Origin of the sequence: Streptomyces sp. NPDC088354, assembly GCF_044753585.1 — a bacterium.
In the GTDB taxonomy this organism is placed as follows: domain Bacteria; phylum Actinomycetota; class Actinomycetes; order Streptomycetales; family Streptomycetaceae; genus Actinacidiphila.
This window is the reverse complement of sequence record NZ_JBIVNJ010000014.1, coordinates 1-112,308: the sequence shown is the minus strand read 5'-3', so window position 1 is coordinate 112,308 and position 112,308 is coordinate 1. Positions and strand designations below refer to the sequence as shown.

Sequence of the window (112,308 nt, the reverse complement as noted above, 5' to 3'; positions counted from 1 at the left end):
GCGAGGTGCGCGAACGCCCCGGTGGCGTCGATCAGCCACACGTCCAGGGGACCGCTCGGAGCCGCGGCCTCGGATCGGTGCCAGAAGGTGACCACGCGCTCCAGCCGCCTCCCGACGAGGGCCTCGGCGGGCAGCCCGGGTCCGTGCAGCGGGCAGGCCCGTTCCCCGGCGGAATCGTTCATGCGGGCGACCGCACCGGGCTGTTCACGCGGGGCGTCCACGGTCTGATTCCGGCACCGGGCTCCCCGGGCGACGGCCGCGGCCGCGGACCTGCCTGCGGAACCGGCATCCTGACGGTACGTCAGCCGGGCTGACCGGCCGCCGCGGCGGCCGCCGCACCCGCCGGGCGCCCGAGGCGCTCCCGGCACTGGGCCTCGTCGGCGCGGCTGGCCTGCGTATCGGGATGGTCCGCGCCCAGGACGCGTTCGCGCGCCGTCGCCACCTCGCCGTGCAGGGTCAGGGCCTCGTCCCACTGCCCGAGCCAGCCCAGCGCGACGGCGGCCTCGCGGCGGCTGACGAGGGTGTCCCGGTGGTCGGCGCCCAGCGTGCGTCCGCGGACCTCCGCGACCGCGCGGGCCTCGGCCAGTGCGTCCGGCCAGCGCCCGAGGCGACCCAGGGTGACGCCGAGGCCGTGCCGGGCGCGGAGCGTCTCGGGGTGATCGGGACCACTGACCCGGGCGCGGACCTCGGCCAGGTCGGCGTAGAGCGCGCACGCCTCGGCGTACATGCCCATGCGGCCGAGGCAGGCGCCCAGTTCGTGTCGTGCGGCCAGGGTCTGCGGATGCTCGGGGCCGAGCGCGCGGGCCCGCGTGGCGGCGATCCGGTCGTACTCCAGGCGGGCCTCGGACCAGCGGCCCAGCAGGTCGAGCAGGCGCGCCGTCTCCCCGCAGGTGGTGAGCGTGTCGGGGTGGTCCGGGCCGAGGACCCGGGCGCGGGAGGCGGCCACCTCGGCCGCGAGCGTGTGGGCGTCGGCGATGCGGCCCAGGCGCCCCAGTGTCACGGCGAGGTTGTGCCGGCAGTGCAGCGTGTCGGGGTGGTCGGCGCCCTGCCGGCGTTCGCGGGCGGCCAGCACGGTGGCGTACGCCGCGTGCGCCTCGGTGTGGCGGCCCAGCCGGCCGAGGGTGTACGCCGCCTCCTGGAGCGCGGCCAGCGTGTCGGGGTGGTCCGGGCCGAGGCGGCCGGCGCGCGCGGCGGCGACGTCCTCGTACGTGCGCAGCGCGTCGGCGGCGCCGGCCGCCGGCAGGGCCTCAGCCGCCCGCAGGCCGCGGGGGCCCGGCCGCAACCGGGCCCGCCGGGCCCATGACGGCAGGTCCCCCGGGGCCGCCGGGGCGGCGTCGGGGTCGGGGACGGCGACGGCGGCGACCCGCAGCGGCGCCAGCCGCCCGGCGACGTCGGCCGCGCTCTGCGGGCGGTGCGCGGGATCCTTGGCGAGCAGGTCGAGGATGAGGCGGTCCAGCCCGGCCGGGATGTCGCCGCGGCGCTCACGCGGCGGTACGGGCGGGGTGTCGCGGTGGCCGACGAGGACGGCCCAGGCGTCGTCGAAGTCGAACGGCGGTGCTCCGGTGGCCAGTTCGTAGAGCACGCAGCCGAGCGAGTACAGGTCGCTGCGGTGGTCGATCGCCTCGTCGGCGCCGATCTGCTCCGGCGACATGTAGTGCGGGGTGCCCATGGCGATGCCGGTCCCGGTCAGCCGGGAGGTGAAGCCGATGTCGTGGCCGAGCCGGGCGATGCCGAAGTCGCAGATCTTGACGGCGCCGTCGGCGAGCCGCACGACGTTGGCGGGCTTCAGGTCGCGGTGCACGATGCCCCGCGCGTGCGTGTAGGCGAGGGCGTCGGTGATCTGCGCGGCGATGTCGGTGACGTCCGCCACGGGCAGCGGCTCGCCGCCGTTGTCCTCCAGCAGCCGCCGCAGGTCCCGCCCCTCCAGCAGTTCCATGACGAGGAAGAGCACGCCCTCGTACTCGCCGAAGTCGTGCACGACGGTGATCCCCCGGTGCGGCAGCGCCGCCGCGACCCGGGCCTCGCGCCGGAACCGCTCCTGCAGGACCCGGCCCATCGACGGGTCCATCGCCGGGCTGAGCTGCTTCAGGCACTTGACGGCGACCTCCCGCCCCAGCGCCTCGTCCTCGGCCCGCCAGACCTCGCCCATGCCGCCCCGGCCGATGCGTTCCAGCAGCCGATACCGTCCCTGCAGCAGGGTGTCGCCCTCGTGTACCGCCTTCATGCCGCGCGCCGCCCCCGTCGTTCCCCGGTTCTCCCCTCCCCCAGTATGGCCGCGCGGGCGGCCGAAGGGCATATCCCCGAGGGGCACGTCGCCCGTGCGCGGAGCAGGGTCAGATCCCGGCGCGTGCCCGTTCGCGCAGCCGGTACGCCGACGGGTGCGTCCCCGGGCCCAGCCGGCCCACCGCCTTCAGGATGTGGCCGGGCGGCAACTGCCAGCGCAGGTACGACGGGACCGCCCGCAGCACGCGCCCCGTGGCGCGCAGCCGCCGCAGCGTCACGGGCACCGACGGCGCGGGCCGTCCGTACAGTTCGTGGGCGAAGGGCGGCAGCGCGGCGTACGCCAGGGCGGCGGCCTGCGCCCACACGGCCTCGCGCACCGGCAGCAGCGCCGTCGGCACGGGCGGCCTGCGCAGGAAGGCGTGGACCTCCAGGGCCTCGGGGGTGAGCGCCAGTTCGGGGCGGATCTTTTCGAAGTACGCCGACAGCTCGGCGGTGTCCGCCGGCACGCCCGCCGGGTCCAGGCCCACCAGGCGCGCCGCCTCGCGCTGTTCGTCGACGTAGGCGTCGGCCTGCGCGTCGGTCAGCCGGTAGCCGGAGCCGCGGGCCACGGACAGATAGGAGTCGATCTCCGCGCAGTGCACCCACAGCAGGAGTTCCGGGTCGTCGACTCCGAACTGCGCGCCGCTGTCCGGGTCCTGCGCGCTGAGCCTGCGGTGGATGCCGCGCACCCGCGCGCCGGCCCGCTCGGCCTCCAGGGTCGTCCCGTAGGTGATGGTGCCGACGAAGTCCGCCGTCCGCAGCAGCCGGCCCCAGGCGTCGGTGCGGAAGTCGGAGTTCTGCGTGACGCCCCGCACGGCCCGGGGGTGCAGAGCCTGCAGATACAGTGCCCTGACTCCGGCGACCCACATCATGGGGTCCCCGTGGATCTGCCAGGTCACCGAGGCGGGCCCGAAGAGCCCGGGGTCCGTGTCGCGCATGGCGCTCTCCCCCTTCCGGATGGGCCCAGCATAGGCGCGCGGTCCGATCGTCGCGCTCCCGCACCGGGCGGCGTGGACGCGCGCACGGGGCCGCCGCCGCGGGCGGGCGCCGCCGTCTCGGTTGCGGGTCCCGCCGGAGCCGGGAGAATAAGGCGAGGTTTGTCCTTTACGTCACGCGGGCGTGACTCTCCGTGCCGTTCCGCCGTGCCGTCACTGTCCTGGGGCGGCGCCAGAAGGAAAGAGACCTCACCATGTCCACCACCGTGATCCAGCACGTCCTGAACCGGCTGCGCGACATCGGCGTGCGTCACGTCTTCGGTGTCCCCGGCGACTACGCGTTCCCTGTCAACGACGCCATCGCCCAGCACCCGGAGATCCAGTGGATCGGCAGCTGCAACGAGCTCAACGCCGCCTATGCGGCGGACGGTTACGCCCGCGTGCACGGCGTCGGTGCGGTGTGCAGCACCTATGGCCCCGGTGAGCTCAGCGCGATCAACGGGATCGCCGGCGCCTACACCGAGCACCTCCCGTTGTTCCACCTGGTCGGGATGCCCAAAATGCCCGTCCAGGCGCACCACTCGATGGTCCACCACACCCTGGGCAACGGCGAGTTCGACCTCTTCCAGAAGATGTCCGACTCCGTGGTATGTGCGAGCGCCGTCATGACGCCGCAGAACGCGGCGGCCGAGACCGAGCGCCTGATCGCTGCGGCGCTCTACCACCGCCGCCCGGTCTACATGGCGTTCCCCGCCGACCTCGCGGAGATGCCCGTGGTCGGCACCGCCCAGCCGATTCCGGCACCCGCCAGTGACCCCGCGCAGGTGGACGCCGCCGTCAACGCCATCGCCGACATGCTCGACCGGGCCGGCAGCGCCTGCGTCCTGCCCGGCATCCTCACCACCCGCTCCGGTCTCGGCGAGGATCTCCAGCAGTTCCTCGACGCCACCGGACTGCCCTTCGCCACCATGATGGCCGACAAGGGCGTCCTGGACGAGGACCAGCCCTCGTACGCCGGCATGTACGACGGAAAGCTGATGAACGAGAGCGTCCGCCGCTTCGTCGAGGACGCGGACGTCGTCGTCCTGGTCGGCGCGCTGATGCACGACTTCAACAGCGGCGCGTTCACAGCCAACCTCGACCCCGGCCGCACCATCGACATCCGCCACCACCACGTCAGTGTCGACGGCATGACCTACCAGAGCGTGGAGATGAAGGACCTCCTCGGGGCCCTCGCCCGGAAGCTCTCCCGCAAGCAGTGGTCGCACCCGTCGGCCGAGGTGACCCGCATGTCCCCGGCGGGCGGCAAGGGCGGCGACTCGATCACCGCGGAGAGCCTCTACCCCCGGTGGGAGAGCTTCCTGAGGCCCGACGACATCCTCGTCGCGGAGACCGGAACCGTCTCCATGGGCATGGCCTTCGCCCGGCTGCCCCAGGGCGCCACCTTCCAGAACCAGACCCTGTGGGGCTCGATCGGCTGGGCCACCCCCGCGGCGGTCGGCGCGGCCGTCGCCGCCGCGGGCGACCGGCGCGTCGTGCTGATCACCGGCGAGGGCTCCCACCAGCTCACCGCGCAGGAGATCAGCCAGTTCGGACGCTACGGCCTGCGCCCGGTGGTGTTCGTCCTGAACAACCACGGCTACCTGATCGAGCGCCTTCTCTGCAAGAACCCGGACGTGGCCTACAACGACCTCGCCGGCTGGCGGTACTCGGAGCTGCCGAAGGCCCTGGGCTGCGACGACTGGTTCACCGCCCGGGTCTCCACCCTCGCCGAGCTCGACGGGGCCATGGACGCGGCGGGCAAGGCCGGTACCGGCTGCTACATCGAGGTCATGACCGACACCTACGCCGCACCGCCCCTGGCCACCCAGCTCCACGACAACATCGGGACGCTCTACTCCGCGTGATCAGCGTACGAGGGTGAACCGCACGGGCAGACCGGGCACGGCCTGGGCCGCGGCGGCCAGGTGGCGTTCGGAAACGACCCCGATCACGGGGTAGCCGCCGGTGGTCGGGGAGTCGGCGAGGAACAGCACGGGCCTGCCGTCCGGCGGTACCTGGACCGCGCCGACGACCATGCCCTCGCTGGGCAGTTCGCGCCGCACCGCCCGCTCCAGCGCGGGGCCCCTCATCCGCAGCGCGATGCGGTTGCTGCGCGGCGAGACGGCGTAGTGGCCCGCGGTGAGGGTGCGCAGGGCGCCGGGTGTGAACCAGTCGTCGCGCGGGCCGGGGAGGACCGGCAGCACCAGTTCGCCCGGCGGGCCCTGCCAGGGCGGCAGGTCGGTGTGGACGGGCGGCCCGGCGGGCTCGCCGAGCGGCAGCACGTCGCCGTCCTGGAGCGGCGCGGGGCCGAGCCCCGACAGCAGGTCGGTCGAGCGGCTGCCCAGCACCTCCGGGACGGCGACGCCCCCGGCGACGGCGAGGTAGCTGCGCACGCCGCTCGCGGCGGGGCCGATGTCGAGGACCGCGCCGGCCGGGACGTGCACGGGCTCGGCCCATGCCGCAGGGCGGCCGTCCAGCCGGACGGCCGCGGGGGCGCCGGTGACCACGGCGGTGAGGGCGCGGCCGGCCCGGACGGCGACCCCGGTGAGCGTGGTCTCCAGGGTGGCCGCCCCGGCGGGGTTGCCCGCCAGGCGGTTGGCCAGCTCGTGCGCGGGCCGGTCCAGGGCCCCGGAGCGGGCCACGCCGAGCGCGGCGTGCCCGTACCGCCCGAGGTCCTGCACGGTGGTGAGGGCTCCGGCACGGACGACCTCGAGGGTGCCGTGGCTCACGCGTCAGCCTCCGCGTCGCGGACGGGGGTGAAGCGCACCCGTGTGCCCGGTACGAGCAGCGCCGCGGGCTCCCGGTCGAGGTCCCACAGCCGGGCGTCCGTCGTGCCGATCACCTGCCAGCCGCCGGGCGACGCCCGAGGGTAGATGCCGGTGTAGTGGCCGGCGAGCGCGACGGAACCGGCGGGGACGGCGGTGCGCGGCTCGGCCCGCCGGGGGACGACGTGGCGCTCGTCCATGCCGGTCATGTACGCGAAGCCGGGCGCGAACCCGCAGAAGGCGACGCGGTGTTCGGTGGCGGAGTGCAGGCGCACGACCTCGTCCCGGGACACCTCCCAGGCCTCGGCGACCACGCCGAGGTCCTCGCCGTCGTAACGGACGGGGATGTCCACCAGGGGTCCGCTGTCCGCCCGCAGGGGCGGCACCGGCAGGTCGCGCAACGCGGCGCGCACGGAGGGGAGATCGGGCACGCCGGCCAGCAGAACGGTACGGTCCCCCGGCACGATCTCGCGGACCGGCGGGAGGGCGCCCTCGTCGCGGCGGCGCAGGAGTTCGGCGTGCCAGGCCTGGGCCTGCTCGGCGGAGTCGAGGTCGAGCAGGAGCGCGTCCTCGCCGACCGGGAGGAACCTCATGCGAAGGCCTCCAGCCCGAGGCCCGCCTCACCGAGGGCGTCCCGGACCCGGCGGGCGAGGCCGACGGCCCCCGGGGTGTCCCCGTGCAGGCACAGGGACCGGGCGCGGACCGTGACGGTCTCCCCGGTGATCGCCGTGACCTGGCCGTCCCGGGCCAGGGCGACGGCCTGCCGGACGACGTGCGCGGGGTCGGTGACGACCGCACCGGGCGTACGGCGCGGTACGAGGGTGCCCTCCGCGGTGTAGGCGCGGTCCGCGAAGGCCTCCGCGACCGTGGGCAGCCCGAGTTCCGCCGCCGCCTGATGAAGGGCGGAGCCCGGCAGGCACAGCACGGGAAGCGCGTGACCGGCGAGCCGGGTGCCCCGGGCGACCGCGAGGGCCTGTCCGGCGTCGGCGACCACGCGGTTGTAGAGGGCGCCGTGCGGTTTGACGTACGCGACGCCCGTGCCCGCGGCGCGCGCGAACACCTCCAGCGCGCCGATCTGGTAGCTGACCTCGTCGGCCAGCTCCTCCGGCGGCACCTCCATCGCCCGGCGCCCGAACCCGGCCAGGTCCCGGTAGGAGACCTGGGCGCCGATCCGGACGCCGGCGGCAGCGGCGCGGTCGCACACGCGGCGCATGATGGACGGGTCGCCCGCGTGGAATCCGCAGGCGACGTTGGCGCTGGTCACCACGGAGAGCATGGCCTCGTCGTCGGTCAGGGACCAGCGTCCGAAGCCCTCGCCGAGGTCCGCGTTGAGGTCGATCACGGTGGGTGTCATGGGTGGTGCTGCTCTCCTCGCTTCTCCTCGCAACCGTACGGGCGCCGCCGCCTCAGGCGGCCTGCTGGTCGATGTCCGGTATGTCGGTGATGAACATGTACCCCGGCGCGTGGGTGATCGCGAACGGCGGGCGCGAGGCCATCAGCGCGGCCTGCGGCGTGACGCCGCAGGCCCAGAAGACGGGCACGTCACCGGGTTCGGCGCGCACGGGGTCGCCGTAGTCGGGGCGGTTCAGGTCGGCGATGCCCAGGGCGGCCGGGCTGCCGATGTGGACGGGGCCGCCGTGGACGCCGGGCATCCGGGCGCTGACCCGGACCGCGGTGCCGACGAGTCGCGCCGGGACCGGCCGCATGGACACCACGACGGGGCCCCACAGCCGGCCGGCGGGGCGGCAGTAGCGGTTGGTGCGGTACATCGCGACGTTGCGCCCCTGGTCGACATGGCGCAGCGGCACGCCGGCCCCGCGCAACGCGGTCTCGAAGGTGAAGCTGCAGCCGATGAGGAAGGAGACCAGGTCGTCGCGCCAGTGGGTGACGACATCGCGCGGCTCCTCGACCGGCACGCCGTTCTCCCAGACGCGGTAGCGCGGGAGGTCGGTGCGCAGATCCGCGCCGGGGGCGAGCGCGGTGTTCGGGGAGCCGGGCTCGGTGACGTCGAGCAGCGGGCAGGGCTTGGGGTTGCGCCGGCAGAACAGGGCCACGTCCTGGGCCCAATCGGCGGGCACGGCGATCAGGTTGACCTGCGTGTAGGCGGAGCACCAGCCGGTGGTGGGCCGGGCGGTGCCGTCCCGGAACATCGTCCGGGCCGCCCGCGGGGTCAGAAGGGATTCCTTCACAGTTGCCACCCTAGATTCTCGTTGAACAATCCGACAAGGAACCTGTTGTCTCGTTCCCGGGTTTTCGATTGACTGGGGCCCTGCGAGCCGCGAGACGAGGGATGTGACATGGCAGCCGAGCTCGATCCGGCCGTCCTGGCCGGCGACCGCGCCCTGCTGGGGCGTTCCAGCACCGCCGACCGGGTCGCGGACATCCTGCGCGCCCGGATCTCCGAGGGCTTCCTGTCCCCCGGTACCAAGCTCTCCGAGGACGCCATCGGTACGGCCCTCGGCGTCTCGCGCAACACGCTGCGCGAGGCGTTCCGGCTGCTGACGCACGAGAAGCTGCTCGTCCACGAGCTCAACCGGGGTGTCTTCGTACGGGTCCTGACCGTGCAGGACGTGGTGGACATCTATCGGGTGCGCCGCCTGGTCGAGTGCTCGGTGGTCCGCCATCTCGGCGCCCCGCCGTACGACCTGACGCACGCGGAGTCCGCCGTCGAGGAGGGCGAACGCGCCGCGGGGGGCGACGACTGGCGGGGCCTCGGCACCGCCAACATCCACTTCCACCATGCGGTGGTCGACCTGGCGCACAGCCGCCGGCTGACCGAGCTGATGACCGGTGTTCTCGCCGAACTCCGCCTGGTCTTCCACGCGATGGACAATCCGCGCGAGTTCCACGAGCCCTACCTCGGCCGCAACCGCGAGCTGCTCACCGCCCTGCGGGCCGCCGATCTGGTCAAGGCCGAGCTGCTGCTCGCGTCGTACCTGGACGACGCGGAGCGGCAGCTCGTCCGGCGCTACTCGCAGACCGTCGCCCTCACGTGAGCTCCGCGCCGCGGGTCTCCGGCAGCCCGAGCAGGGCGACCAGCGCGACGGCGTAGCCGATGACGCCGTAGATCAGCGCACCCCCGACCCCCGCACTGCCGGCGGTGAAGCCGACCGCGGTCGGGAAGAAGGCGCCCACGGCCCGGCCCACGTTGTACGTGAAGCTCTGCCCCGTGCCTCGCACCGCGCCGGGGTAGAGCTCGGCCAGGAAGGCACCGAAGCCGGAGAAGACGGCCGAGGCGCAGAATCCCAGGGGGAAACCGAGCCAGAGCAGGGCGGTGTTGGCGCCCTGCGGGATGTTGATGTACGCCAGCAGCAGGCCGGCGCTCAGCACGGCGAACAGCGCGAAGGTCTTCTTGCGGCCGAGCCGGTCGGTGACGTACCCGGCGGTCAGATAGCCGAGGAAGGCCCCGGTGATGAGCAGGAAGAGGTAGCCGCCGGTGCCGACCACGGTCAGCCCGCGCTCGGTCTTGAGATAGGTGGGCAGCCAGGTGGCGATGGTGTAGTAGCCGCCCTGCACCCCGGTGGCGAGCACGGTCGCGAAGAACGTCCGCCGGCCCGGCTCGCCGCGGAACACCGCACCGAGCGGGGCCCGTTCCGCGGTGTGCTCCAGACGCGCGGCGGCCTGCGGGGAGTCCTGGACCCGGCGGCGCACGTAGACCAGGAGCAGGGCGGGGAGCGCGCCGGTGAAGAACATGACGCGCCAGCCGAGGGAGGGGCCGAGGGTGTCGGCGACGACGGTGGAGACGATGACCGCCAGCCCCCAGCCGACCGCCCACGCGCTCTGGACGAAGGCCAGCACCCGCCCCCGGTAGCGGGCCCGGGCGTACTCGGCGACCAGCACGGCGCCGGCCGCCCACTCGCCGCCGAAGCCGAGACCCTGCAGGGCCCGGAAGGTCAGCAGCATGGGGTAGTTGAGGGCGAAGCCGCAGACCACGGTGAACAGCGCGTACGTGACCACGGTGATCATGAGGGTGCGCACCCGGCCGATCCGGTCGATCAGCACGCCGGCCGCGATCCCGCCGAGCGCGGACACCACGAGCGTCACGGTGGTCAGCAGACCGGTCTGGGCCCGGCTGAGACCGAAGTACGCGGCGATGGCCACCATGCTCAGCGGCAGCACCTGGAAGTCGTAGGCGTCCAGGGCGTAGCCGCCGAACGCTCCTTTGAAGGCTCGTCGGCCCTGCGGGCCGAAGGACCGGTACCACGCGAAGCGGCCGGTCACGTCGTCGTTCACGGTCGGGGGACTGAGCGGGGCTGCTGTCATGGCGACCTCACAGTGGCAGGCGGAGCTGCGGACTGGACGTGCCGACCAATGTAAGGATTGTTCAACGATCCCTCAAGAGGGCGTGATGCACTTTCCGTTCGGCACCCTTCGCCCTTCCCTTCGCTCCTCCTCGCCCCCCTTCGGGCCCCTTCGGCTCCCCGGGCTCCGTGCCTCCGCGCGACAGCGGTCAGGCCAGGCCCGCCGAGATGGCGCGGCGCACGGCGTCGGCCCGGTCCCGGATCCCCGCCTTGGCGAAGAGGTTGTTGATGTGGGTCTTGACCGTGGCCTCACTGATGAACAGCTTCTCGGCGATGGCCCGGTTCGGCAGCCCCTGGCCGATGAGCGTGAGCACCTCGCGCTCACGGGGTGTGATGTCCTCGGGCAGCGGCCGCGCCGGCTCCGGCGGCTTGGTGCGCACGGTGGCGAGGAGCCGGTCCTGGACCTCGCGGTCGAGCACGGACTGCCCCGCGGCGGCCGCCGCGATCGCGCGGACGATGTCCTGCCGGCCGGCGTTCTTGGTCAGGTAGCCACGGGCCCCGGCGCTCAGCGCGGCCAGGATCGAGTCGTCGTCGGCGAAGGTGGTCAGGACGACCACGGCCACCTCCGGGTGCTCCTCGCTGAGTCGCCGGGTCGCCTCGGTCCCGTCCATCACGGGCATGCGCAGGTCCATGAGCACCACGTCGACCGGCCCGGCGGCGACCGCGGTCAGCACCTCGGCCCCGTTCGCCGCGGCCGCGACGACGTCGATGTCCTCGGACAGGCCCAGCACGGCCGCGAGCGGCTCACGCACGGCGGCCTGGTCGTCGGCGACGACCACGCGCAACGGTCCGGGGTTGCCGGTCCGCTCACTCATCGGGGATCACCGCCTCCACCTGCCAGCCGCCCTCGTCCGGTCCCTCGGTGACCGGGCCCGCGGTGATCGTTCCCCGCAGCAGGGCGACGCGTTCACGCATCCCGATCAGCCCCATCCCACTTCCGGTAGCCGCGGTCACGGCGCGGGTCGCGGCACGATTGCGGATCCTCAGTGCCGTCGACGAAGCGGCGAACGTCAGCTCCACGCGGACCTCGCCGCCGGGAGCGTGCCGGGCGGCGTTGGTGAGGGCCTCCTGGGCGATCCGCAGCAGGTTCTGCGCCACCGGCGCCGGTACCTCGCGGACGGTGCCGGCGATGGCCAGCGCGTCGCGGTGGCCGGACGACTCGACCATCGCGGTCAGGCTCTCGACCAGCGGCAGGGCGTCCTCGCGCAGCGCGTGCACCGTCCACTGCGCCTGCTTCAGGCTGTCCCTGACCATGCTGTGCGCCTTGGCGTTGGCCTCCCGGACCCTGTCCAGGTCCCCGGTGTCGATCAGCGCGTCGGCGAGTTCCAGCTGCATGTTGATGCCCGCCAGCGAGTGCGCCAGTACGTCGTGCACGTCACGGGCGATCCGGCCGCGCTCGGTCAGCACGGCGGCCTGCGCCTCGGCCCGGGCGGCGCGTTCGGCGGATTCGGCCGCCGACAGGGCCGCCCGCACGGCCTGGTGGTGGCTGCGGTTGAGGATTCCGGCCACCACCGGGGTACCGGCGGCGAGACCCACGGCCCAGGGCAGCACCTCGTACCCCGGCCCGAGGCGGAGGTACAGGACGCCACCGCACAGCAGGCTGCAGAGCAGCGCGAGGGCCAGGGCCGGCCTGGTCTCCAGCCGGTACCCGAGGTGACCGCTGATGAAGAAGGCGAAGAGGTAGGCCGTTCCGAGGGTGGCGGTACCGATCAGCGCGGCCGCCGCGACGACGCCGGTCGCGAACCAGAGCAGAGCGGCCCGCTGGGGCACCTTCGTGTCGGGAAGGGCCCTGATCCCCAGCGCCGCGCAGTTGACCACGAAGAGGGCGAGCACCACCAGGCCGCGGCCGCTCAGGCCCATCGGCCGGATGGTCAGTGCCCCGGCGACGACGACCGCGGCCGGGATCACCCACTGCACCCGGCGGTCCCGCAGCGGAACCGGCCGCGGGCCGGCCCCCGGAGACGGGGCCGGCCCGGGCGACGGGGTCGTGGCTGCGGGCATGGCCCGACCATAGTCCACCGGCGATGTGAGCAGGCTCATCGTCATACCGCGTGGTCGAGCGCGGGCGCGACCGGCGCGGTCTGCCGCGCGCGGCTCACCATCCGGCCCCTGACGAAGATCGTGGCCAGCCGGGTGACCACCTCGGTGAGCGCCATGAGGACGAACGCGGCCACCCAGGCCTGGCTGCCGGTGATGTGGTGGACCGCGCTGAACCGGGCCACGTCGTCCGCGCCGCCGCCGTGCTCCACCCACATCTGGAAGCCCATGCGCGCGCCCATGCCGAGCACCCACAGCACCGCCGAGACCGCACCCGCCTTGATCAGCAGGTGCTCGCCGACGGGCCGGATCCGGGTGTACACACCGCCGGCGACGCCGAGCGCGGCGCCGACGCCGACCAGGGCCCCGATCAGCACCAGGTCGTTGCCCGCGGTGGGGATCGAGTCGAGGTACGTGTGGGCCACGAAGGCCACGATCCCCAGCGGGATCAGGAACGAGGCCGGGCGCAGACGGTCCTCCCGCAGTTGCCGGAAGACGACGAGGATGAGGGCGATGTCGGTGATCCACTCGGTTGCTGTCATGCCCGTAAGCCTGCTGCGGCACGGCCCTGCGCACCTGGACCCAGGGGTGGAACCCGGGGTGGAGATCGACCTCATCGACGGCTTCCGGCGCTCCGGCGGGGGCCCCGGGCACGGCACTTCCCCCCGGCCTTCGGCCCGGGGGAAGTGGGCCTGGTGTGGTCCGAGCAGCCGGCCACGAGAACGGCTGACGGCTCCCCGCCGTACGATGCGCCGCAGGTGGCGGCGCCTGCGCGGACAGAACGCCTAGGACTCCCCCGCCACCGCCCGGCGGATCGCCGACGCGAAGATCGCCGGGTACTCCACCGGCGCGAAATGCCCGACCCCGTCGACGGGTTCGAGGGTGGCGTCGGCGAAGAACTCCGCCAGCCGGTCGGACCACTCGCGGGGGAAGAGCGGATCGGACTCGGGCCACAGCACGGTGGTCGGCACGGAGATCCGCTCCTCCGCCGGGGGTGCCTCCTCCGTGAGGGCGTTCGCCACGGTTCCCGCACCCGCCCGGTACCAGGCCAGGGACGCGGTGAAGGCGCCCGGCGGGCCGTAGGAGGTGACCAGGCGGTACAGCCGCCCCTCGTCCGGGGTGAAGGACGGCCCCGACCAGTGCGTCCAGAAGTACCGCAGGTAGGCACGCACGGCCATCGGGTCCCCGTCGATCAGCTCCTCGGAGAGCGGGAGCCGGTGGAACCACTGGTACCAGAACTCCCGCTGCGCGCCCGGTTCGAGGATGCGTCGCCCGGTCCCCGGCAGCGGCGGGGTGACGACGAGCGCGCGCACCTCGTCCGGATGGTCGCGCGCCACCGCCTGCGCGATGCGGCTGCCGATGTCGTAGCCGGCCAGCACCGGCCGCTCCAGGCCCAGTTCGCGGACCAGCCCGATGACGCCGCGCGCCTGGGCGGCCGCGCCGTACTGCTCCGCCGGATCGGCGGCGTGCTTGTCGGAGCCGCCGAAACCCCGCAGGTCGGGGACGATCACATCGCAGGAGCCGGCCAGCAGGGGGACCACGTCGTGGTAGTCGCCGCGGTCGCCCGGCCAGCCGTGCAGCAGCACGACCGGCGCGCCCGCGCCCCAGCGGTCGTAGGCGAGCCGGAATCCGTCCACCGGTGCGCTGTGGGGCATGCCAGACCTCCCGGGCCGAGTCGATCACCGGGTGCCACGCTACCCGCCGGTGCATTACCTCCGGTAAATCTGCACACCGCACACGCCGACGACATAACGCGCCCGACCGGCCGTCCGGTTCGCCCTCCCACACGCGACCTTTGATCCGGAGTGCCCGGTTCCGCCGAAAGCGGGCCATCACCTCCGCGTGAAGAAGTTGACACCAAGCCGTGGGAATTCGGGAACACCCGTGAAGTCGACAATCCGAACTCCATTCGAACACCCACTCCGTCAATTGGCTGGGCCACGCGGCCCCGTGCTTGGATCCTCAGCGGTGGCGGGAGGTCCTCCCTGATTCGCCACTCGATATCTGTCAGCACGAAGGGAAGCACCATCATGAACTTCACCCCGCAGGTCGAGACCCGCGAGATCTCCGACGCCGACCTCGACAACGTCTCCGGTGGCCTGGTGGGCGGTCTGGTCAGCAACGTGACCGGCACCGTCGACTCCATCGCCCCGGTCTCCGGCACCGTCGCCGGCGTGGTCGGGACGGTCGAGGGCCTCACCGGCGTCAACACCGGTGCGGTCACCGGCCTGGCCACCGGCCTGGTCGCCGGCCTCTGAGACGGCACCGCAACCGTGGGCCCCGGCAACCTCCCTACCGGGGCCCACGGGCGTGCCCGGACCCGGTGTCCCGACAGTCCCCGACAGCCCCCGATCGCGGGGAATGCGGCTGAGGGAGGAGTCCCGTGCAGTTCCGCCAGAAAGCCCTCACCAAACTGCAATCGCCCGAGGAGCTCGATCTCCCGGTGCGTTTCGCAAAACCGCGCGGCGTGCTCGTGATGTCCGTCACGATTGTCGTGGCGGCCGCCGCCGCATTCTGGGCGGTCACCGGTTCTGTCGCATCAAAAATGGACGCACCGGGAATTCTCACGCACGGCCAGGGCAGTTATGTGCTGCAGAGTCCGGTGGCCGGACAGGTGACCCGGGTGTTCGCCGAGGAAGGCGGCCGGCTGGCCGCGGGCGCGCCCCTGCTGAAAGTGCACACCCCGGACGGCGACGTCCTGATCCGCACCGTGGCCGCGGGCCGGGTGACCGCGCTGGCGGCCACCATCGGCACCGTCGTCACCGTCGGCACCGACGTCGCCGCCGTGGAGCGCGTCGCCCATGCTGGCGACCCGCTGACGGCCACCTTGTACGTGCCCGCCGGCAGCGCCTCCACGGTGCCGGTAGGCGCCGCGGTCGACCTGACCGTCGAATCCGTCTCCCAGCAGCGCTACGGCGTGCTGCGCGGCCATGTGCAGTCCGTGGGCCGGACGGCGCAGACGACCCGGCAGATCACCGCTTACCTCGGGGACAGCCAGCTCGCGCAGGCCTTCGCGCGCGGCGGGCGCCCGGTCGCGGTCCAGGTGCGGCTGGACACCTCGCGGCGCACGGAGTCCGGGTACGCCTGGTCGTCCTCCGACGGCCCGCCGTACACGCTCGACTCCATGACCCTGGCCGGAGGCGCCGTCCACCTCGCCGCCCAGCGCCCCCTCGATTGGCTGCTCCCGTGACCGCGACCGCTCCCCCGCCCCAGGTCGGCCACCGGCGGGGGGACACCCGCCCCCGGCCCAAACCGCGCAAGCCGCGCCGGTACCCGTCCGTGCGCACCCCCACCGTGCTCCAGATGGAGGCGGTGGAGTGCGGCGCCGCCTCTCTCGCCATGGTGCTCGGCCACTACGGGCGGCACGTTCCGCTGGAGGAGCTGCGGATCGCCTGCGGCGTCTCCCGCGACGGCTCCCGGGCCAGCAACCTGCTCAAGGCCGCCCGCGGGTACGGTCTGCGCGCCAAGGGCATGCAGATGGAGACCGCGGCGCTGAGCGGGGTGCGCGCACCGGCCGTCCTGTTCTGGGAGTTCAACCACTACGTCGTCTACGACGGCATGGGCCGCAGGCTCGGCCGCCGCGGCGTGCACGTCAACGACCCCGACAAGGGCCGCCGTTTCGTGCCCCTGGAGGACTTCGACACCAGCTTCACCGGCGTCGTGCTCACCTTCGAGCCGGGCCTGGACTTCCAGCGCGGCGGGCGCAGGCCCGGCGTGCTGGCCGCGCTGCCCGCCCGGCTGCGCGGCACCGGCGGCACCCTGCTGACGGCGCTGCTGGCCAGCCTGCTGCTGGTCGGCGTGGGTGCCGCGCTGCCCGCGCTCAGCCGCACCTACATCGATCTGTTCCTGATCGGCCAGCAGACCTCGCTGCTCGGCGTGCTGTTCGCGGCGATGGGCACCATGGTGGCCCTCACCGCGGCGCTCACCGCGGTGCAGCAGTCCAATCTGTTGCGCGGCCGCATCATCTCCTCCACGCTGGGCAGTGCCCGCTTCCTGCGCCACCTGCTCCGGCTGCCGGTCGCCTTCTTCACCCAGCGCAGCCCCGCCGACCTGGTGCAGCGCCTGCAGTCCAACGACGCCGTCGCCGAGACCCTCGCCCGCGACCTGGCCTCCGCCGCGGTGGACGGGATCGTGGTGGTCCTCTACGCCCTGCTGCTGTGGAGCTACGACCCCCAACTGACCGTCCTGGGCGTCGGGATCGCGCTGCTCAACGTCGTGGCCATGCGCGTCGTGGTGCGGCTGCGGGCCACGCGGACGCAGAAGCTGCGCGCCGACAACGCCCGGCTGACCAACACCGCCTACACCGGCCTTCAGTTGATCGAGACCATGAAGGCAACCGGCGGCGAGAACGGCTACTTCCGCCGCTGGGCGGGCCAGCACGCGGTCACGCTGGAGGAGCAGCAGCGGCTCGGCGTGCCGAGCGCCTGGCTGTCGGTGGTCGCCCCCACGCTCGCGACGCTCAACAGCGCGCTGATCTTGTGGATCGGCGGCCTGCGGGCGGTGGAGGGCCACATCTCCATCGGCCTGCTCGTGGCCTTCCAGGCGCTGGTCACCCGTTTCACCGCTCCCGTGACCCGGCTCAACGGCGTCGCGGGACGCATCCAGGACTTCTCCGCGGACGTCGCGCGGCTCAAGGACGTGGAGAACTTCCCCGTGGACGCGCTCTACTCACGGCCGGAGGCCGAGGCGGGCACCCGCCGACTCAAGGGCCATGTGACGCTGGAGGCCATCACCTTCGGCTACAGCCCGCTCGACAAGCCGCTGCTGACCGGGTTCTCGCTCTCGGTCGCCCCCGGGCAGCAGGTGGCGCTGGTCGGCGGCTCCGGCAGCGGCAAGTCGACGGTCTCCCGCCTCATCTCGGGTCTGTACAGCCCCTGGGAGGGCGTGATCCGTATCGACGGGCAGCGCCTGGAGGACATCCCCCGCAGCGTGCTCGCCGCGTCCGTCTCCTTCGTCGACCAGGACGTCTTCCTCTTCGAGGGCACGGTGCGCGACAACGTGGCGCTGTGGGACCCGTCCATCCCGGACGAGGACGTGGTGACCGCACTGCGCGACGCCGCCCTGTACGACGTGATCGCCCGCCGTCCCGGCGGCATCCACAGCCGCGTCGAGCAGGACGGCCGCAACTTCTCCGGCGGGCAGCGGCAACGGCTGGAGATCGCGCGGGCGCTGGTGCGCCGCCCCAGCATCCTGGTGCTGGACGAGGTGACCAGCGCACTGGACGCGACGACCGAGCAGCTCATCATCGACAATCTGCGTCGGCGCGGCTGTGCGTGCGTGGTGATCGCGCACCGGCTCAGCACCGTGCGGGACAGCGACGAGATCGTGGTGCTCGACCACGGCTCCGTGGTCGAGCGCGGCCGGCACGAGGACCTCGTCGCCGCGGGCGGCGCCTACGCGCACCTGGTCAAGGAGCACTGAAGTGATCCCCGTACAGCCCGCGGAGGCCACCGGCGACCCGGTGATCGCGGCCCTCGGCGGCCTCGGCGCGCCGGTGGACTGCACGGGACTGCGCAGCCTGTCCCTGGAGGGGCCGCACGTCCTGTGGCTGGTGGTGGCCGGCTCCTTCGACCTGTTCGCCGTGGACGCCGCCCAGCAGGGCCACTGGCACTTCCTCGGCCGGCTGGAGGCGGGCACCCTGCTGCTGGGCCCCGTCGAGGGCCCGCAGCACACGCTCGTCGGCCGTCCGCTGCAGTCCTGCGTCCTGCACCGCATCCCGCTGCGCGAACTGCACCGTCCCGGGTACGCCGGGGACTGGACCTACGACACCCAGGAGCAGACCCTCAGCCTGCTGGAGCACGCGTTCGCCCTCGGTGTGGGCCGCAGTCAGCGCGTGCTGTACGAGGCACCGCTGGACGGCCGCACCACCGCGGACGAGGCCGTGGCCGACGACGACATCCTGTGGCTGCCCGTCGCACCCGGCGGCGTGCAGTACGGCGCCGCCTACAGCTCCGAGGCGGCGGGCGACCTCCTGCTCGACGGCGCGATGTGGCAGGGCATGGTCAACCAGCAGTACCGGCTGCTGTCCACCCTGGACCGCTGGATCGAGCGGCTGGAGCAGGCCCACGAGGACCGCACCGCCGCCGGCATCCGCGCCGGGGAGGCCGTCCGCCGGCAGGCCGACCAGGCGCTCCTGGCGTCCATCGCCCGCTCCCGCAAGGCGCCGTCGCGCACGCCCGCGGCCTCGGACGACGCGACCTACGCCGTCTGCCGGGTGGTCGCCCGCGCCGCCGGGATCACGCTCGCCTCCCCGTCGGCGAGCGGCGCGGTCAGCGACCGCGTCGACCCGGTCGAACGGGTCGCGGTCGGGTCCCGGGTCCGCACCCGCCCCGTACGTCTCGACGGCCGCTGGTGGCGGGAGGACTCCGGCCCCCTGGTCGGCCACCGGGCCGCCTCGGGGATGCCGGTCGCGCTGCTGTGGCGGCGGGGCGGCTACGACGCGGTCAACCCCGCGAGCGGCAGCCGGATCCGCGTCACGGCCGACAACGCCGGGGAGTTCGCCCCGCGGGCGGTGATGTTCTACCGGCCACTGCCGGAACAGCCGCTGCGCCCCTGGCCATTGCTCCGCTTCGGCATGCGCGGCACCGGCTCCGACCTGCGCGCGCTCATCATCAGCGGGCTGGTCACCGTGCTGCTCGGCGCGCTGGTGCCGATCGCCACCGGCCAGGTGCTCGGCCGTTACGTGCCCGGCGCGGAGACCGGGCTGATCGTGCAGGTCTCGTGCGCGATCATCGTCAGCAGCGTGGTCTCGGCGGCCTTCATGCTGCTGCAGAACCTCACGCTGCTGCGCGTCGAGGGCCGCATCGAGGCCACCTTGCAGCCCGCCGTCTGGGACCGGCTGCTGCGGTTGCCGACCTCCTTCTTCGCCGAGCGGTCGACCGGCGAGCTGGCGAGCGCCGCGATGGGCGTCAGCGCCATCCGCCGCGTGCTCGCCGGCGTCGGCCCGGTCGCCGTGCAGTCCGGCACGGTCGGCGCGATGAACCTCGTCCTGCTGCTCGTCTACAGCGTCCCGCTGGCCCTGGTGGCGATCGCGATGCTGATCGTGATCGCCGCCGTCTTCCTCGGCCTCGGGCTGTGGCAACTGCGCTGGCAGCGGCAGCTGGTCGAACTCGGCAACAAGCTGAACAACCAGGCGTTCCAGACCCTGCGCGGGCTGCCCAAGCTGCGTGTCGCGGCCGCCGAGAGCTTCGCGTACGCGGCATGGGCACGGGAGTTCGCGCGCAGCCGGGACCTCCAGCAGCGCACCGGGCGGATCAAGAACCTCACGGGCGTGCTCAACGCGGTCTATCTGCCGCTGTGCTCGCTGCTGCTGTTCGTGCTGCTGGCGGGACCGGCCCGCGGCTCGCTGTCCGCGAGCGGTTTCCTCACCTTCAGCACCGCCGTGACGATGCTGCTCACCGCGGTCACCCAGCTCACCGGCGCACTGGTCTCGGCGGCCGCCGCGCTGCCGATGTACGAGCACATCAAGCCGGTGCTCGACCAGGCCCCCGAGGTGCGCGGCGCCAGCACCCAGCCCGGGGAGCTGTCCGGGTCGATCGAGGCCCGCAAGCTCTCCTTCCGCTACTCGGAGGACGGCCCGCTGGTCCTGGACGACGTGTCCCTGGAGGTCGGACCCGGCGAGTTCGTGGCCGTCGTCGGGCCCAGCGGCTGCGGCAAGTCCACGCTGCTGCGCCTGCTCATCGGCTTCGACCGGCCCGCCGCGGGCAGCGTGCTGTACGACGGGCAGGACCTCGCGGCCCTCGACCAGGCCGCGGTCCGCCGGCAGTGCGGCGTCGTCCTGCAGAACGCCCAGCCGCTGACCGGCTCCATCCTGGACTGCATCTGCGGGACCGAGAGCTTCACGCAGGAGGAGGCCTGGGAGGCGGCCGCGATGGCGGGCCTCGCGGAGGACATCAAGCGGATGCCGATGGGACTGCACACCATGATCTCCGGCGGCGCCACGGTCTCCGGCGGCCAGCGGCAGCGCCTCATGATCGCCCAGGCACTCGTCCGCCGTCCGCGGATCCTCTTCTTCGACGAGGCCACCAGCGCGCTCGACAACGAGACCCAGCGCGTCGTCATGGAGAGCACCCGCGCGCTGCGCGCCAGCCGCGTCGTCATCGCGCACCGTCTGACCACGGTCATGGACGCCGACCGGGTCGTCGTCATGTCCGACGGCCGCGTCGTCGAACAGGGCCGTCCCGCCGACCTCCTGGCCAACCCCGAGGGCCGGCTCCACGAACTCGTCCGCCGTCAGCTGGCGTGATCACGACGGTTGCCGACGGCCGGCCGTGATCCGCCCGCACACCGGCCGCGGTTGCCGCCCGGCGATGCCGGCGGCGCGCGGGGCGGTGGCCCCCGCGTGATCGCCCCGGCCCGTCCGGCCCGGGGCGGAGCACCACCCCTGACCGGGAGGGTGGTTGCCTCATGCGCCCCAGGCGCACCGCCCGCCCGCCGGTGGGCCGCCTGCTCGTCGAGCGCGTGCCGTCCGCCGTGTGCCGGGCCACCCGGCCGTCCCGGCGGCGGTGCGCCCCGGCATGGGCCCGGCCCGTCTCGCGCCTCGCGCCCTCCGTACCGGTGACGACCGGCACGGAGGGTACCCGGCCGACGGCAGGGGGTGACCTGCGTCGAGGAAGTCCGAAGGGGCCGCAACGGGCGCGGCGATACGCCTGCTCATGGTGCGGCAAGTTCGTACGCTTGTCAGAGCAACCTCAGACGGAGGGTCCCCATGAAGATGCTGATCAACGTCCCCGAGACCGTGGTGGCCGATGCGCTGCGGGGAGTGGCCGCCGCGCATCCGGAGTTGACGGTCGACATCGACAACCGGGTGGTGATCCGCAAGGACGCGCCGGTCGCCGGCAAGGTCGGCCTGGTGTCGGGCGGCGGTGCGGGGCACGAACCGCTGCACGTGGGCTTCGTGGGGCACGGGATGCTGGACGGGGCCTGTCCCGGGGAGGTCTTCACCTCGCCGGTGCCCGATCAGATGGTGCGGGCGGCGGCGGCCGTCGACAGCGGCGCGGGCGTACTGTTCATCGTGAAGAACTACACGGGCGACGTGCTGAACTTCGACATGGCCGCGGAGCTGGCCGAGGACGAGGGCATCCAGGTCGCCAAGGTTCTGGTCAACGATGACGTGGCGGTGACCGACAGCCTCTACACAGCCGGCCGCCGCGGTACCGGCGGCACGCTGTTCGTGGAGAAGATCGCCGGAGCGCTGGCCCAGGAGGGCGCGCCGCTGGAGCGCGTGGAGGCGGTCGCACGGCAGGTGAACGAGGTGACGCGGAGCTTCGGCGTGGCGCTGACCGCGGTCAGCACGCCCGCCAAGGGCAGCCCGACGTTCGATCTGCCCGCCGGGGAACTGGAACTCGGCATCGGCATCCACGGGGAACCCGGCCGGGAGCGGCGGGCGATGATGACCTCCGGGGAGATCGCGGATTTCGCGGTCGACGCGATCCTGGACGACCTGCGCCCGAGTGGGCCGGTCCTGCTGCTGGTCAACGGCATGGGCGGGACACCGCTGCTGGAGCTGTACGGATTCAACGCCGAGGTGCACCGGGTGCTGGCGGCCCGTGGCGTCGCGGTGGCCCGCACGCTGGTCGGCAACTACGTCACGTCGCTGGACGCGGCGGGCGCCTCGGTGACGCTGTGCCAGGTGGACGACGAGCTGCTGCGCCTGTGGGACGCGCCGGTGAGCACACCGGCTCTGCGCTGGGGCGCCTGAGAAGCAGGAGGAGCACGACAGATGAGCGAAGGACCGTCCACCGGACCGGCGGCGATAGACGCGGGCTTCATACGCCGCTGGCTCGCCGCGGCGGCCTCGGTGATCGAGCGGGAGGCCGACCGGCTGACCGAGCTCGACTCCCCCATCGGTGACGCCGACCACGGCGCCAACATGCGGCGCGGCTTCATCGCGGCCCGCACGGCCGTCGAGAAGGAGCCGCCGGACACCCCCGGCGACGTCCTGGTACTGGTCGGCCGGCAGTTGATCAGCACGGTCGGCGGCGCCTCGGGACCGCTGTACGGGACCCTGCTGCGCAAGGCCGGCAAGGCGCTCGGGGACGCGGAGCGCGTCACGCCCGAGCAGTTCGCCCAGGCGCTGGGGGCCGGGGTCGACGCGGTCGCGACACTGGGCGGGGCCGCGCCGGGCGACAAGACGATGGTGGACGCGCTGGCCCCGGCCGTCGAGGCGCTGTCCTTCGCGCTCGACAAGGGCGCGGGGCTGGCGGAGGCGCTGTCGGCGGCCGCCATCGCCGCCGAGGAGGGCGCGATCGCCACCACGCCCCTGGTGGCGCACAAGGGACGGGCGAGTTACCTCGGCGAGCGCAGCGCGGGTCACCAGGACCCGGGGGCGACCTCCTCGGCGCTGCTCGTCGGCGTCCTGGCGATGACGGCGCGGGGGGACGCGGGATGACCGTGGGTGTGGTGCTGGTGTCGCACAGCGCGAGGGTCGCCGAGTCGGTCGCGCACATGGCCGCCGGTCTGAACGGCGGCGGGGCCAAGGTGCCGGTGGCCGCCGCGGGCGGCACCCCCGACGGAGGGCTCGGCACCGACGCGGAGAAGATCACCGCGGCGGCGCACTCCGTCGACCGCGGCGAGGGCGTGGCCGTCATCGCCGACCTGGGGAGCGCCGTCCTGACGGTCAAGGCCCTGCTGGCCGACGGGGACGAGCTGCCACCGCGTACCCGCCTGGTCGACGCGCCCTTCGTGGAGGGCGCGGTGGCCGCGGTGGTCACGGCCTCGGCGGGTGCGGATCTGGACGCCGTGGTGGCGGCGGCCCAGGAGGCGTACACCTTCCGCAAGAGCTGATCCCGCGGTCCCCGCGGGGTGCCCCGGAGACGGCACCGGCCGCCGCGGTGATCCGCGACGGCCGGCCGTGCTGCTCGCTGCTCCCGTACTTCCCGTGCTCCGGCGTCAGCCGCGCGCGGCGGCGCGTCCGTAGCGGCGCTCGAAGCGCTCGACGCGGCCGGCGGTGTCCATGACGCGGGCGTTGCCGGTGTAGAACGGGTGGCTCGCCGAGGAGATCTCCACGTCGAACACGGGGTAGGTGTTGCCGTCCTCCCAGACGACGGTCTTGTCGCCGGTCAGCGTGGACCGGGTGAGGAAGGCGCGGTCCGCGCTGCGGTCGCGGAAGACGACCGGGCGGTAGGCGGGGTGGATCGCGTGCTGCATGACGCTCCTCCAGTCGGTGCGGTGGGACGGACGGCTACGGTCGCGGTGCCGGGCGGTCGGGCGCCGGGGTCAGCGCTCCTCGCGGAACGGCACGTGGCGGCCGACGGCCGGGTCGTACTTGCTGAGAACCATGCGGTCCGGGTCGTTGCGCCGGTTCTTCCGGGTCACGTACGTCGTGCCGGTGCCGGCGGTCGACCGGAGCCTGATCACCGGGCGCTGCTCGCTGCGGGCCATGAGCGGGTCCTTTCTGCCATCGCAATGGTTTTCATTTCCACCGGATGTACCCCTCAACGCGGGGCACCCCGCGCTCATTCCCGCACTCCCCGCCCGATGCGGCGACCATGGAGGGAGGCGCCGCGGGCACCCGCCGCGGCGGTGACAGGAGGGCTGGCGACCATGGCCCGCGACCCCGCCCCACAGCACCCGCGGCCCCTCCCGCTGCCCCGGTGGGCCTGGTGGTTCCTCGCCGCCTCGTACGCACTGATCGCGGCGTGCGTCGCCGTCGACGTCGTGAGCGGGCCGGAGACGACGCTGGCGCCGGTCCTGGCGGCGCTTCCGGTGCTCGCCGGGGTCAGGGCCCGCCGGGCCCGCGTGCCGCTGCTGGCGGGCGTCGTGGCGATCGGCCTGGTCTTCTTCCTGGCGGCGGCGAACAGCGGGGTCCCCTCCCTGGTGCACGTCACCTCCGCGGTCTCCGTGCTGGCCGTGACCTTCACCATCACCGGCGCCGTCGTCCTCGTCACGGCCAGGGAGCGGGAACTGGCCCAGGTCCGCGGGGTCGCCGAGGCCGCACAAGGGGCGCTGCTGCGCCCGCCACCGCCCCGCGTGGGCGGGCTGGAGGTGGCCGTGCGCTACGTGGCCGCGGAAGCGGAGGCGCGGATCGGCGGGGATCTGTACGAGGTCGTGGAGACCGACTTCGGCGTGCGCGTGCTGCTGGGCGACGTCCGCGGCAAGGGCCTGGAAGCCGTCCAGACCGCCGCCGACGTGCTGGGCGTCTTCCGGGACGCCGCCCGTTCCGAACCCGGCCTCGACGCGGTGGCCGCCCGGCTGGACGGCGCGCTGGTCCGCCGCGGCGCGGGCGAGGAGTTCGTCACCGCCGTGCTGCTGACCGTGCCGCCCTCCGGCCACACCGCCGTCCTGGCCAACTGCGGCCACCCTCCGCCGCTGCTGCGCCACGACGCAACCGTGACAGAGGTGACGCCCGAGGTGTACGCGCCGCCGCTCGGGCTGCTGCCGCTCACCGGCGGCCACTACCGCCCCCAGTCGGTCCCCTACCGGCCGGATGACCTGCTGCTCCTGTACACCGACGGGGTCTCCGAGGCGCGCGACCGGCACGACCGCTTCTATCCGCCCGCCGAGCGGGTCGCGGACATGGCGGAAAAGGACCCCGACGCGCTGCTGGACCGCGTCCTGACCGACCTCCACGCCTGGACCGGCGGCGGGCTCGGCGACGACGCGGCACTGCTGGCCCTGCGCCGCGTGCGGTGACCGGGCCGGACGCGCTCCCGGCCCCCCTCGCGGCTCAGGCCGGGTCCATGGTCCCGACCTCGTCCAGCGCCTCGCGAAGCCACTGCGTCCAGAACGTCTCCAGCTCGATGCCCGCGCGCAGCACGAGATGCCGCAGCCGGTCCTCGTCCGCCACGCGGCCGGGCGGGAAGTCGCGCCGCTCGATGTCCGTGTACTCGGCCAACTGGGCCTCGTGCAGTGCCAGGTGCCTGCGCAGCTCCCCGGCGAGACCGCGGCCCCCCACCACCGCCGCGGCGCGCATGCGCAGCAACAGCGGGTCACGGATGGGCCGGGGGTCCTCGACGGTGCCCACCCAGCCGGCCAGCTCGTCCCGGCCTGCGGGCAGCACCTCGTACTCCTTCTTCTGCCCCCGGGCGGGGTGCGCCGCGGGCAGGGCGCGGATCAGGCCCGCCTCCTCCAGCCGACCGAGTTCGCGGTAGATCTGCTGGTGCGTCGCCGACCAGAAGAAGCGGATGGAGCGGTCGAAGCGGCGCGCCAGCTCCAGCCCCGAGGACGGCTTCTCCAGAAGGGCGGTGAGGATGGCGTGCGGGAGGGACATGTCCGCATCCTACGGACGGGGCGCGTCACAGGGCCGCGGCGACTTCGATGCCCTGGCGGACGGCCCGCTTGGCGTCGAGCTCCGCGGCCACGTCGGCGCCCCCGATGAGGTGGACACCGTAACCGGCGTCGCGCAGCGCCTCGTAGAGGTCGCGGCGGGGCTCCTGCCCGGCGCACAGGACCACGGTGTCGACGGGGAGCGTGCGGCGCTCGCCGTCGACGGTGATGTGCAGCCCGGCGTCGTCGATCCGGTCGTAGGCGGCGCCCGCGACCATCGTGACGCCCCGGTGCCTGAGCTCGGTGCGGTGGATCCACCCGGTGGTCCTGCCCAGGCCCGCGCCGACCTTGGTCGTCTTGCGCTGCAGCAGGTGCACCGTGCGGGGCGGCGCGGGCCGCTCGGGTGCCCGCAGGCCGCCCCGGTTCGCGTAGCCGGTGTCGACGCCCCAGTGCCGGAAGTACGTCTCGGGGTCACGGCTCGCGTCCTCGCCGCCGTCGGTGAGGAACTCGGCCACGTCGAAGCCGATCCCGCCCGCGCCGACGATCGCCACCCGCTCGCCCACCGGGGCGTCGTCGCGCAGCACGTCGAGGTAGCTCAGCACGCTGGGGTGGTCCACGCCGTCGATCTCCGGCATGCGCGGTGCCACGCCGGTGGCGAGCACCACCTCGTCGAAGCCGGGGTCGTGCGCGGCCAGCGTGTCCGGGGTCACGACGGTGTTCAGGCGCAGTTCCACGCCCTCCTCGGCCAGCCGGGTGCGGAAGTAACGCAGTGTCTCGTCGAACTCCTCCTTGCCGGGGATCCTGCGGGCGATGTCGAGCTGCCCGCCGATCCGGTCGGCGGCGTCGAAGAGCGTGACGGCGTGGCCGCGTTCGGCCGCGGTGACCGCGCAGGCGAGTCCGGCGGGCCCGGCGCCGACGACGGCGACGCGCTTGCGCAACCGGGTCGGCCGGAGGACGAGTTCGGTCTCGTGGCAGGCCCGCGGGTTGACCAGGCAGGTGGTCAGCCGGCCGCTGAAGGTGTGGTCGAGGCACGCCTGGTTGCAGCCGATGCAGGTGTTGATGGCCTCGGCGCGGCCCTGCTCCGCCTTGGCGACGAACTCGGGGTCGGCGAGCATCGGACGGGCCAGGGAGACCATGTCGGCGTACCCGTCGGCGAGCAACCGCTCGGCGACCTCGGGGGTGTTGATCCGGTTGCTGGTCACCAGCGGCACCGAGACCGCGCCCATGAGCCGCTTCGTCACCCAGGTGTACGCGCCGCGCGGCACGGAGGTGGCGATGGTGGGGATGCGTGCCTCGTGCCAGCCGATGCCGGTGTTGATGATCGTGGCACCGGCCGCCTCGACCGCCTTGGCGAGGGCCACGACCTCCTCCAGGGAGGAGCCACCGGGGACCAGGTCGAGCATCGAGAGCCGGTAGACGAGTACGAAGTCGGGGCCGAGCCGCTCGCGGGTGCGGCGGACGATCTCCAGCGGGAAGCGCGTGCGGTTCTCGAACGACCCGCCCCAGCGGTCCTCTCGGTGGTTGGTGCCGGGCGCGACGAACTCGTTGATCAGATAGCCCTCGGAGCCCATGATCTCGACCCCGTCGTAGCCGGCCCGGCGGGCGAGTTCCGCCGCCCGCACGAAGTCCTCGATCGTCTCCTCGACCTCGTCACCGGTGAGGGCGTGCGGGACATGGGGGCTGATCGGCGCCCGCAGCGCGCTCGGGGCGACCAGTTCGGGGTGGTAGGCGTACCGGCCGAAGTGCAGGATCTGCATCGCGATGCGTCCGCCCTCGCGGTGCACGGCCTGGGTGACCACGGCGTGCTGGTCGGCCTCGTCCTCGGTGGTCATACGGGCGCCGCCGGGATACGGGCGGCCGGGGTCGTTGGGGGCGATGCCACCGGTGACGATCAGGCCGACGCCGCCCCTGGCGCGTTCCGCGTAGAAGGCGGCCATGCGCGCGAAGCCGTCCTCGGCCTCCTCCAGGCCGACGTGCATCGAGCCCATCAGGACGCGGTTGGGGAGGGTGAGGAATCCGAGGTCGAGCGGGCGCAGCAGGTGCGGGTAGCGGCTCATCGGGGTCTCCTCGGACGGCGGCGCGACGGGATGCCGGTCATGCGGTCAGTCCTTTGTAGACCACCCGGAGAAGATTCTGCAACTAGTTGCATAAGATCCGGTGCCGCACGTTCCACGCACGGCGCTCACGACGCGCGCAGGGTGGCGGGTCCCGGATCAGCCGGTGCCGAGGCCGTCGATCAGGCGGTTCAGGAATCGCGTGAACGTCGCTTCGGCGGTGAGGGGGCGTCCCGGCGCGGCAAGGGCCTCGGCGAGCTCGGGGTGCCGTCCGTCGGCGGCGACGGGAGAAGTCCGCCTCCTGCCTCCCCGCGATCGCCCGGAAGCCGACCACCACGTGGAAGAGGTGGTTCAGCAGGTCCCGCACGTCGTACTCCGCGCACGGCGTCGGCGCCGCCAGTTGGTCGTCGGGCACTCCTGTCACCACGGGCAGCGCCCGGTCGCGGGCGGCTCCGAGCAGTTCACTGATCGTTTCCGTCATGCCGCGACGCTACGGCCGGAGGCGGGCGCACGGCTTGAAGAAATGCGACACCCGGCCGCCGTACCATCGGCCTCATGGCCGGTCAGGACACGCCGCGGCGCGACACCCGGGGCATCGTCGGCGCCCCGGAACTCTTCGCACGCGTGCGGTTCCGGCGGCGCGCCCCCGCGCCGGAGCTGCGACCGTACCTGGAGCACTACTGGCTGATCGACTGGGACCTGAGCGAGCCGTACGCCTCGCACGTCGTGCCGCACCCCTCGGTCAACGTCGTCTTCCAGCGCTTCGCCGGCGGGCCGGACCTCGGGGAGGTCGCCGGCATCGGACTGGAGTTGTTCACGCAGAAGCTGGAGGGCGCCGGGCGGGTGTGCGGGATCCAGTTCCGCCCGGGCGGCTTCCGGCCGTTCGCGCCCGCGGTGCCGGTGTCCCACTGGACCGGCCGCCGGGTCGGGCTGGACGAGGCGCTGCCCGGCCGCGCCACCGCGCCCGGCGCCGTGCTCGGGCCGGACGAGGAGGACGAGCGGGTCACGGCGCTGGACGCCTTCCTGCTCTCCCTGACCCCCGCGCCCGATCCCCAGGCCGACCTGGCGATGGCCCTCGCCGAGCGGATCCGGCACGACCGCGGAATCGTGCGCGTCGACGCCTTCGCCCGCGCCGAGGGACTGTCGGTGCGCTCGGTGCAACGCCTGTTCGCCTCGCACGTCGGCGTCAGTCCCAAGTGGGTCATCCTCCGCTACCGCATCCACGAGGCCCTGGAGCGCGCCGAGTCCGCGCCGGCAGTGGACTGGGCGGGGCTGGCGGCCGAGCTCGGCTACAGCGACCAGGCCCATCTGGTCCGGGACTTCACGGCGACCGTGGGGGTCCCCCCGACCGCGTACGCGGGCTGACACTCCCGCCGGGGTGTGCGACGGCACGGTGGTGCCATGCCACGGTCGGCGAGCGAGCGATGCGAGGGGGAGCCCGCCCCGGGCGGACTCGTCCTGGTGCGGGAACTGCTGAACACCTCGCCCGCCGGCCGGCCCCGGCAGCCGGACCTGCCGGACACCGTCGACTCCGTGCGGCGCCGGCTCGATCGGTCATGGACGAGTGGACGGCGGCCTCTGGCCGCACCCCGGGCGCGGGCTTCCTCCTTGTGCGGGAACGGCCCCGGGACATCCCCCTTCGCCCTGGACACGCCCGCCCGGGAAGCGCCCGTCGGTCCGGTCGGCGCGGCAGGTCTCCCGCTCGGTGCCCGCACGGCGGCGGCGCTCGCCGGGTGCCCGTCGCGGCGCGCGTGGCGGGCGCCTGGGCGGACCTGCGTGATCCCCGCGTGCGGGCGGTCGTCCAAGTGACGCCGGAGGCAGGCGGTTTCGTCACCCCGCGGAGCCCGGCGACGGTGCGGGTGCCGGTGGAGATCCACCGCGACGGAGCGGACACACAGTGAATCCGTAAACGGTCGGCACCAGGCGGTGAGCGGCCACTCGGCCCGCCCGGGCGTCCGGCACGACGACCTCTTCGCGCCGGAACCCGCCGATCCGGCCGTCCCCGGCGGGCGGTTACCAACTCCTGACCTCCGAACACGCGTCGGGGACACCCTTGAGCGGGCACACCCTTCCGTAGGGCACGAATACGCCCGTTCCCGCAGACGTACGCATGTGTCGTCGCATCCTGCGACAAGGGAGACGATCCCCATGGCAGAGCCAGCGATCACCCCCCGACTGACCCCGATCCCCATCGACGGAACGACTCCGTGCGGGCGCCTGGAGACCGGTGCCACGCGGCCCTGCGGAGGCCCGGCCGAGTGGCACGTGCAATGGCTGCCCGGGCACGGGTCGTTCGCGTGCGGCCAGCACATGGCGGAGGCGCGGCGGCTGTTCGCGTACATCGACCGGCATCGCGTCGGCCCGGACTGCAACATGCCGGGCGCGCTGTGGGCGACGGGGCGCTGCGCGGTGCCCCGGGGCCAGGCGAAGGCGGCCTGACCCCGGGGCCGCCCGTCAGCCGGAGAAGGCGTCGAGGATGCGCTCGGCCGCCGAAGTCGCCGTCAGCGTCCCCTCGCGGACCTGGCGTTCGACCTCCGGGGCCACGCGGCGTACACCGGGGTGGTCGCGCAGCCGGCCCAGCAGTTCGTCGCGGACCATGCTCCAGGCCCACTCCATCTGCTGGTCGCGGCGCTTGGCCTCCAGCCGCCCGTCGGAGTCCAGCAGCGCGCGGTGCCGCTCCAGGCGTTCCCAGACCACGTCGAGGCCGGTGTCCTCGCGGGCACTGCAGGTGAGCACCGGCGGGGTCCAGGCGGCGTCGGCGGACTGCATCAGCCGCAGGGCGCCGGACAGTTCGCGGGCCGCGGCGCGGGCGTCGCGCTCGTGCGGGCCGTCGGCCTTGTTGACGGCGATGACGTCGGCGAGCTCCAGAACGCCCTTCTTGATGCCCTGGAGCTGGTCGCCCGAACGGGCCAGCGTGAGCAGCAGGAAGGAGTCGACCATGCCCGAGACCGCGGTCTCGGACTGGCCGACGCCGACGGTCTCGACGAGCACGACGTCGTAGCCGGCCGCCTCCACCACGACCATCGACTCGCGGGTCGCCTTGGCGACGCCGCCGAGCGTCCCGGCCGACGGGGACGGCCGCACGAAGGCCGCGCGGTCCACCGACAGCCGTTCCATCCGTGTCTTGTCGCCGAGGATGGAACCGCCGGTCAGGGTGGAGGACGGATCGACGGCGAGCACCGCGACCCGGTGGCCGAGGCCGGTGAGCATCGTGCCGAAGGCGTCGACGAAGGTGGACTTGCCCACCCCGGGCACTCCGCTGACGCCGATCCTGCGGGCCTTGCCCGCGTGGGGCAGCAGCTCGGTCAGGAGGCGCTGGGCGAGCTCCCGGTGGTCGGGCCGCGTCGACTCCACCAAGGTGATGGCGCGCGCGATCCAGGCCCGGGAGCCGTCCAGCACGCCTTTGACGTAGGCATCGAGATCGATGATGGGCGGCATGGGCTCACAGTTCGTGGCCGAGCGCGGCGGCGAGCCGCGTGACCAGGTCGTGTGCGGAGTCGGGGATGACCGTGCCGGGCGGGAAGACGGCGGCCGCGCCGGCCTCCAGCAGTTCGGGCACGTCCTGCGGCGGGATGACACCGCCGACCACGATCATGATGTCCTCACGCCCCTCGGCCGCCAGTTCCTCACGCAGCGCGGGCACCAGTGTGAGGTGTCCGGCCGCGAGCGAGGAGACGCCGACGATGTGCACGTCGGCCTCCACCGCCTGGCGGGCCACCTCGGCCGGGGTCTGGAAGAGCGGGCCGACGTCCACGGTGAAACCCAGGTCGGCGAACGCGGTGGCGATCACCTTCTGGCCGCGGTCGTGGCCGTCCTGGCCCATCTTGGCGACCAGGATGCGCGGGCGGCGCCCCTCGGCCTCCTCGAAACGGCCGACCAGCGCCCGGGTGCGGTCCACGGACGGCGACTCCCCTGCCTCGTTGCGGTACACACCGGAGATCGTACGGATCTGCCCGGCGTGCCGGCCGTACACCTTCTCCAGGGCGTCGGAGATCTCACCGACGGTCGCCTTGGCGCGGGCGGCGTTCACCGCGAGTTCCAGCAGGTTGCCGCTGCCGCCCGCGGCGGCGGTCAGGGCGCTCAGCGCGTCCTGGCAGGCGGTCTCGTCGCGCTCCTCGCGCAGCCGGCGCAGCTTGGCGATCTGCTGGGTGCGCACGGAGGAATTGTCGACCTTGAGGACCTCGATCTTCTCGTCGCTGTCCACACGGTACTTGTTGACGCCGATCACCGGCTGGCGGCCGGAGTCGATACGGGCCTGGGTGCGGGCCGCGGCCTCCTCGACGCGCATCTTGGGGATGCCCGCGTCGATGGCCTGGGCCATGCCGCCCGCGGCCTCGACCTCCTGGATGTGCTGCCAGGCGCGGCGCGCGAGGTCGTAGGTCAGCTTCTCCACGTACGCGGACCCGCCCCACGGGTCGATGACCCGGTTGGTGCCCGCCTCCTGCTGCAGCAGCAGCTGGGTGTTGCGGGCGATGCGCGCGGAGAAGTCGGTGGGCAGCGCCAGCGCCTCGTCGAGGGCGTTGGTGTGCAGTGACTGGGTGTGGCCCTGGGTGGCGGCCATGGCCTCCACGCAGGTGCGCGTGACGTTGTTGAAGACGTCCTGCGCGGTGAGCGACCAGCCCGAGGTCTGCGAATGGGTGCGCAGCGACAGCGACTTGACGCTCCTGGGCTCGAACTGCTTGACCAGCTTCGCCCACAGCAGGCGCGCCGCGCGCAGCTTGGCGACCTCCATGAAGAAGTTCATGCCGATCGCCCAGAAGAACGACAGCCGCGGCGCGAAGGCGTCCACGTCCAGGCCCGCGCCGAGACCGGCCCGCAGGTACTCCACGCCGTCGGCGAGGGTGTACGCCAGCTCCAGGTCGGCCGTGGCCCCGGCCTCCTGGATGTGGTAGCCGGAGATGGAGATCGAGTTGTAGCGCGGCATCTTCTGCGAGGTGTACGCGAAGATGTCGGAGATGATCCGCATCGAGGGCTTCGGCGGGTAGATGTAGGTGTTGCGGACCATGAACTCCTTGAGGATGTCGTTCTGGATGGTCCCGGCCAGCTTCTCCGGCGGTACGCCCTGCTCCTCCGCTGCGACGATGTAGAGCGCGAGCACCGGCAGCACGGCGCCGTTCATGGTCATCGACACGGTCATGCGGTCGAGCGGGATGCCGTCGAAGAGCTGCCGCATGTCGTAGATCGAGTCGATGGCGACGCCCGCCATGCCGACGTCGCCGGTGACGCGCGGGTGGTCGCTGTCGTAGCCGCGGTGGGTCGGCAGGTCGAAGGCGACCGACAGGCCCTTCTGGCCCGCGGCGAGGTTGCGCCGGTAGAAGGCGTTGGACTCCTCGGCGGTGGAGAAGCCCGCGTACTGGCGGATCGTCCAGGGCTGGTTGACGTACATCGTCGGGTAGGGGCCGCGCAGGTAGGGCGCGATGCCCGGGTAGGTGCCCAGGAAGTCCAGGCCCTCCAGGTCGCGGCCGGTGTACAGCGGCTTGACGCCGATGCCCTCGGGCGTCTCCCACAGCAGGTCCTCGACTGCACGGCCGGTGGTCTCCTTGACCGCCGCGCGCCACTGGTCCTCGGTGGCACCGCTGCCGGTGCCCGGTCCGAGCTCGATCTCGGAGAAGTCCGGGATCCGCATCACGCCACTCCCATCCGGTCGAGAACCGAGGTCAGGACGGCGACCGCGTCACCGCCCGCGAAGACGAACGCGTCCACGCCGGCCTCCGTGTACGCCTGCTCCCGCGCGCCCGGTCGCCCGGCCAGGAACACCGGGCCCGCGCCGGCGGCCTTGAGGGCGGCGGCCACCTCGGCGGCCTGCTCCTCGTACAGCGTGTCGCTGGAGCACAGGCACGCCACCTGGGCGCCGCTGCGGGCGAACGCCCCGGCCGCGGAGCCGGCGTCCACGGACACCGGGTCCTGCACGGGCTCGATGCCGCCGGCCTGGAAGAGGTTGGCGGCGAAGGTGACCCGGCCGGTGTGCGCGGCGGCGGGGCCGAGGGCGGCGAGGAACACCCTGGGGCGGGTGCCGGTGGCGGCCAGATGCGCGTCCGAGCGGGCGCGCAGCGCCTCGTACGCCTCGTCGCGTCGGACCGCGGGCAGTCCGCCTGAGGGGACGGCCGGGGCCGGGTCGCGCGCGACGGGCGTCTCGGAGAGCAGCGGGAACTCGCTGACGCCCGTGATGGGCTCGCGGCGCTCGGCCAGCGCCTTGGCCCGCACCCGCCAGGTCGCGGCAAGCCGCTCGCCGACCAGGCCGGAGGCCAGCGCGGCGGCCTGGCCGCCGGCCCGCTCCAGCTCCTGGAACCAGGACCAGGCGGCGTCGGCGAGTTCCGCGGTGAGCCGCTCCACGTACCAGGAGCCGCCGGCCGGGTCGACGACCCGGGCCAGGTGGGACTCCTCCATCAGGATGGTCGAGGTGTTGCGGGCGATGCGCCGCGCGAAGGCGTCGGGCAGGCCGAGCGCGTGGTCGAACGGCAGCACCGTGACCGAGTCCGCGCCGCCGACACCGGCGGCGAGCGTCGCGACGGTGGTGCGGAGCATGTTCACCCACGGGTCGCGCCGGCTCATCATCACCGACGAGGTGACGACGTGCTGGCGCTGCGCCCCGGCGGCCGCGGTCGCGCCGCACACCTCGGCGACACGGGACCACAACCGGCGGGCGGCGCGCAGCTTGGCGATGGTCAGGAACTGGTCGGCGGTGGCGGCGTAGCGGAACTCCAGCTGCCCGCAGGCCGCGTCGACCGGCAGCCCGGCCTCGGTGAGCGCGCGCAGGTAGGCCACGCCAGTGGCGAGGGAGGCGGCGAGTTCCTGGGCCGCCGAGCCGCCGGCCTCGTGGTACGGCAGGGCGTCCACGGTCAGCGCGCGCAGCCCCGGGTACTGCTCGTGGGCGCGCAGGGCGAGCCCCGTGGCGGTGGCGGTGTGCGCGTCGAGCGCTCCGGAGTCCCCGGTGCGGGCGAGGTGGCCCAGCGGGTCGGCGCCGAGGTTGCCGCGGGCGGACTCGCGGGCGGTGCCGCTCTCCTCGTACAGCGCGAAGAGCGCGTCCGCCGCCGTCCCGGTGTCCGGGCCTGCGTCGAGGACCACGGGCGCCAGGTCGAGGAAGACCCCCTGGAGCGCGGTGCCGAGCGCGGCGGCGGGCATGCCGGAGCCGCCGACGGCGAGCCAGAGGGAAGTGACGCCGTTCTCCAGGTCGGCGAGCACCGCCTCATTGGTGCGGGCCGCATCGGGCCGCGTGTGGCGCTGCCGTACGTCCCAGCCGGCGGCCACGGGGCCCGCGGGTGCGGCGCCCCGGGTGAAGGGCGCGAAGCCGGGAAGTCCGACCGCGTCGCCGAAGGCTCCCGGCACGTCGGGCGCGGTGTACAGCGGGCGCGTGGTGAGCCCGTCTTCGAGGGTGGTGGACAGCGCGTCCTCCACCGCCTCTCCCGAGACGTCCTTGCCCGCCTTGCGCAGCACGCCCTCCACGAGGGACTGCCACTGCGCACGGCTCGCGTCCGGGAATTCGGCGGCCAGAGAAAGCCCGTCGTCAGGCAGGACCGTCATGCTCAAAGGTTAGTGGGCGTTAGCAGGTGAGCAGCAGGGGCAACGCCTGTGACCTAGCCCATTCCGGGCCGTCTTGATCGGTTCCACTCCGATGCCCTATCCGGGGGGCTGCCCGGGAGTCCCCCCTGGGGTCCTCTCCGGCGGGGCGACGGCCGTGCCGTCCCGCGCGCCGCCCGTGCCGGCGGCGCCGAGCCGGGCCACCTCGCGCCGCAGCTCCCTGACCTCCCGCAGCAGTTCCTCGGTGACCTCCTGGAGGCGGCGGCCCTCCTCCTCGTCCTCCTGGAAGCGGGCCAGGAACCAGGCCGCGATGTTGGCGGTGACCACACCGAGCAGGGCGATCCCGGACAGCATCAGGCCGACGGCGATGAGCCGGCCGACGCCGGTGGTGGGGGCGTGGTCGCCGTAGCCCACGGTCGTCATCGTGGTGAACGACCACCACAGCGCGTCGCCGATCGTGCGGATGTTCCCGTGCGGCGAGTGCCGCTCGGCCTCCAGGACCGCGACCGAGCCGAACGCGAGCAGCCCCAGCACCGCGCCCACCACATAGGTCGTCAGCCGGACCTGCGCCGCCAGCCGGACCCGCTGGCCCACCAGGAAGAGCGTGGACACCAGGCGCAGCAGGCGCAGCGGCTGCAGCAGCGGCAGCACGACCACCGCCAGGCTCAGCGGCTGGCGCTTGACGAACTCCCACCGGTGCTCGCTCAGCACCAGCCGGACCGCGTAGTCGCCCGCGAAGAGCGCCCAGACGCTGCGCTCCGTCCAGTGGGCGGTGGTGATGAGCGCCGGGTCGGCGTCCGGCAGCAGGATCGGCAACGCGTAGGCCGCGCCGAACACCGAGGCCAGGGCGATCAGCGGCGCCCTGGTCCGCTGCTCCCAGCGTTCGAGACGGTTCATGGGGGCAGTATCCCGTGCCCGCCCGGAGCGGTGGGCGTCCCGGCCGCCGGCGCGGTGTCCGGCCGCTGACCTGTGCTGACGCCGGGGACAGTGCGTCGCTCAACTGCCCCCGGGAGCAGTCGTGTCGGGACTGCGGGCGCTCTCGGGCGGGCGGCGGGTTGGCGCAGGCTTCGCGGGTGCTTCTCCTCGGCGCCGACGGGAGTTCGCGCGGGCCTGGTGACACTGGCCACCCCTGCTACGGCCGCGGACCTCCCGGGAGACAGGCCTTACATGAACGCCATCGACCGCAGACGCTTCATGCAACTGGCGGGCGGCACCGCCGCCTTGTCCGTGCTCTCCACCAGCATCGCCCGAGCGGCGGAGATCCCGGCGAACCGCAGGACGCGTTCGCTCCAGGATGTCGAGCACATCGTCGTCCTGATGCAGGAGAACCGCTCCTTCGACCACTACTTCGGCACGCTGCGCGGCGTCCGCGGTTTCGGTGACCCCCACCCGGTGACGCAGCCGAACGGCAAGTCGGTGTGGCACCAGTCGGACGGCACGAAGGACGTCCTGCCTTTCCGCCCGGACCACGACGGCCTCGGGCTGGCCTTCCTGCAGGACCTGCCGCACGGCTGGAACGACGGCCACGCCGCCGTCAACCAGGGCAAGTACGACAGGTGGGTGCCCGCCAAGTCCGCCACCACCATGGCGCACCTGACCCGCGACGACATCCCCTTCCACTTCGCGCTCGCCGAGGCCTTCACGATCTGCGACGCGTACCACTGCTCGTTCATCGGCTCGACCGACCCGAACCGCTACTACATGTGGACGGGGTACACGGGCAACGACGGCAAGGGCGGCGGCCCGGTCCTCGGCAACGAGGAGGCGGGCTACGCCTGGACGACGTACCCGGAGCGCCTGGAGCAGGCCGGCGTGTCGTGGAAGATCTACCAGGACGTCGGCGACGGCCTCGACGCGGCCGGCGGCTGGGGCTGGATCGAGGACGCCTACCGCGGCAACTACGGCGACAACTCGCTGCTGTACTTCGACCAGTACCGCAACGCCGAGCCCGGCGACCCGCTGTACGAAAGGGCCCGCACCGGCACCGACGCCAAGAACGGCGAGGGCTTCTTCGACATCCTGCGTGCCGACGTCACCGCCGGCACGCTCCCCCAGGTCTCCTGGATCGTGGCGCCCGAGGCGTTCACCGAGCACCCCAACTGGCCGGTCAACTACGGCGCCTGGTACATCGCACAGGTGCTGGACGCGCTGACCTCCGACCCGGAGGTGTGGAGCAGGACGGCGCTGCTGATCACCTACGACGAGAACGACGGCTTCTTCGACCACGTCGTCCCGCCGTTCCCGGCCGCCTCCGCCGCGCAGGGCAAGTCCACCGTCGACGTCACCGGCGACCTGTACGCGGGCTCGGGCTCGCGCCCGGCGGGCCCCTACGGGCTCGGCCAGCGCGTGCCGATGTTCGTGGTGTCGCCGTGGAGCAAGGGCGGCTACGTCTGCTCGCAGACCTTCGACCACACCTCGATCCTCCAGCTGATCGAGCGCCGCTTCGGGGTCACCGAGCCCAACATCTCGCCCTGGCGCCGCGCGGTGTGCGGCGACCTGACCTCGGCGTTCGACTTCCGCCACACGGACACCGACGCGGCGGAGCTGCCGGACACCAGCGGCTACCTCCCGCCGGACAACGACCGCCACCCCGACTACGTGCCCACCCCGCCGGTCAAGGGCGCGCTGCCCCGGCAGGAGCCCGGCATGCGCGCGGCGCGGGCCCTGCCGTACGACCTGTCGGCAGACGGCCGGGTGAGCACCGCCACCGGCTCGCTGCGGATCGACTTCGCCTCGCACGGCGCCGCGGGCGCCGGCTTCCTGGTGACGTCGGCGTCGCACGCCGCCGGCCCGTGGACGTACACCGTCGAGGCAGGGCGTTCGCTGTCCGACACGTGGAGCGTCGCCGAGGACGCCCAGGGCGGCTACGACTTCACCGTCCACGGCCCCAACGGCTTCCTGCGCCGCTTCGCCGGGCGGGTCACCGGCGCGGGCCCGGAGGTCAGCGCCCGCCACGACGGGGACCTCGGCATCGCACGGCTCGTCCTGACCAACGACGGCGCCGGCACGGTGCAGTTCACGGTGGCGGACGGGTACGGCAAGGAGAAGGCGGCCACCTACAGGCTGCGTCCCGGCGCCCGTGTCGTGCACTCCGCGGAGACCAAGCGCAGCAGGGGCTGGTACGACCTGACCGTGACCGCGGACCACGACGCGTCCTTCGTGCGCCGCCTGGCCGCCCACGTGGAGAGCGGCTTCACCAGCACCAGCGACCCGGCCATCGCCGCCCGCTGACCGCACGGCACCGTCCGGCACCCGCGTCCGCCGGACCGCCGCGCCGTCACGGCGCGGCGGGCGCGGGGCCGCCCGGTCCCCGGAACGGCAGGGTCTGCCGGTAGACCACGCTGGTGGTCGTGGACCCGAAGCCGGCCAGTTCGTCCATGACCTCCTCCAGGTGGGCCATGGACGTCGCGGCGACCTTCAGCACGTAGCAGTCGTCGCCCGTGGTCCGCAGGCACTCCAGGATCTCCCGCCGTTCGCCGAGCAGGCGGTGCAGCGGCTCGTGCCGGCTGCCCGGATACTTCAGCCGGACGACCGCGAGCACGGGGAACCCCGCCCTGCCCAGGTCGACCTCGGCCCGGTAACCCGTGACGACGCCCAGCGCCTCCAGCCGGCGGACCCGCTCGGTCGTCGCCGACGGACTCAGACTCACCCGGCGGGCCAGTTCGGTGAAGGGGACTCGCCCGTCGCGCTGCAACTCGTCCAGGATCGCCCAGTCGGTCGCGTCAAGACTCTCGGCCATACGCCGAGAATACCGGTGGATCCACGGCAGTCGGCCCCGCACACCGTGAGGAATGACTTACCCGCGGCCACCCGCGGTGGATAGCCTCATCGGCATGCAACTTGGTGTGAACGTCCCGAATTTTGGACCGGGTACCGACCCCGGGGTGTTGCGCGACTGGGCGCGGACGGTGGAGGGGCTCGGCTTCGACCTGCTGATGGTCTCCGACCACCTGGTGGTGACACCCGACGTGGCCGAGCAGTACCCGGCCCCGTTCTACGAGCCGTTCACCACGCTCTCCTGGCTGGCGGGGGTCACCGAACGGGTGAGCCTCGGGACCACGGTGCTGATCGTGCCGTACCGGCACCCGCTGGCCGTGGCCCGGATGGCCGCCAACCTCAACGCGCTCAGCGGCGGCCGGCTGGTGCTGGGGGTGGGCATCGGCTGGGCGCGCCAGGAGTTCGAGGCACTCGGTGTTCCCTTCGAGCGGCGCGGGCGGCTGACGGACGAACACCTGGGCGCCATGCGGGCGGCGTGGCGGAACGGGACCGACTACGCCGGCGGGCCGATCCCGCTGTGGGTCGGCGGCAACAGCGACGCGGGCATCCGCCGGGCGGTCCGGTTGGGCGACGCCTGGCATCCGCTGCGTGCCACGATGCCGTGGATGCGCGAGGCGCTCGGCCGCCTCGCGTCGGCCGCGCTGGAGGCGGACCGGCTCGTCCCGGCATTCGCTCCGCGGATCCTGCTCCGCCTCACCGACGCCCCGGTCACCACGCCCGACCGGCGTGCCGGTGAGGGCACGCTCGACCAGATCATGGACGATCTGCGACAACTGCGCCTGATGGGCGCGAAGTCGGTCGTCCTCGACCCTTTCAGCGGTGACCCCCACGAGACGCTGCGCCCGCAGCGGGCATGGCACGCGCTCGCGGCGGTGGCCGCCCGGCGCACGGAGACGGAGTGACGATGGACGACGAGACGACACGCCTGCTGCGCAGGGCCGTCGCACTGGCCGCCGAGGCCCGTGCCTCGGGCAACCCGCCCTTCGGGTCGCTGCTGGCCGGCCCCGACGGCACGGTTCTGGCAGAGGAGCGCAACAGCAGCATCACCGACGGCGACATCACCGCCCATCCCGAACTGAAGCTGGCCCGCTGGGCGGCGCGCGAGCTGGACCCGGCGACCGCGGCCGCCACGACGATGTACACCAGTTGCCAGCCGTGCGGCATGTGCGCGGGCGCCCTGGAGCGCTCCGGCCTCGGCCGGGTGGTGTACGCCCTGTCCGGCGAACAGCTCATGGGCCTGAAGTCGCCTGCCGCGAGGGCCGGGTTCCCGCACGTTCCGCAGGAGGGCCCGGCCCTGTACGACGAGGCCCGCGTCCCGGTCGAGGGCTACTACTGACCGGCCGCCGGCCGGTGTCACTCCTGCTTCTCCCCGGAGGCGAAGCGGGAGATGATCAGGGCGACGATGATGATCGCGCCGTTGAGGAACTGGTTCCACAGCGGCGGCACGCCCGCCAGCGTCATGACGTTGACGACGAGTTGCAGGGTGAGCACACCGGTCAGCGCCCCGAAGAGCGTGCCGCGCCCGCCGTTGAGGCTGACGCCGCCGATGACGGTCGCGGCGAAGACCTGGAAGATCCAGCCGCTGCCCTGGTCGGCCGAGATCGACCCGTAGTGCCCGCTGTACAGGACGCCCGCGAAGGCCGCGAGCACCCCGCCGACGATCAGGACGACCCAGGTGATCCGGTCCACGCGGATGCCCGCGGTGCGGGCGGCCTCGGCGTTGCCGCCGATCGCGTACAGCGCCCTGCCGTGGCGCAGCCAGGCGAGGGCGCAGCCGCCGACGGCGAACAGGAGGGCGCAGACCCAGATCGCGGCGGGCACCCCGAACCAGGAGGCGTGACCCAGATAGGTGAACGAGCCGGGCAGTTCGACGATGGAACGCCCCTCGGAGATGGCGATCTGCAGACCGCGCAGCATGGTGAGGGCGCCCAGGGTGACGATGAAACCGTTCAGGCGCAGCTTGAGGATCAGGAAGCCGTTGACCGCGCCGATCACCGCGCCCACCAGCAGGCACAGCGGGATCGCCGTCCATACGGGAAGGAGTTCCAGGCCGGTGAAACGGCCGCCGGAGGAGGGCAGCACGAGCCACACGGCGATCACCGGGGCGACGCCGATGGTGGACTCCAGGGACAGGTCCATGCGCCCGGCGATCAGGATCAGCGCCTCGGCGAGCACCAGCAGGCTCAGCTCGGTGGACTGCTGGGCGACGCCGATGAGGTTGTCGGAGGTCAGGAAGGCGGGCGAGACGATGAAACCGATGACCCCGAGCACGAAGATGGCCGGGACGAGGGAGAGTTCGCGGAAGCGCGCGAGGCCGCCGGGCCCGCGGCGCGGCGCGTCCGCCGCGGAGTCCTTCGCGGTGGGCACCGGGGGTTCGGTGACGTCGGTGGTGGCGGACATGACTACCTTTCCTGCTCTCGGGGGCCGGGGACACCGGCGGTGTCGTTCGCTCCGGCGGACGGGGCGCGGGACACGCCCTCCATGGCGGCGACGAGTTCCTCGTCCCGCCAGCCCCGGCCGAACTCCGCGACGACCCGGCCGTGGAACATCGCCACGATCCGGTCGCAGGCCCTCAGGTCGTCCAGTTCGTCGGAGATGATCAGTGCCGCCCGGCCCGCGCCGGCGACCTGGCGGATCCTGCCGAGCAGGAACTCCTTGGACCGCACGTCCACGCCGTTGGTCGGCCGGACCGCCACCAGGACGTGCGGGTCGGTGGCGAGCGCGCGGGCGACCACGACCTTCTGCTGGTTGCCGCCGGACAGCGCGGAGACGGGCGTGGCGAAACCCGGGGTCCTGATGTCCAGGTCCGCGATCATCCGCTCGGCGAAGTCCCGGGTGCGCGAGGGGAGCACGGTGCCGAGCGGCCCGAGCTGGTCGGTGACGGTCAGGGTGGCGTTCTCGGCCACGCTGCGGTTGCCGACCAGTCCCTGGTGGTGGCGGTCCTCGGGCACCAGGCCCACGCCCGCCGCGATCGCGTCGGGCACCCCGCCGGCCCGCACCTGGCGCCCGGCGACGGCGATCCGCCCGGTGTCGGCGCGGTGCAGCCCCGCGATGGTCTCGCCGAGCCGGACGTTGCCGCTGGCGGTGGCTCCCGCGAGGCCCACCACCTCACCGGCGCGCACCGAGAGGCTGACGTCCCGGTACGCCCCGTCGAGCGTCAGCCCGGCGACGGAGAGCAGTTCGGGTCCTTCGCCCTCGCCCGCCACCGAGGCGGCTGCCGTGGTCTCCCCGGGCCGCCCCGCCCCGGCGGACTCCCCCGTCATCGCCTCCACCAGGGCGTCGTGGTCGATCTCGGCCACGGGCGCGGTCACGATGTGGCGGGCGTCGCGGTAGACGGTGACGGTGGTGCAGAGGTCGTAGACCTCCTGCAGGTGGTGCGAGATGAACAGGAAGGCCACACCCTGGCGTTGCAGGTCGCGGAGCTTGTCGAACAGGCGCGAGATGCCGCGGGCGTCCAGACGTGCGGTGGGCTCGTCGAGGATGATGAAGCGCGCGCCGAAGGACAGCGCCCGGGCGATCTCGACGAACTGCCGCTGCTCGACGGTGAGGTCGCGGGCCCGTGCGGCGGGGTCGATGTCGACCCCGTACTCGGCGAGCAGGTCCGTCGCCCGCTGCCGCAGGGTCTTCCAGCGGATGGGCCGCAGGGCCGTGGCACTCTGCCGGTTGAGGAAGAGGTTCTCGGCCACCGACAGCTCGCCGATGACCGTGGATCGCTGGTAGACGCACGCGACGCGGGCGCGCCAGGCGTCGGTGTCCCCGAACGAGGGAGCCGGTGCGCCCGAGAAGCGCAGGCTCCCCGCGTCGGGCTGGTGCAGGCCGGTGAGGATGTTGACGAGGGTGGACTTACCCGCGCCGTTGCGGCCGACGAGTGCGTGCGACTCGCCGGCGGCGACCGAGATGCGGGCGTCGCGCAGCGCCACGGTGGCGCCGAAGCGTTTGCCGATCCCGGTCGCCTCGGCCACGGGGGGCGGAGCGGTGGCGGGGTCCGCCATGGTGGATTCCGTTCTGCGGATGCGGTGCGGGCGGGCGGTGCGATGGGGGTGCGGTGCGATCGGGTGGGGCCGGCCGCCGGCCGGCCCCGAGGTCGCGGGTCAGCCGATGTTGTTGCCCCACAGGGCCTTGTCGTCGACGTTGTCCTTGGTCACCAGGGGCGCCGGGAGCTGGTCCTCCAGGCCGTTGGGGATGGCGATGATGGTGGAGTCGTGGTCGGTGGGCCCGGCCTTGAAGGTCTTTCCGTCGGCGGCTGCCTCGGCGTAGAAGAGCGCGTACTTGGCGTACAGGTCGGCGGGCTGGGAGACGGTCGCGTCGATCTCGCCCTTGCGGATCGCGTCGAGCTCCTGCGGGATGCCGTCGTTGGAGACGATGAAGATGTGGCCCTTCTGGCCGGCCGGCTTGAGCAGGCCCTTCTGCTTCAGCAGGGCGAGGGTGGGCTGCAGGAAGACACCGCCGGCCTGCATGTAGACACCGCCGAGGTCGGGGTGCTGGGCGAGCAGGCTCTGCAGCTTGGCCGACGCCACGTCACCCTTCCAGTCGGTCGGCAGCTCGAAGACCGTGATCCCGGGGAACTTGTCCTTCATGCAGGCCGCGAACGCCTCGGAGCGGTCCCGTCCGTTGATGGAGTCCAGGGCGCCCTGGAACTCGGCGACCTTGCCCTTGCCGCCCATCTGCTCGCCGAGGAACTCGCACGCCTTGGTGCCGTACGCCTTGTTGTCGGCGCGGACGACCATGTAGACGTCGCCCTTGTCGGGGCGGGTGTCCACGCTGACGACCGGGATCTTCTTGCCGGCCAGGGTGTCCAGCGTGGAGGCGATGGCGCCGGTGTCCTGCGGGGCCATCACGACGGACTTCGCGCCGGTGTTCTCGAACACCTGCACGTTGGCGACGAGCTTGGTGACGTCGTTCTGGGAGTTGCTGCGCGGCAGGGCGTTCAGGCCGTCGTCCTTGATGCCCTGCTCGATGTACTGCGCGTAGGAGTTCCAGAAGTCGGAGTCGGAGCGCGGCAGGTCGATGCCGATGGCCGGCTTCTTGTCCCCACCTGTCCCGGCGGTGCTGTCGCTGCCGCGGTTGCAGGCGGTGGCGAGGGCGGCCATCGCGAGTGCGGCCGCGGCGGCCGCGGCGGTGGAGCGCGTACGGGCGAGCTTCATGGCCGTGTTCTCTCCTTGCCCAGTGCGGGGGCGATTCATCCGAGGTATCGCGGACGAGAAGGAAAGTAAGTCCGCCGTGCGGCCGTGACAACCCCCTGTACGGACACGATCGGAGGAATCCGTCGCCCACAGTGCCCGAGACGCTCTCCTGGCACAGACATCCGAGGAATGGATTGCCAGCCGCGGCCGATGGCGCTTACAGTCACCGTGGCGCGAGACCTCCGATGTCTTGCCCATGGCCGAGCGTGAAAGGCAGCCACTTGTCCGCGACCTCCGCCTGTATCACCGCGATCGACACCCATGACATCCGCTTCCCCACCTCACGGGAACTGGACGGGTCGGACGCGATGAACCCGGATCCCGACTACTCCGCCGCGTACGTGGTGCTGCGCACCGACGCCGACGACGGCCTGGAGGGGCACGGCTTCGTCTTCACCATCGGGCGCGGCAACGACGTCCAGGTCGCGGCGATCGAGGCACTGCGCCCGCACCTGGTCGGCCGCCCGGTGGACGAGGTGTGCGCCGACCCCGGCTCGGTCGCCCGCGACCTGACCGGCGACAGCCAGCTGCGCTGGCTGGGCCCCGAGAAGGGCGTGATGCACATGGCGATCGGCGCCGTCGTCAACGCCGTGTGGGACCTGGCCGCCAAGCGCGCCCACAAGCCGCTGTGGCGCCTGCTGGCCGACGCGGAGCCCGAATGGCTGCTCTCCCAGATCGACTTCCGCTACATCGCCGACGCCCTCACCCCTGAACGCGCCCTGGAACTGCTGCGGCGCGGCAAGGAGGGCGCGGCCGGCCGCGCCGCGACGCTCCAGGAGCAGGGCTACCCCGGCTACACCACCTCGCCCGGCTGGCTCGGCTACTCCGACGAGAAGCTGACCCGGCTCGCCAAGCAGGCGGTCGCCGACGGCTTCGCCCAGATCAAGCTGAAGGTCGGCGCCGACCTGGAGGACGACATCCGCCGGCTGCGCGCCGCCCGCGCCGCCGTCGGCCCCGACGTGCGCATCGCGATCGACGCCAACCAGCGCTGGAACGTCGGCGAGGCCGTGGCCTGGGTGAACGCGCTCGGCGAGTTCGAGCCGTACTGGATCGAGGAGCCGACCTCGCCGGACGACGTCCTCGGCCACGCCGCCATCCGCGAGGCCGTGGCCCCGGTGCGGGTCGCCACCGGCGAGCACGTGCAGAACCGCATCGTCTTCAAGCAGTTGCTGCAGGCCGGGGCGATCGACGTGCTCCAGATCGACGCAGCGCGTGTCGGCGGCGTCAACGAGAATCTGGCCATCCTGCTGCTGGCCGCCGCCTTCGGTGTGCCGGTCTGCCCGCACGCGGGCGGCGTCGGGCTGTGCGAACTGGTGCAGCACCTGTCGATGTTCGACTTCGTGGCGCTGTCCGGTACCACCGAGGACCGCACCATCGAGTACGTGGACCATCTCCACGAACACTTCGTGACCCCGGTCGTCATCCGGCACGGCCACTACACCGCACCCGCCGCACCCGGATTCTCGGCGCAGATGAGACCGGAATCGATCGACGAGTTCCGCTACCCGGACGGTACGTTCTGGGTGGCCGACCGGGCACGGCAGGAGGGACAGCAGGCATGAGCGAACTGGACGGGCTCGACGGGCTGACAGCCCTGGTGACGGGCGGGGCCTCGGGGATCGGACTGGCCACCGCGCGGCTGCTCGCCGAGCGCGGCGCCCGGGTCGCCGTGCTCGATCTCGCGCCCGGCGCGCTGCCGGAGCCGCTGCTGGCGTTCAAGGCGGACGTCTCGGACGACGCCTCCACGCGGGCCGCGGTCGACGCGGCGGCGCAGGAGCTGGGCGGTCTCGACATCCTCGTCAACAACGCCGGGATCGGCGCCGCGGGCACCGTCGAGGACAACCCCGACGAGCAGTGGCACCGCGTCCTCGACGTCAACGTCCTCGGCATGGTCCGCACCACTCGCGCGGCCCTCCCCCACCTGCGGCGCTCCGCCCACGCCGCGGTCGTCAACACCTGCTCGATCGCCGCGACCGCGGGCCTGCCGCAGCGCGCGCTGTACAGCGCGAGCAAGGGCGCGGTGCTGTCGCTGACCCTGGCGATGGCGGCCGACCACGTCCGCGAGGGCGTCCGCGTCAACTGCGTCAACCCCGGTACCGCCGACACCCCGTGGGTGGCGCGGCTGCTGGACGCGGCCGACGACCCCGAGGCCGAACGCGCCGCCCTGCGGGCCCGGCAGCCCATGGGCCGCCTGGTGACCGCGGAAGAGGTGGCGGCTGCCATCGTCTACCTGGCGAGCCCCGCGGCCGCCTCGGTCACCGGCACCGCGCTCGCGGTCGACGGCGGCATGGCCGGGCTGCGCCTGCGCCCGGCCGGGCAGTGAGAGGAACCGCCGGGATGCGACGCAACACACTGGGCCGCAGCGGCGTCCCCGTGACCGCGGTGGGCTTCGGCGCCGCCGCGATCGGCAACCTCTTCACGCCCGTCACCGACGAGGCGGCGGCGCAGGCCGTCGACGCCGCCTGGGACGCGGGCATCCGCTACTTCGACACCGCCCCGCACTACGGCCTGGGGCTGTCCGAACGGCGCATCGGCGCCGCCCTGCGCGACCGGCCGCGAGAGCAGTACACCGTCTCCACCAAGGTGGGCCGCCTCCTGGTGCCCGCCGAGGACGGCGGCGCGGCCGGCGACGACCTCGCGAACGGCTTCGCCGTCCCCGCCACCCACCGCCGGGTCTGGGACTTCAGCGCCGACGGCGTGCGCCGCAGCATCGAGGACAGCCTGGAACGCCTCGGCCTCGACCGCATCGACGTCGCCTTCCTGCACGATCCGGACGAGCACGCCGAAGAGGCCTTCGGCCAGGGCTACCCGGCCCTGGAGAAGCTGCGCTCCGAGGGCGTCGTGGACGCCATCGGCGCCGGCATGAACCAGACGGGCATGCTCGCGCGCTTCCTGCGCGACACCGACGTGGACGTGGTGCTGATGGCCGGCCGCTACACGCTGCTGGAGCAGGAGGGCCTGGCCCAAGTACTGCCGGAGGCGGCGGCGCGCGGCAAGAGCGTGGTGGTCGGCGGCGTCTTCAACTCCGGTCTGCTGATCGACCCGCACCCGGACGCCCGGTACGAGTACGCGCCGGCGCCCGCCCCCGTCCTGGCCCGCGCCCGCCGGCTCCAGACCGTCACCGGCCGCCACGGCGTCCCGCTGCGCGCGGCTGCCCAGCGCTTCCCGGCGGGCCACCCGGCCGTGTCCAGCGTGCTGCTGGGGCTGCGCTCGCCCGCGGAGGTGCGGGACGCAGAGGCGATGCACAAGCACCCGCTGCCGGCCGCCCTCTGGGACGACCTGCGCGCGGAGGGGCTGCTCGACGCCGACGTGCCCGTCCCTGCCGGGGAGGCGTGGTGAGAGTCGCACTGCACACCAGGGTCCGCACCGACCGGATCGAGGAGTACGAGGCGGCGCACCGCGAGGTGCCCGGGGAGCTCACCACCGCGATCCGCGCCGCGGGCGTGCGCGAGTGGACGATCTGGCGCAGCGGCACCGACCTGTTCCACCTCCTGGACGTGGACGACTACCCCGCGATGATCGCGGCACTGGAGCGGCTGCCCGTCAACATCGCCTGGCAGGCGCGGATGGCCGGGCTGCTGGAGGTCGCGCACGACTACTCGGCGGACGGCGCCGGGGCGGCCCTTCCGGTGGTGTGGGAACTGTGAGCGTGCCGCACGGCGTCGTGGACGCCCACCACCACGTCTGGGACCTGTCCGTCCGCGACCAGGACTGGATCACCGGCGAACGGCTGGCGCCGCTGCGCCGCTCGTTCTCCGTCACCCACCTCGAACCGGAGGCGCGGGCGGCGGGCGTCACCGCCACCGTCCTCGTGCAGACCGTCACCGTCGCGGAGGAGACGCCGGAGTTCCTGGCCCTCGCCGCGCGGGGCGGTCTCGTCGCGGGGGTCGTGGGCTGGACCGACCTGACGGACCCGGCGGTCGCCGGCCGGCTGGCCGCCTTGCGTGAACTGCCCGGCGGTGACCGCCTGGTGGGCATCCGCCACCAGGTGCAGGGCGAGGCCGACCCCGAGTGGCTGCTCCGCCCGGACGTGCAGCGCGGGCTGCGCGCCGTGGCCGACGCCGGGCTGGTCTACGACCTGGTGGTCCTGGCCGAGCAGTTGCCGGCGGCCGCCAAGGCCGCGGCGCTCCTGCCCGACCTGGTGTTCGTCCTGGACCACCTGGGCAAACCCCCGATCGCCGCGGGCACGTTGCGCCCGTGGGCGGACGACGTGCGGGCGCTGGCCGCGCTGCCCAACGCCGTCTGCAAGCTGTCGGGCATGGTCACCGAGGCCGACTGGGACACCTGGACCACCGCCGACCTCGCGCCCTACGCCGGCACCGTGCTCGACGCCTTCGGCCCGGACCGCCTGATGTTCGGCTCCGACTGGCCGGTCTCGCGGCTCGCCGCCTCCTACGCCGAGGTCGTCGACGCCGCCCGCACCCTGACCGATCACCTCAGCCCCGCCGAACGCGACGCGGTCTTCTCCGGGACCGCCCGCCGCGTCTACGGCCTTTGAGGGACGCCGACCCCGTGGGCGGTCCGGCCCGGACCGCCCACGGCGTGGCACCGGCGAAACCGGAGGCGCCCGACCCGCCGCGCCACGACGGCACCGGCACCGGACCCGTCCCGGGGGGACTCACGGCGGCCGGCGGCCCCGCAGGGCAGCTGCGCCGCGGCGGCCTCTTCCAGCCCTTCCGGCCCCCAAGGGGCACACGCCGGCCGGCCCGCTCCCCGGGCACGAGTTCGGGTTCGGCAAGCCGCACGCCGCAGGGCGGTGACTAGACTCCCACCCCTGGCAGGACGAGGGACGGGCGTGATCGCGTGGGCGACGACAGACCGGACGCACCCCCGCCGCACACGGCGGGTCGGCTGACCGTGCGCGACGTCCTGGACCTGGACCTGGTCACGCCCTGGGGCCCGGAGGTCGTCGCGGGCTCCGCGCACCTGCACCGCGCGGTGCGCTGGCTGCACGTGGCCGAGGCGCTGGACGTCGGGGTCATGCTCAGCGGCGGCGAGATGGTGCTCACCACCGGCCTGCTGCTGGCGGGCGACGAACGGGCGCAGCGCGAGTACATCGAGTCGATGCAGCGCGCCGACGTCGCCGCCGTGGTCCTGGGCCTCGGACGCGCCTTCCGCACCACGCCCGAGCCGATGCGGCGGGCCGCCGAGCGCTGCGGGGTGCCGCTGATCGTGCTGCACCGGCCGGCGCCGTTCGCCCGGCTGACCGAGGAGGTGCACGCGCGCCTGGTGCACGGCCGATTCGCCGCCCTCGACCTGTCGGAGCGGGTACGGTCCTCGCTGACCGTGCTCAATCTCTCCGGGGCGACGCTGCAGCGGGTGCTGGACGAGATCGCCGCGCTGAGCGGCTGCCCCGCGCTCGTGGTCAATCTCGCGCAACGCGTACTGGCCTCGGCCGGCGACCAGGGGTCGCTCAACGGCCTGCTGCGGGACTGGGAACGGGTCTCCCGCCAGGTGGCGGAGCTCGCGGGGAGCGGCGCGGTGACGGTCGGCCCGGACGGCTGGATCGTGGCACCGCTGGAGGCCAGGGGGCAGCAGTGGGGCCGGCTGGTGCTCGTCGGCCACCAGGGCACGGAGGAGTCGGGGCACCTGCTGGGCACCCGCGCCGCCGAGGCGCTGGCCATGCACCGCCTGCTGGGCGACCGCGACCGGGGCTGGGAGGACCAGGCCGCGGAATCGCTGCTGCTCGACCTCGCGTCGGGAACCGCCCGCCCGGAGCAGTTGCTGACCCGGGTCCGCGCCGCCGGTCTGCCGGTCAACCGGCGCGTCTTCGTGCCCGTGGTCGTACGCCCCCTCGGCCCGGCGCGCGACGGCCGGGACGACGTGCCGGAGCTGATCGAACGCGCGCTGGCGGAGCATCCCGACGTCGCGGGCCTGGTGGCCCGGATCGGCCCGGCCGGGACGGCGGTCCTGCTCAGCGTCCCGTACGGGCAGGACACCGACGCCGCCGTGCGGCGGGTCGCCGTCCAGGTGCACGAGGAACTGGCGGCCCGGGGCCGGACGGCGGTCGCCGGGGCGGGCTTCGGCTGCCGCGAACTGGACGAGGTCCGGCGCTCCTTCGTCGAGGCGGTGCACGTCGCGGACGCGGCGGTGGCCGGGCCCCCGGCGGCACCGGTGGCGCGGCTGCGGGACGTGCGGCTGCGCGGCCTGGTCCGGCTGATGCGGGACGAGCCGGAGCTCCAGGCCTTCATCGGGCGGGAGTTGGGGCCGCTGCTGCGGAACCCGGCCCTGCTGGACGTGCTGCGCACCTATCTGGACACCGGCCGCAACAAGTCGGCGGCGGCCCAGGTGCACCACGTCAGCCGCCCGGCGTTCTACCGGCGGCTGCAGAGCATCGAGTCACTGCTCGGCATCGACCTGGACGACTGGGAGCAGCTGACGTCGCTGTACGTCGCGCTCCTCGCGCACGAGGCGCAGCGCGCCGCGGGGCCCGGGGCCGACCGCTGAGGCGGCCGGCCCCGGGCCCCGCGTGCGAGCGCCGGGGTCAGGTCCTGCGGTCGGGGGCGAGCCGGGTCAGCAGGAGGTAGGCGATCAAGGACGCGGCCAGGCCGACGGCCCAGCCGTAGTCGGCGAGCGGCTTGAGGAAGGGGATCATCCCGTCGACGGGGAACGGCCCCTGCTTGACGCCCTTCGCGTCGAGCCCTGAGTGCGAGCCGCCGATGGCGAGGACGCCGCCGACCGCGAACGCCGCCAGCGCCCGCCAGTTCCAGCCGCCGTCGTACCAGTACCGGCCCTCCGCCCGGTACAGGTCGGCGAGTTCGAGCCGGGTGCGGCGGATGATCCAGTAGTCGGCGATGAGGATGCCGGCCACGGTGCCGAGCAGACCGCCGACCGTGCCGAGCCAGGTGAAGATGTACGCCTGCGGGCTCGCCAGCAGCTTCCAGGGGAAGATGACGACGCCCACCACCGCGGTGATCAGCGCGCCGGTGCGGAAGCTGATCCTGCGCGGCGCGATGTTGGAGAGGTCGAAGGCCGGCGAGACCACGTTGGCCGCGATGTTCACCGACAGGGTCGCCACCAGCACCGTGATGAGCGCGAAGAGCACCCCGGCCCAGTTGTCCAGCTTGGCGGCCAGCGCCACCGGGTCCCAGATCGGTTCCCCGTACACGGCCTGCGAGCCCGAGGTGACCAGCACCGAGAGCAGCGCGAACAGCGTCATCGTGGTGGGCAGGCCCAGGGACTGGCCCCACAGCTGGGCGCGCTGGCCCGCGGCGTAGCGGGTGAAGTCGGGGATGTTGAGGGACAGCGTCGACCAGAAGCCGATCATGCCCATGAGCGCGGGGAAGAAGACCTTCCAGAAGCCGGATCCCCAGCCGAGCGAGGAGGGCTGGTCGAGCAGCGGGCCGAAGCCCCCGGCCTTGACGCTCATCCAGATCAGCAGCGCGACGGCGCCGACGATGACGAAGGGCGCCGCCCAGTTCTCGAAGCGCCGGACCGTCTCCATGCCGCGCACGATGATCGCGACCTGCAGGATCCAGAAGATCACGAACGACAGCCACTGCGTCCACGGGTAACCGCCGATGTGGCCCGCGGTCGCCCAGTCGTCGCCGAAGAGCTTCCCGGCGAGCAGGAAGATGCCGGAGCCGCCGATCCACGTCTGGATGCCGAACCAGACGCAGGCCACCGCCGCCCGCACCAGCGCCGGCAGGTTCGCGCCCCGGACGCCGAAGGACGCCCGCGCGAAGACCGGGAAGGGAATGCCGTACTTGGGTCCCGCGTGGCCGGTGAGCAGCATCGGCACGAGGACGACGAGGTTGGCCAGGGCGATGGTGAACACCGCCTGCTTCCAGTCCATGCCGAGCGCGACCAGGCCGGACGCGAGCGTCCAGGAGGCGACGTTGTGGGCCATGCCGACCCACAGCGCGGTGAAGTTGTACGTGGTCCACTTGCGTTGGGCCAGCGGGACCGGGAGCAGGTCCTCGTTGGCGTACGGGCCGGTCGGGATCGCGTCGGGCGCGAGCTCGACGCGGCCTTCGGCGCCGGTTCTTCCTGCGGGCGGTGGAGCGGTGGCTGTCATGGCAGCAGCCCCTTCGTTCGAGACGCGGACGGGGATCGAACGCATGCCGTGCGGGTGGCGGTGGGGGGATGCGGGGGGGGATGCGGGGGTCGGGTCGCGGCTTGTCCGGGTCAGCCGCTGACGGCGGGGATCACCGTCGAGCCGTACACGTCGATGACCGACTCCTTGGTGTCCTGCATGTTGTAGAGCGCGAACTGGTCGACGCCCAGGGCCTTGAGGGCGGTCAGCTTCTCGATGTGCTGCTCCGCGGTGCCGATCACACAGAAGCGGTCGACGATCTCGTCGGGGACGAAGGCCGTGTCGGGGTTTCCGGTGCGGCCGTGGTGGGCGTAGTCGTACCCCTGACGGGCCGTGATGTAATCCGTCAGCTCCTGTGGAACCGCGGTCGACTGGTGGCCGTACTTGGTGACGAGGTCGGCGACGTGGTTGCCGACCATGCCGCCGAACCAGCGGCACTGCTCGCGGGCGTGCGCCAGTGCCCGCGGTGAGTCGTCCTCGGTGACGTACGCCGGCGCCGCGACGCAGATCCTCACCTCGTCCGGATTGCGGCCGGCCCGCTCCGCGGCGTCCTTGACGGTCTTGACCATCCACTCGGTCAGGTAGACGTCGGCGAGTTGGAGGATGAAGCCGTCGGCCTTCTCACCGGTCATGGCGAGGGCCTTGGGCCCGTAGGCGGCCATCCACACGGGCAGGCTCGCACCCTCCTTCACCCACGGGATGCGCACGCGCGCCCCGCCGAGGTCGGCCTCGCGGCCCTCGGCGAGCTCGCGGATGACGTGCATGGCCTCCTCGATGCGGGCGAGGGTGTTGGGCTTGCGCCCGGCCACCCGCATCGCCGAGTCACCGCGGCCGATACCGCAGATCACGCGGTTGCCGAACATGTCCGCGAGGGTGGCGAACGTGGAGGCCGTCACCTCCCACGTCCGCGTCCCCGGATTGGTGACCATCGGCCCCACGACCAGCCGCTCGGTCTGCGCCAGGATCTGGCTGTAGATGACGAACGGCTCCTGCCACAGCACCGCCGAGTCGAAGGTCCAGCCGTAGCCGAAGCCGTTGCGCTCGGCGCGCTTCATCAGCTCCACGACGCCCGAGGCGGGCGGGTCCGTCTGCAGGACGAGACCGAATTCCATTGCTCTGCTCCCCTGGTGGCTCGGCGTGGTCAGACGAGGTACTGACAGGTCGCACGGGTCTGGTAGCGGCCGTGGCCGGCCCGGCCCAGGTAGCGGTCCTGGTCGATGATCACGGTGCCGCGGGACAGGACGGTGCTCGCCCTGCCGCGCACGCGCTTGCCCTCGTAGGCCGAGTAGTCGACGTTCATGTGATGGGTCTCGGCGGAGATCACCTGCTCCGCCGCGGGGTCGTAGATCACGATGTCCGCGTCCGCGCCCGGCGCGATCGTCCCCTTGCGCGGATACAGCCCGAACATCCGCGCCGGAGCGGCACACGCGATCTCGATCCACCGCCGCCGGCTGATGTGCCCGTCCACCACCGCCTGATGCAGCAGATCCATCCGGTTCTCCACCCCCGGCAACCCGTTCGGGATCTTCGAGAAGTCCCCGCGGCCCAGCTCCTTCTGCCCCACGAAACAGAACGGGCAGTGGTCCGTGGACACCACCTGGAGATCGTTGGTCCGCAGCCCCTTCCACAGCGCCGCCTGGTGCTCCCTGGGCCGCAGCGGCGTGGAGCACACGTACTTCGCCCCCTCGAAGTCCGGCTCCGCCAGATTCTCCGTCGACAGGAACAGGTACTGCGGGCACGTCTCACCGAAGACGTTCAGGCCGCGATCGCGGGCCGCCGCCAGCTCGGCGACCGCCGACTCGGCCGACACGTGCACCACGTACAGCGGCGAACCGGCCACCTCCGCCAGCTTGATGGCGCGGTGGGTGGCCTCGGCCTCCAGCAACTCCCGCCGGACCTCGCCGTGGTAGCGGGGGTCGGTCCTGCCCGCGGCCAGCGCCTGCTCGACCAGCACGTCGATGGCGATGCCGTTCTCCGCGTGCATCATCACCAGGCCGCCGTTGCCGGCGCCGCGCTGCATGGCCCGCAGGATGCGGCCGTCGTCGCTGTAGAACACGCCCGGGTAGGCCATGAACAGCTTGAAGGAGGTCACACCCTCGTCCACGAGGAGGTCCATCTCCTTGAGGCTGTCCTCGGTGACATCGGACATGATCATGTGGAACGCGTAGTCGACGGCGCAGTTGCCCTCGGCCTTCGCGTGCCAGGCGTCCAGTCCGGCGCGCAGCGACTCGCCGACGGACTGCACGGCGAAGTCCACGACGGTCGTGGTCCCGCCCCAGGCGGCGGCCCGCGTCCCGGTCTCGAAGGTGTCCGAGGCGAACGTCCCGCCGAAGGGCAGTTCCATGTGCGTGTGCGCGTCGACACCGCCGGGGATGACGTACTTCCCGGTCGCGTCGATCACGCTGTCCGCCGTCCAGCCCTCGGCCACGGAGCTGCCGGTGGCCGCCAGGGCGACGATCCGCTCGTCCTCGACGAGCACGTCGGCGTGGGTCTCCTCGGCGGCGGTGACGACCAGTCCGCCGCGGATCAGTATCCGGCTCATGCCGTCCCTCCCTCCCCTCAGGCCTCGGTCAGCGGGCCGTAGGCGTCGGGGCGTCGGTCCCGGTAGAAGGCCCACTGCTGGCGGACCTCCTCGATCTGCCCGAAGTCCAGGTCGCGCACGACCAGTTCCTCCTCCTTGTCCGAGGCCACGTCACCGACGAACTGGCCGCGCGGGTCCACGAAGTACGAGGTGCCGTAGAAGTCGTTGTCGCCGTACTCCTCCTGGCCGACCCGGTTGATCGCGGCCACGAAGTACTCGTTGGCGACGGCGGCGGCCGGCTGCTCCAACTGCCAGAGGTAGGCCGACAGTCCGCGCGAGGTCGCGGAGGGGTTGTAGACGAGTTCGGCTCCGGCGAGGCCGAGGGCGCGCCAGCCCTCGGGGAAGTGCCGGTCGTAGCAGATGTAGACGCCGACCTTGCCGACCGCGGTGTCGAAGACCGGCCAGCCCAGGTTGCCGGGCTTGAAGTAGAACTTCTCCCAGAAGCCCTTGACCTGCGGGATGTGGTGCTTGCGGTACTTGCCGAGGTAGGAGCCGTCGGCGTCGATCACCGCCGCGGTGTTGTAGTAGAAGCCCGCCTGCTCGACCTCGTACACCGGCACGACCATCACCAGGTTCAGTTCCTTCGCCAGCGCCTGCATCCGGCGCACGGTCGGGCCGTCCGGCACGGGCTCGGCCCAGCGGTAGTGCTCCGGCTCCTGCACCTGGCAGAAGTACGGGGCGTTGAAGACCTCCTGGAAGCCGATCACCTGCGCCCCTTGCGCGGCTGCCTCACGGGCGTACCGCTCGTGCAGGTCGATCATCGATTCCTTGTCGCCGGTCCACCTGGTCTGCACGAGCGCTGCGCGCACAACTCGACTCATCGGTCTTCCCTCCGAAATCGCGGCGATGAGCGGGCCCCGGAGCTCGACTCCGGGTCGCTTGTCGGCTGACCTTAGGAGCCGGGAAGCGCGGGGTGCAGTACCACGCTGTAACGCGATGGGGGCCCGTGCGTTCCGTCGCGTCACCTGCGCGGATGCCGATCAGGGCGATGTCAGGGGTGTTCGCTCGCCCGGTGAAATCGGCGTTTCGTCCCTGTCCCCGGGGTTACCGGCCGGTGTCACGGCGGCGTCGGCACCTCGCCGACAAGACCATGAGTCTGGACAAAAATATTGTTCGGTGAGAGCCTGGGGGCATGTTGGACGTGACCGTGATCGAGGACTCCGCGGCGGCCGCCGCCTCCCTGGACCCCGTACGGGCCCGGCTCCTGGCCGAGCTCGCCGGGGGCCCCGCATCGGCGACGATGCTCGCCGCGCGGGTCGGGCTGCCCCGGCAGAAGGTGAACTACCACCTCAGGGCTCTGGAGGCGCACGGCCTGGTGGAGCTGGCCGGGGAACGCCGCAAGGGCAACGTCACCGAGCGGCTGATGCAGGCGACCGCCGCCTCGTACGTCATCTCGCCCCTCGCGCTGGCCGCCGTGCAGCCGGACCCCGGCCGCTTCCGGGACCAGCTGTCCGCCCGCTGGCTGCTGGCCGTCGCCGCCCGCCTGGTGCGCGACGTCGGCACGTTGATCACCGGTGCGGCCAAGGCCCGCAAGCGGCTGGCCACCTACGCCCTGGACGGCGAGGTGCGCTTCGCCTCCGCCGCCGACCGGGCCGCCTTCGTGGAGGAGCTGACCCGCGGCGTCAGCGCGCTGATCGCCAAGTATCACGACGCGGGCGCCGAGGGCGGCCGCGAGCACCGCATCGTCGTCGCGCTCCATCCCACCGTCAAGGAGCCCGCACCCGGGCAGCGGTCGGCGCCGGAGTCGGCCCCGGAGTCCGCCCCGGCCATCGAGCAGGCGCCGTGAGCGCACCGGCCGCGGCGCACACCGCATCCACCGCATCCACCGCATCCACCGCATCGTCCCCGCACCAGCGCGCACGAGGAGAGAGCAGCACCATGGGCAAGGAATTCGAGATCGTCCGCGAGTTCGAGGTCGAGGCGGCACCGGAGGAGGTCTGGGAGGCCGTCACCACCGGCTCGGCGGGCTGGCTGTGGCCCCAGGAGTTCGAGCCACGCCAGGGCGGCGCGGCGCCCTTCGGCGGCGTCCTCGCCGTCTGGGACCCGCCGCACCACCTGACCGCCCGCGCCGAGTTCACCGACGCCGTCCAGAACCAGGTCTTCAACCAGCTCGAGCACGTCATCGAGGCGCGCGAGGGGGGCGGTTCCCTGGTGCGCTACGTGCACAGCGGCATCTTCGTGGACGACTGGGACAACCAGTACGACGGCGCGAGCAAGCACACCGACTTCTACCTGCACACCCTGCGCCAGTACCTGGCGCACTTCGCGGGCCGCCCCGCCGCCTTCGCGACCGTGAACGGCCCCGGCGCCTCCACCGCGCCGGACGCCCTGGAAGCCGCCAGCCGCGCCCTCGGCGTCCCGGACGAGGCCGCCGAGGGCGCGGCGGTCCACCTGCGGCTGCCCGGCACCGCGGACCCCGTGGACGCCGTCGTGGACTTCCGCAATCCGTACTTCGTCGGCCTGCGCACCGCCGACGCCATGTACCGGGTCTTCGGCCGCAACCACTTCGGAGCACCGGTCGGCGTCAGCGTGCACGACTTCTCGGCCGGCGCTGACGGCAAGGAAGCCGCGGAACGCTGGCAGCGCTGGCTCGACGGCGTCTTCGCCTGACGCGCGCCGGAGCTCGTTGCACGGACCACGACGACGCGAACCGCCCCGGCCGGATTCCGGCCGGGGCGGTTCGCGTCGTACGGGCCGCGGCCGGGTCAGCCGAGGATCGCCAGCGCCTCGTTGAGGGTGGCCGACGGGCGCATGACGGCCGAGGCCTTCGCCGGGTCGGGCTGGTAGTAGCCGCCGATGTCGGCCGGGGAGCCCTGGACGGCGATGAGCTCGCCGACGATGGTCTCCTCCTGCTCGGCCAGCGCCTGGGCGAGCGGGGCGAAGGCCTTGGCCAGCTCCGGGTCGTCCGTCTGCCCCGCCAGCTCCTGGGCCCAGTACAGGGCCAGGTAGAAGTGGCTGCCGCGGTTGTCGATGCCGCCGAGCTTGCGGCTGGGCGACTTGTCCTCGTTGAGGAACGTGCCGGTGGCGCGGTCCAGGGTGTCGGCCAGGACCTGGGCGCGGGCGTTGCCCGTGGTGGTCGCCAGGTGCTCGAAGCTGACGGCCAGGGCCAGGAACTCGCCCAGGCTGTCCCAGCGCAGGTAGTTCTCCTTGACCAGCTGCTGCACGTGCTTGGGCGCGGAGCCGCCGGCGCCGGTCTCGAACAGGCCGCCGCCGTTCATCAGCGGGACGACCGACAGCATCTTGGCGCTGGTGCCCAGCTCCAGGATCGGGAAGAGGTCGGTCAGGTAGTCGCGCAGCACGTTGCCGGTGACCGAGATCGTGTTCTCGCCGCGGCGGATGCGGTCGAGGGAGAACTTGATCGCCTCCACCGGGGACTTGATCTCGATCTGCAGGCCCTCGGTGTCGTGCTCCGTCAGGTACTGCGTCACCTTGGCGATGAGGTTCGCGTCGTGGGCGCGCTCCTCGTCCAGCCAGAACACCGCCGGGTCGCCGGTCGCACGGGCGCGGGTGACGGCGAGCTTGACCCAGTCCTTGATCGGCGCGTCCTTGGTCTGGCAGGCGCGGAAGATGTCGCCGGCGGAGACGGCCTGCTCCAGCACGACGTTGCCGGCCAGGTCGACCAGGCGGACGGTGCCGGTGTGCTGGATCTCGAAGGTCTTGTCGTGGCTGCCGTACTCCTCGGCCTTCTGCGCCATCAGGCCGACGTTGGGCACCGAGCCCATGGTGGCCGGGTCGAAGGCGCCGTGGGCGCGGCAGTCGTCGATGACGGCCTGGTAGATGCCGGCGTAGCTGCTGTCCGGGAGCACCGCGAGGGTGTCGGCCTCCTGGCCGTCCGGGCCCCACATGTGGCCGGAAGTGCGGATCATGGCCGGCATGGAGGCGTCGACGATGACGTCGCTCGGGACGTGCAGGTTGGTGATGCCGCGGTCGGAGTCGACCATCGCCAGGGCCGGGCCCTCGGCGAGCTCGGCCTCGAAGGACGCCTTGATGGCCGCGCCCTCGGGAAGCACCTCGACGCCCTTGAGGATGCCGCCGAGACCGTCGTTCGGGGTCAGGCCGGCGGCCGCGAAGGCCTCGCCGTACTGCGCGAAGGTCTTCGGGAAGAAGGCGCGCACCACGTGGCCGAAGACGATCGGGTCGGAGACCTTCATCATCGTGGCCTTCAGGTGCACGGAGAACAGCACGTCCTCGGCCTTGGCACGGGCGACCTGCTCGCCCAGGAACTCGCGGAGCACCGCGACGCGCATGACGGACGCGTCCACGACCTCTCCCGCGAGCACCGGCACCAACTCGCGCAGCACCGTGGTGGTGCCGTCGTCGCCGAGCAGCTCGATGCGCAGGGAGCCGTCCTCGGTGATGACCGCGGACTTCTCGGTGGACCGGAAGTCGTCACCGGTCATGTGCGCGACGTTCGTCTTGGAGTCGGCCGACCAGGCGCCCATGCGGTGCGGGTGCGCCTTGGCGTAGTTCTTGACCGACGCGGGGGCGCGGCGGTCGGAGTTGCCCTCGCGCAGGACCGGGTTGACGGCGCTGCCCTTGATCTTGTCGTAGCGGGCGCGCACGTCCTTGTCCTCGTCGGACTTCGCGTCGTCCGGGTAGTCCGGCAGCGCGTAGCCCTGCTCCTGCAGCTCCGCGATGGCGGCCTTCAGCTGCGGGATCGAGGCCGAGACGTTCGGCAGCTTGATGATGTTGGCCGCGGGGGTCTTGGCCAGCTCACCGAGCTCGGCGAGGGCGTCGGGGATGCGCTGGCCCTCCTCCAGGTACTCGGGGAAGCTGGCGATGATCCGGCCGGCCAGGGAGATGTCGCGGGTCTCCACGGCGACTCCGGCCGTGGAGGCGTACGCCTGGATCACGGGCAGGAACGAGTACGTCGCCAGCGCCGGCGCCTCGTCGGTGTGCGTATAGATGATGGTCGAGTCAGTCACCGGGTGCTCCGCTCCACGTCTGCAACATTGCAACATTGCTCGACATCAAGATATCTCGTGAGCGCATCCGTCTCGACGGGACCCTGCCCACGGCGGCGACACCCGACGGCCGGACTCCGCCGACGGCCTCCTGGCGACCCCTGTCCCGTTCCCCCTTTTCCCTTCTTCCCGGCCCCCCGGCTCCCCGGCTCCCCAGCCCTCCGGCGGACGGCCGGCCGTGGTGGTCGCGGGGATATCGGCCACGTTAACTATGGTGTCCCACCACATGGGCCGGTGACCTGCGTCTTTCTACGTTGTGCCGACACGGAAACGTCCCCGACAACCGCCTGGAAGTGGTGCACATGGCTTCCCCCGCAACCGCTCCCCCACCGCCGGCCGGCCTCCGGCGGATCGTCGCCGCGAGCCTGATCGGCACGACCATCGAGTGGTACGACTTCTTCCTCTACGGGTCCGCCGCCGCCCTCGTCTTCAACAAGCTGTTCTTCCCGGGCTCGGACCCGCTGGTCGGCACCCTCCTGTCGTTCCTCACCTACGCGGTGGGCTTCGCCGCGCGGCCCGTCGGCGCGCTGGTCTTCGGGCACTTCGGGGACCGCCTCGGGCGCAAGCGCCTCCTGGTGCTCAGCCTGCTGCTCATGGGCGGCGCGACCTTCTGCATCGGCCTGCTGCCGACCCACGCCACCCTCGGCTCGGCCGCCCCCGTGCTGCTCACCGCGCTGCGCCTGGTGCAGGGATTCGCGCTCGGAGGCGAGTGGGGCGGCGCGGTGCTGCTGGTGTCGGAGCACGGGGACGCCCGGCAGCGCGGTTTCTGGGCCTCCTGGCCGCAGACCGGGGCCCCCGCGGGACAGCTGCTGGCCACCGGTGTGCTGTCGGCGCTGACCGCCCTGCTGTCGGATGCCGCCTTCACCTCGTGGGGCTGGCGCGTGCCTTTCCTGCTGTCCGGCGTCCTGGTCCTGGTCGGCCTGTGGATCCGGCTCTCGGTGGACGAGTCCCCGGTCTTCAAGGAGGCCCTCGCGCGGGCCGAGGCCCGCAAGACCGAGACCGCGGCCGTGGAGCGGATGCCGCTGGTCGCCGTGCTGCGCGACCACTGGCGCGACGTGCTGGTGGCGATGGGCGCGCGCATGGCCGAGAACATCAGCTACTACGTGATCACGGCCTTCGTCCTGGTGTACGCGACCACACAGGCGGGCCTCGGCAAGCAGACCGCGCTCAACGCCGTGCTCATCGCCTCCGCCGTGCACTTCGCGGTGATCCCCGCCTGGGGCGCCCTCTCGGACCGGATCGGCCGCAAGCCGGTCTACCTGCTGGGCGCGGCCGGCGTGGGCCTGTGGGCGTTCCCCTTCTTCGCCCTGATCGACACCAAGAGCTTCCCGGCGCTGCTGCTGGCCGTGACGGTCGGCCTGATCCTGCACGGCGCCATGTACGCGCCCCAGGCCGCCTTCTTCTCGGAGATGTTCGCGACCCGGATGCGCTACTCGGGCGCCTCGATCGGCGCCCAGTTCGCCTCGGTCGCGGCCGGCGCCCCGGCGCCGCTCATCGCGACGGCGCTGCTGGCCGACTACGGCAGCGCGACCCCGATCGCCCTCTATGTCATCCTCGCCGCCGTCATCACCCTGGTCGCGGTCTCCGTGGCCAAGGAGACCCGCGGCCGCGACCTCGCGGCCGTCGAACCCGAGACCGCGGACGAGGCGCCCCTCGCCCGTTCCGCGCCCGCGAGCTGAGGCCGCCTCGACCGTGAGACCCCGTCACCGCCGTCGGTGGCGGGGTCCGGCGTCGTCACCGTGAACGAGACGTCACCAGGGCGTGGATCAGTCCTGGGCCGAGGAGAGTCGGTGCAGGCGCAGCGCGAGCTGGATCTCCAGCGCCCGGTCCGGTGACTGCCAGTCCGGACCGAGGAGGTGGGATATCCGTTCCAGACGCTGGGCGACGGTGTTGACGTGCACATGGAGGGCGTCCTTGGTGCGCACCGGGCTCATGCCGCTGGAGAAGTAGGCGTCGAGGGTGCGGACGAGTTCGGTGCCGCGTCGTACGTCGTAGTCGGCGACGGTCCCGATGGTGCGGTGCACGAATCCGTCGACGTCCCGTGCGTCGGTGAGCAGCAGGCCCAGGAATCCGAAGTCGGCCCCGGCGGCGCCCTCTCCCGCGCGGCCGAGGGCCCGCAGGGCGTCGCCGCAGCGCTGGGCCTCGGCGTAGGCCAGTGCCACGGATCCGGGACGGCCGGCAGGCGCGGCAACGGGGCTGGACGCTCCCACGGTGACGGCGGCCTGGACCGCGGTGCCGAGCTGGCGGGCGATGCGGCGCGCCGTGGACGAGGCGTCGGCGTCCGGCTCCAGAGGCAGCAGCAGCACGGTGCCGCCGTCCCTCGCCGCCGCCAGGCCCCGGTGGGTGGCCGCGATGTGGGAGGCGGCGGACCACAGGCGGAGCCGGTCGGAACTGCCGTCGGTCTCGTCGTCGATGCGCGCGGCCAGCACGATGTGCGGGGCGTCCAGGTCGGCACGGAGCCGTCCGGCGCGTTCCCGCAGCAACCGCGGGTCGCGGTGCGGGGCGTCGAGCAGGTCGTCCAGCAGTTCGCCGCGGAAGCGCTGCTCGGCCTCGGCCGCGTTGCGGCGGGCGAGCAGCAGCAGGGAGGTGACCATCGCGGCCCGCTCCAGGGTGCGTTGGTCGACGGGATCGAGTTCGGGGTGGCCCCGCAGCAGCAGTGCGCCGAGGAGTTCGCCGCCCGCGGTGACGGCGGCGGCCCAGGTGTCGCCCTGGCGCACGGCGCGGCCGTCCTTGCGGGAGCGGGCGACGGCGGCGGCCAGGTCGCCGGGTACGGGTTCGTGGTCGTGGCCCACCACGCGGACCGTCCCGGCGAGCACCTGGGCGACCGCGTGTGCGACGTCGTCCACGTCGCCGCCGCGCAGCACGAGTTCGGTCAGCCGGTCGTGCACCTCGGAGGCGCGCTCCAGCGCCGCGCTGTGGGTGCGGATGGTCTCGTTCGCCGCGCCGAGGTCCGCGAGGGCCGAACGGGTCTCCTCCAGCAGGTTGGCCGTGTCGATGGCGACGGCCGCGAGCGAGGCGAGCGAGGCCAGCAGGGCGATCTGCTCCCGCTCGAAGACGCGGGCCCGCCGGTCGGCCGCGTACAGCACGCCGATGACCCCGGTCCCGAGCACCAGCGGCACCCCGAGGATCGCGACCAGGCCCTCGTCGTGCACCGCGGAGTCGATCGGGGAGGTGTGGCAGAACCGCTCGTCCTCGAAGTAGGACTCGGTGACGTAGGGCATGGCGGTCTGGGCGACCAGCCCGCCGAGCCCCTCCCCCATCCCGAGCCGCACACGCTGGAAGCGCGCCGAGACCGAGCCCTCGGTGACCCGCATGTAGGTGTCGCCGACCTTGCGGTCGATCAGGCTCAGATAGGCCACGTCCGTACCGAGCAGGGACCGCGCCCGGTGCACGATGGCCTGCAGCACGGAGTCCAGGTCGCGCAGCCCCGCGAGGTCGCCGGCCGTCTCGAAGAGCGCCGACAGCTCGGCCTCGCGCCGCCGCCTGCCCTCCATTTCCGCGCGCACCCGCAGCGCCAGCATCTTGGCCTGCTCCAACTCGGCGAGCACGGTGGGCACGGCACCCTCGGCGCGGGCGGCCAGCACCGGGCGCTCGTACTCCTCCGCCGGGGCACCCCGGGCCAGCAGCCGCAGGTAGGGCGCGTCGGCGGGTCCGTACGCAGGCATGGGTCCGCTGGTGTCCTCGTGGTCGTCCCGGGCGGATGGGTCGTGGCGGTCGGACGGGCCGTGGGAGCCGGGCGGGTCGTGGTGGTCGGGCACGCTGTCAGGGATACCGGCAGATCAGTGCGCCGTCCATCCGCCGTCCATGGTCAGGGACGCGCCGGTGACGAAGGACGCCTGCGGGGAACAGAGATACGCGGCCATCTCGGCGACCTCCTCCGGCTCCACCAGTCGCTTCACGGCCGTGTCCGCGAGCAGGATCTCGCCGACCACCCGCTCGGGGTCGATGCCGTGCGCGGCCGCCTGGTCGGCGATCTGCCGCTCGACCAGCGGGGTGCGTACGTAGCCGGGGCACACGCAGTTGGAGGTCACGCCGTGCGCGGCGCCTTCGAGCGCGGCCGTCTTGGAGAGCCCTTCGAGGCCGTGCTTGGCGGCTACATAGGCGCTCTTGTACGGCGAGGCGCGCAGTCCGTGCACCGAGGAGATGTTCACGATGCGGCCCCAGCCCTGGCCGTACATGTGCGGCAGCGCGCCGCGCATGAGCCGGAACGGGGCCTCCAGCATCACCCGCAGCACCGTGGAGAACACCTCCGGCGGGAAGTCCTCGATGGGCCGGACCAGTTGGAGTCCGGCGTTGTTGACGAGGATGTCGGTGCCGGCGGCTGCGTGCTCGGCGGCGTCGAGGTCGGTGAGGTCCAGTGTGAGCGCCTCGACCGTGCCGGGGCGGCCGTCGTCCGTGGCCCGTTCGACGAGGGCTGCCAGGCCTTCTGCGTCGCGGTCCACGGCGCGCACCTTGGCGCCCGCGGCGGCCAGCCGCAGCACGCACGCGCGTCCGATGCCGCCCGCGGCTCCGGTGACCAGAGCGGTGCGGCCGCCCAGGTCGGGGACGCCCGGCTGGGGGGTGGAGTCCGTCATGGCCACGAGGCTAGGCAACGACGGCCCCCGCACCGATGTGGGCAACGCCCACAGTCGCCTCCGAGCTGGTGGGCGCGCTCCACACTCACTCTTCCGGCGGCCCCGCCGGCTCGAACCAGGTGGGCCCTTCGGTGAGCGCGTGCTTGAGGCGCAGCCGGCCGTGACCGCCGAGCTCGGGCAGCTCGTCCATGCCGAACCAGGCGACCTCCAGCGACTCGTCGTCCGCCACGTGCGCCTCGCCGCCCACGGCACGGCAGCGCAGGGTGATGTCGACGTACTGGCAGCGGTCGCCGTTGGGATACAGGACCGGCTTGATCGTCTGCACCAGGACGACGCGTTCGGCCACCGCCCGCACGCCGGTCTCCTCCAGTACCTCCCGGACGGCCGTCTCGGCGGGCTGCTCACCGGGTTCGCTGATCCCCCCGATCAGGGACCAGCGCCCGTTGTCGGCACGGCGGTTGAGCAGGACGCGGTTGTCGTCGTCGAGGACGACCGCCGTGACACCGGGCAGCAGCAGCTGCCGGTGGCCGACGAGGGCGCGCAGCTCACGGATGAATTCGGGAATCGGCACGCCCTCGAGCCTACGGGCTCGGGTGGATCATGTCCGCCGAGGCGGCCGGGCCGACGCGGGTGCCACGGTGTTACCGCACGACATATCCACACCACCACGTCACAGCGGTTACCGTGAGCCCGGGGAGTCCCGCCCGCACGGGGTGGCGTCAGGGGGTTCGGGGATGAACACGACAACGGGAGACGCGGCCGGCATCGCCGGTGACGACGCCCCGCCCGACAGCCCGCGATCCGGCCGGGCCGACGCCGTCGGAGCGGCGCTCCTGGCCTCGAGCGCGGTCTGGGCGCTGGTCTCGGCGGTCGGCCGCCCCGCACGTCCCGAAGGCGTCCTGCTCGCGGTGCTCGCCGTCGCCGCCGGGTTCGCCGCCGGAAGGATCGGCGGGGCCCTGCGGCCGGTCGCGGTGCCCGCCACCGCGGCCGTGGCCGCGGTCGCGCTGACACTGCTCCTGCCCGGACGTCTGTCGCGCGGACCGCACACCCCTCCGCTGGGATACGTCAACGCCGACGCCGCCCTCATGGTGCTCGCCACCGGCGCCGCGTGCTGCGCCGCCTGGGCCGCCCGCCCGGGCCCACCGCGTCTCGGACTGCGGCTGCTCGGCGCCCTGGCGGCGCTGCTCGCCCTCGGCCTCGGCTCGGCGGCCGGTTTCGCCGCCTCGCTCGGCGTACTCCTGTGCTCGCTCGCCGCCGACCGCACCCCCCGAGTGATCGGGCTCGCCGGACTGGCGCTGGCCACCGTCGTGGCGGTCGGCGGCACGTACGCGGTCGCCGTGGACGCCCTGCCGCCAGGACTGTCCGCGTCCCTGGCCGGCCAGCTCACCCCCGCGCGCGTCAGGCTCTGGCACGAGGCCCTGCACATCGCCGGGACCAGCCCGCTGCGCGGCGTCGGTCCCGGACGGTTCGTGGAGGTGGAGGACACCGGTGTCAGGTCGGACACCGACGTCACCGTCGGCAGCGGCACACCGCAGTCCGCCCCGCTCCAGCTCGCCGCCGAGCAGGGCGCCCCGGGCGTCGCACTCCTCGCCGCCTCCTACGCCTGGGTCCTGTGGGCCCTGCGCCGCTCCCCCCGCACGACGTCCGTCGTGCTCACCGCCGCGGCCGCGCTCTCCGGCCTGGCCATGCAGTCGGCCGTCGACCACGTGCTCAGCTACGCCGCCGTCACCGCCGGCGCGGGCCTCCTCGCCGGCCTCGCCACCTCCCGCCCCACCCGCGACGGCCCACCACCGGTCCGCTGAGCACGCTCACGGTGCCGTTGCGGTTGCCGTTGCCGAGGGCGGGGGCGGGGGCGGCACGGCCTTCCCGGGCGGGAGACGGACCCGGTCACGGACCGAAGAGGACGACGCGGATGTCCTCCGCCTCCAGCTTGCCCCTGAGCCGCAGCTCCGTGCGCAGCGCCGCGACCAGTTCGGACATGCGGCGCTGCACCACGGGATCGGAACCGACGAACCCGCCGTCCCGCTCGATGGCGGCCAGGAGCCGGCCGGCCTCGGCGTTGCCGTAGGTGGCCAGGCGTGCCTTCGCGGAGGAGACGAGCACCAGGGACTCGGTGATCCGGTCCTCCAATTCGGCTGCCCGTTCCGCCGTCACGGCGTGTCCGGCGCCGTGGAGGCGTCCGCGGTACTGGGCGTTCTCGGCGATGCCGCGCATGAAGTCGACCAGAGCGTCGCCGGCGCGTTCGGCCCGCTGGCGGCGGTCCTCGTTGCGGCGGGCATGGAGCGCGTTCACGGACGCCAGCACCACACCCGCGGCGAATCCGACCACCGCGATGACCAACTCACCCGCGAGAGACGCGTCTCCGGCCGCCGACCACATCACGATCTCCCCCCACCCCACACAAGCCGAGCACTCAAGCCTAGGCGGCAGCCGATCCCACGGCAGGCACTTGCCGCGGGTCGGGAAGGCGATCTACGATCGGTGGCGCTTCGAATCGATTCGACATCATCGGCACCACGACCCCGCCGCCGAGAGGAGCCGCATGGCCACGATCAAGGATGTCGCGGCTCGCGCGGGAGTCGCGCCGAGCACCGTGTCGTACGTCCTGAGCGGGTCCCGCAAGATCTCGGAGGACACGCGCCGCGCCGTGCGGCAGGCGATCGACGAGCTGGGCTACCACCCGCGGGCGAGCGCGCGGACGCTGCGGAGCACACGGACTCAGGTGCTGGCCCTCGCGCTGCCGCGGGTCGCCGGGGGCTACCGGGCGGTGGACGGGCGCTTCGCCATCGGCATCAGCGACGCGGCCCGCGCGCACGGGTACGACGTCCTGCTCACGACCGCGCGGGAGGGCGTCCCGGGGCTGCGCCGGATCGCGGGCGGCCGGCAGGCGGACGCGGCCATCCTCATGGCGGTCGAGATGGAGGACCCCCGCATCGAGGCCCTTCGCGAACTCGCCTTCCCCACCGCCCTGCTGGGCCGGTCGGCCGACGACACGCAGCCGTGGACCGATCTGGACTGGGAGGCCGCCACCGCGCTGGCGGTCCGTACGGTCGTCGCGGCCGGGCACCGCGACGTGGCCTTCCTCGCGACCACCGACCACGAACTGCGGGCCCGGCGGGGCTACGCGGTCCGCGGGGTCGCCGGCGCCCGCCGGGCCGCCGCGGAGACGGGTGCGGACGTCGCCGTCCGCGAGTCGACCGGCGACATCCCGCGGCTGCCGCAGGTGCTCCGTGCCCTGCTCTGCGGCGAACGGCCGCCGACCGCGCTGGTCGTGCAGCACGTCGCCGCGCTGCCGCACATCCTGGGCGCCGTCACCGCCGAGGGGCTGCGGGTCCCGGAGGACCTGTCGGTCATGGCGGTCGGCAACCTCCCGGACGATGTCGGCGGCCACGAACTGCCGCGCGTCGAGCTGCCGGTGGAGGAGATGTCCGCCGAAGTCGTGCGCTTGGCCGTGGAGACGATCGACGCCCACGCCCACGGCGTGCCGGTCGGCCTCGCTTCCGGCGGCCGGCTGATCGCGCCCGTCCTGCTGGCGCGCGAACGCGTCGCACCGCCCCGCCCGCGTCCGCGCCCCGCCGTGCGCTGAACCGACCCGGTCGTACCGTCACGCCCCACGCGCATCCGCATCCGCACCCGCATCCGCACCCGCACCCGCAGCACCGAGCCGAGGGAGACCCTTCCCGTGCCCACCGAACTCCCGTCCTTCCCGCCCGGATTCCTCTTCGGCGCCGCGACCGCGGCCTACCAGATCGAGGGCGCCCACGACGAGGACGGCCGCGGGCAGTCCATCTGGGACACCTTCAGCCACACCCCGGGCCGTACGGCGGACGGCGCCACCGGTGACGTCGCGTGCGACCACTACCACCGCCACGCCGAGGACGTCGCGCTCCTCGAGGGCCTCGGCGTCGACTCCTACCGCTTCTCCGTCGCCTGGTCGCGCGTGCTGCCCGAGGGCCGCGGGCGGATCAACGACAAGGGCCTGGACTTCTACGACCGTCTGACCGACGACCTGCTCGCCGCGGGCATTTCCCCCGCCATCACCCTCTACCACTGGGACCTGCCCCAGGCCCTGGAGGACGAGGGCGGCTGGCGCAGCCGCGCGACCGCCGAGCACTTCGCCTCGTACGCGGCGGTCGTCGCGGAGCGGCTCGGGGACCGCGTCGGGCGGTGGATCACCCTGAACGAGCCCTACTGCTCGGCGTTCGTCGGCTACGCCGAGGGCCGGCACGCCCCCGGCGCCCGCGAGGGCACGGGCGCGCTGGCCGCCGCCCACCACCTGCTGCTCGGCCACGGCCTCGCGGTGCCGGCCCTGCGCGCCGCGGGAGCGCGCGAGATCGGCATCACCCTCAACCTCGACCGGATCGAGGCCGCGAGCGACTCGGCGGCCGACCAGGGCGCGCTGCGCCGGGCGGTGACGCTGCACAACGACACCTGGACGGAACCGCTGTTCGCGGGCCGCTACCCGGCAGGCGAGGCCGAGACGTGGGGCGCGCTCGCCGACGGCTCGTACCGCCGCGAGGGCGACCTCGAGGTCATCGGGGCCCCACTGGACTTCGTGGGCCTCAACTTCTACCGCCCGCTCACCGTCGAGGACGCTCCGCACCGCGAGACCGACCCGGCGCGGCGCACTGCCGTCGACATCGGTGTGCGCGAGACCGATCCGTACGGGACGCGGCACACCACCATGGGCTGGCCCGTCGTACCGCGGGCGTTCACGGCGCTCCTGCTGGAACTGCGCGACCGCTACCCGTCGCTGCCCCCGGCCCTGATCACGGAGAACGGCTCGGCCGAGGCCGACGTCCGTTCCGCCGACGGCCGCGTCGACGACCCGGACCGGGTGGCGTACCTGGCGGACCACCTCCACGCGCTGGCCGACGCGATCGACGCGGGCGTGGACGTGCGCGGGTACTACGTATGGTCGCTGCTGGACAACTTCGAGTGGGCCCGCGGGTACGGGCAGCGCTTCGGCATCGTCCACGTCGACTACGACAACGGGGCCGAGCGGATCCCGAAGTCCAGTTACGCCTGGTACCGCGACCTGATCGCCGCCCACCGCGCGCGGACCGGGAAGCGGCGCTCCTGACGCGCACAGGGGCCCGCTGGGCCACCCGGGTGAACCCGTGGGCGGGCGGCCGCCCGCCTACGGCCGCGGGCCCAGCCGGGTGCGGATGGCCCGGACGGCGCCCTCGGCGTCATCCACGGTGACCGTGAAGTGCCGCCCGTTGCCCAGGTCGATCACCACACCGGGGCCGCGCCGGACGACCACCGCCGTGCCCTGCTCGGGGCGCCAGCGGTAGCCCCAGCCGCCCCAGTGGCGCGGGCTCACCAGGGGTGCGAGGTGGGCGTCGTTGATCTCGTTCCACGGGATGCTGCGGCGCGGCACGCCGATGTGGCCGCAGCGCACCTGGAGCCCGTCCCGGTCCACCTTCACGCGCACATGCGTGAACGCGACGGTGCCGAACAGCACCAGGAGCCCCGCCGCGATGCAGCCCACCACCGACATGATCAGCGGCGCGACGCCGGAGGTGTAGGCGGAGTCCACGGCGAGTTCGATGCCCAGCGCCATGCAGGCAGCACCCACGCCCGCCAGCAGCCACTGGAATCGGTTGCTGGCGTGGCCCGTCCACACCTGGGGCGTACGCGCGTCGTCACACTGCGCGTCCGTCATGTGAGCAGGGTACTCATCCGCGGGGCGGATGGCAGCCGTGCGAACGGGAGCGGGGGCGCCGGGCCGTCAGAGGACGGGCGCAGCGCCGGACGCGGCGGAGGCGGTGTCGGAGAGGTACCGTCCCTCCGCGTAGGCCAGGGCCTGCGGCGTGACCGCGCCCGGCCGGCCGCTGAGGATGACCGCGAGCCCGCCGGTCGGTGCGTAGGCGGGGGCCGGAGCGGCTCCGATCCGCCGCAGCGTCTGCGCGGCGACGGCGTCGGCCGAACCGAACAGCGGGGCCGCGGTGCCCAGCGCCGCCCGGATGCGGTCGGCGACGAGTTCGTAGTGGGTGCAGCCCAGTACGACGGCCTCGGCGTCGGAGGGCGTGAGCGCCGCAGCGGCGGCGATGGCGGCGGCGATGGCGGCCTCGTCGGCCCTGTCCACGGCGTCCGCGAGACCGGGGCAGGGCACCTCGGTGACGGAGGCGCCGTTGCCGAAGTCCCTGATCAGGTCGCGCTGGTAGCGGCTGCCGGTGGTCGCCGGGGTCGCCCAGATCGCGACGGTGCGGGCACCGGCGGCGGCCGGCTTGATCGCGGGCACGGTGCCGATGACCGGGATGGAGGGTTCCAGTTCGGCGCGCAGCGCGGGCAGCGCGTGCACCGTCGCGGTGTTGCAGGCGACGATCAGCGCGTCGGGGCCGTGCGCCGCGGCCGCGCGTGCGCAGGCCAGCGCGTGCTCGGTGACGTCCTCAGGGGTGCGCGGGCCCCAGGGCATGCCGTCGGGGTCGCTCGAGAGCACGAGGTCGGCGTCGGGCCGCATCCGGCGGAGCGCGGCGGCCGCGGCGAGCAGCCCGATTCCGGAGTCCATCAGCGCGATCTTCACGGAGCACCACTTTACGTGATGCGATGGTCGGACCAGCGGCCCGGCGGGGGCGGGGGGCGGGGGGGCGGGGTGCTCCCGGGTGGGCGGCGGTGCCCCCCGGGGAAATGCCGCGCGGGTGGGGGCCGTGACGGCAGACTGCGGGGGTGACGTGGCTGACGTGGGCGACCGTGGTGTCGCTGCTGGCATGGCTGTGGCTGCTGCTGGCGCAGGGGATGTTCTGGCGAACCGACGTACGGCTTCCTCCGCTTCCTCCGCTCCCCCCGGCGGACGCCGGCGGGGGCGACGAGTGGCCCGACGTGGCCGTCGTCGTACCCGCACGGGACGAGGCCGGGGTGCTGCCGCTCAGCCTGCCGAGCGTGCTGGGGCAGCGGTATCCGGGCCGGGCCGAGGTGGTGCTCGTGGACGACGGCAGCACGGACGGCACCGGTGAGCTGGCGAAACGGCTGGCGGAGGAGACGGGCGGACTGCCGCTGCGGGTGGTCTCGCCCGGGCCTCCGCCCGCCGGGTGGACGGGCAAGCTGTGGGCGGTCCGGCACGGCATCGAGGTGGCCGGGCAGTCGGCCGTGGTGCCGGAGTTCCTGCTGCTCACGGACGCCGACATCGCCCATGCCCCGGACTCCCTGAGTCACTTGACCGCCGCGGCACGGGTCAACGGGCTCGACATGGTGTCGCAGATGGCGCGGCTGCGGGTGGCCACGCCGTGGGAGCGGCTGATCGTGCCCGCCTTCGTCTACTTCTTCGCCCAGTTGTATCCATTCCGCTGGGTCAATCGCGAGCGTGCGAGGACCGCGGCGGCCGCGGGCGGCTGCGTGCTGATCCGCCGGAGCGCCGTCGAGCGGGCCGGCGTCCCCGCCTCGATCCGGCACGCGGTGATCGACGACGTGGCGCTGGCCAGGGCGGTGAAGGGCACTGGCGGCCGGATCTGGCTCGGGCTGGCCGACGAGGTGGACAGCGTCCGCCCCTACCCGGGGCTGTCCGAGCTGTGGCGGATGGTCTCGCGGAGCGCGTACGCCCAACTGCGGCACAGCACGGCCCTGCTCACGGGCACGGTGCTGGGGTTGCTGCTGATCTACGTCCTGCCCCCGGTCGCCGCCCTCGGCGGGGCGCTCGCCGGGGCGTGGTGGCTGTGCGCCGCCGGGGCGGCGGCATGGGCGGTGATGTGCGGGACCTATCTGCCGATGCTGCGCTACTACCGGCAGCCGCTGTGGCTCGCCCCGGTGCTGCCCTTCACGGCGGTGCTCTATCTGCTGATGACGGTCGACTCCGCCGTGCAGCACCACCGCGGCCGTGGCGCGGCCTGGAAGGGCCGCACCTATGCGCGGCCCGACGCCTCGGCGTAGGCGACGGCAAGGCGGGCGCCGACGGCGGCGGTACCGAACTTGCGCAGGGTGCGCTCGGCGAGGGCGGCGGGCTGGTGCCGGGGCAGCGCCGCGGCAGCCTCCACCAGGGCGTGCGCGAAGGCCGCGGGGTCCCCGGGGGCCACGAGGAACCCCCCGTCGTGGCCGACGAGTTCGGGCAGGGCACCCGTCCGCGTGCCCACCACCATCGTGCCGCAGCCCAGGGCGTCCAGGGCCCGCAGGCAGAAACTCTCGACCTCGCCGGCGACCGCGTAGAGATCGGCGTGGGCGACCGCGTGCAGCGCCTCGGCGCGCCCGCGCGCCCGGCGCACGGTGACGGCGGACGCCGCCCCGCACCGGCGCAGGAGGCCGCGCAGCTCGCTGGGGACCTCGGCGTGCCCCTCCGCGATGATGTCCAGCCGCAGCCTCGGGTCCTTCAACCGGGCGGCGGCGAAGGCGTGCACGAGCGTCTCCCACCCCTCGTGCGGCCCGAAGCTCCCCGCGGCGGCTATTCGCACCGGGTCCTGGCTGATCCGGGCGCGGGCCGGGACGCGGGGCAGGGTGTCGGGGCCGACGGGGTGCGGCACGACGCGGTGCCGCCCCGGCATCCGCTGCTCCCCGAGGCGCAGGAGGAGCGCGTCGCTGACCGCGAGCACCGAGGCGGCCTCGCGGTAGGCGCGGGCCCGCCCGCGGCGCATGCGCGAGGGGTTGCCGAACCAGCGGGCGTCGTCCTCGGTGAGGACGTAGGGCAGCCGTGCGGCGCGCGCGACCCACGGCAACAGGTCGTCGGCTCCGGGGACATGGCCGTGCAGGACGTCGACCCGGCCGCACTCGGCCGTCTCGTGCCGCAGGACACCCCCGATCCGCCCGACGGTGACACGACGCGCGGCCAGTCCCCCCAGGGGAAGGACCACTTGGTAGTGGTGGGGCAGCTCCGGATCGCGGCCGGCGTAGGGGAGCCCGGGCACGGTGGGGAGCGTCAGCTCCCGCACCGCGACCACGTCCACGACCTCGGCGACGGTGGCCGCGGCCTTGTGCCACTCCTCCGGCCTGACGGGCCGTGCCTGCCCGAAGAACATGGCGACGCGCATGGCCCACTGTGGCACACCGGACGCGGGGCCCGGGGAAGTTCGCCGGAGTCACCCCGAAGCCTTGACAGCTCCCTCGTGCGGGTGAGCTGTTGGACCGAATGAGTGGCCGTTCCGTCACGCAGGGCAAGGAACGGAAACGCTTCCGGAAAGGCCGCGAAGGGGCCGCTCGTGCAGCCGCCCGGACGGCCGGTAACACCCCAGGCCCAGGGCTTTTACGCGATCGAAACGGCGACCGCGGCCCGTTTTTCTCCCATTCGCTCACAATCGGCTTCACACGTCACTCACTGCACATGAAATGACCCGCTAATCGGTCTCCCCAACCAGCACATCGTGGGCTTAACTTATGGGCTATGACCTCCCCCCGCGGTTCTTACGGCGGTGGCTACTACACGTCGCCGTTCTTTCCCGACACGCCCATCTACGACAGTCTTGTCGCGGAGCGGGGCACCCCTCAGATCGCGCCGATCCGCGTCCCGTCCGCGTACGACGTCGGCAGCAATCTCCCGGCCCTGCCCGCAGCGCTCCCCGCGCTGCCCGCCGGCCCCTCCTCGTACAACCAGGCCCCGAGCGCTCCGCCGCAGAGCACGTACTCGGGCTACCAGGCGGCACCCGGCGGTTACCAGCAGCCCCCGCTGCAGCAGACGCCGGCCCCCTACATCCCGCAGCAGGCCACCGCTCCCCGGCCCGCGGCGTTCAACGGCGGCTACCCGCAGCAGCAGTCGGCCCCCCAGCAGTACCAGGGCCCGGCCGGCTACGAGCAGGCCCGTCCGGTGGCGCCCCGCCCCGTGCCGCCGCGCCAGATGGCGCCGGGCGGCTACGACGAGCAGCAGCCCTACCAGCAGCGGCGCAACCTCGGTCAGGGCTACTACCCGGGCTGAGCATGAACGACGGACGGCCGGTTGCCCGCCGACGGGTGACCGCACCGACTGGCACGATGGCGGCATGACGACGCCGACGCCGCCACCACGCCTGAGCGCGCTGCACGTCTACCCGGTCAAGTCGGCCGGGGGCGTGCCGCTGTCCCGGGCGACGGTGGAGCCGTGGGGGCTCGCCGGGGACCGCCGGTGGATGCTCGTGGACGCTGCGGGGAAGTTCGTCACGCAGCGGGAGCAGCCCCGGCTGGCTCTGGCACGCGCGGAGTCGCTGCCGCACGGCGGGTTGCTGCTGCATGCCCCGGGGCAGGACCCGCTGGTCGTGGACGTGCCCACCCCGGGGGTGACCGCTCCGGTGACGATCTGGCGCGACAAGGTGGAGGCCGTGACCGCGGGGGTCGAGGCCGGCGCCTGGTTCGGCGCCTACCTGGGCAGGGAGGTCGCCTTTGTCCACCTCGACGACCCGGCCCGCAGACGACCGGTCGACCCAAACTTCGGCCGCCCCGGGGAGACGGTGAGTTTCGCGGACGGGTTTCCGCTGCTGCTGACCACGCAGGCGTCGCTGGACGCCCTCAATGCGCTGATCGCCGAAGGCGATCACGCGGAGGAGGGGCCGGTCCCGATGAACCGGTTCCGCCCCAACGCCGTCCTTACGGGTACGGAGGCATGGGCCGAGGACACATGGCGGCGTATCCGTATCGGGGAAGTCGAATTCCGCGTCGCGAAACCGTGCGGGCGCTGTGTGGTCACCACGACCGACCAGCGGACCGCGGAGCGCGGCAAGGAGCCCCTGCGGTCGCTCGCCCGGCACCGCAGGATCGGCGCGGGCCTGGTGTTCGGACAGAATGTCGTGCCCCTCGGGACCGGAACACTGCGGGTCGGCGACGCGTTGTTCATCATGGGGTGATGCGCGTCACGTGGTTGCGGCGCTGTCCGGGGATGCGTGCGGACCGGCTGCGGACGGACTGAGGGTGATATGGCTCTCTCCGACCCATCCGGTGCCGTGCAAGTCCCGTGCCATGTGCGGTACTTGGACGGTGAAGGAGTGCGGTGCGATGGCCAGGAGCGTGCTGGCATGGCGGTGGCGGCGCAATCCGCTGCGCCGCCGGTCGGATGTCTTCGAGGCCTGGGCGGGGCTCACTACCGCCTGCGTGATCGCCTTGGGCGCGCCCGCCGCGGGCTGGGCCGCGGGCGCCTCCGTCGGCAGCACGTTGCGGGAGACCGTCCGCGCCGAGCACGCGCAGCGGACCCAGCGTCCCGCCGTGGTCCTCAGGGCCGGTCCCCGCGAGGTGTCCGACAGCGACCCGGAGACCGGCCAGGTGCGCGAGGAGCGCCGCCTCGCCGTCGTCCGCTGGACCGCCGACGACGGCCGGTCCCACACCGCGAACGTGCTGATCTCGGCCGACCGGGGCAAGGGCGACCGCATCAGCCTTTGGACCGACCGGGCCGGGCGGGCACCGGCTCCCGCCCCTCTGGACCCCGGGACCGCGGACACCCATGCGACGCTCGCCGGGATCGGCACCTTCCTCGCCGCGTGCGTGCTGGGGCTCATGGCACGCCAGTCACTCATGTGGCACCTGATGCGACGGCGCCTCGCGGAGTGGGAGCGGGAGTGGGCCGCCGCCGGACAGAGCTGGGGCCGGGCCGGCGCCGGCGGCTGACGCATCCGCCAGGTGATCCATCTCCATCTCGGTGCTGACGGGCACCCGGCGCACGCTACCGTGGAGGCCCCCAGGTCGGCGCAGCGCAAGAGGACGGGGCACAGCATCTCCATGGCACAAGGCGTGGTTCAGGTGACGCATACCAGCAGCTCACGGTGGCGCCGCCGCACGGGAGAGTACGAAAGCCTGGCCGCCGCCCTGGAAGCGGCCGCCGACGGCGACGTGCTGTCGATCAACCCCGGCACCTACCGGGAAAACCTCGTCGTGGAGAAGGCCATAACGCTGCGCGGAGCCGAGGGCGCCGGATCGGTGCGCATCGCCCCGCCCTCGGGTGTCGCGCTCACCGTGTGCGCGTCGGCGACCGTTCAGGACCTGTCGGTCGAGGGCCAGGACATCTCCGCGGCCGCCCTGCTGATCGAGGGCTCCGCCGCTCCCGAACTGTCCGGACTGCGCGTCAGCACCCGTTCCGCGGTGGGCATAGAGGTGCGCGGCGGCGCCCGCCCCACGGTGCGCCGCTGCACGGTGGACAATCCCGCCGGGCTCGGCATCAGCGTCCTGGATGCCTCGGGCGGGCTCTTCGAGGACTGCGAGGTCGTCGCGGCCGGCCAGAGCGGCGTCTCCGTACGCGGTGGGGCGTCCCCCCGGCTGGAGCGCTGCAGGATCCGCAACACCTCCGGCGCCGGGCTGGCCCTCACCGGGGAGGGGACCACCGCGGAGGCGATCGGCTGCGAGATCTACGAGGTCAAGGGCACGGGCGTGCAGGTCGCGTCCCGCGCGGCCGGGCACCTGACCGACTGCCAGGTGCACCGCACCACGGGCGACGGCATCACGCTGGACACCGACGCCGTGCTGACCCTCTCCGACTGCGACATCCACGACATCCCCGAGAACGCGATCGATCTGCGCTCGCGCTCGGTGCTCACCCTCACCCGCACCGCGGTGCGCCGATTCGGCCGCAACGGCCTGTCCGTCTGGGACCCCGGCACCCGCGCCGACGCCAACCAGTGCGAGATCCACGACAGTCAGGGCGACTACCCCGCGGTCTGGGTGAGCGACGGCGCCGCGGCCGTCCTCGAGTCCTGCCGCGTCCACGACGTGCCCGACGCCCTGTTCGTCCTGGACCGGGGTTCGCGCGCCGACGTCGTCGACAGCGACATCACCCAGGTGCGCAACACCGCCGTCTCGGTCAGCGACGGCGCCACCGTGCAGCTCGACGACTGCCGGATCCGCGAGGCCTCCACCGGCGCCTGGTTCCGCGACCACGGCAGCGGCGGGACCCTCTCCGGCTGCACCGTGGACGACACCGCCACGGGCGTCATCGTGACCAAGGGCGCCGACCCCTCCATCGACCGCTGCGTCGTCACCAACCCCGCGGAAGCCGGCTTCTACGTCTCCGCGGGCGGCCGCGGCACCTTCACCGGGTGCCGGGTCACGGGCAGCCGCGGCTACGGCTTCCACATCATCGACGGGTGCCGCTCCACCCTCACCCGCTGCCGCACCGAACGTTGCGCACGCGGCGGTTACGAGTTCGCCGAGCCGGGCCCGGTCACCGAGGACTGCACGGGCGACCAGAGCGGCGAGATCGGGACCACCGGCGAAACCCCCTCCTCCGCCTCGCCCGCGCCCGAACGGCAGCCCGCGACACAGTCCTTCGGGCTGCTCGGCGGTGTGCCGGTGAAGCCCACCTTCACCACGCCCGCGTCCTCGGCGCCCGCGGCGCCGGCTCCCGACAGCCGGCCCTCCGAGGAGGTGCTGGGCGAACTCGACGCCCTGGTCGGCCTGGACAGCGTCAAGCGCGAGGTGCGCTCGCTCATCGACCTGATCGCCGTGGGCCGTCGACGTCAGAAGGCCGGGCTCAAGGCGCCCTCGCCGCGCCGGCACCTGGTCTTCACCGGCTCCCCCGGCACCGGCAAGACCACCGTCGCCCGTCTCTACGGGGAGATCCTGGCCGCGCTCGGCGTCCTGGAACGCGGCCACCTGGTCGAGGTCGCCCGCGTCGACCTGGTCGGCGAGCACATCGGCTCCACCGCGATCCGCACGCAGGAGGCCTTCGACCGGGCGCGCGGCGGTGTGCTGTTCATCGACGAGGCCTACGCGCTGGCCCCCGAGGACTCCGGGCGCGACTTCGGGCGCGAGGCGATCGACACCCTGGTCAAGCTGATGGAGGACCACCGGGAAGCGGTGGTGGTGATCGTGGCCGGCTATACGGCCGAGATGGAGCACTTCCTGTCCGCCAACCCGGGTGTCGCCTCCCGCTTCTCCCGCACCATCACCTTTGACGACTACACCCCGGTCGAGCTCCTCCGCATTGTGCAGGCGCAGGCCGAGGAGCACGAGTACCAGCTCGCCGACGATGCGGCCGAGGCGCTCTACAAGTACTTCACCGCCATCCCCAAGGGCCCGGCGTTCGGCAACGGACGTACCGCGCGGCAGACCTTCGAGGCCATGGTGGAGCGCCACGCGGGCCGCCTCGCCCAGGTGAGCGAGCCGAGCCATGAGGAACTGCAGCTTCTCTACCCGGAGGATTTGCCGCCGCTGCCCTGAGCCTGTGCGGGCACGACCTCCTTCCGGTGCTCCGAGACCCACGCGAGCAGTGCGCCGCGCTCCGCCGCGAAGGCGGGGTCGGCCTGGTAGTCGAAGTGCGTCAGCAGCGGTGCCGGCAGCGGATGTTGCTCGGTCCGCCCGTACGCCGCCGGGTCCGGCAACGGCCCGCGGTCGACCGGCGGCCCGGATTCGTCCAGATGGACCGGGCCCCCGATCGGGTCGGTACTGCGCCACAGGTTCCGCCATGCCTGGAGGTCCCGGTGGAGGGCGGTCAGCGCCCCGGGCCCGAAGTACGCGGGGAACCAGCGCCCGTACAGCCGGGACAGCGGCGAGCCGTAGGTCAGCAGGGCTATGCGGCCCCTGGTCGCCGGATCGAGCTGCCACACCGCGGCCGCGGCCAGCACGCTGCCCTGCGAGTGCCCGGAGAGGATGATCGGGCCGCGATGCGCCGCGGTCCAGGTCGTCATGCGCCAGGTGAGGTCGGGGACGGCGCGTTCGGCGTAGCACGGCGGGGAGAAGGGGTGTGCCGCGCGCGGCCAGAAAGTGCCGACGTCCCACAGGATCCCGATCGTCCGCCGGGCCCCCGCGTCGCGATAGGCCCTGCGGCCCAGTGCGATCAGTGCCACCACGCCCGCACCCACCAGCCAGGAACCCAGGGCCTGGGCGGTCTGCGCGGCCGTGCGCACCACCGCGGGCGCTCCGTCGCTGGCCTCGCCCGGCACCGCGTCGCTCAGCCATGCCCCGGCGAGCGCGCCCGCGCCGAGCAGGAAGGACACCACTCCGGTGACACCGATGAACACCGATGCCTGGTCGGTGAGTTCGGCCCGTGCGCGGGCCATGGCGATCTGCCGGGTGCGGGCCGGCTCGTGCTCCTCACCCGGATAGTCCGCCTCGACCGAGGGCATCAACTCCCGCGCACGGCGCCACAGCCGCCGCAGCCGCAGCACGACGACCACGGTCAGTACGAGCAGCAGCACCGGAATGACCGCCGCCTGCCAGGAGAGCAGCACCGGTGGTCCGGCCACCGTGCTGCCCGCGGCGCCCGGCATCCCGCCCCGGTCCAGCCAGTCCGCCACGCGCTGGGCGACGCCTCCGCTGAGCACACCGCCGAGGGCGCAGGCCAGCAGTGCCACAACGGGGCCCGCCAGTCCGCTCAGTTCCCCCGGCCCGCCTCCGACCCGGTACATCCGGTGGGCGACCGCGCCGAGGACGGCCAGCAGTAACACCTGGAGCAACGCGATCCAGGCGAAGGCGTCCCCGACGGGGAGCCTGCCGACGGAGACCCAGCCCGGACGGTGCCAGCACGCGTACAGGGCGGCGGTCAGGAGCGCGGCGGCCGTGCCGCCCATCATCGCCCGGGCCAGCCGGGGGTCCAGCGCCTCGTCCGGCGCGTGCTCGCTGCGGCCCATCCCGCAGGTCACCGCTACCACAGCCACGGTCAGCCCCGCCAGACCCCCAGTGAGCAGCCATCCCAGGACCGCGAGAACCGCGCCGCCCCGCGGCGCCGTGTCGTGCTGCAGTGCGGGCACGACGAGCGCGACCGCCACCGTGAGCAGCCCGGCCGCGGTGTGCGCGGCCCGCAGCCGCGCCACCAGCCGCCGCCCGTACCAGAAGCCGCGCCGCGACAGCGGGGTGGCGTCCCCGGTCGCCGGTGGGGCCTGGGCCGTCGGCGGGACCGGCAGCGGGCGCTGGGACTCGTACGCGTACCAGGTGTGCCGGGAGAGCCACCAGAGCAGGAGAGTGAGACCGACCGGCAGCGCGGCGCCCGCGGCGACGCGACGCCCCGGCTCTCCGCCGGCGAGGAACGTCAGCCAGTTCTTCCCGCCCACGCACGCCGCGTTGCCCGCGCACTGCCAGGCCACCAGATCCATCGCGACCTCGCACGCCGCGGCCACCAGCAGCACGGTGAGCGAGAGCGCGAGCAGCCGCACCAGCACGTCGTAGGCCCGGTCCAGCCGGCCGCGGCCGACCGGTGGACGCATCCAGTGGGCGAGATTGGCGACCATGAACGGGAGCAGCAGCAGCCACAGGGCGCGACTGCCGTCCCCCGAGGTCAGATTGCACCATGAATAGGCGTCGGGCACCGGGGCGCCCGCGTAGTCGCCGGGGCGGCCTTCGGCGTCGGCGTCGTCGGCGCGGCGGTATATCCCGGCGGTGTCGTCGCCGCAGACCCGCGTGATCCGTGGGTCGTTGAGCATGGTCTGCGGGGTCGTGCCCCCGACGCCGTGCACCAGCAGTTCGAGCGAGAGCTCGGCTTGTACCGCATCCGACCGCATGGCGATCGCCTCCCCGTACTTTCACGTACTTTTCCGTACTTTCCCCGTCATGCGTGTACGGCAACGCGCGTACTCAGAATCGGGCACGCGTACGTGAATTGGACAGGGGTATGTCCCGATCCCACCCGATCGAGTTACGCGCGTTGTGTGTGTGACCCATCACGCCGAGCGACTCGCCCCCACGCATCGGCGGGCCGGCGTGGAAGGATGGCGAGTCCGCCGGTGCCTGGACAGGACAGGTACAGGACGGCGCGGGACGTCGGAGGATGGGACGGGACCTCGGGTGAGCGACAACCAGAACCTGCTCGCGGAACAGCGGCGCGCGCTGATCCTGGACGAGGTCCGGCGCCGCGGCGGGGTCCGGGTCAACGAACTGACCCGGAAACTCAACGTCTCCGACATGACCGTCCGCCGCGATCTCGACGCCCTCGCCCGTCAGGGCGTGGTGGAGAAGGTGCACGGCGGCGCCGTCCCCGTCGCGCCCGCCAGCAGCCACGAGCCGGGATTCGAGGCCAAGGCCGGGCTGGAGCTCGGGGCCAAGGAGGCCATCGCGCGGGCGGCGGCCCGGCTGGTCGTGCCCGGCAGCGCCATCGCGCTCTCGGGCGGTACGACCACGTACGCACTGGCGCACCATCTGCTCGACGTGCCCGACCTCACCGTCGTCACCAACTCGGTGCGCGTAGCCGATGTCTTCCACTCCGCCGCCCGCGGCGCCGGTACGGCGGGCGGCGCGGGTCGCGAGGGCGCCGCGACCGTCGTGCTCACCGGAGGTGTGCGCACGCCCTCCGACTCACTGGTCGGCCCCGTCGCCGACCAGGCGATCGGCTCGCTCCACTTCGACCTGCTCTTCCTCGGGGTGCACGGCATCTCCGTCGAGGCAGGCCTGTCGACGCCCAACCTCGCCGAGGCGGAGACCAACCGCCGCTTCGTGCGCTCCGCGCGCCGGGTGGTCGTGATCGCCGACCACACCAAGTGGGGCACGGTGGGCCTGAGCTCGTTCGCGACTCTGGAGGACGTGGACACCCTGGTCACCGACGCAGGCATCCCCGAGGTGCTGCGCGCCGAGATCTCCGAGCATCTTTCCCACCTGATCGTCGCGGGCGACCCGGAGGGTCCCGACCGTGCGGCCGCGGAAACCCACGCCGCGGACGGCTGAGGGATCGCCGAGCGAACGTCGACGGCGGCCGCTACCGGCCGAGGTGGCCCTTCGGCGCCGCCTCAGATCGGTGAGGACTCCGGCACCCCGGCCCGGGCCCGTGCCCGACACGATTCCCGCGCGGCCCTCCACGTGGCGCTCGGCGCGAGACCCCGGGAACGGGAAGCCGACCCCCGGTCTGCCGGGAAAGGACTCTTCCGCCAGCGGGGCTGCGGGGCGCTCGGACTCCGACGCCGGCAGCCCCTGACCGGAGGAGTCCGCCCGGTCACCGGAACCAGGACAGCGCGGCCCCCGGGTTGAGGGCGACGAGCACGACGGCCACCGTGACCAGGACGCCGATGATGCCGAGCCCCCTGCGCCGCCTGGGACGGCGCACCTCCTCGGCGAAGGGGTCGGGCCCGGCACGCCATGCCTCCGGCTGCGGTTGCCGCACAGCGGCCTTCGTCGCGCGGCCCCGGCGCTTGGCCTCACGCGCGGCCAGGGCGTCCTGCTGCCGCAGGCGCTCGGTGACCATCCGGGCGCGGGCCGACGGCTCCTTGGGCGCGGAAGCCCTGATGGCGGCCTCCGAGTCTTCGACGAACCGGTCCCAGACGTCGTCGGGCACGGAGGGAACGTCGTCGGGGTGAGGAGGCGTGGCGGACACCGGCGCCCTTTCATGTGATCGAATGCTGAATGGTCAACACTTTGTACCGATGAGCACACGCTCCCCACAAGCGCCGACGGCAATGTTCGCCGCGGATTTACCTGTACTCCGCGAGTCTCGGACGGACACCCACCAGGACGAGCACCGCGGCAAGTCCCAGTGCCCCCAAGGGGATCGCCGGCCAGCCGTCCAGCTGCGAGCGGGCCTCGGAGGTACGGGAGGCGAAGTCGGCCTGCTGCGCCCGCGTGAGCCGCTCCAGGGTGGTGGCGAAGTCCCAGAAGTCGAATCCGACCTTTCCCCCGCCGACGTTGGTCAGGATGTCGACGGCACTGTCGAGTTCCCCCCGGGTCATGTGCGCGCGCAGCTTCTGGTCGTCGGCCCGGAAGTGGCCGTAGCGCGCGGCGACGTCGGCATAGGCGGGCCGTTCCCCGGCGGAGGCGTAGGTGCCCGGTGCCAGCAGACCGTCCAGGCGCTGCATGAGGGAGTCCAGTTCGGCACGGCGCTCCGGATCGGCGTCGTTGACCACCCAGCGGCTCTGCGCGGCGGCGGACTCGGCCGCGACGGCCCGTGCCTGTCCCAGCCGGGACCACGGCCGCAGGCCTTCGGACACTCCCGCCTCCACATCGCCGGCGGAGGAGGTGAAGGACACCACCCCGGCGATGGTGACGGCCAAAGCGGCGACAGTCGCGACCACGAGCGCCGGGTTGAACAGGCGGCGGTGGCGGCGGGCCAGGTCGCGCTGCCACCACAGCAGGACGAGCACGGTGACCAGGCCCAGTCCGCCGACGATGAGCGCGAAGCGCCGGGCCGTGTCCTTGGCGGCCCGGGCGGCGCCGGCGGCCCGCGCGTCGTAGTCCTTCGCCAGGGTGGAGGCTTCGGGAAGCAGCTGGCTGTGCATGATTTCGCCGGCTTCCGCCGAGAAGTTCAGGGCGACCCTCGGCGGGCGGCCCGCCGCGCGATCGGGCTCCTTCTCGTCAAGGTACGCGGCACGACCGCTGGCGTCGTCGTAACGTCCCAGCGCGTCCAGCAGTTCGCGCACCTGGTCGGCGTGCCCGTCGTCGCCACCCAGCTGCCGCAGCAGGTCGCTGATCTCGGCACGGCGCTCGTGGGCGGTGATGAGGGCCATCAGCCGGTTGCCGACCAGCGCGTTCCTGTCGGTGGGGTCGTAGCCGGGCACCAGTTGATTGGCCCGCTGCGCGTCCAGGTCGGCCAGCGAGAAGCGCAGTTCGGCTGCGGCGGCCGCGCGGTGCGCCGAGGAGTCGCGCAACTCCCGGGCGTCGGACCGCACGGCGAGGGCGCCGACCACCGTGGCCGCGCACAGCGCGACGAGGGCGGCCAGCGTCACGCCGGTCTGCACCAGGAGCCGCACCGGCGGCGGCATGCGCCGGCGTCCGTTCCGGGCGGCCGGCGCGGACGCCGCCCCTGCCACGACGGAGGCCGGTGGGACGACCGCCGGAGGTGCCGCCTGAGAGATCGTCATACTCGGAAACTAGGAGCGCGGCGGGAAGGGAATGCGGAACTCCGGCGGCGCTCAGGTGACCACGACGTCACAGAACCGAACGGACGTAAGCCTCAGCCCTGCCAGGCCCCCGTGGCGAGGAACGTCTCCATGGTCGCGGAGTACGGCGCGATGTCGAGCCCCTGTTCGGCCAACCACGCGTCGGAATAATACTTGTCCAGATAGCGGTCACCCGGATCGCAGATGAGGGTGACCACGCTTCCGGTGCGCCCGGCGGCGACCATCTCAGAAATGATCTTGAAGGCGCTCCAGAGCCCGGTGCCGGTGGAGCCCCCCGCCTTGCGCCCGATGGCCGCCTCCAGGGTGCGGACCGCCGCGATCGACGCGGCGTCGGGCACCTTCATCATCCGGTCGATGGCGCCGGGCACGAAGCTGGGCTCCACCCTGGGGCGGCCGATGCCCTCGATGCGCGAACCGCGTTCACAGGCGACCGCGTCGTCACCGCTCACCCAGCCGTCGAAGAAGACCGAGTTCTCGGGGTCCGCGACGCACACCATGGTGTCCAACTGCATGTAGTGCACGTAGCGCGCGATGGTCGCGGAGGTACCGCCGGTGCCGGCCGTGGCCACGATCCACGCCGGGCAGGGGTTCCGTTCCAGCCGCAGTTGCTGGTAGATCGACTCCGCGATGTTGTTGTTGCCTCGCCAGTCCGTGGCGCGTTCGGCGTAGGTGAACTGGTCCATGTAGTGGCCGCCGGTCTCCTGCGCCAGTCGGGCGGAGACCTCGTAGACGGTCCGCGGATCGTCGACGAGGTGGCACTGCCCGCCGTGGAACTCGATGAGCCGCTGCTTCTCCCAACTCGTGGTGCGGGGGATGACCGCGATGAAGGGCACTCCGATCAGCGCCGCGAAGTACGCCTCGGACACCGCGGTCGAGCCGCTGGACGCCTCGATGACCGGCTTGCCCGGCCGGATCCAGCCGTTGCACAGGCCGTAGAGGAACAGGGAGCGGGCCAGCCGGTGCTTGAGGCTGCCGGTCGGATGGGTCGACTCGTCCTTGAGGTACAGGTCGATGCCCCATGCCTCGGGCAGCGGGAAACGCAGCAGGTGCGTGTCGGCGGAGCGGTTGGCGTCGGCCTGCACCTTGCGCACGGCGTCTTTCAGCCACGCCCGGTACGCGGGATCGGTGCGGTCCACATCGAGCGTGGACGCCGACGGCACGTCCGCCCCCGTCGCCGTACCCGCGCCCTCGTCGCCCGTCTCGATGGTGCTCACCCGCTCGCCTTCCCTCGGTCCCCGTGTGCCGATCATAGGCAGCCCCTGGTGCACGGCAGCCCCGGCCGGGCAGACTGCGATCGGACCGAGGAGGGGGATCACCGTGGCAGAGGCGGAGTTCACCGCGACGGGAGTGCGCATCGGACGGCGGCTGCGCTCGCTGACCCGCGGCGGGCAGGTTCTGATCCGCGACGGCCGGCTGGTACTGCTCACCAGCCGCGGCCGGGAGATCGACAGCGCTCCGGTGGAGGACGTGCGGGCCCTGACCACCCGCTTCACCGTGAAGCGCCGGACCCTGGCCAGGCTCAACGGAACGGGGTATCTGCTCACTCTGCGCCAGCAGGGCGCCACTTCGGCGAGCCGTTTCATGGAGGCGCTGCACACGGCGAGGCAGAGGGTCACCAGTCGGCGCTGACCGGACCCCGCCAGGAACGGAATGGGACTCTCCGCGTACACGGAGTTGCGGACCGCATCCATCGGGGTGACCCTGTAGGGGCATCACGGAGTCACTGCAGCAGTCACTCACAGCAATCCCGCAAAGGTGTTCCCATTCCATGCGGGGCGGGGCACGGCCCCGGTCAAAGGGGCCGCGCTCTCCCGCGGAGGGAGTCGCAGCCGTGATCAGCACCGAAGGAAACCACAGGCAGTGCGCTCTGGAGCTGGAGGCACTGCCGTCCCGGATCCAGCAGGTCCGCCGTATCGTGGCCGCTCAGCTGCGGTACTGGCGGTTGCATCCCCTGATAGACCCCACCCTGGTGGGTATCACCGAACTGCTCGCGAACGTCCACCGGCACGCCCGGCCGGACAAGCGCTGCTCCGTCGAGCTGAGCTTCGCGTCGGGGTGGCTCACCATCGCCGTCTCGGACAACGATCCGCGCCTGCCGCGGGTCCGCGACTTCGAGCCGCTGGCCACCTGTGGCCGCGGCCTGGCGATGGTCGTCTCGATGAGTGACAGTTGGGGGACCGAGTCGCTGCCCGACGGCGGCAAGGTCGTGTGGTTCACACTGCGCGCGGAGACCACGGTCCCGGCACGGCAGGTCGCCGAGCCCTCGGCCGTGGCTGCGCGCAAGGTCTCGCCGCGTGCGGAGACGGCCCTGCCGGAACCGTCGGAGCGCTGGACCCCCGAGGTCGAGCGCGAGGCCGCGGACGCCGTGCCGCTGCTCGTCTGACCCGCGCGGCCGCCGCACCCCGGGCGGGGCACGGCGGCCGTGGACCACGAGGCTGTCGCCCGCGGAGTCACTCCGCGGCGATGGCCCGCAGCACGTCCAGGCGGGCGGCCCGACGGGCCGGACGCCAGCCGGCCAGTACGCCGGCGACCAGCCCTACCAGCAGGACGACGGCGAGCTGCACCGGGGGCACCGCGTACGCCCCGGTGCCGGCGCTGTCGGAGGCCCGAACCAGGGCCCAGCCGAGGAAGGCGCCGAGGGCCATTCCGCCCGCGGTGCCGAAGGCGGCGACGAGCACGCTCTCCCAGCGCACCATGGCGCGCAGTTGGGCCCGGGTCTGGCCGACCGCACGCAACAACCCGAGTTCACGGGTGCGTTCGTGCACGGCGAGGGTGAGCGTGTTGGCGATGCCGAGCAGCGCGATCAGCACGGCCAGCGCCAGCAGGGCGTAGACCAGGGTGAGCATGATGTCCACCCCCGAGGCGGCGGAGTCCGCGTACTCGTCGCGGGTCTGCACCCGCGGGTTGCCGTAGCGGTCGGCCACCCTCGTGACCGCCGCTCTGCCCTGCTCCGTGGTGACGCCGCTCTTGAAGGCGACCGCGACGAGGTCGTCGGAGTCCTGCACCTTGTGCGGCGCCCAGGCGGCGCGCGAGATGACGTAGTCACCGGTGAGCCCCGCCTCCTGGTAGACCGCGCGCACCGTGAACGCCTGCCGGTCGCCGTCGGCGAAGGCGAGCACCGTGGTGCTGCCCGGAGCCCAGCCACGCCGGTCGGCCTCGTGGCGGGAGACGGCGATGCCGTCGCGTCCCAGGGTGCCGAGCGAGCCGTCCACGGCGCCGAGGTCGAGGACGCGCAGGAGCGCTCCGGGGTCGGTGACGGTCAGCCGGCGCCCACCGCCGTCGACTTCGGCGACTCCCTTTCCGAGTCCGACCGCGGTCGCGACTTCGGGGAGCGCGGCCACCGCCGGGGCGAGTCCCGGGCTCAGCCCGTTCGCCCCCGCGCCAAAGCCGGACGCCGTCACCGCGACATCGCCCGCGAAGGTACGGGAAACGGTCCGGTCCATGGTCGCCTTGAGCGAGGCGCCGAACACGGTGAACAGCGACACCACGGCGACGCCGATCATGAGAGCGGTCGCGGTGGCCGCCGTGCGCTTCGGGCTGCGCAGCGCGTTGCGTCGCGCCAGGGCGCCGGTCACACCCCGCAGCCGGGCCACCGGGACTCCCAGGACCCGTACGGCGTAGGAGGAGGCGACCGGGCCCAGCACCACGAACGCGACCAGGACCGAGGCGGCCCCCGCCGCCGCGAGCCACACATTCGGTGCGCCGGTCGCCCCCACCACCGTCAGTGCCGCACCCGCGGCGCCGAGGAACACGCCCAGCAGGGCCCGGCCCCGCGACGCGCCCGAGTGGTCCACCGCCGTCTCCCGCAGCGCGGCCAGCGGGGCGGTGCGGCCGGCGCGGACCGCCGGTACCAGCGCCGAGCCGGTGCAGACGACCAGTCCCACGGCGAACGGCACGGCCAGCGCGGCGGCATGGACGACCAGCCCGCCGTCGGGAAACGGGAAGCCCACCGCGGGGAACAGCGCCTGCAACCCGGCGGCGATGCCGATCCCGCCGAGCAGCCCGGCCAGGGACGAGGCACAGGCGACGGCGACGGCCTCCGTGAGCGTCGCGCCGACCACCTGGCGGCGGGAGGCTCCCAGCGCCCGCAGGAGCGCGTTATCCCGGGTGCGCTGGGCCACGACGATCGCGAAGGTGTTGAGGATGCTGAAGGTCGCCACCAGCAGCGCGATGCCGGCGAACACCGTGAGCAGCGTGGTGAACAGCGACAGGAAGCGGCCGGAGACCTGGTCGAGGTTCTCGTCGGTCGCCTGCTGTCCCGTGATCGCCTCCACGCCGGCGGGCAGCGTGCGCGTCACCCGGTCGGCGAGCTGCCGCTGACCGACCCCCGGCCCCGCGCGCACCTTGATGGCGGACGCCTTGCCCGGCGCGGGCATCAGATACCGCTCGGCGTCGCTCCGAGTGAGGCCGGTGAAGGTGGTCTGCCCCATGCCGTCCTCACCGCCGAACGTCGCCAGGCCGACGATCTTCACCCGCAGGGGATCCGGTGTGCGCAGCACAGTGGTGTCACCGACGCGCAGACCGCCCGCCTTGGCGGCTCCCCGGTTGACCACGGCTTCTCCGGCCGTCCTGGGGGCGCGGCCCTCGACCAGGGCGTACGGATTGAGTCCCGGGTCGTCGATCCAGTTCCCCGCGAGAGTGGGCGGACCCTGTCCTCCGATCGGGTCCCCGTCGCGGCCGATCAGCTGACCCGCGCCCTCGATGTCGGGAGCCGCGGCGGCCACGCCCGGGACGCCGCGCAGCCGGTCGGCCAGTGCGATGTCGACCGGTTCCCGTGTGCCCAGCCCCTCGCCCGGAACGGTCACGACGTCCGCGCTGCGCACGACCACCGCAGTGCCGGTGTTGGCATTGGCGAACAGAGTGCTGAAGCTCGCCTTCAGGGTGTCGCCCATGACCATGGTGCCCGTGAGGAAGGCGACGCCGAGGAAGACCGCCGCAAAGGTGCCCGCGAAGCGCCTCTTGTGGGCCCGCAGGGACGACCGGCTCAGGCGCAGCGAGGCACGTGCGGTGCCGCTCATGACGCCGCTCCTTGGGCCAGCGGAAGGCCGGAAGCCACGTCCCCGGTGCCGTCGAAGGCCTTCATCCGGTCCAGGACCTTCTGCGCGGTGGGGTCGGGCATCCGGTCCACCAGGCGCCCGTCCGCGAGGAAGACCACCTCGTCGGCGTGGCCTGCGGCGACCGCGTCGTGGGTGACCATGACGACCGTGCGGCCCATCTCGTGGACGGCCCGGCCCAGCAGCCGCAGCACCCCCTCCCCGGAGCGCGAGTCGAGGTTCCCGGTCGGCTCGTCGGCGAAGACGACGTCGGGGCGGCCGGCGAGTGCCCTGGCGACGGCCACCCGCTGCTGCTGACCGCCGGAGAGCTCGGCGGGCCGGTGCCGCAGGCGGTCGCGCAGTCCCACGACGTCGATCAGCGCGTCCACCCACTCGCCGTCGGGTCGGGCACCGGCCAGGTCCAGCGGGAGCGTGATGTTCTCCGCGACGTCGAGCGTCGGCACGAGGTTGAACGCCTGGAAGACGAACCCGATCCGTTCGCGGCGCAGCAGTGTCAACTGCCGTTCGCCCAGGGTGCCGAGTTCCGTGTCGCCGATGAAGGCGCTGCCGGAGCTGAGGGTGTCGAGACCCGCCGCGCAGTGCATGAGGGTGGACTTGCCGGAACCGGACGGCCCCATGATCGCCGTGAAGCGGCCCGCGGGGAAGTCGACGGTGACCCCGTCGAGGGCGCGGACACGGGCGTCGCCCGTCCCGTACGTCCTGACCGCGTCGACGACGCGGGCGGCGGTCATCGGTCGCTGCCCTTGGCGTTCCGGCCGAACTGTTCGTCCAGGACGGACAGACGGCGCCAGTACTCGTCCTCATCGATCTCCCCGGCGGCGAAGCGGCGGCCCAGGACCGTGAGGGGAGAGTGCTCGGTGAGCGCGGCCCTGGGGTGCCACGGCCCACGGCCGGACGTGCGCCAGAGGCTACGGCGCAGCAGGATGACACCCGCGATGACGGCCGCCCAGACCAGCGGGAAGAGCAGGACCCAGGGGCCGGGACCGCCGCCGTCCCAGTGGTCGGCGAGCGGGATCAGTGCGGTGGTGTCCATGCGGACTCATCTCCTTGGTGACGGCGGGATCGTGTGTCATCACCGAGCCTGGTCCGCGGAGCGCTCCGGGTCGTCGTACGGCCAGCGGCACTGCGGGTACCCCGCGGGGAGTACGCGGGCTGTCAGTGGCTGCGCCTAGCATGCGGATCATGTGGCGGTGCACAGGTCTGCGATGGCGGTCCGGGGGCCCGGCCTGGGCGTGGTGGCACCCGGGTCACGGCGACCGGAGCAGTCCGGTGCGCTTGGGCGACCCGCTGGCCCTCGCGGTGGAACCGGGCGCGGAACGCGCGTGCCTGGGGGTGTGGCGGGCCGGACGGTGGACGCCGTGCCCGCGGGCGCGGACGCTGCCGTCGCAGGCCCGGCGCGACCAGTGCGAGGAGTGCGCGGCGCTGGACCGCTCGCGGTCGGTGGCGGCCGACACCCGGCTGGACGACCCCCGGCCCTACGCGCTGTATCTGGCCTGGTTCGGACCCGGGTTGTGCAAGGTGGGCATCACCGCCGCCGAGCGCGGCTCAGCCCGGCTGCTCGAACAGGCCGCCGTTTGCTTCTCGTTCCTCGGCAGCGGACCGCTGATGGCGGCCCGCCGCGCGGAGTCGGTCCTCGGCACGGCCCTGGGTGTGCCCGACCGGGTGGCCGCGGCCACCAAGCGCGCGGCCCGTGATGTGCTGTCGCCGCCGGACGTACGGCACGCGGAGCTGCGGGCGGTGCGCGACGCGGCGTTCGCCGTGCCCGACTGGCGTGACACGCTGGTTCCCTGCCCCTTCGAAGTCGTCGACCACGCGGCCGTGTTCGGGCTGGAACCCGATGCGCCGCGGGCCACGGCCGCGGTCACCGGCCTCCAGCCCGGCACCGCCCTCGGCGGCACGGTGGAGGCGGTGGCGGGCGCCGACCTCTACGTCCGGGCGCCCGGGGCATCCGGCGATGTGGTGCTCCTGGACGCCCACTTGGTGTCGGGCTGGCCTCTCACGGCCGCGGCCCAGGGCCGGCCCGCCCCGCCGATGCGGCCGCTGAGCAGGGCCGACGAACCCCCCGAGCCGCTCTTCTGACCGCCGCCCCCGGCTCAGACGCCGAGCGCCGTCAGCGGGTCGTCGAGGACGGGCTGCCAGGCCAGTTCCGCCGCGCCGACCAGGCTGTTGTGGTCCAGGGCGCACGCCAGTACCGGAACGCTGCCGCTGCGTCCCCACAGGCTGCGGTCGGCGATGACGGCCCGCAGCCGTTCCGGGTCGGCGTCGAGCAGTGAGCGGTGGAGGCCGCCGAGCAGGATCCGGTCGGGGTTGAGGACGTTGACCAGACCGGCAAGGCCGAGGCCCAGGCGGTCGATCAGGCTGTGTGCGGCACGGCGGACGGCCGGGTCGTCGTACTCCTCACGGAGCAGGGTGACCGACTGCTCCAGCAGCGAGAGCTCCGGCCCGGGCGCCCGCCCGGCCTCCTCCAGGAAGGCCAGCGGGTCGACCTCGACGTCGAGGCAGCCGCGGCTGCCGCAATGGCAAGCACGTCCCTCGGGGTTGACGGTGAGGTGCCCGACCTCCAGGGCGAGCCCGGAGCTTCCGGTGTGCAGCTTGCCGTGCAGCACCAGGGCGCCGCCGACGCCGCGGTGGCCGGTGGCGACGACCAAGAGGTGCTCGGCGCCGCTGCCCGCACCATGGCGGTGCTCGGCGAGCGCTGCGACATTGACGTCGTTGCCGACGAAGCACAACGGCGCTGTGCCCGCGAGCGAGATGATCCCGGCGCGGGCGACCTGCTCCCTGAAGATGTCCAACACGGGCGCGCCCGCCGGCCACTCCAGGTGCAACGGGTTGAGCGCCGTGCCCTCGGGCTCGGCGACCGCGGACGGCACGGCGAGACCGGCCCCGACGCAGACCCGCTCGTGCTCGCTCAACAGCCGCGCACCGGCCGCGACCACGTCGGCGAGCACATGCGCGGGGTCGGCGGGCACAGCCATGCTGACCGGCGCCGTGGCGACGATGTGACCGCCCAGTCCGACGAGCGCCGCCCGGAATCCGTCGGTGTGGATCTGCGCGGCCAGCACGACCGGGCCCTCGGGGTTGATCGCCAGCCGATGCGAGGGACGCCCCTGGGCCCCCACCGGACCGCCCGGCCGTGTGTCGACCTGGATCAGCCGCAACGCCTCGAGTTCGGAGGCGACGGCACCCGCGGTCGCGCGCGTCACGCCGAGTTCGGCGGTGAGCACGGCGCGGGTGGGCGCACGTCCCGTGTGCACGAGCGACAGCGCGGGGCCGAGCGCAGCCCGGCCTCTCTCCAACCTTGTCCGAGTCTGGGTCACAGTCCTATTCTCACTTTGTGCCGAGCCTAAACAAAATACGGAGCGTACTCGCAGGACAAGATCACACAACCTCCCCGGTGCCGCTCCGGCGGCTCCGCATCGCGCTGACGGCCTTCTTCGCCCTCGACGGCTTCGTCTTCGCCGGGTGGGTGGTGCGCATCCCGGCGGTCAAGGAGCAGGTGGGCGCGTCCGCCGGGGCGCTCGGCCTCGCGCTGCTCGGCGTGTCGGCGGGCGCCCTCGGCACGATGATCCCGAGCGGGTGGCTGTGCCGGCGCTTCGGCGCTGCTCCGGTGACGATCGCCACGGCCGTCGTCCTGTCACTGAGCGTGGCGCTGCCTCCGATGACCCACTCCCCTCTGGCACTGGGCCTGGTGCTGCTGCTCCTCGGCGTGGGCTTCGGCGGCATGAACGTGGCGATGAACAGTCTCGCGGTCGACCTGGTGGCCTCGTTGCGGCGCCCCATCATGCCGGGTTTCCACGCGGCGTACAGCCTCGGCGGGTTGGTCGGCGCCGGCGTGGGCGGGCCGCTGGCGGCGCACCTGACGCCCTCGCAGCACCTCCTCGGGGTCGCGGCGTTCGGCTCGGCGGCGACGGCGTTCCTCGGGCGGGCGCTCCTGGCACACCCCTTGGTACGGCCCGCGGACGGTCCGGCCGACGAGGCCGACGCGGCGGGGAACGGCGCGGGCGACACGGACGGTGCGGGGTGGTCCCGCGCACGCACCCGATGGCTGGTCGCGGTGTTCGGGCTGATCGCCCTCTGCACGGCCTACGGCGAGGGTGCCCTGGCCGAGTGGGGCCCGCTGCACCTGCAGGACGACCTGCACACCGGGCCCGCCCTGGCCGCGGCGGGCTACGCGGCGGTGGCGCTCGCCATGACGGTCGGCCGCCTGTCGGGCACAGCCCTGCTGATGCGGCTCGGGCCGACCCGGGCCGTCGTCCTGGGCGGGCTGACGGCGTGCGCCGGCATGCTGGTGGCGGCGCTGGCGCCGGCGGTGTGGCTGGTACTGGCGGGATTCGCGCTGACCGGCCTCGGCCTGGCCAACATCTTCCCCGTGGCGATCGCCCGGGCCGGCGCCCTGGGCGGCCCGAGCGGTGTCGCGACGGCCTCGACCCTGGGGTACGGCGGTTTCCTGCTGGGTCCGCCGGCGATCGGCTTCCTCACCGACGCCTCCGGTCTGCCGGTCGCGCTGACCACGGTCGCCGTGCTCGCCGCGACGGCGGCCATGATCGCCGGCGCGGCACGGCGCCTCGCGGGATCCGACGGAAACTGACGCGTCATCTCCACCCATGAGGACGGCGGGGAGGGCCATGGTGGTGGTATGCCCTGTGGATCACACCCAGCCACCGGAGGAGACATGTCGATTCCCCACCGGCTCCGGGCAGTGGCCCGGTCGGTGTACCGAGAGCGCGTCTCACGCGTCTACCTGGGCCTGGTGACCGCGGCCCTGGTGTTCCTGCTCGTCGACACGGCCTTCGTCTCGCACGAGGACGCGACGTTCTCCGGGGTCTGGCTCGTGCTGTTGACCCTGCCGTGGATGCCCATGTTCTGGCGGCTGTTCGCCGCGGCCGGCGGGCAGGAGGCTGCGAACGCCGCGTACGGCTGGGGCGCTTGGTGGACGGCGGTCCTCGCGGCACTGCTGTCGGCCGTGCTGAACGCCGCGGTGCTGGGGATCATCGCTCGGGCCAGGAAGCGGCGTCCGCAACTGCACTGACCACCCCGGCGCGGGGGGTTGTCCGACCCCGGTGCCACAATCACGCCATGGAGACCGCCGAGTTCATCGAGACGCTCCGCACAGATGGCACGTTGCTGGCCGACGCGGCGGAGCGGGCCGGCCTGGAGGGAGCCGTTCCGCCGTGCCCGGGCTGGCGGGTGCGCGACCTGGTCCTCCATCAGGGGATCGTGCACCGCTGGGCGACCCGGTTCGTCGCCGAGGGGCGGATGCAGCCGGAGCCGATCACCGCCGGGACACCGGCCGGCGACGCGGAGTTGCTCGCCTGGTTCCGGGACGGGCACGAGCGTCTGGTGTCCGTACTGGAGTCGGCCCCGCCCGACATGGAGTGCTGGCACTTCCTGCGGGCCGATTCCCCGCTGGGCTTCTGGGCCCGGCGGCAGGCGCACGAGACCGCTGTGCACCGTGTCGACGCGGAGATCGCGGCGGGCCGCACGCCCACGGCCGTCGATCCCGTCTTCGCGGCCGACGGCATCGACGAGCTGCTGACCGGCTTCCATGCGCGAACGAAGAGCCGCGTACGCAACGAGATACCGGGGACGCTCCGCGTGCGCGCCGTCGACGTGCCCGCGGAGCGCGGGGACTGGCTGGCCCACGTCTCGGCAGATCCCCTCATCGTCGAGCACGCGGTCGAGGACGACGCGGACTGCACGGTGAGCGGCACCGCCGCCGACCTGTACCTCGCCCTGTGGAACCGGGCTCCGTACGAGAACCTCCAGGTCACCGGCGACACCTCGCTGCTGGCGCTGTGGCGGCGCACGGGGGCCATCACCTGACGTACGCCTGCACAAGGAGCATTACCGGCGAGTAACTTCGTGCTACCGTCACGCCCATGGCACGACGCTCCCTCACCCCCGCAAGCCTTCGCCGCGCGATCAACTGGTGGCCGCCCTACCTCTTCGCGGGCATCCGGGTGCTCGACATCGCCGACGACTGGAGTTCGGCCTGGGTCCGGCTGCGTCTGCACCGGTTCAACCGCAACTACGTGGGCACCCACTTCGGCGGTTCGCTCTTCTCGATGGCCGACCCGTTCTGGATGCTGCTCACGATGAACCGCCTCGGCCGCGACTATTCGGTGTGGGACCGCGCCGCCGAGATCGATTTCCTCTCGCCGGGCCGGGGCGACGTGTTCGCCGACTTCAAGCTCACCGAGGACCGGCTGGACGAGATGCGCGACCTCACCGCACACGGCGACAAGGCGCTGGTGTGGCTCGAGAACGACGTGGTCGCCGACGACGGCACGGTCGTGGCGCGGGTGCGCAAGCAGCTCTACGGCCGGCGCAAGCCCGCCGTCCGCTGAACCCCGAGGACCGCCCGCACAGGACCGGCCAGCGGTCAGGACTCGCCGAGGATCCGCTCCAGGACGGCACGCTGGACCGGCCTGGCCTCCTCGTGACGCGCGCGCCCGGCGTCCGTCAGCCCCACCCGGACCCCCCGCCGGTCCTCGCTGCAGCTCCCGCGGCTGACCAGCCCTTCCTTCTCCAGCCGGCCGACCAGGCGGGACAGCGCGCTCTGGCTCAGGTGCACGCGGTCCGCGAGCTCCTGGACGCGGAAGGTGCAGCCCTCGACCACGTCGCCCTCCGCGAGGATGTCGAGCACCTCGAAGTCGCTCGCCCCGAGGCCCAGCTGGTGCAGTTCGCGGTCGAGCTCGCACGCGGTCCGCGCGTGCAGGGCAAGGACCTCCCGCCACCGCTCCACGAGCGCATGTTCACTCTTCACGCCGGTCATGGGCGCAGGATAGCAGAAATCCGCCAATCCATGTACACACATTAAATGCATTTGCATTTGATGCACATGCATGTACTGTCCTCCGCATGACCTCTCCCGACACCACCGTCCCCGGTACGGAAGGCCGCTGGAGCGCCCGCCAGTGGGGCACCCTGCTCGTGCTGTGCGCCGCGCTCTTCCTCGACGCCCTGGACGTCTCGATGGTCGGCGTGGCCCTGCCGTCGATCGCCCACGACCTCGACCTGACCACCTCGTCCCTGCAATGGGTCGTCAGCGGCTACATCCTCGGCTACGGCGGCCTGCTGCTCCTCGGAGGCCGCGCCGCCGACCTGCTCGGCCGGCGCCGGGTCTTCCTGATCGCGCTGGGCGTCTTCGCCGCCGCCTCCCTGCTGGGCGGCATCGTCGACTCCGGCGAACTGCTCATCGCCACCCGGTTCATCAAGGGCCTGAGCGCGGCCTTCACCGCCCCCGCCGGGCTGTCGATCATCACCACGACCTTCCCCGAGGGTCCCGTCCGCAACCGGGCCCTCAGCATCTACACCACCTGCGGCGCGACCGGGTTCTCCATGGGCCTGGTGCTCTCCGGACTGCTCACCGAGGTGGGCTGGCGCTGGACCATGCTGCTGCCCGCCCCGGTCGCGATCCTGGCGCTGGTCGCGGGACTGCGGCTGATCCCGTCGAGTCCGCGCGAGAAGGGCGAGGGCCGGGGCTACGACCTGCCCGGCGCCCTCACCGGGACCGCCTCGATGCTGCTGCTGGTCTACACGGTCGTCTCCGCCCCCGAGGCGGGCTGGAGTTCGGCCCGCACGCTGCTGTCGTTCGCCGCCGTCGCCGTGCTGCTCACCGCGTTCGGCGTCATCGAGCACCGCAGCAGTCACCCGCTGATCCGGCTGGGCGTGCTGCGCTCCCCGCAGCAGATCCGCGCCAACCTCGGCGGTGCCGCGTTCTTCGGCTCGTACGTGGGCTTCCAGTTCATGGTCACCCAGTACATGCAGTCCCTGCTCGGCTGGTCCGCGCTGCAGACGGCTCTGGCGTTCCTTCCCGCGGGCGCGCTGGTCGCCCTCGCCTCGACGCGCATCGGGCCGCTGGTGGACCGCTTCGGCACGCCCCGGGTGATCGCCACCGGGTTCACCCTGCTGTTCATCGGCTACGTGCTCTTCCTGCGGATCGACCTGACCCCGGACTACGCCGCCGTCATTTTGCCCTCGATGCTGCTGCTCGGCGCCGCCTGCGCGCTGGTCTTCCCGTCGCTCAACATCCAGGCCACCAACGGCGTGCGCGACGAGGAGCAGGGCATGGTCTCCGGACTCCTCAACACCTCGTTCCAGGTGGGCGGCGCGATCTTCCTGGCCGTCGTGACGGCCGCGATCACGGCAGGCGACGGGCGCGGGGCCGCCACCCCGCAGGCGGTGCTCGACAGCTTCCGGCCCGGACTGGTCGTCGTCAGCGTCATCGCGCTGGCCGGACTGCTGATCACGCTGACCGGGCTGCGCCGCCGGTCCTCGTACGGATTCGTCGTCGCCTCGTCCGACGGCACGCGGAAGGCCGCCGAGGCCGAGCGGGTCACCGTGGGCGAATGACACCCGGACCGCCGTCCGGACCCGCGCGACGAACGGGGGCGCGGGTCCGGACGGCCTAGCCGAGCCAGCCGGGCCGCACCAGGCCGGACTCGTAGGCCAGGACCACCAGTTGGGCCCGGTCGCGGGCGCCGAGCTTGACCATGGTGCGGCTGACGTGCGTCTTGGCGGTGAGCGGGCTGACCACCAGGCGCCGGGCGATCTCCTCGTTCGACAGACCGATCCCCACCAGGGCCATCACCTCGCGTTCCCGTTCGGTGAGCCGTTCCAGCTCCGTCGCGACGGCGGGCGCCTTGGAACGGGCCGCGAACTCCGCGATCAGGCGCCGGGTCACGCCCGGTGAGAGCAGCGCGTCGCCGTCCACCACCGCCCTGACCGCGCGCACCAGTTCCTCGGGTTCGGTGTCCTTCACCAGGAAGCCCGAGGCGCCGGCACGGATGGCCTCGAAGACGTACTCGTCCAGCTCGAAGGTGGTGAGGATGACCACCTTGACGTCCGCGAGTGCCGGGTCGTCGGTGATCCGGCGGGTGGCCTCCAGACCGTCCATGACCGGCATGCGGATGTCCATCAGCACGGCGTCCGGGGCCAGTTCACGGACCAACCGCAGGGCTTGCGAACCGTCGGGAGCCTCCCCGACGACCTCGATGTCGGGCTGGGCGTCCAGCAGCGCGGCGAAGCCGGCGCGTACCAGCACCTGGTCGTCGGCGAGCACCACCCGGATCATCGGATCTCCTTGTCGAGGACGGCCGTGGCCGCGACGGTATCGAAGGGCAGCCGGGCCAGGACGCGGAAACCCCCGTCCGCACGGGGTCCCGCCACCACCTCTCCGCCCAGCGCGGCGGCACGCTCCCGCATGCCCAGCAGCCCGTTGCCGCCGCCGGTCTCCGGGGACGGGGACTGCCCTGCGACGGCCGTGGCGGGACCGTCGTCGTCGACGCACAACTCGATCTCCCGTGCGCGGTGGACGATCCCCAGGCGCGCCGTGCGCGCCCCCGAGTGCCGGATGATGTTGGTCAGTGCCTCCTGCACGATCCGGAACGCCGCCAGGTCGACGCCGGGAGGCAGGGGGACGGCGGTTCCCTCACGGGTCACGTCGACGCCGAGACCGGCGCCGGCGGCCTGTTCGAGCAGTTCCGGCAGCCGGTCCAGGCCCGGCGCCGGGGACCTGGGCGCCTCGCCCGGGGAACGGAGCGTACCGAGGACCTGGCGGACCTCGCCGAGCGCCTCCTTGCTGGCTGCCTTGATGGTCGTGAGGGCCTGGCGGGCCTGCTCGGGACGTTCGTCCATGAGGGCGAGGGCGACACCGGCCTGCACGTTGATCACCGAGATGCTGTGCGCGAGGACGTCGTGGAGTTCGCGGGCGATCCGCAGCCGCTCCTCGTCCGCCCGGCGGCGCTCGGCCTCGGCCCGCTCCCGTCGCTCGCGGACATACTGCTCGCGGCGCAGCCGCCACAGTTCGGCCACGGCGAGGATGGCCAGCAGCCATGCCGCGGCGCCGGACACCTGCGCCCACGAGGCCCGGCCGTCCCCGGCGGGCGGCAGGAAGCGGTACAGCCACAGCGTGACGATCACGTAAGCCGTGTACAGGCAGGCCGCGACGACGAAGACGGACCGGCGCCGCCCGGCGGCCACCGCCGAGAAGTAGGCGGCGACGACGCTGAGGAAGACCGGGCCGTAGGCGTAGCCCGCGGCAAGGTAGACCAGCGTCACCGCGGACACGGCGGCGGCGACCACGACAGGCGCCCGCCGGCGCCACAGCAGGGCTACGGGGCCCGCGATCAGCAGCAGGTAGCCGAAGTGGTCGAGCGGGACATGGCCGGTGCCGTTGTGCGACGCGGCGGTCGTGCCGACCACCTGGACGAACGCGAGCACGATCGACGCGATCCAGGGGCGGCGCGGGAGGCCGTCACCGCCGCCGTGCCCGGGTCCGCCGTGGCGTGTCCACGACGGACCCCATCGGGGACCGCCCTGCGGCGCGGATCCGGCTGCGTCGTCGCTCATGCGGCCACGCTAGAACGACGGACCGGCGGTCGGCGTCCGATCACGGCGGTGACCTCGTCTACTCCTCCGGGAGTACAGGATCACGGCGGAGACCGGCCTGGTGCGCCAGGCTCGCCATGGCGTGGTCGAAGAACTCGTCCCGTGCCTCGACCACATTGTTGAACTGGCCGAAGAGCTCGAAGCCGATCAGGCCGAAGAGCTGGGCCCACGCGGCGATCAACGCCGGCAGGGCCTGCGGCGGCAGGTCCTGGTCGAGGTCCTTGACGAGCCGCCACGCGTCGGCGTGCACGCCCGCGCTCAGCGGCGCGTCCGGCGCGGGCAGGGCCAGGCGTCCGTCGGCGTGGGCCCTTTCGGCCACCGTGAGCAGCACGAGCGCGACGCGGGAGGCCGGGCCGATGGTGTCGAGCGGCGCGCTGTACCCGGGCACCGGGGATCCGTAGATCAGGGCGTACTCATGGGGGTGTTCCAGTGCCCAGCCGCGCACGGCCCGGCTGACCACGATCCAGCTCGTGACGGGGTCGGCGTCCCCCACCCCCTCGAACGCGGTCTCGGCGGCGGCACCGACGGCGTCGTAGGCGTCGACGATCAGCGCGGTGAGCAGCTCGTCCCGATTGGGGAAGTAGCGGTACAGGGCCGAGGAGACCATGCCGAGCTCCCGGGCCACCGAGCGGAGCGAGAGGCGTGCCGCGCCTTCGTCCGCGAGCTGCCGGCGCGCTTCTTCCTTGATGGCGGCGGTCACTTCACCGCGAGCCCGTTCCCTGGCCGTCCTGATCACGCTCATGAGGATCAGTGTAAACGGATCGGAGTGCGCGACCAAGATTGAGAGCACCGCTCTTGCTTTCACGGCCCTGCTGCTGCACACTGTTCTCAAGCGAGAGCACCGCTCACACTTTACGGAGGAGTCCTCATGTCCGAGATGTCGGAGCACGTCAAGAAGCCCGGTTGGATCACCGTCAATGTCCTCAACCGCTTCGTCGGCTGGCTCACCCGGCGCGGTGTGAGTGTGTGGGGTTCCCGCGTGCTGGCCGTCAAGGGGCGCAAGAGCGGGGAATGGCGCCGCACACCGGTCAACCTGCTCGTCGTGGGCGGGGAGCGCTTTCTCGTCGCTCCCCGCGGCCACGTGCAGTGGACCCACAACATGCGGGCCGCCGGCGGCGGTCAACTCCTGCTGGGCAAGCGCGTCGAGGAGTTCACCGCCGCCGAGGTGGGCGACGACGCCAAGCCCGAGGTGCTGCGTGCCTACCTCAAGCGCTGGAAGGCGGAGGTCGGCGTGTTCTTCGGAGGAGTCGGCCCCGATTCCACGGACGAGGAGCTGCGCGCGATAGCCCCCAAGCACCCCGTCTTCCGGATCACGGCCATCAGCTGAACCGCACCTCCACGCGCTCGAAGCCGAGCGAGATCAGCAGACGTTCCAGCATGGCGCGGGTGTTGGTCTCCGCCCGCTGCGCCAGCTCCGTCTTCTTGGCCGCGTCCTGGATCTTCTTCGCGGCCAGCTGCTGGATCTGCTGCTCGTCGTTGGGGTGCGAGGAGAAGAAGTCGCCGAGCCGGTCGAAGAAGCCCCGCTCCTCGGCGACGATGTAGGAGCGGTCCGGGTCGAGCGAGGTGCGCTCCAGCTGGGCGTGCGGCAGGGTCAGCACCGCCGACTTGCGGTCCTCGGTGACCTGCACGCCCTTCGGGCCCACGTCCCCGAGGTCCACATAGGCGTCGACGCTGCCGGCGCCGACATAGAGCGTGCGCCGGCCACGCACTGCGTCGGGCAGGAACTTGGCGTCCTTCTCCAGGTCGACGACGACCTGGAAGTCGCCGCTGGCTCCCTCGAAGCGGTTCATGTCCTGGATCGCCTTGAGCACCACGGGGCCGGTGCGGTCCTTGGTCTCCTCGGCGAAGGGGTTGGGCAGGCCGGGTATCAGGTCGGCTTTGGCGACCAGCAGCAGCAGGCCCGCCAGCACTATGAGCCCGGTCAACCACCGGGCCCACCAGGGCAGTCGGCCTTGTTCATTCCTCAACGGCATGTCAGGGCTACCTCCAAGAAGGTGTCTGCCCCTCAACACCCTCTTTAAGGCAGGCAGTAGATGGACAGATGAAGATCAGGAGCGGTCGAATGACTCTAGCGCACGACGGGCCAGGGGATGGGTCCGAACGATCTCGGCGAGCGAGGTCGAACCGCGAGTGATCCGGGCGAAGGTGTTCCACGCCGGCGGGAGGGTGGTGAGGACCGCGTGCAGCAGACCGGGGCGCTTCTCGAAGATGCCGAGCATGCGGCGGCCCACCCCCATCTCCACACCGAGACCGGCCTTGACCGCGAAGGCGTAGTTGAGCGCCTGACGCCGGGCGTCGACCGCGTCGTGCGACTCGGAGATCCGCACCGCCCACTCCCCCGCGAGACGGCCCGAGCGCAAGGCGAAGGAAATGCCCTCGCGGGTCCACGGCTCCAGCAGGCCGGCGGCATCCCCGCAGACGAGCACCCGGCCGCGGGACAGCGGGGAGTCGTCGGCACGGCAACGCGTCAGGTGGCCCGAGGAGATGCTCGGTTCGAACCCGGCCAGACCGAGCCGGCCGATGAAGTCCTCCAGATAGCGCTTGGTGGCGCCGCCGTCGCCGCGCGCGGAGATCACTCCGACCGTCAGCGTCTCGCCCTTGGGGAAGACCCAGCCGTAACTGCCCGGCAGCGGGCCCCAGTCGATCAGGACCCGGCCTGTCCAGTCCTCGGCCACCTCCGGGGGGACCGGGATCTCGGCCTCGAGGCCCAGGTCGACCTGGTCCATCTTGACCCCGACATGGGCGCCTATGCGGCTGGCGGAGCCGTCGGCGCCGACGACCGCCCGCGCGAGCACCGTCTCGCCGTTGTTGAGGACCACCGCGACCGTGCGCCGGTCGGGGACGGAGGTGCCGTGCTGCTCGACCCGCGAGACGGCGGCACCGGTGCGCAGCTTGGCGCCCGCGGCAACGGCCGCCTCGACGAGCTGGGCGTCGAACTCGGGCCGGTTGATCAGGCCGAAGAGCATGTGCCGGGACCGGCGGGTCCGGGTGAGGCGCCCGTTGAGGCTGAAGGTGACCGCGTGCACGCGATCACGGAGCGGAAGTTCGAAGCCCGGCGGGAGTGCGTCCCGGGACGGCCCGATGATGCCGCCGCCGCACGTCTTGTAGCGGGGCAGCTCGGCCTTCTCCAACAGCAGGACACTGCGTCCGGCCGCGGCCGCGGCATAGGCCGCCGATGCCCCGGCGGGCCCCGCCCCGACCACGACGACATCCCACACCGATGCGTCCTCGGCGCCGTCCGCCGAACCGCCGTCCTGCGCCTGGTACTCGCTGCTCACGTGCTCCCGCTCCCGTCCGACCCGCAGGCTGCTGTCACCCCTGCTCAGCCGCATACTAATCCGCGGGTGCGCGGACACGGCTGTGGCACCATCGATCCCGAGCACCAGTACACGAACCACGCGTTCGACCGAACACGCACCCACCAGGAGCGCCCATGTCCGCCGCACCACTCGCCGCAACCGTCGCCGCCCTGATGCCGCGGGCCCGGACCGAGCTGGCCGAGCTGGTGTCGTTCCGCTCGGTGGCGGACCCGAGGCAGTTCCCGAGGAGCGAGTGCGAGAAGGCCGCGCAGTGGGTCGCGGACGCTCTGACCGGGGAGGGTTTCCAGGACGTCGCGCTGCTCGACACCCCCGATGGCACGCAGTCGGTCTACGGATACCTGCCCGCCCCCGAGGGCGCGCCCACCGTGCTGCTCTACGCGCACTACGACGTTCAGCCGCCGCTGGACGAGGCCGGCTGGCTGTCCCCGCCCTTCGAGCTGACCGAGCGCGACGGCAGGTGGTACGGGCGCGGTGCGGCCGACTGCAAGGGCGGTCTGATCATGCACCTCACGGCGCTGCGCGCGCTGCGCGACAACGGCGGGGTGCCGGTCGGCGTGAAGATCATCGCCGAGGGATCCGAGGAGCAGGGCACGGGCGGCCTGGAGCGTTACGCGGAGGAGCACCCCGAGCTGCTCGCCGCCGACGCGATCGTCATCGGCGACACGGGCAACTTCCGCTGCGGGCTGCCCACCGCCACGGCCACGCTGCGCGGCATGGCGATGGTCGAGGTCAAGGTGAGCACGCTGCAGGGCAACCTGCACTCCGGTCAGTTCGGCGGCGCCGCGCCCGACGCGCTCAGCGCCCTGATCCGCATCCTGCACACCCTGCACGACGAGACCGGGGCCGCCGCGGTCCAGGGGCTCGCCATGGACGCCTCGTGGCAGGGGCTGCAGTACCCGGAGGAGGACTTCCGCGGCGACGCCAAGGTCCTGGACGGTGTCTCCCTCGTCGGCGGCGGCACGGTCGCCGACCGCGTCTGGGCCCGTCCCTCGGTCACCGTGCTCGGCATCGACGCCCCGCCCGTCGTGGGCGCCACGCCGTCCGTCCAGGCCACCGCGGGCGCCAAGGTCAGCCTCCGGGTCCCGCCGGGCGTGGACGCCCAGGAGGCCGCCGATCTCCTCATCGCCCACCTCAAGGCCGCCGCCCCCTGGGGCGCCCACGTCGAGGTCACCCGGACCGGCTTGGGCCAGGCCTTCCGCGCCGACACCTCCAGCCCGGCGTACTCCGCCATGGCGGAGGCCATGCGCGCCGCCTACGGCAAGGAGCTCGAGATCGCCGGCATGGGCGGCTCCATCCCGCTGTGCAACACCCTTGCCACGCTGTACCCCGAGGCGGAGATGCTCCTCATCGGGCTGAGCGAGCCCGAGGCGCAGATCCACGCGGTCAACGAGAGCGTCTCCCCGGAGGAGCTGGAGAAGCTCTCGCTCGCCGAGGCGCTGTTCCTCCGCGGCTACGCCGAGAGCAAGGCAGTCTGACACCCCGGCCGCCGACACCCGGTGCCCGTGCGGCCGGGTGTCGGCACGCCTCTCCGGCGGCCTGCCCGGACGGTCGGCCGGTCGACCGTCCGGGCAGGCCGCGCACCGGCATCGATCAGCGATCAGCGATCAGCGATCAGCTGCCCACGGGCACGCCCGCCTCCAGGTTGAGGACGGTGGCGCGCTCACGGGCGCGCAGGGCCCACCGCAGGCGCGTGAGACGGACCGGCGGCAGCATGGCGGCGGCCTCGTCCTCGCTGGCGAAGCGCCAGCCGCGCAGTTCGGCCCCCGGCAGGAGGAGGCGTTCGGCCTCGGCGGCCCCGAGACGGCCGCCGTCGAAGAGCAGCCGCAGGCCCCCGTAGCCGGGCGGCAGGGGCGGTTCCCAGTCGACGACGAGCAGCCGGGGAACGGTCGGCAGGTGCAGGCCGAGTTCCTCGGCGACCTCGCGCATCCCGGCCCGGGCGGGGGCCTCACCGGGCTCGACGACCCCGCCGGGGAACTCCCAGCCGGGCTTGTAGGTGGGGTCGACCAGCAGGACGCGGTCCTCCTCGTCGAAGAGGAGCACGCCCGCGGCGAGCGTCTCCGCCGTGGGCTCCGGGGTCTGCACGATGTCGCAGACGCCGGCGCCCTCGCGTATCGCCTCGGCGACGCGCTCCGCGGTGGCGCGCGGGCCCATGCCGGTGGTGTCGACGACATGGGCGTCGGCGGTCAGCCAGGGCAGCGCCTCTCGGTAGGCGGCGAGCTGCTCCAGGCACCAGCCGCGGACCTCCGCGTTCGCCACCGGGTCGCCGGGGATGTCCGCACGCTGCTCGATCCGCTCGCGCAGAACCGTTTCCTCAGCGTCGAGCACGAAGTGCCGCACCGGGATTCTGCGGGCCGCCAGGCCCCCGAAGATCTCGTCGCGGTACTCCTGCCGCAGCAGGGTCATCGGCACGACGAGCGGCCCGCCGCCGATCTCGCTCAGCAGCGCGGCCGCCGTGTCGACCACCAGCCGCCGCCAGCAGGGCAGGTCCTGGTAGTCGGAGACCTCGCCCAGCCGCTTCTCGGGGAGCATGAGCCGCAGCCCGGTGCCGATGAGTTCCGGGTCGTAGAGCACGCTTCCCGGCAGCAGATCGAGCAGTTCGCGTGCCGCAGTGGTCTTGCCCGCGCCGAACGTGCCGTTGAGCCAGACGATCACGGTGCCCCCTCTTCCGTTGCCCGGTAGCCCCCTACGAATTGCCCGGATCATCGGCGTCGGCAAACGCACAGACCCGGCCATCGGCGCATACCGGTGGCTTCAGAACCCGCGTACCCCGAGCTCAGCCCGTGTCGGCGTCCCGGGCGAACGGGCTGTGAACCGATCGCACGGCAGCGCGCGGACCAGGAACGCGGCAGCGTCAAGAGTGCCGATCCGGCCACGAGCGCGACCTGTCGGAGGACCTCGGTCCGGACCGCTCCGGGTGTCCCGGGACAGCGCAGTTACGTTCCCGGCGCATGCCGGACCGCGCGCGGGCCCGGATACCGGGGATCCACGCGCTCCTGGTCGTTCCCGGCGCCCGTCACGCGACCGCGCCCGCCGGGGGCGGCCCGTCGTCCGCTTCCTGACGAACGGGGCGGCCGCCGCGCCAGGGGGTGAGCGCCACGACCCGCGGCCGGGCGTTGCCGGCGTGCCGCACGCCGACCCGGACGTCCGGCGGCTCGGGGGAGCCGGACGCCCGCGGACAACTGGGCCCGCGTCTAGATGATCGATTCCAAGGGTTCGGTCACGAGATAAGGCGAGGGTGTCCACTCTCAGTGTGTGACGACCGAGATAGACACCCTCGCGACTGCACTCTACGTGCGTGTCGACGACTTGTTGAAGGATTCGCCGCATCTGGCGCCGTGGCGGCCCACGGTGGGCATCGCCCCGCGGCTGTCGGACGCCGAGCTGGTCACCCTGGCGGTGATGCAGGCCCTGCTCGGCTACACCTCCGAAGCCCGCTGGATACGGCATGCCCGGACCCGCTTGCGGCACCTGTTCCCGTACCTGCCATTGCAGCCCGGCTACAACAAGCGGCTGCGGCGGACTGCCGAGCTGATCCGGTTGACGATCCGGATCCTGGCCACCGACACCGCCTTGTGGAACGACGATGTGTGGGTGGTGGACTCCACGCCGGTGGAATGCGGCCGCTCCAAGGAAACCGTGCGTCGCTCTGACCTGGCCGGATGGGCCGAATACGGCTACTGCGCCAGCCACAGCCGCTACTTTTGGGGACTGCGGCTCCACCTGGTGTGCACCCTGCACGGGCTCCCCGTCGGCTTCGCGCTCACCGGCGCCAAGGCCGACGAACGCGAGACGCTGCTGGACCTGCTGACCGTCGACGGCGACCTGGCATCCGACCGCCCGGGCCAGACTCTGATAGCCGACCGGCACTACTACGGTCGCGAGTTCGAGCGGCGCCTGGCAGAACTGGACGTGCGGTTACTGCGGCCGGCCCGCAAGGGCGAACCCGAGCGGGCCGGAGCACAGCTGTTCAAGCCGCTACGGCAGCTGATCGAGTCGGTCAACGACACCCTCAAAGGCCAACTGGACCTGGAGCGGCACGGCGGCCGCACCCCCGGCGGCGTGGCCGTCCGCATCCTGCAACGACTCCTCGCCCTGACCGCCGCGATCTGGCACAACCACCACACCGGCCAGCCCACCCTGCGCTCCCTGACCGCCTACGACCACTAACCCTTGGAATCGATCATCTAGCGGGCCGCGCCGAACGCCTCCAGGCCCAGCGCCTCGCCGGCCGCCGCGGCGGCGCCGACCAGGCCCGCGTCCGTGCCGAGCACCGCGGGGACAACCTTCACCCCGGCCGCGAACGACAGGGTGGCGTACCGGCGCAGATGGGTGCGCAGGGGATCGAAGAGCAGCGGGCCCGAGCCGGCGACGCCTCCGCCGATCACGGCGATGTCGATCTCCACCAGCGTCGCCGTCGCGGCGATGCCCGCGGCCAGTGCCTGCGCGGCGCGGTCGAAGGACGCCAGCGCCACCGCGTCCCCGGCGCGGGCGGCACGGGCCACGGCGGCGGCGTCGGCCGCCTCCCCCGCGGCGGGGAGCCAGCCGGCCTCCTGGGCACGCCGCACGATGTTGGGGCCGCTCGCCAGCCGCTCGACGCAGCCCCGGCCGCCGCAGGGGCACAGGTCGCCGTCGAGGTCCACGCTGATGTGGCCGATGTGGCCGGCGTTGCCGGTCGGTCCGGGATGCAGTGCGCCGCCGAGGACGAGGCCGCCGCCGACGCCGGTGGAGACCACCATGCAGAGCGCGTTGTCATGGCCGCGGGCCGCACCCTGCCAGTGCTCGGCGGCGGTGATCGCCATGCCGTCGCCGGTCAGCACCACGGGCAGTCCGTCCACCCGTGCGGCGACCTCCGCCACCAGCGGGTAGTCGCGCCAGGCGCCGATGTTGACCGGGCTGACCGTGCCACGCGAGGCGTCGATGGGTCCGGCGCTGCCGATGCCGACGGCGACGACGCGCGACCACTCGGCCGCCGCGCGCAGTTCGTCCAGCACTTCGGCGACCGATCCCATCACGGTCTCCGCGTCCCGGTCCGCCCTCGTGGGACGCAGGGCGCGCAGCAGCAGCCGCCCATGCGGGTCCACCAGGGCGCCCGCGATCTTCGTGCCCCCGACGTCCACGGCGGCGACCAGGGGACCCCGGTCTGCGGCCTGCGACGGCGGTGCGATGGGTTCAGCTGTGCTCTCGAACGGCATGGGCGTAGTGTCGCCCTTTGTTGACAACGTTGTCCAGCCCATAGGATCCCGGCGTGACCGATATTCCGCGTACCGCCCGGCCCACCATGAAGGACGTCGCCGCTCGGGCCGGTGTCGGCCTGAAGACCGTCTCCCGCGTCGTCAACGAGGAGCCGGGGGTCACCGACGACACGATCGCCCGCGTGCAGGCCGCCATCGACGCCCTCGGCTTCCGCCGCAACGACAGCGCCCGCCTGCTGCGCAAGGGCCGGACCGCCAGCATCGGGCTCGTCCTGGAGGACCTCGCGGACCCCTTCTACTCCCCGCTCAGCCGGGCCGTCGAGGACCTGGCCCGGGCGCACGGCACGCTGCTGTTCACGGGGTCGAGCGCGGAGGACGCCGAACGCGAACAGGAGCTGGTGCTGGCGTTCTGTGCTCGGCGCGTCGACGGCCTGGTCATCGTCCCGGCGAGCGAGGACCACCGCTACCTGGAACCGGAGATAGCGGCAGGGGTCGCCACGGTCTTCGTCGACCGGCCCGCCGGGGGCATCCACGCGGACGTGGTCGTCAGCGACAACGCCGGCGGCACCCGTGAAGGCGTCGCGCACCTCATCGCCCACGGGCACCGGCGCATCGGCTTCATCGGTGACCTCCCCCGCATCCACACCGCCGCCGAGCGCCTGCGCGGCTACCGCGAGGCGATGGCCGACGCCGGCCTCCCCGTCCACGACGGCTGGGTCTCCTGCGGCACGACCGCGCCGGACCGCGTGCGTTCGGAACTCGACCGGATGCTGGCCGGGCCGGAGCCCGTCACGGCGATCTTCGCGGGCAACAACCGGATCACCGTGACCGCGGTACGGGTGCTGGCCGACCGCCCGCAGCTCGTCGCGCTCGTCGGCTTCGACGACTTCGAGCTCGCCGACCTCCTCCGGCCCGCGATCACCGTCGTCGCCCAGGACCCGGCACAACTCGGCCGCACGGCGGCGCGGTTGCTCTTCCAGCGGCTCGACGGCGCCGCCGGTGCGCCCGACCGCCTGGTACTCCCCTGCCGGCTCGTCGCACGCGGCTCGGGCGAACTCCCGCCCATGACCTGACGGCCCCACCGCGACGACGGGCCGTTGACACCTCGGGCGCCGGGCGGCCCGATGGCCGCCGATCAAGGAGGGGACGTACCGCCATGCGCTCACCGACCTGCCGTCGGACGTACTGCGCACCTACGCACCGGAGACAGCGGAGCCGGAGGACTTCGACGCTTTCTGGGCCAAGACCATCACCACCGCCCGGGAGACCGCCGGGGGCGACGCCGAGTACCGGCCCGTGGCGGATTCGCCGTTGCGGACGGTCGAGGTCTTCGAGGTGCGCTTCCCGGGCTGGGGCGGTCAGCCCGTCGCCGCGTGGCTGCTGCTGCCGCGCGGGGCGACGGAGCCGCTGCCCGGCGTCGTCACCTACATCGGCTACAGCGGTGGACGCGGCCTGCACCACGAGCACTTGCTGTGGAGTGCCGCCGGGTACGCCCACCTCGTCGTGGACAGCCGCGGCCAGGGTCACGACACCCCGGATCCGGACGCGATGCCCGGGCCGCAGTACGTCGGGGGCTTCATGACGCGGGGCATCGAGGACCCCGAGCACTACTACTACCGACGCCTGATGGCGGACTGCGTGCGGGCGGTCGACGCCCTGCGCGAGCACCCGCGCGTCGATCCGCGGCGCGTGGTCGTCTCCGGCGTCAGCCAGGGCGGCGGGCTCGCACTGGTGGTCGCCGGGCCGACGGGCGGCGCGGTCGCGGCGGCGCTCGTGGACGTGCCGTTCCTGTGCCACTTCCGGCGCGGCGCGGACACGGCCGCCGACTGCCCGTATCCCGAACTCGCGCAGTATCTCGGGGTGCACCGGCGGGTGGACCCCAGGAGGTGTTCGGCACGCTCTCCTACTTCGACGGCGTCCACTTCGCGCCGCGCGCGAGCGCCCCAGCGCTGTTCAGCGTGGGCCTGATGGACCCGATCTGCCCGCCCTCGACCGTGTACGCGGCGTACAACCGCTACGCCGGCGAGAAGGACATCCGCGTCTGGCAGTTCGGCGACCACGCCGGGGGCCGTGGTTCGCAGCCGCTGGAGCAGATGCGCTGGCTGAGCGGGCGCGGCCTCGCCCCGGACGGCCCGGTGCGCTAGCCACCCGTCCGCGTGTTGCCGTGCCTACGCCCCTCCCGATCGGGGGGGGGTGGCCGATGACGTACCGCCGCCCGCCGGTGTCCGCCGGCATCAGCGAGGCGGGGACGGCGGCCGGAGGCGGCGGTGCGGGTGCCGATCTGGGCCTCGGGCCCCGAACGCCAGGAGTTCGTCAGGGCGGCGTCGGACCTCGGCCCCCTCCCGACCGCGCGGTACGACATCACGCCGGCGGACCACCGGCGGTACAGGCCGACATCGGCGTTGCCGGTCCGGCCGTGCACGGCGGACCACGGCCACCCGGACTTCCCACTCACCCCCACTACCCACGCTCCCCCGGAGCCACCACCGTCGTCGGCATCGCGGTCGTCACCGGCTACGGCGTTCTCGGCCCTCGACACCGTCCGCCGCCGGGGGCGCGGCTGGTACCCGGCACGGCACCCGACCGCCGAGCCGGAGGGGCGCCGGATGACCGTCACCGAGTACGCGGACCTGCCCGCGTGCGACACCGACGCGGCCCGGCGGCTGAAGCGCGGCATCGGCCTCGGGCGGGACCTGCTCTACGCGCAAGCGGGCGCCCGAGGTCGGCAAGGCTGTCGAGCGCGACCCCGTCTCCGCGCGGCCTGGGACAGGTGGTCCCGCTGCGTGGCGGACGCAGGATTCACCCGCCGGCCCGACCTCGTCGCGGCCTTCACGGACGACGCCTGCGAGCGCCGCCTCCGTACGGCCGAGGTCCGGCACGCCGTACGGGTACGGGAGCAGACCGAGGACATCGCCCTGCGCCGCGACCGCCGCGCCGCCGGGCCGCGGGCGCTGCAGACCTACCCGGCCGACGTCGCCGAGTGCCGCGAGAGCTCGGCCAGTCGGGCGCGCGGGCGCCGTCCACGGCCGGAGCGACGGCTAGCCCCGGCCGGGCACTCCCGCCAGCGCGTCGAGGTCGCTTCGCGAGAGGCCGGTGGCGGCGGTGACCTCGTCCGGGTCGACGGCGCCGCAGTCGAGGCCGCGCAGGAGGTAGCCGCTCAGCGCCCTGGCGGTGGCGGGCTCGTCCATGACGTCGCCGCCGGCCCGGGCGACGTACGCGGCGAGGCGGGCGGCGGCCGCGGGGAGGCCCTCGCGGTAGAAGGCGTAGACGGCGGCGTAGCGGGTGGGCAGGTGGCCGGGGTGCATGTCCCAGCCCTGGTAGTAGGCGCGGGCGAGGGAGCGGCGGACGAGCCCGTAGTGCAGGCGCCAGGCATCGTGGACCTGCGCGGTGGGCCCGACCGGGAGGACGTTCGTCGCGCCGTCGGAGAGCCGGACGCCCGTGCCGGCGGCGGCCACCTGCATGACGGCCTTGGCGTGGTCCGCGACGGGGTGGTCCATCGACTGGTACGCCGCACTCACGCCGCAGGCGGCGCTGTAGTCGAAGGTGCCGTAGTGCAGTCCGGTGACCCGGCCCCCGGCCGCGTCGATGAACCGGGCGACGGTGGCGGTGCCGTCGGGACCCAGCACGGACTGCGTCGTCTCGATCTGGATCTCGAAGCCGATCCGTCCCGCGTCCAGCCCGCGGGCCTTCTCGAACTCCTCCACCAACCGCACCATCGCCGTGACCTGCTGAGGGAACGTCACCTTGGGCAGGGTGAGCACGAGCCCGCGCGGCAGGTCCCCGGCGTCCATGAGGCCGGTGAGGAAGACGTCCAGGGTACGGATGCCCCGGTCCCGGACCGCCGCCTCCAGGCACTTCATACGGATGCCGAGGTACGGGGGCGCGCTGCCGTCCGCCACGGCGGCGTTCACGAGGCGTGCCGCGGCGGCCGCCGCCGCGTCCTCCTCCGCGTCGGGCCGGGGACCGTAGCCGTCCTCGAAGTCGATGCGCAGATCCTCGACGGGCTCCCGCCGCAGCTTGGCGCGGACGCGGTCGTGGACCGCCGCCGCGGACCCGGGCGGCAGACCGAGGACTTCGGCGAGGGAGGCGGCGTCCGGCGCGTGCTCGTCGAGGGCGGCGAGGGCGCGGTCGCCCCAGGTCCGCACGGTGTCGTGCGCGAAGGCGTCGGCGGGGACGTAGACCGTGTGCACGGGCTGCCGGGTGCCGGGGTCCCCGGGGTAGCGGCGGGCGAGTTCGGCGTCGACACCGGCCAGGGACGCGCCGATGTCCTGGCGCACCGCGTCGCCGAGTGAGGTGCGGACCGTCCCGTCCTGGGCCATCTGCCGCCCTCCAGCGTTCCATATTCAACAAACCGTTGAAACAACGCTAAGGCCGTCCAGCCGGGCCGTCAATGACGCGCGGAGCCCCGCGGTGCCTGCGTGGCACGGCGGGGCTCCGTCGCAGTACCCGTGGAGGTCAGCCCTTGCGGGCCGTGACCTCCTCGGTCAG

General features: G+C 73.1%; 99 protein-coding genes and 1 pseudogene (1 of these 100 only partly in view). 46 read left to right on the top strand and 54 right to left on the bottom strand.

What is annotated here, in order from left to right:
* From ACIP98_RS21880 to ACIP98_RS21870, 3 genes are all read right to left on the bottom strand, one after another.
* Window positions 1-182: the start of a hypothetical protein gene (locus ACIP98_RS21880; RefSeq protein WP_401977527.1), read on the bottom strand. The gene continues 250 nt to the left of window position 1, outside the view; 182 of the gene's 432 nt are visible here — the first part of the coding sequence; the start codon lies at window positions 180-182; its stop codon lies beyond the left edge, outside the window.
* Between the two features lie 119 nt (window positions 183-301).
* On the bottom strand, window positions 302-2,224 hold the full coding sequence (locus ACIP98_RS21875; protein WP_401977526.1) for a tetratricopeptide repeat protein: 1,923 nt from the start codon (window positions 2,222-2,224) through the stop codon (window positions 302-304).
* Between the two features lie 109 nt (window positions 2,225-2,333).
* Window positions 2,334-3,200, bottom strand: coding sequence for an oxygenase MpaB family protein (locus ACIP98_RS21870; protein ID WP_401977524.1), 867 nt, complete (start codon window positions 3,198-3,200; stop codon window positions 2,334-2,336).
* A 251-nt stretch (window positions 3,201-3,451) separates the two neighbouring features.
* Here ACIP98_RS21870 and ACIP98_RS21865 point away from each other — a divergent pair, with 251 nt between their 5' ends.
* Entirely contained in the window at window positions 3,452-5,104 is a 1,653-nt protein-coding gene (locus ACIP98_RS21865) for a thiamine pyrophosphate-binding protein (protein ID WP_319664258.1), read from the top strand.
* Here ACIP98_RS21865 and ACIP98_RS21860 read toward each other — a convergent pair whose 3' ends face one another.
* The 4 genes from ACIP98_RS21860 to ACIP98_RS21845 are packed head-to-tail and all read right to left on the bottom strand — an operon-like array spanning window position 5,105 to window position 8,154.
* On the bottom strand, window positions 5,105-5,968 hold the full coding sequence (locus ACIP98_RS21860) for a biotin-dependent carboxyltransferase family protein (protein ID WP_319664257.1): 864 nt from the start codon (window positions 5,966-5,968) through the stop codon (window positions 5,105-5,107). It abuts the gene before it with no gap.
* Window positions 5,965-6,597 (bottom strand): allophanate hydrolase subunit 1, encoded by a 633-nt coding sequence (locus ACIP98_RS21855; protein ID WP_319664256.1) that lies wholly within the window; start codon window positions 6,595-6,597, stop codon window positions 5,965-5,967. Before ACIP98_RS21855 ends, ACIP98_RS21860 begins: the two co-directional genes overlap by 4 nt.
* Window positions 6,594-7,358, bottom strand: a complete 765-nt coding sequence (locus ACIP98_RS21850; RefSeq protein WP_319664255.1) for a 5-oxoprolinase subunit PxpA — start codon at window positions 7,356-7,358, stop codon at window positions 6,594-6,596. The genes ACIP98_RS21855 and ACIP98_RS21850 overlap by 4 nt, the downstream gene beginning before the upstream one ends.
* A 52-nt stretch (window positions 7,359-7,410) precedes the next feature.
* Window positions 7,411-8,154 carry a putative hydro-lyase gene (locus tag ACIP98_RS21845; RefSeq protein ID WP_401977574.1) on the bottom strand — a complete coding sequence of 248 codons (744 nt, stop codon included), beginning with the start codon at window positions 8,152-8,154 and terminating at the stop codon, window positions 7,411-7,413.
* A gap of 147 nt (window positions 8,155-8,301) precedes the next feature.
* Here ACIP98_RS21845 and ACIP98_RS21840 point away from each other — a divergent pair, with 147 nt between their 5' ends.
* Window positions 8,302-9,000: a GntR family transcriptional regulator gene (locus ACIP98_RS21840; RefSeq protein ID WP_319664251.1), complete on the top strand. Its 699-nt coding sequence runs from the start codon at window positions 8,302-8,304 to the stop codon at window positions 8,998-9,000.
* On the opposite strand, the gene ACIP98_RS21835 is transcribed toward ACIP98_RS21840, so the two are convergent.
* The 5 genes from ACIP98_RS21835 to ACIP98_RS21815 form a co-directional block, all read right to left on the bottom strand.
* Window positions 8,993-10,267: an MFS transporter gene (locus tag ACIP98_RS21835; protein ID WP_401977522.1), complete on the bottom strand. Its 1,275-nt coding sequence runs from the start codon at window positions 10,265-10,267 to the stop codon at window positions 8,993-8,995. The two genes, ACIP98_RS21840 and ACIP98_RS21835, sit on opposite strands and share 8 nt — an antisense overlap.
* A 187-nt stretch (window positions 10,268-10,454) precedes the next feature.
* Window positions 10,455-11,120, bottom strand: coding sequence for a response regulator (locus ACIP98_RS21830; protein WP_401977520.1), 666 nt, complete (start codon window positions 11,118-11,120; stop codon window positions 10,455-10,457).
* Window positions 11,113-12,306 (bottom strand): sensor histidine kinase, encoded by a 1,194-nt coding sequence (locus ACIP98_RS21825; RefSeq protein ID WP_401977518.1) that lies wholly within the window; start codon window positions 12,304-12,306, stop codon window positions 11,113-11,115. The genes ACIP98_RS21830 and ACIP98_RS21825 overlap by 8 nt, the downstream gene beginning before the upstream one ends.
* Window positions 12,307-12,347: 41 nt before the next feature.
* Window positions 12,348-12,884 (bottom strand): hypothetical protein, encoded by a 537-nt coding sequence (locus ACIP98_RS21820; RefSeq protein ID WP_319664245.1) that lies wholly within the window; start codon window positions 12,882-12,884, stop codon window positions 12,348-12,350.
* Window positions 12,885-13,127: 243 nt separating this feature from the next.
* Window positions 13,128-13,997, bottom strand: a complete 870-nt coding sequence (locus tag ACIP98_RS21815; protein WP_401977516.1) for an alpha/beta fold hydrolase — start codon at window positions 13,995-13,997, stop codon at window positions 13,128-13,130.
* A 375-nt stretch (window positions 13,998-14,372) separates the two neighbouring features.
* Here ACIP98_RS21815 and ACIP98_RS21810 point away from each other — a divergent pair, with 375 nt between their 5' ends.
* The 7 genes from ACIP98_RS21810 (at window position 14,373) to dhaM (ending at window position 23,127) form a co-directional block, all read left to right on the top strand.
* Window positions 14,373-14,600: a type A2 lantipeptide gene (locus tag ACIP98_RS21810; RefSeq protein ID WP_319664242.1), complete on the top strand. Its 228-nt coding sequence runs from the start codon at window positions 14,373-14,375 to the stop codon at window positions 14,598-14,600.
* A gap of 125 nt (window positions 14,601-14,725) precedes the next feature.
* Window positions 14,726-15,532, top strand: coding sequence for an HlyD family efflux transporter periplasmic adaptor subunit (locus tag ACIP98_RS21805; RefSeq protein ID WP_319664241.1), 807 nt, complete (start codon window positions 14,726-14,728; stop codon window positions 15,530-15,532).
* 113 nt (window positions 15,533-15,645) lie between these two features.
* Window positions 15,646-17,763: an NHLP family bacteriocin export ABC transporter peptidase/permease/ATPase subunit gene (locus ACIP98_RS21800; protein ID WP_401977572.1), complete on the top strand. Its 2,118-nt coding sequence runs from the start codon at window positions 15,646-15,648 to the stop codon at window positions 17,761-17,763.
* 1 nt (window position 17,764) lies between these two features.
* Entirely contained in the window at window positions 17,765-20,587 is a 2,823-nt protein-coding gene (locus ACIP98_RS21795) for an NHLP bacteriocin export ABC transporter permease/ATPase subunit (RefSeq protein ID WP_319664239.1), read from the top strand.
* A gap of 462 nt (window positions 20,588-21,049) precedes the next feature.
* Window positions 21,050-22,042 carry a dihydroxyacetone kinase subunit DhaK gene (dhaK, locus tag ACIP98_RS21790; RefSeq protein WP_319664238.1) on the top strand — a complete coding sequence of 331 codons (993 nt, stop codon included), beginning with the start codon at window positions 21,050-21,052 and terminating at the stop codon, window positions 22,040-22,042.
* 21 nt (window positions 22,043-22,063) lie between these two features.
* The gene (gene dhaL / locus ACIP98_RS21785; RefSeq protein WP_319664236.1) at window positions 22,064-22,732 is read left to right on the top strand and encodes a dihydroxyacetone kinase subunit DhaL; all 669 of its coding nucleotides are present in this window, start codon (window positions 22,064-22,066) and stop codon (window positions 22,730-22,732) included.
* Window positions 22,729-23,127, top strand: a complete 399-nt coding sequence (dhaM, locus tag ACIP98_RS21780; RefSeq protein ID WP_319664234.1) for a dihydroxyacetone kinase phosphoryl donor subunit DhaM — start codon at window positions 22,729-22,731, stop codon at window positions 23,125-23,127. Before dhaL ends, dhaM begins: the two co-directional genes overlap by 4 nt.
* A 105-nt stretch (window positions 23,128-23,232) precedes the next feature.
* Here dhaM and ACIP98_RS21775 read toward each other — a convergent pair whose 3' ends face one another.
* Both ACIP98_RS21775 and rpmG read right to left on the bottom strand, forming a co-directional pair.
* Window positions 23,233-23,490 (bottom strand): type B 50S ribosomal protein L31, encoded by a 258-nt coding sequence (locus ACIP98_RS21775; RefSeq protein ID WP_319664232.1) that lies wholly within the window; start codon window positions 23,488-23,490, stop codon window positions 23,233-23,235.
* 69 nt (window positions 23,491-23,559) lie between these two features.
* Entirely contained in the window at window positions 23,560-23,724 is a 165-nt protein-coding gene (rpmG, locus tag ACIP98_RS21770) for a 50S ribosomal protein L33 (protein ID WP_319664230.1), read from the bottom strand.
* Window positions 23,725-23,886: 162 nt separating this feature from the next.
* Between rpmG and ACIP98_RS21765 the strand changes: the two genes are divergently transcribed.
* A complete protein-coding gene (locus ACIP98_RS21765) occupies window positions 23,887-24,975 on the top strand; it encodes a PP2C family protein-serine/threonine phosphatase (RefSeq protein ID WP_401977513.1) in 1,089 nt (362 codons plus the stop codon).
* Between the two features lie 34 nt (window positions 24,976-25,009).
* Here ACIP98_RS21765 and ACIP98_RS21760 read toward each other — a convergent pair whose 3' ends face one another.
* The 3 genes from ACIP98_RS21760 to ACIP98_RS21750 form a co-directional block, all read right to left on the bottom strand.
* Window positions 25,010-25,552, bottom strand: coding sequence for a PadR family transcriptional regulator (locus ACIP98_RS21760; protein ID WP_401977511.1), 543 nt, complete (start codon window positions 25,550-25,552; stop codon window positions 25,010-25,012).
* Window positions 25,553-25,577: 25 nt separating this feature from the next.
* Entirely contained in the window at window positions 25,578-27,605 is a 2,028-nt protein-coding gene (locus tag ACIP98_RS21755; RefSeq protein WP_401977509.1) for an FAD-dependent oxidoreductase, read from the bottom strand.
* Between the two features lie 82 nt (window positions 27,606-27,687).
* Window positions 27,688-28,083, bottom strand: a complete 396-nt coding sequence (locus tag ACIP98_RS21750; protein ID WP_401977507.1) for a maleylpyruvate isomerase N-terminal domain-containing protein — start codon at window positions 28,081-28,083, stop codon at window positions 27,688-27,690.
* A 74-nt stretch (window positions 28,084-28,157) separates the two neighbouring features.
* Between ACIP98_RS21750 and ACIP98_RS21745 the strand changes: the two genes are divergently transcribed.
* Together ACIP98_RS21745 and ACIP98_RS21740 are read left to right on the top strand one after the other, a co-directional pair.
* Window positions 28,158-28,967 (top strand): helix-turn-helix domain-containing protein, encoded by an 810-nt coding sequence (locus tag ACIP98_RS21745; RefSeq protein ID WP_319664222.1) that lies wholly within the window; start codon window positions 28,158-28,160, stop codon window positions 28,965-28,967.
* A gap of 783 nt (window positions 28,968-29,750) precedes the next feature.
* Window positions 29,751-30,041: a hypothetical protein gene (locus ACIP98_RS21740; RefSeq protein WP_401977505.1), complete on the top strand. Its 291-nt coding sequence runs from the start codon at window positions 29,751-29,753 to the stop codon at window positions 30,039-30,041.
* 15 nt (window positions 30,042-30,056) lie between these two features.
* Here the strand turns inward: ACIP98_RS21740 and meaB are convergent, their stop codons facing one another.
* From meaB to ACIP98_RS21720, 4 genes are all read right to left on the bottom strand, one after another.
* Window positions 30,057-31,040 (bottom strand): methylmalonyl Co-A mutase-associated GTPase MeaB, encoded by a 984-nt coding sequence (gene meaB, locus ACIP98_RS21735; protein ID WP_401977503.1) that lies wholly within the window; start codon window positions 31,038-31,040, stop codon window positions 30,057-30,059.
* 4 nt (window positions 31,041-31,044) lie between these two features.
* The gene (scpA, locus tag ACIP98_RS21730) at window positions 31,045-33,228 is read right to left on the bottom strand and encodes a methylmalonyl-CoA mutase (RefSeq protein ID WP_319664219.1); all 2,184 of its coding nucleotides are present in this window, start codon (window positions 33,226-33,228) and stop codon (window positions 31,045-31,047) included.
* Window positions 33,228-35,123, bottom strand: coding sequence for a methylmalonyl-CoA mutase family protein (locus ACIP98_RS21725; protein WP_401977501.1), 1,896 nt, complete (start codon window positions 35,121-35,123; stop codon window positions 33,228-33,230). Before ACIP98_RS21725 ends, scpA begins: the two co-directional genes overlap by 1 nt.
* Window positions 35,124-35,219: 96 nt before the next feature.
* Window positions 35,220-36,017: a potassium channel family protein gene (locus ACIP98_RS21720; RefSeq protein ID WP_401977499.1), complete on the bottom strand. Its 798-nt coding sequence runs from the start codon at window positions 36,015-36,017 to the stop codon at window positions 35,220-35,222.
* A gap of 270 nt (window positions 36,018-36,287) precedes the next feature.
* On the opposite strand from ACIP98_RS21720, the gene ACIP98_RS21715 reads away from it, so the two are divergent.
* Window positions 36,288-38,351, top strand: a complete 2,064-nt coding sequence (locus ACIP98_RS21715) for a phosphocholine-specific phospholipase C (protein WP_401977497.1) — start codon at window positions 36,288-36,290, stop codon at window positions 38,349-38,351.
* Between the two features lie 46 nt (window positions 38,352-38,397).
* On the opposite strand, the gene ACIP98_RS21710 is transcribed toward ACIP98_RS21715, so the two are convergent.
* The gene (locus tag ACIP98_RS21710) at window positions 38,398-38,859 is read right to left on the bottom strand and encodes an Lrp/AsnC family transcriptional regulator (protein ID WP_319664215.1); all 462 of its coding nucleotides are present in this window, start codon (window positions 38,857-38,859) and stop codon (window positions 38,398-38,400) included.
* A 94-nt stretch (window positions 38,860-38,953) separates the two neighbouring features.
* On the opposite strand from ACIP98_RS21710, the gene ACIP98_RS21705 reads away from it, so the two are divergent.
* Window positions 38,954-39,799: an LLM class flavin-dependent oxidoreductase gene (locus tag ACIP98_RS21705; protein ID WP_319664214.1), complete on the top strand. Its 846-nt coding sequence runs from the start codon at window positions 38,954-38,956 to the stop codon at window positions 39,797-39,799.
* 2 nt (window positions 39,800-39,801) lie between these two features.
* On the top strand, window positions 39,802-40,233 hold the full coding sequence (locus ACIP98_RS21700) for a nucleoside deaminase (protein ID WP_401977495.1): 432 nt from the start codon (window positions 39,802-39,804) through the stop codon (window positions 40,231-40,233).
* 17 nt (window positions 40,234-40,250) lie between these two features.
* Here ACIP98_RS21700 and ACIP98_RS21695 read toward each other — a convergent pair whose 3' ends face one another.
* The 3 genes from ACIP98_RS21695 to ACIP98_RS21685 form a co-directional block, all read right to left on the bottom strand.
* Window positions 40,251-41,297, bottom strand: a complete 1,047-nt coding sequence (locus ACIP98_RS21695) for an ABC transporter permease (protein ID WP_319664212.1) — start codon at window positions 41,295-41,297, stop codon at window positions 40,251-40,253.
* A 2-nt stretch (window positions 41,298-41,299) separates the two neighbouring features.
* Window positions 41,300-42,889: a sugar ABC transporter ATP-binding protein gene (locus tag ACIP98_RS21690; RefSeq protein ID WP_401977492.1), complete on the bottom strand. Its 1,590-nt coding sequence runs from the start codon at window positions 42,887-42,889 to the stop codon at window positions 41,300-41,302.
* Window positions 42,890-42,988: 99 nt separating this feature from the next.
* Window positions 42,989-44,041, bottom strand: coding sequence for a sugar ABC transporter substrate-binding protein (locus tag ACIP98_RS21685; RefSeq protein ID WP_401977490.1), 1,053 nt, complete (start codon window positions 44,039-44,041; stop codon window positions 42,989-42,991).
* Between the two features lie 260 nt (window positions 44,042-44,301).
* On the opposite strand from ACIP98_RS21685, the gene ACIP98_RS21680 reads away from it, so the two are divergent.
* The 6 genes from ACIP98_RS21680 to ACIP98_RS21655 all read left to right on the top strand — a co-directional run bounded on the left by ACIP98_RS21680 (window position 44,302) and on the right by ACIP98_RS21655 (window position 50,527).
* Window positions 44,302-45,642 carry an enolase C-terminal domain-like protein gene (locus ACIP98_RS21680; protein WP_319664209.1) on the top strand — a complete coding sequence of 447 codons (1,341 nt, stop codon included), beginning with the start codon at window positions 44,302-44,304 and terminating at the stop codon, window positions 45,640-45,642.
* A complete protein-coding gene (locus ACIP98_RS21675; RefSeq protein ID WP_401977488.1) occupies window positions 45,639-46,403 on the top strand; it encodes an SDR family NAD(P)-dependent oxidoreductase in 765 nt (254 codons plus the stop codon). The genes ACIP98_RS21680 and ACIP98_RS21675 overlap by 4 nt, the downstream gene beginning before the upstream one ends.
* A 14-nt stretch (window positions 46,404-46,417) precedes the next feature.
* Complete coding sequence (locus ACIP98_RS21670; protein ID WP_319664207.1) at window positions 46,418-47,419, top strand: aldo/keto reductase; 1,002 nt, start codon at window positions 46,418-46,420, stop codon at window positions 47,417-47,419.
* Window positions 47,416-47,727 carry an L-rhamnose mutarotase gene (locus ACIP98_RS21665; RefSeq protein ID WP_401977486.1) on the top strand — a complete coding sequence of 104 codons (312 nt, stop codon included), beginning with the start codon at window positions 47,416-47,418 and terminating at the stop codon, window positions 47,725-47,727. The genes ACIP98_RS21670 and ACIP98_RS21665 overlap by 4 nt, the downstream gene beginning before the upstream one ends.
* The gene (locus ACIP98_RS21660) at window positions 47,724-48,578 is read left to right on the top strand and encodes an amidohydrolase family protein (RefSeq protein ID WP_401977484.1); all 855 of its coding nucleotides are present in this window, start codon (window positions 47,724-47,726) and stop codon (window positions 48,576-48,578) included. The genes ACIP98_RS21665 and ACIP98_RS21660 overlap by 4 nt, the downstream gene beginning before the upstream one ends.
* 305 nt (window positions 48,579-48,883) lie before the next feature.
* Window positions 48,884-50,527 (top strand): PucR family transcriptional regulator, encoded by a 1,644-nt coding sequence (locus ACIP98_RS21655; RefSeq protein WP_319664204.1) that lies wholly within the window; start codon window positions 48,884-48,886, stop codon window positions 50,525-50,527.
* A gap of 37 nt (window positions 50,528-50,564) precedes the next feature.
* On the opposite strand, the gene ACIP98_RS21650 is transcribed toward ACIP98_RS21655, so the two are convergent.
* The 4 genes from ACIP98_RS21650 to ACIP98_RS21635 all read right to left on the bottom strand — a co-directional run bounded on the left by ACIP98_RS21650 (window position 50,565) and on the right by ACIP98_RS21635 (window position 55,517).
* Window positions 50,565-52,097 (bottom strand): NCS1 family nucleobase:cation symporter-1, encoded by a 1,533-nt coding sequence (locus ACIP98_RS21650; protein WP_401977483.1) that lies wholly within the window; start codon window positions 52,095-52,097, stop codon window positions 50,565-50,567.
* 110 nt (window positions 52,098-52,207) lie between these two features.
* Window positions 52,208-53,227, bottom strand: a complete 1,020-nt coding sequence (locus ACIP98_RS21645; RefSeq protein WP_401977481.1) for a TIGR03842 family LLM class F420-dependent oxidoreductase — start codon at window positions 53,225-53,227, stop codon at window positions 52,208-52,210.
* Window positions 53,228-53,256: 29 nt separating this feature from the next.
* A complete protein-coding gene (gene hydA / locus ACIP98_RS21640) occupies window positions 53,257-54,657 on the bottom strand; it encodes a dihydropyrimidinase (RefSeq protein ID WP_401977479.1) in 1,401 nt (466 codons plus the stop codon).
* A 17-nt stretch (window positions 54,658-54,674) separates the two neighbouring features.
* On the bottom strand, window positions 54,675-55,517 hold the full coding sequence (locus tag ACIP98_RS21635; RefSeq protein ID WP_319664201.1) for a nitrilase-related carbon-nitrogen hydrolase: 843 nt from the start codon (window positions 55,515-55,517) through the stop codon (window positions 54,675-54,677).
* Between the two features lie 311 nt (window positions 55,518-55,828).
* Here ACIP98_RS21635 and ACIP98_RS21630 point away from each other — a divergent pair, with 311 nt between their 5' ends.
* Together ACIP98_RS21630 and ACIP98_RS21625 are read left to right on the top strand one after the other, a co-directional pair.
* Entirely contained in the window at window positions 55,829-56,482 is a 654-nt protein-coding gene (locus ACIP98_RS21630) for an ArsR/SmtB family transcription factor (protein WP_401977477.1), read from the top strand.
* A gap of 92 nt (window positions 56,483-56,574) precedes the next feature.
* Window positions 56,575-57,306, top strand: a complete 732-nt coding sequence (locus ACIP98_RS21625) for an SRPBCC domain-containing protein (RefSeq protein ID WP_401977475.1) — start codon at window positions 56,575-56,577, stop codon at window positions 57,304-57,306.
* Between the two features lie 95 nt (window positions 57,307-57,401).
* On the opposite strand, the gene ACIP98_RS21620 is transcribed toward ACIP98_RS21625, so the two are convergent.
* Window positions 57,402-59,621: an NADP-dependent isocitrate dehydrogenase gene (locus tag ACIP98_RS21620; protein WP_401977473.1), complete on the bottom strand. Its 2,220-nt coding sequence runs from the start codon at window positions 59,619-59,621 to the stop codon at window positions 57,402-57,404.
* A gap of 341 nt (window positions 59,622-59,962) precedes the next feature.
* Between ACIP98_RS21620 and ACIP98_RS21615 the strand changes: the two genes are divergently transcribed.
* Window positions 59,963-61,339 (top strand): MFS transporter, encoded by a 1,377-nt coding sequence (locus ACIP98_RS21615; protein ID WP_319664197.1) that lies wholly within the window; start codon window positions 59,963-59,965, stop codon window positions 61,337-61,339.
* A gap of 87 nt (window positions 61,340-61,426) precedes the next feature.
* Here the strand turns inward: ACIP98_RS21615 and ACIP98_RS21610 are convergent, their stop codons facing one another.
* The 3 genes from ACIP98_RS21610 to ACIP98_RS21600 all read right to left on the bottom strand — a co-directional run bounded on the left by ACIP98_RS21610 (window position 61,427) and on the right by ACIP98_RS21600 (window position 64,805).
* Window positions 61,427-63,325, bottom strand: coding sequence for a helix-turn-helix domain-containing protein (locus tag ACIP98_RS21610; protein ID WP_401977570.1), 1,899 nt, complete (start codon window positions 63,323-63,325; stop codon window positions 61,427-61,429).
* Between the two features lie 114 nt (window positions 63,326-63,439).
* On the bottom strand, window positions 63,440-64,234 hold the full coding sequence (locus tag ACIP98_RS21605) for a 3-hydroxybutyrate dehydrogenase (protein WP_401977471.1): 795 nt from the start codon (window positions 64,232-64,234) through the stop codon (window positions 63,440-63,442).
* Between the two features lie 85 nt (window positions 64,235-64,319).
* Window positions 64,320-64,805, bottom strand: a complete 486-nt coding sequence (locus tag ACIP98_RS21600; protein ID WP_319664195.1) for an NUDIX domain-containing protein — start codon at window positions 64,803-64,805, stop codon at window positions 64,320-64,322.
* Between the two features lie 163 nt (window positions 64,806-64,968).
* Here ACIP98_RS21600 and ACIP98_RS21595 point away from each other — a divergent pair, with 163 nt between their 5' ends.
* Window positions 64,969-66,036 (top strand): O-antigen ligase family protein, encoded by a 1,068-nt coding sequence (locus tag ACIP98_RS21595; RefSeq protein WP_401977469.1) that lies wholly within the window; start codon window positions 64,969-64,971, stop codon window positions 66,034-66,036.
* 85 nt (window positions 66,037-66,121) lie between these two features.
* Here ACIP98_RS21595 and ACIP98_RS21590 read toward each other — a convergent pair whose 3' ends face one another.
* Entirely contained in the window at window positions 66,122-66,613 is a 492-nt protein-coding gene (locus ACIP98_RS21590) for a hypothetical protein (protein WP_401977467.1), read from the bottom strand.
* Window positions 66,614-66,776: 163 nt separating this feature from the next.
* Between ACIP98_RS21590 and ACIP98_RS21585 the strand changes: the two genes are divergently transcribed.
* The gene (locus tag ACIP98_RS21585) at window positions 66,777-67,820 is read left to right on the top strand and encodes a LacI family DNA-binding transcriptional regulator (RefSeq protein WP_401977465.1); all 1,044 of its coding nucleotides are present in this window, start codon (window positions 66,777-66,779) and stop codon (window positions 67,818-67,820) included.
* Window positions 67,821-67,916: 96 nt separating this feature from the next.
* Window positions 67,917-69,317, top strand: a complete 1,401-nt coding sequence (locus ACIP98_RS21580; protein WP_401977463.1) for a GH1 family beta-glucosidase — start codon at window positions 67,917-67,919, stop codon at window positions 69,315-69,317.
* Window positions 69,318-69,374: 57 nt separating this feature from the next.
* Here ACIP98_RS21580 and ACIP98_RS21575 read toward each other — a convergent pair whose 3' ends face one another.
* Window positions 69,375-69,902 carry a hypothetical protein gene (locus tag ACIP98_RS21575; protein ID WP_319664190.1) on the bottom strand — a complete coding sequence of 176 codons (528 nt, stop codon included), beginning with the start codon at window positions 69,900-69,902 and terminating at the stop codon, window positions 69,375-69,377.
* A 66-nt stretch (window positions 69,903-69,968) separates the two neighbouring features.
* Window positions 69,969-70,763, bottom strand: a complete 795-nt coding sequence (locus ACIP98_RS21570) for a glutamate racemase (protein ID WP_401977461.1) — start codon at window positions 70,761-70,763, stop codon at window positions 69,969-69,971.
* A 143-nt stretch (window positions 70,764-70,906) separates the two neighbouring features.
* Between ACIP98_RS21570 and ACIP98_RS21565 the strand changes: the two genes are divergently transcribed.
* Entirely contained in the window at window positions 70,907-72,103 is a 1,197-nt protein-coding gene (locus ACIP98_RS21565; RefSeq protein WP_401977459.1) for a glycosyltransferase, read from the top strand.
* On the opposite strand, the gene ACIP98_RS21560 is transcribed toward ACIP98_RS21565, so the two are convergent.
* Entirely contained in the window at window positions 72,076-73,191 is a 1,116-nt protein-coding gene (locus tag ACIP98_RS21560) for a glycosyltransferase (RefSeq protein WP_401977457.1), read from the bottom strand. The genes ACIP98_RS21565 and ACIP98_RS21560 overlap by 28 nt on opposite strands.
* 350 nt (window positions 73,192-73,541) lie before the next feature.
* Here ACIP98_RS21560 and ACIP98_RS21555 point away from each other — a divergent pair, with 350 nt between their 5' ends.
* The 4 genes from ACIP98_RS21555 (at window position 73,542) to ACIP98_RS21540 (ending at window position 78,268) form a co-directional block, all read left to right on the top strand.
* The gene (locus ACIP98_RS21555; RefSeq protein WP_319664185.1) at window positions 73,542-74,069 is read left to right on the top strand and encodes a DUF6643 family protein; all 528 of its coding nucleotides are present in this window, start codon (window positions 73,542-73,544) and stop codon (window positions 74,067-74,069) included.
* A 64-nt stretch (window positions 74,070-74,133) separates the two neighbouring features.
* Window positions 74,134-74,970, top strand: a complete 837-nt coding sequence (locus ACIP98_RS21550; RefSeq protein WP_401977455.1) for an MOSC domain-containing protein — start codon at window positions 74,134-74,136, stop codon at window positions 74,968-74,970.
* Between the two features lie 148 nt (window positions 74,971-75,118).
* The gene (locus tag ACIP98_RS21545) at window positions 75,119-75,724 is read left to right on the top strand and encodes a hypothetical protein (RefSeq protein ID WP_401977453.1); all 606 of its coding nucleotides are present in this window, start codon (window positions 75,119-75,121) and stop codon (window positions 75,722-75,724) included.
* A gap of 111 nt (window positions 75,725-75,835) precedes the next feature.
* Window positions 75,836-78,268, top strand: a complete 2,433-nt coding sequence (locus tag ACIP98_RS21540; protein WP_319664182.1) for a right-handed parallel beta-helix repeat-containing protein — start codon at window positions 75,836-75,838, stop codon at window positions 78,266-78,268.
* On the opposite strand, the gene ACIP98_RS21535 is transcribed toward ACIP98_RS21540, so the two are convergent.
* Window positions 78,238-80,544 (bottom strand): hypothetical protein, encoded by a 2,307-nt coding sequence (locus tag ACIP98_RS21535; RefSeq protein ID WP_401977451.1) that lies wholly within the window; start codon window positions 80,542-80,544, stop codon window positions 78,238-78,240. The two genes, ACIP98_RS21540 and ACIP98_RS21535, sit on opposite strands and share 31 nt — an antisense overlap.
* 283 nt (window positions 80,545-80,827) lie before the next feature.
* Between ACIP98_RS21535 and ACIP98_RS21530 the strand changes: the two genes are divergently transcribed.
* Complete coding sequence (locus ACIP98_RS21530) at window positions 80,828-81,700, top strand: DeoR/GlpR family DNA-binding transcription regulator (protein ID WP_319664180.1); 873 nt, start codon at window positions 80,828-80,830, stop codon at window positions 81,698-81,700.
* Between the two features lie 265 nt (window positions 81,701-81,965).
* Here ACIP98_RS21530 and ACIP98_RS21525 read toward each other — a convergent pair whose 3' ends face one another.
* From ACIP98_RS21525 to ACIP98_RS21515, 3 genes are all read right to left on the bottom strand, one after another.
* The gene (locus ACIP98_RS21525; protein ID WP_319664179.1) at window positions 81,966-82,304 is read right to left on the bottom strand and encodes a hypothetical protein; all 339 of its coding nucleotides are present in this window, start codon (window positions 82,302-82,304) and stop codon (window positions 81,966-81,968) included.
* A gap of 136 nt (window positions 82,305-82,440) precedes the next feature.
* On the bottom strand, window positions 82,441-83,823 hold the full coding sequence (locus tag ACIP98_RS21520) for a hypothetical protein (protein WP_401977449.1): 1,383 nt from the start codon (window positions 83,821-83,823) through the stop codon (window positions 82,441-82,443).
* Between the two features lie 92 nt (window positions 83,824-83,915).
* Window positions 83,916-85,067 (bottom strand): PLP-dependent cysteine synthase family protein, encoded by a 1,152-nt coding sequence (locus ACIP98_RS21515; protein ID WP_401977568.1) that lies wholly within the window; start codon window positions 85,065-85,067, stop codon window positions 83,916-83,918.
* A 112-nt stretch (window positions 85,068-85,179) separates the two neighbouring features.
* On the opposite strand from ACIP98_RS21515, the gene ACIP98_RS21510 reads away from it, so the two are divergent.
* Both ACIP98_RS21510 and ACIP98_RS21505 read left to right on the top strand, forming a co-directional pair.
* A complete protein-coding gene (locus tag ACIP98_RS21510) occupies window positions 85,180-85,491 on the top strand; it encodes a hypothetical protein (RefSeq protein ID WP_401977447.1) in 312 nt (103 codons plus the stop codon).
* Between the two features lie 202 nt (window positions 85,492-85,693).
* Window positions 85,694-86,245: an ATP-binding protein gene (locus ACIP98_RS21505; protein ID WP_319664176.1), complete on the top strand. Its 552-nt coding sequence runs from the start codon at window positions 85,694-85,696 to the stop codon at window positions 86,243-86,245.
* A 67-nt stretch (window positions 86,246-86,312) separates the two neighbouring features.
* Here the strand turns inward: ACIP98_RS21505 and ACIP98_RS21500 are convergent, their stop codons facing one another.
* From ACIP98_RS21500 to ACIP98_RS21490, 3 genes are read right to left on the bottom strand one after another with little or no spacing between them, the layout of a single operon-like run.
* Window positions 86,313-88,880: an ABC transporter permease gene (locus tag ACIP98_RS21500; protein WP_401977445.1), complete on the bottom strand. Its 2,568-nt coding sequence runs from the start codon at window positions 88,878-88,880 to the stop codon at window positions 86,313-86,315.
* Window positions 88,877-89,647: an ABC transporter ATP-binding protein gene (locus tag ACIP98_RS21495; RefSeq protein WP_401977443.1), complete on the bottom strand. Its 771-nt coding sequence runs from the start codon at window positions 89,645-89,647 to the stop codon at window positions 88,877-88,879. The genes ACIP98_RS21500 and ACIP98_RS21495 overlap by 4 nt, the downstream gene beginning before the upstream one ends.
* Window positions 89,644-89,949 carry an SHOCT domain-containing protein gene (locus ACIP98_RS21490; protein ID WP_319664172.1) on the bottom strand — a complete coding sequence of 102 codons (306 nt, stop codon included), beginning with the start codon at window positions 89,947-89,949 and terminating at the stop codon, window positions 89,644-89,646. The genes ACIP98_RS21495 and ACIP98_RS21490 overlap by 4 nt, the downstream gene beginning before the upstream one ends.
* Before the next feature lie 236 nt (window positions 89,950-90,185).
* On the opposite strand from ACIP98_RS21490, the gene ACIP98_RS21485 reads away from it, so the two are divergent.
* Complete coding sequence (locus tag ACIP98_RS21485) at window positions 90,186-90,995, top strand: DUF2797 domain-containing protein (protein ID WP_319664171.1); 810 nt, start codon at window positions 90,186-90,188, stop codon at window positions 90,993-90,995.
* A 14-nt stretch (window positions 90,996-91,009) separates the two neighbouring features.
* On the opposite strand, the gene ACIP98_RS21480 is transcribed toward ACIP98_RS21485, so the two are convergent.
* Window positions 91,010-92,233: an ROK family protein gene (locus tag ACIP98_RS21480; protein ID WP_401977440.1), complete on the bottom strand. Its 1,224-nt coding sequence runs from the start codon at window positions 92,231-92,233 to the stop codon at window positions 91,010-91,012.
* 17 nt (window positions 92,234-92,250) lie between these two features.
* Between ACIP98_RS21480 and ACIP98_RS21475 the strand changes: the two genes are divergently transcribed.
* From ACIP98_RS21475 to ACIP98_RS21460, 4 genes are all read left to right on the top strand, one after another.
* Window positions 92,251-93,504, top strand: coding sequence for an MFS transporter (locus ACIP98_RS21475; RefSeq protein WP_319664169.1), 1,254 nt, complete (start codon window positions 92,251-92,253; stop codon window positions 93,502-93,504).
* Window positions 93,505-93,588: 84 nt separating this feature from the next.
* Entirely contained in the window at window positions 93,589-93,945 is a 357-nt protein-coding gene (locus tag ACIP98_RS21470; protein WP_319664167.1) for an SCO4225 family membrane protein, read from the top strand.
* 47 nt (window positions 93,946-93,992) lie between these two features.
* Window positions 93,993-94,739 carry a maleylpyruvate isomerase family mycothiol-dependent enzyme gene (locus ACIP98_RS21465; RefSeq protein WP_401977438.1) on the top strand — a complete coding sequence of 249 codons (747 nt, stop codon included), beginning with the start codon at window positions 93,993-93,995 and terminating at the stop codon, window positions 94,737-94,739.
* Between the two features lie 56 nt (window positions 94,740-94,795).
* Entirely contained in the window at window positions 94,796-95,263 is a 468-nt protein-coding gene (locus tag ACIP98_RS21460; protein WP_401977436.1) for a DUF4442 domain-containing protein, read from the top strand.
* A 35-nt stretch (window positions 95,264-95,298) separates the two neighbouring features.
* On the opposite strand, the gene ACIP98_RS21455 is transcribed toward ACIP98_RS21460, so the two are convergent.
* Entirely contained in the window at window positions 95,299-95,691 is a 393-nt protein-coding gene (locus ACIP98_RS21455) for a MarR family transcriptional regulator (protein WP_319664164.1), read from the bottom strand.
* An 86-nt stretch (window positions 95,692-95,777) separates the two neighbouring features.
* Between ACIP98_RS21455 and ACIP98_RS21450 the strand changes: the two genes are divergently transcribed.
* Window positions 95,778-97,271, top strand: a complete 1,494-nt coding sequence (locus ACIP98_RS21450; RefSeq protein WP_319664163.1) for an MFS transporter — start codon at window positions 95,778-95,780, stop codon at window positions 97,269-97,271.
* Window positions 97,272-97,326: 55 nt separating this feature from the next.
* Here ACIP98_RS21450 and ACIP98_RS21445 read toward each other — a convergent pair whose 3' ends face one another.
* The 3 genes from ACIP98_RS21445 to ACIP98_RS21435 are packed head-to-tail and all read right to left on the bottom strand — an operon-like array spanning window position 97,327 to window position 100,050.
* Window positions 97,327-97,992: a response regulator gene (locus ACIP98_RS21445; protein ID WP_401977434.1), complete on the bottom strand. Its 666-nt coding sequence runs from the start codon at window positions 97,990-97,992 to the stop codon at window positions 97,327-97,329.
* On the bottom strand, window positions 97,989-99,269 hold the full coding sequence (locus tag ACIP98_RS21440; RefSeq protein WP_401977432.1) for a sensor histidine kinase: 1,281 nt from the start codon (window positions 99,267-99,269) through the stop codon (window positions 97,989-97,991). The genes ACIP98_RS21445 and ACIP98_RS21440 overlap by 4 nt, the downstream gene beginning before the upstream one ends.
* A 58-nt stretch (window positions 99,270-99,327) precedes the next feature.
* Window positions 99,328-100,050 carry a TetR/AcrR family transcriptional regulator gene (locus tag ACIP98_RS21435; RefSeq protein WP_401977430.1) on the bottom strand — a complete coding sequence of 241 codons (723 nt, stop codon included), beginning with the start codon at window positions 100,048-100,050 and terminating at the stop codon, window positions 99,328-99,330.
* Between the two features lie 135 nt (window positions 100,051-100,185).
* Here ACIP98_RS21435 and ACIP98_RS21430 point away from each other — a divergent pair, with 135 nt between their 5' ends.
* Entirely contained in the window at window positions 100,186-100,635 is a 450-nt protein-coding gene (locus ACIP98_RS21430) for a nitroreductase family deazaflavin-dependent oxidoreductase (protein WP_401977566.1), read from the top strand.
* Here ACIP98_RS21430 and ACIP98_RS21425 read toward each other — a convergent pair.
* Window positions 100,628-101,281: a DUF4230 domain-containing protein gene (locus ACIP98_RS21425; RefSeq protein WP_319664158.1), complete on the bottom strand. Its 654-nt coding sequence runs from the start codon at window positions 101,279-101,281 to the stop codon at window positions 100,628-100,630. The genes ACIP98_RS21430 and ACIP98_RS21425 overlap by 8 nt on opposite strands.
* A 75-nt stretch (window positions 101,282-101,356) precedes the next feature.
* Window positions 101,357-102,640 carry a geranylgeranyl reductase family protein gene (locus ACIP98_RS21420; protein ID WP_401977428.1) on the bottom strand — a complete coding sequence of 428 codons (1,284 nt, stop codon included), beginning with the start codon at window positions 102,638-102,640 and terminating at the stop codon, window positions 101,357-101,359.
* Between the two features lie 101 nt (window positions 102,641-102,741).
* Here ACIP98_RS21420 and ACIP98_RS21415 point away from each other — a divergent pair, with 101 nt between their 5' ends.
* Window positions 102,742-104,103 carry a dipeptidase gene (locus tag ACIP98_RS21415; RefSeq protein ID WP_401977426.1) on the top strand — a complete coding sequence of 454 codons (1,362 nt, stop codon included), beginning with the start codon at window positions 102,742-102,744 and terminating at the stop codon, window positions 104,101-104,103.
* A gap of 136 nt (window positions 104,104-104,239) precedes the next feature.
* On the opposite strand, the gene ACIP98_RS21410 is transcribed toward ACIP98_RS21415, so the two are convergent.
* A complete protein-coding gene (locus ACIP98_RS21410) occupies window positions 104,240-105,280 on the bottom strand; it encodes an NUDIX domain-containing protein (RefSeq protein WP_401977424.1) in 1,041 nt (346 codons plus the stop codon).
* Between the two features lie 600 nt (window positions 105,281-105,880).
* Between ACIP98_RS21410 and ACIP98_RS21405 the strand changes: the two genes are divergently transcribed.
* Window positions 105,881-106,795, top strand: coding sequence for an IS982 family transposase (locus ACIP98_RS21405; protein ID WP_319666058.1), 915 nt, complete (start codon window positions 105,881-105,883; stop codon window positions 106,793-106,795).
* A 17-nt stretch (window positions 106,796-106,812) separates the two neighbouring features.
* Here the strand turns inward: ACIP98_RS21405 and ACIP98_RS21400 are convergent, their stop codons facing one another.
* Complete coding sequence (locus tag ACIP98_RS21400; RefSeq protein WP_319664153.1) at window positions 106,813-107,820, bottom strand: ROK family protein; 1,008 nt, start codon at window positions 107,818-107,820, stop codon at window positions 106,813-106,815.
* A gap of 86 nt (window positions 107,821-107,906) precedes the next feature.
* Between ACIP98_RS21400 and ACIP98_RS21395 the strand changes: the two genes are divergently transcribed.
* Window positions 107,907-108,893 (top strand): LacI family DNA-binding transcriptional regulator, encoded by a 987-nt coding sequence (locus tag ACIP98_RS21395; RefSeq protein ID WP_319664261.1) that lies wholly within the window; start codon window positions 107,907-107,909, stop codon window positions 108,891-108,893.
* 61 nt (window positions 108,894-108,954) lie between these two features.
* A pseudogene (locus tag ACIP98_RS21390) lies at window positions 108,955-109,964 on the top strand (acetylxylan esterase).
* Between the two features lie 894 nt (window positions 109,965-110,858).
* Here ACIP98_RS21390 and ACIP98_RS21385 read toward each other — a convergent pair.
* Window positions 110,859-112,139: a DUF6986 family protein gene (locus ACIP98_RS21385; RefSeq protein ID WP_401977422.1), complete on the bottom strand. Its 1,281-nt coding sequence runs from the start codon at window positions 112,137-112,139 to the stop codon at window positions 110,859-110,861.
* Window positions 112,140-112,308 lie beyond the last annotated feature (169 nt).

Excerpts from the sequence above, each read along its gene's own strand:
- ACIP98_RS21450 (WP_319664163.1), top strand. The coding sequence starts at position 95,778 with ATGACCTCTCCCGACACCACCGTCCCCGGTACGGAAGGCCGCTGGAGC.
- ACIP98_RS21700 (WP_401977495.1), top strand. The coding sequence starts at position 39,802 with ATGGACGACGAGACGACACGCCTGCTGCGCAGGGCCGTCGCACTGGCC.
- dhaK (WP_319664238.1), top strand. The coding sequence starts at position 21,050 with ATGAAGATGCTGATCAACGTCCCCGAGACCGTGGTGGCCGATGCGCTG.
- ACIP98_RS21760 (WP_401977511.1), bottom strand. The coding sequence starts at position 25,552 with ATGTCCCTCCCGCACGCCATCCTCACCGCCCTTCTGGAGAAGCCGTCC.
- ACIP98_RS21560 (WP_401977457.1), bottom strand. The coding sequence starts at position 73,191 with ATGCGCGTCGCCATGTTCTTCGGGCAGGCACGGCCCGTCAGGCCGGAG.
- ACIP98_RS21455 (WP_319664164.1), bottom strand. The coding sequence starts at position 95,691 with ATGACCGGCGTGAAGAGTGAACATGCGCTCGTGGAGCGGTGGCGGGAG.
- ACIP98_RS21395 (WP_319664261.1), top strand. The coding sequence starts at position 107,907 with ATGAAGGACGTCGCCGCTCGGGCCGGTGTCGGCCTGAAGACCGTCTCC.
- ACIP98_RS21415 (WP_401977426.1), top strand. The coding sequence starts at position 102,742 with ATGTCCGCCGCACCACTCGCCGCAACCGTCGCCGCCCTGATGCCGCGG.
- ACIP98_RS21635 (WP_319664201.1), bottom strand. The coding sequence starts at position 55,517 with ATGAGTCGAGTTGTGCGCGCAGCGCTCGTGCAGACCAGGTGGACCGGC.
- dhaM (WP_319664234.1), top strand. The coding sequence starts at position 22,729 with ATGACCGTGGGTGTGGTGCTGGTGTCGCACAGCGCGAGGGTCGCCGAG.
- ACIP98_RS21425 (WP_319664158.1), bottom strand. The coding sequence starts at position 101,281 with ATGCCGTTGAGGAATGAACAAGGCCGACTGCCCTGGTGGGCCCGGTGG.
- ACIP98_RS21835 (WP_401977522.1), bottom strand. The coding sequence starts at position 10,267 with ATGACAGCAGCCCCGCTCAGTCCCCCGACCGTGAACGACGACGTGACC.
- ACIP98_RS21870 (WP_401977524.1), bottom strand. The coding sequence starts at position 3,200 with ATGCGCGACACGGACCCCGGGCTCTTCGGGCCCGCCTCGGTGACCTGG.
- ACIP98_RS21520 (WP_401977449.1), bottom strand. The coding sequence starts at position 83,823 with ATGACGATCTCTCAGGCGGCACCTCCGGCGGTCGTCCCACCGGCCTCC.
- ACIP98_RS21875 (WP_401977526.1), bottom strand. The coding sequence starts at position 2,224 with ATGAAGGCGGTACACGAGGGCGACACCCTGCTGCAGGGACGGTATCGG.
- ACIP98_RS21710 (WP_319664215.1), bottom strand. The coding sequence starts at position 38,859 with ATGGCCGAGAGTCTTGACGCGACCGACTGGGCGATCCTGGACGAGTTG.
- ACIP98_RS21725 (WP_401977501.1), bottom strand. The coding sequence starts at position 35,123 with ATGACGGTCCTGCCTGACGACGGGCTTTCTCTGGCCGCCGAATTCCCG.
- ACIP98_RS21675 (WP_401977488.1), top strand. The coding sequence starts at position 45,639 with ATGAGCGAACTGGACGGGCTCGACGGGCTGACAGCCCTGGTGACGGGC.
- ACIP98_RS21670 (WP_319664207.1), top strand. The coding sequence starts at position 46,418 with ATGCGACGCAACACACTGGGCCGCAGCGGCGTCCCCGTGACCGCGGTG.
- ACIP98_RS21500 (WP_401977445.1), bottom strand. The coding sequence starts at position 88,880 with ATGAGCGGCACCGCACGTGCCTCGCTGCGCCTGAGCCGGTCGTCCCTG.
- ACIP98_RS21540 (WP_319664182.1), top strand. The coding sequence starts at position 75,836 with ATGGCACAAGGCGTGGTTCAGGTGACGCATACCAGCAGCTCACGGTGG.
- ACIP98_RS21400 (WP_319664153.1), bottom strand. The coding sequence starts at position 107,820 with ATGCCGTTCGAGAGCACAGCTGAACCCATCGCACCGCCGTCGCAGGCC.
- ACIP98_RS21495 (WP_401977443.1), bottom strand. The coding sequence starts at position 89,647 with ATGACCGCCGCCCGCGTCGTCGACGCGGTCAGGACGTACGGGACGGGC.
- ACIP98_RS21535 (WP_401977451.1), bottom strand. The coding sequence starts at position 80,544 with ATGCGGTCGGATGCGGTACAAGCCGAGCTCTCGCTCGAACTGCTGGTG.
- ACIP98_RS21460 (WP_401977436.1), top strand. The coding sequence starts at position 94,796 with ATGGCACGACGCTCCCTCACCCCCGCAAGCCTTCGCCGCGCGATCAAC.
- ACIP98_RS21850 (WP_319664255.1), bottom strand. The coding sequence starts at position 7,358 with ATGACACCCACCGTGATCGACCTCAACGCGGACCTCGGCGAGGGCTTC.
- ACIP98_RS21470 (WP_319664167.1), top strand. The coding sequence starts at position 93,589 with ATGTCGATTCCCCACCGGCTCCGGGCAGTGGCCCGGTCGGTGTACCGA.
- ACIP98_RS21740 (WP_401977505.1), top strand. The coding sequence starts at position 29,751 with ATGGCAGAGCCAGCGATCACCCCCCGACTGACCCCGATCCCCATCGAC.
- ACIP98_RS21865 (WP_319664258.1), top strand. The coding sequence starts at position 3,452 with ATGTCCACCACCGTGATCCAGCACGTCCTGAACCGGCTGCGCGACATC.
- ACIP98_RS21465 (WP_401977438.1), top strand. The coding sequence starts at position 93,993 with ATGGAGACCGCCGAGTTCATCGAGACGCTCCGCACAGATGGCACGTTG.
- ACIP98_RS21755 (WP_401977509.1), bottom strand. The coding sequence starts at position 27,605 with ATGAGCCGCTACCCGCACCTGCTGCGCCCGCTCGACCTCGGATTCCTC.
- rpmG (WP_319664230.1), bottom strand. The coding sequence starts at position 23,724 with ATGGCCCGCAGCGAGCAGCGCCCGGTGATCAGGCTCCGGTCGACCGCC.
- ACIP98_RS21800 (WP_401977572.1), top strand. The coding sequence starts at position 15,646 with ATGGAGGCGGTGGAGTGCGGCGCCGCCTCTCTCGCCATGGTGCTCGGC.
- ACIP98_RS21545 (WP_401977453.1), top strand. The coding sequence starts at position 75,119 with ATGGCCAGGAGCGTGCTGGCATGGCGGTGGCGGCGCAATCCGCTGCGC.
- ACIP98_RS21830 (WP_401977520.1), bottom strand. The coding sequence starts at position 11,120 with ATGAGTGAGCGGACCGGCAACCCCGGACCGTTGCGCGTGGTCGTCGCC.
- ACIP98_RS21625 (WP_401977475.1), top strand. The coding sequence starts at position 56,575 with ATGGGCAAGGAATTCGAGATCGTCCGCGAGTTCGAGGTCGAGGCGGCA.
- ACIP98_RS21650 (WP_401977483.1), bottom strand. The coding sequence starts at position 52,097 with ATGACAGCCACCGCTCCACCGCCCGCAGGAAGAACCGGCGCCGAAGGC.
- ACIP98_RS21685 (WP_401977490.1), bottom strand. The coding sequence starts at position 44,041 with ATGAAGCTCGCCCGTACGCGCTCCACCGCCGCGGCCGCCGCGGCCGCA.
- ACIP98_RS21610 (WP_401977570.1), bottom strand. The coding sequence starts at position 63,325 with ATGCCTGCGTACGGACCCGCCGACGCGCCCTACCTGCGGCTGCTGGCC.
- ACIP98_RS21745 (WP_319664222.1), top strand. The coding sequence starts at position 28,158 with ATGGCCGGTCAGGACACGCCGCGGCGCGACACCCGGGGCATCGTCGGC.
- ACIP98_RS21605 (WP_401977471.1), bottom strand. The coding sequence starts at position 64,234 with ATGACGGACTCCACCCCCCAGCCGGGCGTCCCCGACCTGGGCGGCCGC.
- ACIP98_RS21705 (WP_319664214.1), top strand. The coding sequence starts at position 38,954 with ATGCAACTTGGTGTGAACGTCCCGAATTTTGGACCGGGTACCGACCCC.
- ACIP98_RS21820 (WP_319664245.1), bottom strand. The coding sequence starts at position 12,884 with ATGACAGCAACCGAGTGGATCACCGACATCGCCCTCATCCTCGTCGTC.
- ACIP98_RS21855 (WP_319664256.1), bottom strand. The coding sequence starts at position 6,597 with ATGAGGTTCCTCCCGGTCGGCGAGGACGCGCTCCTGCTCGACCTCGAC.
- scpA (WP_319664219.1), bottom strand. The coding sequence starts at position 33,228 with ATGCGGATCCCGGACTTCTCCGAGATCGAGCTCGGACCGGGCACCGGC.
- ACIP98_RS21590 (WP_401977467.1), bottom strand. The coding sequence starts at position 66,613 with ATGTGGTCGGCGGCCGGAGACGCGTCTCTCGCGGGTGAGTTGGTCATC.
- ACIP98_RS21490 (WP_319664172.1), bottom strand. The coding sequence starts at position 89,949 with ATGGACACCACCGCACTGATCCCGCTCGCCGACCACTGGGACGGCGGC.
- ACIP98_RS21825 (WP_401977518.1), bottom strand. The coding sequence starts at position 12,306 with ATGCCCGCAGCCACGACCCCGTCGCCCGGGCCGGCCCCGTCTCCGGGG.
- ACIP98_RS21615 (WP_319664197.1), top strand. The coding sequence starts at position 59,963 with ATGGCTTCCCCCGCAACCGCTCCCCCACCGCCGGCCGGCCTCCGGCGG.
- ACIP98_RS21595 (WP_401977469.1), top strand. The coding sequence starts at position 64,969 with ATGAACACGACAACGGGAGACGCGGCCGGCATCGCCGGTGACGACGCC.
- ACIP98_RS21815 (WP_401977516.1), bottom strand. The coding sequence starts at position 13,997 with ATGCCCCACAGCGCACCGGTGGACGGATTCCGGCTCGCCTACGACCGC.
- ACIP98_RS21550 (WP_401977455.1), top strand. The coding sequence starts at position 74,134 with ATGACGACGCCGACGCCGCCACCACGCCTGAGCGCGCTGCACGTCTAC.
- ACIP98_RS21645 (WP_401977481.1), bottom strand. The coding sequence starts at position 53,227 with ATGGAATTCGGTCTCGTCCTGCAGACGGACCCGCCCGCCTCGGGCGTC.
- ACIP98_RS21720 (WP_401977499.1), bottom strand. The coding sequence starts at position 36,017 with ATGAACCGTCTCGAACGCTGGGAGCAGCGGACCAGGGCGCCGCTGATC.
- ACIP98_RS21750 (WP_401977507.1), bottom strand. The coding sequence starts at position 28,083 with ATGACGGAAACGATCAGTGAACTGCTCGGAGCCGCCCGCGACCGGGCG.
- ACIP98_RS21715 (WP_401977497.1), top strand. The coding sequence starts at position 36,288 with ATGAACGCCATCGACCGCAGACGCTTCATGCAACTGGCGGGCGGCACC.
- meaB (WP_401977503.1), bottom strand. The coding sequence starts at position 31,040 with ATGCCGCCCATCATCGATCTCGATGCCTACGTCAAAGGCGTGCTGGAC.
- ACIP98_RS21440 (WP_401977432.1), bottom strand. The coding sequence starts at position 99,269 with ATGAGCGACGACGCAGCCGGATCCGCGCCGCAGGGCGGTCCCCGATGG.
- ACIP98_RS21765 (WP_401977513.1), top strand. The coding sequence starts at position 23,887 with ATGGCCCGCGACCCCGCCCCACAGCACCCGCGGCCCCTCCCGCTGCCC.
- ACIP98_RS21775 (WP_319664232.1), bottom strand. The coding sequence starts at position 23,490 with ATGCAGCACGCGATCCACCCCGCCTACCGCCCGGTCGTCTTCCGCGAC.
- ACIP98_RS21810 (WP_319664242.1), top strand. The coding sequence starts at position 14,373 with ATGAACTTCACCCCGCAGGTCGAGACCCGCGAGATCTCCGACGCCGAC.
- ACIP98_RS21690 (WP_401977492.1), bottom strand. The coding sequence starts at position 42,889 with ATGGCGGACCCCGCCACCGCTCCGCCCCCCGTGGCCGAGGCGACCGGG.
- ACIP98_RS21840 (WP_319664251.1), top strand. The coding sequence starts at position 8,302 with ATGGCAGCCGAGCTCGATCCGGCCGTCCTGGCCGGCGACCGCGCCCTG.
- ACIP98_RS21435 (WP_401977430.1), bottom strand. The coding sequence starts at position 100,050 with ATGAGCGTGATCAGGACGGCCAGGGAACGGGCTCGCGGTGAAGTGACC.
- ACIP98_RS21585 (WP_401977465.1), top strand. The coding sequence starts at position 66,777 with ATGGCCACGATCAAGGATGTCGCGGCTCGCGCGGGAGTCGCGCCGAGC.
- ACIP98_RS21555 (WP_319664185.1), top strand. The coding sequence starts at position 73,542 with ATGACCTCCCCCCGCGGTTCTTACGGCGGTGGCTACTACACGTCGCCG.
- ACIP98_RS21630 (WP_401977477.1), top strand. The coding sequence starts at position 55,829 with ATGTTGGACGTGACCGTGATCGAGGACTCCGCGGCGGCCGCCGCCTCC.
- ACIP98_RS21420 (WP_401977428.1), bottom strand. The coding sequence starts at position 102,640 with ATGCGGCTGAGCAGGGGTGACAGCAGCCTGCGGGTCGGACGGGAGCGG.
- ACIP98_RS21845 (WP_401977574.1), bottom strand. The coding sequence starts at position 8,154 with ATGTTCCGGGACGGCACCGCCCGGCCCACCACCGGCTGGTGCTCCGCC.
- ACIP98_RS21575 (WP_319664190.1), bottom strand. The coding sequence starts at position 69,902 with ATGACGGACGCGCAGTGTGACGACGCGCGTACGCCCCAGGTGTGGACG.
- ACIP98_RS21430 (WP_401977566.1), top strand. The coding sequence starts at position 100,186 with ATGTCGGAGCACGTCAAGAAGCCCGGTTGGATCACCGTCAATGTCCTC.
- hydA (WP_401977479.1), bottom strand. The coding sequence starts at position 54,657 with ATGAGCCGGATACTGATCCGCGGCGGACTGGTCGTCACCGCCGCCGAG.
- ACIP98_RS21385 (WP_401977422.1), bottom strand. The coding sequence starts at position 112,139 with ATGGCCCAGGACGGGACGGTCCGCACCTCACTCGGCGACGCGGTGCGC.
- ACIP98_RS21445 (WP_401977434.1), bottom strand. The coding sequence starts at position 97,992 with ATGATCCGGGTGGTGCTCGCCGACGACCAGGTGCTGGTACGCGCCGGC.
- ACIP98_RS21695 (WP_319664212.1), bottom strand. The coding sequence starts at position 41,297 with ATGTCCGCCACCACCGACGTCACCGAACCCCCGGTGCCCACCGCGAAG.
- dhaL (WP_319664236.1), top strand. The coding sequence starts at position 22,064 with ATGAGCGAAGGACCGTCCACCGGACCGGCGGCGATAGACGCGGGCTTC.